This window comes from Streptomyces sp. NPDC002309, assembly GCF_053593375.1.
Genome location: NZ_JBSFCI010000001.1, coordinates 228,855 through 341,296, shown reverse-complemented (window position 1 = coordinate 341,296; position 112,442 = coordinate 228,855). Strand labels below are relative to the sequence as shown.

Sequence of the window (112,442 nt, the reverse complement as noted above, 5' to 3'; positions counted from 1 at the left end):
GCGGCAACGTCCTCGGCAAGGCCGACGACGGCCCCGGCGACATCGTCGACCAGCCCGGCCTCCCCCACGACGGAGCCGACGTCCCCCGCGTCGAGGCCCCGGTCCGCGAACCCGCCATGGCCGGCGCCGTCCACGCCGGCGACAACACACCCCAGCACCTCCACCTCGGCAGCGACCCCACCGACCTCGGCGACCTCACCCGCCCCGGAGACAACGCCACCCCGAACAACCGCCCCGCCGACAACCTCCCCGGAGGCACCGCAGACAACCTCCCGACCAACAGCCTCGACACCCGTGTCCCGGTCCGCGACCCCGGCGACGACCTCCCCGGCCGCACCGACCCGGTCTCCGGCACGGCGCCGGTTCGCGAAGGAGCCCCAGGCCCGGGAGCACACGGCGCGGGACGGAACGGCGACGGGCTGCCGGGCGGACGGGGCGAAAGCACGGGCCACCCGAGCGGCGCCGGACTGCCGGACGGCCCCGCACACACCGGGGACGGCCCCGGTCCGCATCCCGTGGACGAACTGGCGGACGACGTCGCCGACGACACCCTCGACAACGGGCAGGGGCAGGGAGGGGACGACACCCTCGACAACGGGCAGGGAGGGGACGACAACCCCTACGCCGGGCACGAACCCGACTACTCACGGCCCGCCCTGCTGCCGGCGGAGGGACCGCTGACACTGCGGGACGTACGCAACACCCGTGACGTCAGGACGCGCTGGGAGCGCGGCGAGGAATTCCACCGCCAGATGTGGGGTGGCGGGCCTGAACGTCATTATCCGGTGCCCACCAACAGCGACCCCCGCTATCCGGTGACCGCGAGCGGCGGGCGCAAGGTCGACGTTCCCGTCGACCTCCCGGACGGTCGCACGGTCGCCGTCGAGGTGAAGACGTACGGGCCGTACCGGACCATCACGTTGAAGGACGGGACCAGCGAGCTGGTCCGGAATGAAGTACCGCTGAACAAACACATAAAGGAGCAGATCCACAAGGACATCGCGCTGCGGCGCATGAATCCCGGATATGACCCTCGATGGTCTTTCACGCATGCCGGCCCGTCCGCCGAACTGCGCGCCTACCTCAAGGAAGCAAAGATCATATTCCTCGAATACGGCCCTGCGCCGAAGAAGGACCAGTGGGACCTGCCGACAAAGAAGAAGTAGAATCCTTCTCGGTCAACTGGAGGGTTGAGAACCATGCAGAACCGGACGCCGGACGAGGCGGCTGCCCAGGAGTGGACCGAAGGCGCCCACCACAACGCCGCCGGACTCGCGGCCTCACTCGGGCTGGCACCGGAGCGGTACGCCGAGGATCCCCTGCTGCTGCTGCCCGGCCTGCAGAGCTACGTCGACCGGCTTCCGCTGGCCGAGTTCGAGCAGACGGACTGGATCGGTCTGCACACGGACCTGACGTCATTCCTCGGGGACCTGCTCGTGCGTCGGCACGGGGCCAGGTGGGTGCGGGCCGCCGATCCCTCCTCGCCGGCCGGCCACCGCTACTACGTGGAGGCAAAGGGCCTGGACGGCAAGGTCTGGCGCGTCGAGCCCTATGACGTGGTGATGGAGGAATTCGAGAATCTTCCGATCGAGATCGGCCGGATGGCCGCAAATGCGGAGTCCGTGCTGCGGTTGATTCCGGAGGTGGACGAAGAATCCCTCGGCGACATCCCGCCGGAGGACCTGAGGGGCGAATCCGGCGATTTCCGCTGAGAATCCCGATTGCCGCTCAGGATTCCAGAAGGAATCGGCACGGCATTTTCACCGGCCTGGCAGCCAGGCCTCCGGTCACGGTCACACGGACGGGCCGGAGGCCTGCAGAGGAACTCTGACCAACGCACCCGCTCGGTTGACCAGGAGTTCAGGAACGTCGTCCTCGTAGAACCTCACCTGGCCGATGGCGCCCTCGTTCCTCGCGTGGAAGGCGAGCATCTCCACCAAGGCGTCCAACTCGGGGAGGAACTCGGCGTGGACCTCCTGGCGTGCCGTCAGGGACCAGCGCCCGTCGCCCTGGAGGAGTTCCGCCGTCAGGACTCCCCCGATGCGGACCGCCGGGCCCCGACCCGCCAGAAGGGGCACGAAGTCCGGCGCGTCCCCGACCGCTTCACCGCCGTCGTCGGCATCGTCGAGCCCGAGATGCCGGCGCAGGTGGTCGAGCACGGCGGGCGGTGCGGTGGGCGTCAGGTCGAGGGCCAGGTCCACGGCGAACACGTCACTCATGTGCAGTGAGTCTAGGACCCGCTCCCGGACCACGGGTGCCGGCCTCACATCGGCACATCCCGCGGACGGGGCCGCTTCGGCGCCTTCGTGACCGCGGGTCTAGAACAGGCTCAGCAGCGCCTCCGCCGGGTCCGGCACACCGTTCTCGCCGTCCGGCAGCGGCAGTTCGAACCAGACCGTCTTGCCGCGGTGGGTCCGGCGCGAGCCCCAGGCCGCCGACAGGAGACCGACGAGTTGCAGGCCCCGGCCGCCCTACGACCGGCTGCGCCGACTGGCCGAAGTGCCCGTCTCCCTGCTGCGGGACTCGAACGCGGTCTTCGACGAGTACATCTACTCCTGGGTGGAGACACTGCAGAGCTTCTGGCTCGGGCGCCAGGACGTGGGTGAAAAGCTCGTGGCGGCGGTCGACGGCACCGGTCCGGAAGCACGGCGGTACGTGGACGCGGATCTGATGGCGCAGATTCTCTACCCGCCGCTGATCCTGCTCTACCGGGTCATCCGCCGCGATTCCGCGGAGTTCAACAAGGCGCTGACCGACGCGCTGCGTTGGCACAAGGAGTACTGGACCGCGACCGAGGACAGAGCCCTGAGCAGCAAGGGGCTCGTCGCCGTCGGTCCGTTGGCGATGGCTTGCCTCGCGCGTGACCAGGGCCTCACGGTCGAGGTCGAGTCCGAGTACCTGCCCCACGCGCTCCTGGAGTACAGCTGGATCGGCGAGATCGAGTACTGACCCCGCCGGTCCGTCGCCGGGGAGCGCCGGTGCCGCGTCGGACGGTGCCTCCAAGTCGCCGTCCGTGAAACGCGCGTGGATCGTCCGCCGCGGTGGGACGGGTCCGGGAAGACCCCTTCTCCGTGGACGCCGCTCTCCCGTCGACAGGGGGGACGAGGAAGTCCGCCGTCCGCCCCGGGCCCGGCAGGACGTCTCCGCGGAGGTGAGGCATGCCTGCCCCGCGTCCGGGCACGGGTCCGCACTGTCACACCCCACCGGTACCGTCGGATCATGTCCAACCAGGCGGCACCGGCACCCGCACCCGGTGAGCGGCGGCTCGCCGTTCTCGAAGGCGTCCTCGAACGGATCACGTACGCCAACGAGGAGAACGGCTACACGGTCGCCCGTGTCGACACCGGAAGAGGCGGTGGCGACCTGCTCACGGTCGTCGGCGCGCTGCTCGGCGCGCAGGTGGGCGAGTCGCTGCGGATGGAGGGGAGATGGGGCTCCCACCCGCAGTACGGCAAGCAGTTCACCGTGGAGAACTACACGACCGTCCTCCCGGCCACCGTCCAGGGCATCCGCCGCTACCTCGGCTCCGGGCTGGTCAAGGGGATCGGCCCGGTCTTCGCCGACCGCATCACCCAGCACTTCGGCCTGGACACCCTGAAGATCATCGAGGAGGAGCCGAAGCGGCTGGTCGAGGTCCCCGGCCTCGGCCCCAAGCGGACGAAGAGGATCGCCGACGCCTGGGAGGAGCAGAAGGCGATCAAGGAGGTCATGCTCTTCCTCCAGACCGTCGAGGTGTCCACCTCCATCGCCGTGCGCATCTACAAGAAGTACGGCGACGCCTCCATCTCCGTCGTGAAGAACCAGCCGTACCGCCTCGCCGCCGACGTCTGGGGCATCGGCTTCCTGACCGCCGACAAGATCGCCCAGTCCGTCGGCATCCCGCACGACAGCCCGGAGCGCGTCAAGGCCGGCCTGCAGTACGCCCTCTCCCAGTCCACCGACCAGGGCCACTGCTACCTCCCCGAGGAACGCCTGATCGCCGACGCCGTCAAGCTCCTCCAGGTCGACACCGGGCTCGTCATCGACTGCCTCGCCGAGCTGGCGGCGCCCCCCGAGGACGGCGAGGACCCCGGAGTCGTACGGGAGACGGTTCCCGGCCCCGACGGCGGCGAGCCCGTCACCGCCGTCTACCTCGTCCCCTTCCACCGCGCCGAAGTCGCCCTGTCCGCCCAGCTCCTGCGCCTCCTGCGCACCGACCAGGACCGCATGCCCGGCTTCCACGACGTCGCCTGGGACAAGGCGCTGGCATGGCTGAAGGACCTCACCGGCGCCGATCTCGCCCCCGAGCAGGAGGCCGCCGTCAAACTGGCGCTGACGAAGCGGGTCGCCGTCCTCACCGGAGGTCCCGGCTGCGGCAAGTCCTTCACGGTGCGGTCGATCGTGGAGCTGGCGCGCGCCAAGAAGGCCAAGGTCGTCCTCGCGGCCCCGACCGGCCGGGCCGCCAAGCGACTCGCCGAGCTCACGGGCGCCGAGGCGTCCACCGTCCACCGCCTCCTCGAACTCAAGCCCGGCGGGGACGCCGCGTACGACAAGGACCGGCCGCTGGACGCGGACCTCGTGGTCGTCGACGAGGCGTCCATGCTGGACCTGCTCCTCGCCAACAAGCTCGTCAAGGCCGTACCGCCGGGCGCGCACCTCCTCTTCGTCGGTGACGTCGACCAGCTCCCCAGCGTCGGTGCGGGCGAGGTGCTGCGGGACCTCCTCGCCGACGGCAGCCCGATCCCCGCCGTGCGGCTCACCCGTGTCTTCCGGCAGGCCCAGCAGTCCGGCGTGGTCACCAACGCGCACCGGATCAACGCCGGGCAGCACCCCGTCACGGACGGCATGAAGGACTTCTTCCTCTTCGTCGAGGACGACACGGAGGCCGCCGGACGGCTCACCGTGGAGGTCGCGGCACGTCGTATTCCAGCCAGATTCGGGCTCGACCCGCGCCGTGACGTCCAGGTGCTCGCGCCCATGCACCGGGGTCCGGCCGGCGCCGGCACCCTCAACGGGCTCCTCCAGCAGGCCGTCACTCCGGGCCGCCCCGACGTGCCGGAGAAGCGGATCGGCGGGCGGGTCTTCCGCGTCGGGGACAAAGTCACCCAGATCAGGAACAATTATGAAAAGGGCGAGAACGGCGTCTTCAACGGCACCGTGGGCGTGGTCACCTCGCTCGACCTGGTCGACCAGCGCCTGACGGTGCTGACGGACGAGGACGAGGAGGTGCCGTACGAGTTCGACGAGCTGGACGAGCTGGCGCACGCCTACGCGGTGACGATCCACCGCTCGCAGGGCAGCGAGTACCCGGCGGTGGTCATCCCGGTGACCACGGGCGCCTGGATGATGCTTCAGCGGAACCTGCTCTACACCGCGGTCACCCGGGCGAAGCGGCTGGTCGTCCTCGTCGGCTCCCGCAAGGCCATCGGCCAGGCGGTGCGCACGGTGTCGGCGGGACGGCGCTGCACGGCCCTCGATTTCAGGCTCGCGCCCCGCGTACGGGAAGCCTGACGCGGGCGCGTCCGGTGTCCTGCCGGGCGCGCGTCGAAAAATGATCGATCAAATGAGTCGCAAAGGTCACAGAGCACTTCCGGAACCGGAATCGACCCGGCAGGATGGCAGGTTGGCGGCACTGAGTGCCGTTGATAAGCCCAATGGTCGACCCCGAGTGCACTCTCCTGAGCCAAATGGGGGATGGTAGAGACAGTCAGGGCACCTCGAAGATGAGGCACTACGTCGGTGAGGGATGACGTGAGCGACAACTCTGTAGTACTGCGGTACGACGGCAGCGAGTACACCTACCCGGTGATCGACAGCACCGTCGGGGACAAGGGTTTCGACATCGGGAAGCTGCGGGCCCAGACCGGTCTCGTGACCCTGGACAGCGGATACGGGAACACCGCCGCCTATAAATCCGCCGTCACCTATCTGGACGGTGAGGCCGGCATCCTCCGGTACCGCGGTTACCCGATCGAGCAGCTGGCCGAGCGCTCCACGTTCGTGGAGGTGGCCTACCTGCTGATCAACGGCGAGCTGCCGACCGTCGACCAGCTCACCGGTTTCAAGGACGAGATCACGCGGCACACCCTGCTGCACGAGGACGTCAAGAACTTCTACAAGGGCTTCCCCCGTGACGCCCACCCGATGGCCATGCTGTCGTCGGTCGTCTCGGCGCTGTCCACCTTCTACCAGGACAGCCACAACCCGTTCGACGAGCGGCAGCGCAACCTCTCCACCATTCGTCTGCTCGCCAAGCTTCCGACGATCGCGGCCTACGCGTACAAGAAGTCGATCGGACACCCGTTCGTCTACCCGCGCAACGACCTCGGTTACGTCGAGAACTTCCTGCGCATGACCTTCTCGGTGCCGGCCCAGGAGTACGAGCTCGACCCGATCGTGGTCGCGGCGCTGGACAAGCTGCTGATCCTGCACGCGGACCACGAGCAGAACTGCTCCACCTCGACGGTCCGCCTGGTCGGCTCGTCGCAGGCGAACATGTTCGCCTCGATCTCCGCCGGCATCAACGCGCTGTGGGGCCCCCTGCACGGTGGCGCCAACCAGTCGGTGCTCGAGATGCTGGAGGGCATCCGCGACTCCGGCGGCGACGTCGACACCTTCATCCGCAAGGTGAAGAACAAGGAGGACGGCGTCCGCCTGATGGGCTTCGGCCACCGGGTCTACAAGAACTTCGACCCGCGCGCCCAGATCATCAAGGCCGCCGCGCACGATGTGCTCTCCGCGCTCGGCAAGTCCGACGAGCTGCTGGACATCGCGCTGAAGCTGGAGGAGCACGCGCTCTCCGACGACTACTTCACCGAGCGCAAGCTCTACCCGAACGTCGACTTCTACACCGGTCTGATCTACCGGGCCATGGGCTTCCCGACCGAGATGTTCACGGTCCTGTTCGCCCTCGGCCGGCTTCCGGGCTGGATCGCCCAGTGGCACGAGATGATCAAGGAGCCGGGTTCCCGTATCGGCCGCCCGCGCCAGATCTACACGGGCGTCGTCGAGCGCGACTTCGTCCCGGTCGAGGCGCGCTGATCTTTTGCAGCCGCCCGGCGCACAGCGGGCGGCCGCGTCCAGCGGCGGTACGGAGCCGGCGAGGCCCGTACCGCGGCAGGGTGTGACGGGAGACAGCGGGAAAAGGCAGCAGGACACAGGGCAAAACAGAAGGCGCCCTGGTACGTCAGTCCCCCCACGGGCCGACGACCAGGGCGCCTTCCCATGTCCCGGTGCGGATTCCCCCCACGGGATCCGGCCGGGCGTCTGTGAGAGACCAGCGCCTGAATCGCTGTTACTGCGTTGTGCGGTACTGCTTCATGCGTACCGCGGTGGTGCGCCCTGCCGTTGTTGCGGTCTGCCGGGACAACGCACGCTGGGAGGGCCGCTCAAAGCTCCCCGGTGTACGTGTCCCGGCAACGCATCTCTGAGGAAGTCCCCCAAGACATCCCCAGAAGCCGGGTGACGCCCCCCAAGACGCCCACCGACATCGCCAACTTAGACCTTCGAACCCCTTCGATGGTTACGTTCACACCACTGTGATCTGCGTCTCTTGCATATGTCCCGTTAGATACGCAAGAGGCCCGATACGAAGAACCGGGTCCAAGCGTAAGGAAGATGCGCGAGCCTTGTGAAGAGCTTATGTGAGGCTCGCGCCTGACTGAAGAGGGATCCTGCCTTTTCGGCGGAACTCCCGGCCCGGGTGAACTCGCGGCTCAGCGGAACGCCCGCAGTCGCAAACTGTTCGTCACCACGAAGACGGACGACAGGGCCATCGCCGCCCCCGCGATCATCGGGTTCAGCAGACCCGCGGCGGCCAGCGGCAGCGCGGCCACGTTGTAGCCGAACGCCCACACGAGGTTGCCCTTGATCGTGGCGAGGGTCCGGCGGGACAGCCGGATCGCGTCCGCCGCGGCCCGGAGGTCCCCGCGCACGAGGGTCAGGTCGCCCGCCTCGATCGCCGCGTCGGTGCCGGTGCCCATCGCGAGTCCCAGGTCGGCGGTGGCGAGCGCCGCCGCGTCGTTGACACCGTCGCCGACCATGGCGACCGTCCGCCCCTCGGCCTGCAGCCGCCGTACGACCTTGACCTTGTCCTCGGGCAGCACCTCGGCGATCACCTGGTCGATGCCGACGCTCTCGGCCACCGTCTCGGCGACCCGCCGGTTGTCCCCGGTCAGGAGCACCGGCGTCAGCCCCAGCTCGCGCAACTCGCGCACGGCCTGCGCGCTGGTCTCCTTCACGGTGTCCGCGACCGCGAGCACCCCGCGCGCGACCCCGTCCCAGCCGACCACCACGGCCGTACGGCCGCTGCTCTCGGCTTCGTCGCGGGCGCGCGCCAGCTCGGGCGGCAGCTCCTCGAAGAGGCGCCCCACGGCCACCTCGAAGCCCTCCACGTGACCGCGGACGCCCCGCCCGGGCACGTTCTCGAACCGCTCGGCCGGCGGCAGCTCCCCGACCCGCTCGACGGCGCCGGCGGCCACGGCCCGGGCGACCGGGTGCTCGGAAGCGTGTTCGAGGGAGCCCGCGAGGCGCAGCACCTCCCGCTCGTCGGCGCCCTCGGCGACGTACACCTCCTGGAGCGTCATCCGGCCCGTCGTCACCGTGCCCGTCTTGTCCAGGAGCACCGTGTCGACCCGGCGCGTGGACTCCAGGACCTCGGGACCCTTGATCAGGATGCCCATCTGGGCGCCGCGGCCCGTGCCGACCATCAGGGCGGTCGGGGTGGCGAGGCCCAGGGCGCACGGGCAGGCGATGATCAGGACGGCGACGGCGGCGGTGAAGGCGCCGACGCTGTCGCCGGTCGCGCCGAGCCAGATGCCGAAGGTCGCGGTCGCCAGCAGCAGCACGACGGGGACGAAGAACCCGGCGACCTGGTCCGCGAGCCGCTGCACCTCCGCCTTGCCGTTCTGGGCCTCCTCGACCAGCCGGGCCATGCGGGCGAGCTGGGTCTCGGATCCGACCCGGGTGGCCTCGACGACCAGCCGGCCCCCGGCGTTCACGGTCGCGCCGGCGACCGCGTCCCCGGCCATGACGTCCACCGGCACCGACTCGCCGGTCAACATGGACACGTTGACCGCGGAGGCGCCCTCCACGACCGTGCCGTCGGTGGCGATCTTCTCGCCGGGGCGCACGACGAACCGGTCGCCGACGACCAGTTCCGTGACCGGCACCCGCAGCTCGCGCCCGTCGCGCAGCACCGCCACGTCCTTGGCGCCGAGCTCCATCAGGGCCCGTAGCGCGGCGCCCGCGCGGCGCTTGGAGCGGGCCTCCAGATAGCGCCCGAGCAGGAGGAAAGCGGTGACTCCGGCGGCCACTTCGAGGTAGATCGCCGAGGCGCCGTCCGTGCGCGAGACGGTGAGCTCGAAGGGGTGCCGCATACCGGGCATGCCCGCGTGCCCGAAGAAGAGCGCCCACAGGGACCAGCCGAACGCGGCCAGCGTGCCCACCGAGACGAGGGTGTCCATGGTGGCCGCGGCGTGCCGTGCGTTGGTCCAGGCGGCCTTGTGGAAGGGCAGGGCGCCCCAGACCACGACGGGTGCGGCGAGGGTGAGGGACAGCCACTGCCAGTAGTCGAACTGGAGGGCCGGGACCATCGCGAGGAGGACGACGGGGGTGGCGAGAAGGACGGAGACGATCAGGCGCTGCCGCAGGGGCGCCAGCTCGGGATCCCGGGGCGTCGCATCCGGTTCCGGTTGCGGCGGTGAGGGCTCCGCGGCCGTGTAGCCGGTCTTCACGACGGTGGCGATCAGGTCGGCGACCTCGGTTCCGGCCGGGAAGCTGATCCGGGCCTTCTCCGTGGCGTAGTTCACCGTGGCGCTGACGCCGTCCATCCGGTTGAGCTTCTTCTCGACGCGAGCCGCGCAGGAGGCGCAGGTCATGCCGCCGATCAGCAGTTCGACCTCGGAGACCGGCGTGGCTATGGAGGTCCCGGGGGCGGTTTCTGTCGCGGTCTGCGTGGTGGTGCTGGTCATGTCCGACTCCGACTCCAGACGACGGACCGGACCGTACGGAACCGGCCCACGGGGCACGGCTCGCCGGTACGGCCCGGTACGGCAAGCGTGCTCAGGCGCGGCCGACCAGCTCGAAGCCGGCCTCGTCGACGGCCGCGCGGACGGCCTCCTCGTCCAGCGCGGCCGTGGAGACGACCGTGACCTCGCCGCTGGTCGCGACGGCCTTCACCGAGCTGACGCCGGGCAGCTGGGAGATCTCGCCGGAGACGGCGCCCTCGCAGTGCCCGCAGCTCATTCCGCTCACCTTGTAGACGGCCGTGACGGAACCGGTGGTGTCGGTCTGCGCGGTCATGTCGTGCTCCTCGTCGAGGCAGATGGGGCGGACGGGGCCTGGAAGGGTCCCCGATACACTCAAGACTATACCCCTAGGGGGTACTTCTCCAGGAGGGGGCGCGGCGCGTCAGTGAGTGCGCCCAGGCGAGGCCGAGCAGCGCCACGACGACCAGTCCGCCGAGCGAGAGCAGCGTGAAGAGATGCTGCTGCTCCTCGGTGGGGTGGGCGATGTAGCCCTCCGTGAACAGGTGCCGGACGGGATCGCCGCCGGTCAGCCGCACGACCAGCCAGACGGCCATGCCGTGGGTGGACTCGCCCAGGGCGTGCAGCAGCGACACGCCCAGACAGGTCGCGACGACCGCGCCGGTGGGGCGGAAGCGCCCGTCCGGGTGACGGCAGGCGAGCAGGACGCCGCCGGCGACCGCCGTCCACAGTCCCTGGTTGAGGGGTGCCAACAGGCCGCGGAGGATCTCGGTCTCCAGCAGTGCCCTCAGGTCCAGCCCCGGGGTCGACACGGCCGCGTGGAACGCGTACCCGGCGCCTTCCACGGCGCCGAAGGCGAGGCCGACGGTCGCGCCCAGCACGAGCCCGGCCCGCAGGCCGCGGACACGGGGCTGCCGGCGCAGGACGAACACCAGCGCGCCCAGCTTCATCGCCTCCTCCGCGAGGCCCAGCCCGGCGAACATCCGCGGGGACGGGTACAGGAGCAGGCCCTTCGTCAGGGAGGCGCCCAGCACGCCGAGCGTCCCACCGGTCAGGAAGCAGCCGAGGATCACGCTGACGCCCAGGTCACGAGCGTGCCGCTGGTAGGCCCACAGCACGAAGGCGACGGGCACCAGGAAGCTGCCGAGCAGGATCAGGGTGGGCAGCGGGGCGGCGTTCCCGGTCGCGTGGACGGCGGTCGCGGTCAGTGTCCAGAGCGCCAGCCCGCTCCACAGGCAGCGCCGCCACAGTCCCGCACGGATCCGGGGGTACGACGGCGGAGGCTGCTGCGGACTCGGAATCCGGGCGCGGGGCGCGCCGGGCGGCGGGAACTGGGTCACGTCGGTCCCTCGTGCTCCTGTGCTGCTGCTCCCGATGGAGCGATGTGTCCGCACCGTATGCGTGTACGGAGGACGGCGCATTCCGGCCGGGAGGAGGGAGGGCTGGTCCGCCGGAGGCGGCCGGCGCCGACCGGAGCGCCGCGGCGCTCAGGGCGCCGGGGTGGCGGCCAGGGGCTCCAGGTAGCGGGTCGGCACCTTCTTCAGCTCCTGGACGTATGCCTCCCGTCCGGCACCCTGGTGGGCCAGGACCAGCTCCAGGCCGGCCTTGCAGACGCTCAGGCAGACGTGCGCGGTGCGGGTGACGTCGGCCGCGGAGGTGCCGTGCGGCAGCGAGGTGAGTGACGTCCCGACGCGCCGCCGGGCCGGCTGCGGGGCGCCGTCCTCCTCGCCGATCGGGCCCCGGGCGTCGGGGCCGTGCATCAGGGTGACGAAGACGGGGCCGGCGGTCGGGGGTGACGAGCCGGTCCGCCGCGGAGTCGCCGGCTTCCGCGAGCGGCGTCGCGGGTCCGACGGGTGCGAGCGCCTCGCCGCACGCCTCAGGCATCTCCTGAACCAGCCGACCGCCCTCGGCGCTCCAGCCCCTCGGCTCCCGACTCCCTGGCCCCCTGGTGCCTCGGCTCCCAGGTCTCCCAGGTCTCCCGGCTCAAGCCCCCTCGCCGTACCCCCGGTGGACGGCCCACTCCCGGTCGAGGATCGCCATCTGCACCTCGTCCACCCACTTCCCGTGCCGCAGCGCCGACTCCCTCCGCACGCCCTCGACCACGAAACCCACCTTCCGGTAGACGCGCAGGGCGCGGTCGTTGTCGCCGTACGCCTCCAGGTGGACGCGGTGCAGTCCGAGTTGCTCGAAGCCGTGCCCGACGATGAGCCGGGTGGCCTCCGTGCCGAGGCCCCGGCCGCGACCGCGCGGGCCGATCAGGGTGCGGAAGTTGCAGCTGCGAGTGAGGGGATCCCACTCGTTGAGGACCACCTCGCCCACGACCTCGCCGGTGTCACGGTCGGTGACGGCGAGATCGAGCCGGTCGGGCTGCGCGGACCGGGAGCCGTACCAGGACCGCAGGCCCTCGCGGGTGATCTCGGTGGTCGGCTCGAAGGTGAAGCGGATGACCTCGGGATCGCTCAGGATCTCCCGGATCGCGTCCGCGTCGGCCTCCGAGAACGGCCGCAGCACGGTCCTCTCGCCGGTGAGCACGGGCTTGTCGGAGAAACTCATGCGCATGACTGTGCCCCACGCGAACGTGAGGCACCACGGATATCTCGTCGGGCGGGCAGTTCACCGTCGGCCGGTCAGTCCGCCCGCCGGCCGCGATTGCCTGGCCGGGAGGCGACCCAGGCTCGGACGGTGTCGGCGTACCAGTAGGGCTTGCCGCCCTCCACATGGTCGGGCGGGGGCAGCAGCCCGTGCTTGCGGTAGGACCGCACGGTGTCCGGCTGCACCTTGATGTGGGCCGCGATCTCCTTGTACGACCAGAGCCTTCGGTCGGTCATGAGTGCACCTCCCTGCGCGTGCCGCGGCGGCGGCCGTGGACCGGCCGTCCGGGGGAGCCGAGGCGCTGCGCTGATGATCAATCACCAAGCCTGTGCCCGCCCAACGACGGAGAGTGACCACTGGTCTGCGGCTGTGGGGCGGGTGTGACACGCAGCCCGCGTACACCGGACATGTGTGACAAGGGAGTGGTGTTTGTGACAGAGGTGAAGCAGAAGAGCATGCCGGGGTGCCGGGCGGGGCGCGTTGACAGGGCCGCGGCCGGGTTGTCGTCGCCGGAGGGGGTGAGCGCTGGTCCGAATGTCTGGACAAACTATTGACAGGCCTCCCTCGCGGAGACTAGAAACCGGAGAGAGCCGCCGACGCAGGCGCGACGGGAACGCGAAGGGATCTCGATGGCGTACGACCTGATCACCATGGGGCGGATCGGCGTGGACCTCTACCCGCTGCAGACCGGCGTGCCGCTCCCGCAGGTCACGTCCTTCGGGAAGTTCCTCGGCGGTTCCGCGACCAACGTGGCCGTGGCCGCCGCCCGTCTGGGCCGGCGTACCGCGGTGATCACCCGGACCGGCGACGACCCGTTCGGCACCTATCTGCACGAGGCACTGCGCGACTTCGGGGTCGACGACCGCTGGGTCACCGCGGTCCCCGGGCTGCCGACCCCGGTCACCTTCTGCGAGGTCTTCCCGCCGGACGACTTCCCGCTGTACTTCTACCGGCAGCCCAAGGCCCCCGACCTGGAGATCGGCGCCCACGAGCTCGACCTCGACGCCATCCGCGCGGCGCACGTCTTCTGGGTGACCGGCACCGGACTGAGCGAGGAGCCCAGCCGTGCGGCGACGCTCGCGGCCCTCGCCCATCGCGACAGGTCCGGCACCACGGTCTTCGACCTCGACTGGCGCCCGATGTTCTGGCGCGACCCGGACGCGGCCCGCCCCTTCTACGCCGAGGCCCTGAAACACACCACCGTCGCCGTCGGCAATCTCGACGAGGTGGAGGTCGCCACCGGCGTCCGCGAACCGCACGCGGCGGCCGCCGCGCTCCTCGACGCCGGGGTCTCCGTGGCCGTCGTCAAGCAGGGCCCCAAGGGCGTCCTCGCCGTCAGCAGCGCGGGCGAGTCGGTCGAGGTGCCGCCGCTGCCGGTCGACGTCCTCAACGGCCTCGGCGCCGGCGACGCCTTCGGCGGTTCCCTCTGCCACGGGCTGCTGGCCGGCTGGGACCTGGAGAAGACCATGCGGCACGCCAACGCCGCGGGCGCCATCGTCGCCTCCCGCCTGGAGTGCTCCTCCGCCATGCCGACGCAGGCCGAGGTGGCGGCGGCCCTCAGCGCGGGCGCCGTACGCGCCGGTACCCCGGCCGCCGCCGAGTCCACGGGAGCCCCCCAGTGACCGTCGACATCGCCGACCTCGTCCGCACCCGAACCCACCACCCCGAGGCGATCGCCGAGGCCGCCGCCCGCCGCGTCCGCCGGCAGCTGATCGACGCCGACGGCCGCCTGATGATCGTCGCCGCCGACCACCCGGCCCGTGGCGCGCTCGGTGTCGGTGACCGCAAGATGGCCATGGCCAACCGCGGTGATCTGCTCGAACGCCTCTGTCTCGCGCTCGGCCGCCCCGGCGTCGACGGTGTCCTCGCCACCGCCGACATCCTCGACGACCTGCTGCTGCTCGGCGCCCTCGACGGCAAGGTCGTCATGGGCTCCATGAACCGCGGCGGCCTCCAGGGCGCCCGCTTCGAGCTGGACGACCGCTTCACCGGCCACCGTCCCGAGGACATCCAGCGCCTCGGCTTCGACGCCGGAAAGCTGCTGCTGCGCATCGACTACGACGACCCGGGCTCGCTCACCACTCTGGAGTCCACCGCCCGCGCGATCGACGAGATGGCGGCACGCCGGCTGCCGGTCTTCGTCGAGCCGTTCATCAGCCGCCGGGACCCCGGCGGACGGCTGCGCAACGACCTGTCCGCCGACGCCGTGACCCGGTCCATCGCCATCGCCTCGGGGCTGGGCGGCAGTTCGGCGTACACCTGGCTGAAGGTCCCGGTCACCGAGAACCCCGACGACATGGCCCGGGTCATGGCGACCTCGACCCTGCCCGCCGTGCTGCTCGGCGGCGACGTCGGCGACGACCAGGACGGCACGTACGAGAAGTGGCGTGGAGCCCTCCGACTGCCCACCGTGCGGGGGCTGGTGGTCGGACGGTCGCTGCTGTACCCGGCGGACGGCGATGTGGCCGCCGCCGTGGACACCGCCGTAGGACTGCTGTGAGGGCCGCATGAGCAACGAGTCGCACCTCCCGAGGGGCACCACCGCCGACGCGCACCACGCGCTCGCCATCGACCCGGAGCTGGCCGGCTGGACCCACAGCAGCCTGCGGATCGTCGAGCTGGAGCCGGGCGCCACGCACACCTTCACCACCGGGGACAGCGAGTGGATCGTGCTGCCCCTCCAAGGCGGTTGCTCGGTGCGAGTGGCCGACGCGGTGTTCGAGTTGCTGGGCCGGGAGAGCGTCTTCGCCGGAGTCTCCGACTTCGCGTACGTCCCCCGTGACGCCCAGGCACAGATCACCTCCGGCGCGGGAGGCCGCTTCGCCCTGGCAGGAGCGAAGTGCGAGCGACGACTCCCCGCTCGCTACGGCCCCGCGCCGGAGGTCCCCGTCGAGGAACGCGGCAGCGGCAACTGCGCCCGCCGGGTGCGCAACTTCGCCTCCGCGGACGCCTTCACCTGCGACAAGCTCATCGCCGTCGAGGTGATCACACCCGGCGGCAACTGGTCCTCGTACCCGCCGCACAAGCACGACGAGCACCGGCCGGGCGAGGAGTCCGAGCTGGAGGAGATCTACTACTTCGAGATCGACGGGCCGAACGGCTTCGGCTACCAGCGGGTGTCCCCCTCCCGCGAGGGCGGCGCCGACGTGCTCGCCGAGGTCCGCACCGGCGACGCCGTCCTCGTCCCCGACGGCTGGCACGGGCCGTCCATCGCCCAGCCCGGCCACGACATGTACTACCTGAACGTCATGGCGGGACCCGGGCCGACCCGGGAGTGGCGGATCTGCTTCCACCCGGACCACGTAGACAGCACAGGGGGTTACCGATGACCACCAGGCTCACGGTCGCGCAGGCGCTCGTACGCTTCCTCTCCGTCCAGTACACCGAGCGGGACGGCGTACGGCGGCGGCTCATCGGCGCCACCTGGGGCATCTTCGGCCACGGCAACGTCGCCGGACTCGGCCAGGCGCTGGTCGAGTACGCGGACGACATGCCCTACCTCCAGGGCCGCAACGAACAGGCCATGGTGCACGCGGCCGTCGGCTACGCCCGCCAGTCCCATCGTCTGTCCACCCAGGCGGTGACGACCTCCATCGGCCCGGGCGCGACGAACCTGGTCACGGGCGCCGCCCTCGCGACCGTCAACCACCTCCCGGTGCTGCTGCTGCCGGGCGACGTCTTCGCCACCCGCCCCGCCGACCCGGTCCTGCAGCAGCTCGAAGTGCCCTACGCGGGCGACGTGTCGGTCAACGACGCACTGCGCCCGGTCTCCCGCTACTTCGACCGCGTCACCCGCCCCGAGGCGCTGATCCCGGCGGCCCTCCAGGCCGTGCGCGTGCTCACCGACCCGGTGGAGACGGGCGCGGTCACCCTCGCGCTCCCGCAGGACGTGCAGGCCGAGGCGTACGACTGGCCGGAGGAGTTCTTCGCCGAGCGCACCTGGGCGGTACGCCGGCCGGGCGCGGATCCGACCGAGCTCGCCGAGGCCGTGACCACGATCAGGGCCGCCCGACGTCCGCTGCTGATCGCCGGCGGCGGCGTCCACCACAGCCGCGCCGAGAGCGCGCTGGCCGAGTTCGCCGAGGCCACCGGCATCCCCGTCGCCTCCACCCAGGCCGGCAAGGGCTCCCTGCCGTACGACCATCCCCAGGACGTCGGCGGCATCGGCCACACCGGCACCGCCACCGCCGACGAACTGGCCCGCACGGCCGACCTGGTGATCGGCGTGGGCACCCGCTACACCGACTTCACCACCGCTTCCGGCACGCTCTTCGCCGACCCGGACGTCCGTTTCCTCAACCTCAACATCGCCGCCTACGACGGCCACAAGCTCGCCGGCGCGCCCCTGATCGCGGACGCGTGCAGCGGCCTGGCGCAGCTGACCGAGGCGCTCGCGCTGCACGGCCACCGGGTCGCGGAGTCCCACGTCACGAAGTACACCGAGGACAAGGCGGGCTGGGAGCGGCGCGTGGACGCCGCCTACGCGGCCCCCGAGCCCACCGCCCGGCCGACCCAGACGCAGGTGCTGGGCGCGCTGGACGCCCTGGTGGACGAGTCGGACGTGATCATCAACGCGGCCGGATCGATGCCCGGCGACCTGCACAAACTGTGGCGGGCCCGGTCCGCCGACCAGTACCACCTGGAGTACGGCTACTCCTGCATGGGCTACGAGATCCCGGCCGCGATCGGCGTGAAGCTGGCCGCGCCGGACCGGCCGGTGTGGGCCCTGGTCGGCGACGGCACCTACCTGATGATGCCGACGGAGATCGTGACCGCCGTGCAGGAGGGCATCGCGATCAAGGTCCTGCTGGTGCAGAACCACGGGTACGCGTCCATCGGCGGCCTCTCCGAGGCGACCGGCGGGGAGGGCTTCGGAACCGCCTACCGCTACCGCGCGGGTGACGGCACCTACTCCGGAGCCCCGCTCCCCGTCGACCTGGCCGCCAACGCCGAGAGCCTCGGCATGCGGGTGCTGCGCGCCCGGACCGTGGACGACCTGCGCGCGGCGCTCGCCGAGGCGCGGTCCGCGGACACTCCCACATGTGTCTACGTCGAGACCGAAACGGCAGACACAGTGTCGGGCGCGCCCGAGGCGCAGGCCTGGTGGGATGTACCTGTGGCCGAGACCGCCACCCGATCGTCCGCGGTCAAGGCACGTGAGCTGTACGAACGGCACGTCTCGACCCGACGCCGCCATCTGTGAAGGAGTAACCGGTCATGACGAAGATCGTCAACCACTGGATCGGCGGCAGGTCCGCCGAAGGCGCGTCGGGCACGTTCGGTCCGGTCACGGACCCGGCGACCGGCGCGGTCACCACGAAGGTCGCCTTCGCCTCGGTCGACGAGGTGGACGCGGCGGTCGCGACCGCGAAGGAGGCGTTCCTGACCTGGGGCCGGTCCTCGCTGGCCCAGCGCACCACGATCCTGTTCCGCTTCCGCGCCCTGCTGGACGAGCACCGCGACGAGATCGCCGAGCTGATCACCGCCGAGCACGGCAAGGTCCACTCCGACGCCCTCGGTGAGGTGGCGCGCGGACTGGAGATCGTCGACCTGGCCTGTGGCATCAATGTGCAGCTGAAGGGCGAGCTGTCGACGCAGGTCGCGAACAGCGTCGACGTCGCCTCGCTGCGCCAGCCGCTCGGTGTCGTCGCGGGCATCACGCCGTTCAACTTCCCGGCGATGGTGCCGATGTGGATGTTCCCCCTCGCCATCGCCTGCGGCAACACCTTCGTGCTGAAGCCCTCCGAGAAGGACCCGTCGGCCTCGGTGCGGCTGGCCGAGCTGATGACCGAGGCGGGTCTGCCGGACGGCGTCCTCAACGTCGTCCACGGCGACAAGGTCGCCGTCGACCGTCTCCTGGAGCACCCCGACGTCAAGGCGGTGTCCTTCGTCGGCTCCACCCCGATCGCCCGCCACATCCACACCACGGCGTCCGCGAACGGCAAGCGCGTCCAGGCCCTCGGCGGCGCCAAGAACCACATGCTGGTCCTGCCCGACGCCGACCTCGACGCGGCGGCCGACGCGGCGGTCTCGGCGGCGTACGGCTCGGCGGGCGAGCGCTGCATGGCCATCTCGGCCGTGGTGGCGGTCGGCGCCATCGGCGACGAGCTGGTGGACAAGATCCGCGAGCGTGCCGAGAAGATCAAGATCGGCCCGGGCGACGACCCGACCTCCGAGATGGGCCCGCTGATCACCAAGGTCCACCGCGACAAGGTGGCCTCCTATGTGGAGGGCGCCGCCGCCGAGGGCTGCGAGGTGGTGCTCGACGGCAGCGGCTACACCGTCGACGGCTTCGAGGACGGCCACTGGATCGGCATCTCCCTGCTCGACAGGGTGCCGACCTCGGCGAAGGCCTACCAGGACGAGATCTTCGGCCCGGTGCTGTGCGTGCTGCGCGCCGAGACGTACGAGGAGGGCATCGCCCTCATCAACGCCTCCCCGTTCGGCAACGGCACCGCGATCTTCACCCGGGACGGCGGCGCCGCCCGCCGCTTCCAGCTGGAGGTCGAGGCCGGCATGGTCGGCGTGAACGTCCCGATCCCGGTCCCCGTCGGCTACCACTCCTTCGGCGGCTGGAAGGACTCCCTCTTCGGCGACCACCACATCTACGGCAACGACGGCACGCACTTCTACACCCGGGGCAAGGTCGTCACCACCCGCTGGCCCGACCCGGCGGACGGCCCCGCGGGCGTGGACCTGGGCTTCCCGCGCAACCACTGACGCGCGCCGCCGTGTACCGCGAGCGCGGTACGCGGCACGGGCCCCGTACTCCCCTGGGAGGGCACCGGGTTCAGCCCGTGAGCTGTCAGTGGGCGACGGGTTCCCCGCGTACCGTTGACGCATGGATCTTCGCTCGCCCGGACCGCGCGGGCTGCTGCGGCGGCCACGACGGCTGATGGCCGCCGCGGCCGCCGTCGTCGTGCTCGCCGGTGCCGGTACGTGGACGGCCGTCGCCGACGACGAGGCGCCCCCGGTACGCCGCGCCGACCGGGTGCTGTCCGGGGCCGGCGGGGTGCGCGTCGACACGTCGTACTTCACCACCGCGTCCGCCGGCCGCCGCCCCGCCGTGCTGCTGGGCCATGGCTTCGGCGGCAGCAAGGACGACGTACGGCAGCAGGCGGAGCAACTGGCTCGCGACGGCTACGCGGTGCTGACCTGGTCGGCACGCGGATTCGGCGGGACGACGGGCAGGATCGGTCTGAACGACCCCGCGGGCGAGGTCGCCGACGTCTCGAAGCTGCTCGACTGGCTGGCGAGGCAGCCGCAGGTCGCGCTCGACAAGTCCGGCGACCCCCGCGTCGGCATGGCGGGCGGCTCCTACGGCGGCGCGATCGCGCTGCTGACCGCGGGCCACGACGACCGCGTGGACGCCATCGCCCCGGCGATCACCTACTGGAACCTCGCCGACGCCCTCTTCCCGAACGACGTCTTCAAGAAGCTGTGGGCCGGTGTCTTCGTCAACTCCGGCGGCGGCTGCGCCGAGTTCGAGCCCCGGCTGTGCGAGATGTACGAGCGGGTCGCCGAGTCCGGCACCCCCGACGCCGCGGCACGCGAACTGCTCGAGGAACGCTCGCCGTCGGCCGTCGCCGACCGCATCGACGTACCGACCCTGCTGATCCAGGGCCAGTCGGACTCCCTGTTCCCGCTCGACCAGGCCGACGCCGCCGCGCGCGCCGTCCGCGCGAACGGCGCCCCCGTGGACGTCGACTGGATCGCCGGCGGCCATGACGGCGGCGACCTGGAGACGAGCCGGGTCCAGCAGCGCGTCACACGGTGGTTCGACCGCCACCTCAAGGACGACGAGGGCGCCGCCACCGGCCCCGCCTTCCGTGTCACCCGCACCGGCGGCGTCGACTCCACCGACGGCGAGGCCGTGCTGCGGGGCGCGAGCGCGCACAGCTACCCCGGCCTGGAGAGCGGACGGCGCGCGGTCGCCCTCACCGGACGCGAGCAGACCTTCGCCAACCCGCCCGGCGCCGGCCCGCCCGCCGTCTCCGCCCTGCCCGGCCTCGGAGCCGGCGGCGGCCTCTCCCAGCTCTCCGCGCTCGGCGTCGGCGTCTCGCTCGACTTCCCCGGCCAGCACGCCCGGTTCGAGTCGGCGCCGCTGACCGAGGACCTGCACGTCACCGGCACTCCGACGGCCACCGTCCACGTGAAGTCGAGCGGCGCGGACGCCGTCCTGTTCGCCAAGGTCTACGACGTCGGCCCCGACGGCCGTCAGCAGGTGCTGCCCTCCCAGCTGGTCACGCCCGTCCGCGTCACGGGCGCCGAGGCCGGCAAGGACGTACGGCTCACCCTCCCCGCCATCGACCACGAGGTGGGCAAGGGCCACCGGCTGCGTCTGGTCCTCGCCTCCACCGACCTGGCGTACGCCTCCCCGGCGGCCCCGGCGACGTACACCGTCTCCCTCAAGGGCGACCTGTCGGTGCCGACGGCCCCCGAGGTGACCGCGGCGGCCACACCGCTGCCCGCCTGGGTGTGGTGGCTGCCGCTGACCGGCGCCGCTCTCGCCCTGGCGCTGCTGCTCTCCGCCCGCCGCCGCACCGCGACGCCCGCACCGGACCCCGCGCTGTCCGACGTGCCGCTCCTGATCACCGACCTGGGCAAGCGCTACGCGAGGTCGGCCGAGCGGTACGCGGTCAAGGACCTCTCCTTCCGTGTGGAGAAGGGCCAGGTGCTCGGCCTGCTCGGCCCCAACGGCGCGGGCAAGACCACGACCCTGCGCATGCTGATGGGCCTGATCAGGCCGGACGGCGGCGAGATCCGCGTCTTCGGTCACGCCGTCCGCCCCGGCGCACCCGTGCTGTCACGGGTCGGCGCCTTCGTGGAGGGCGCGGGCTTCCTGCCGCATCTGTCCGGCCGGGAGAACCTGGAGCTGTACTGGCGGGCGACCGGCCGCCCCGCCGAGGACGCCCACCTCGACGAGGCGCTGGAGATCGCCGGTCTCGGCGACGCGCTGGCCCGCGCGGTGCGCACGTACTCGCAGGGCATGCGCCAGCGCCTCGCCATCGCGCAGGCCATGCTCGGCCTTCCGGACCTGCTCATCCTCGACGAACCGACCAACGGCCTCGACCCGCCACAGATCCGCGAGATGCGCGAGGTGATGATCCGGTACGCGGCCGCCGGCCGCACGGTGATCGTCTCCAGCCACCTCCTGTCGGAGGTCGAGCAGTCCTGCACGCATCTCGTGGTGATGGACCGCGGCCGGCTCGTGCAGGCGGGCCCGGTCGGCGAGATCGTCGGCTCCGGCGACACCCTCCTCGTCGGCACGGGCACGCCCGTGGAGGAACCGGTCGCGGAGAAGATCGCCGCCCTGCCGGGCGTGGCCTCGGCCGTCGTCACCGGCGACGGACTGCTGGTCCGCCTGGACGCCGGCGGCAGCGCCCCGCGCCTGGTCGCCGAACTGGTCCGGCTGGAGGTGCCGGTCGCCTCCGTCGGCCCCCACCGCCGCCTGGAGGACGCGTTCCTCACCCTGATCGGAGGTTCCGCATGAGCGCCCCCGCTCTCACCGACGTCGCGTCCGGCTACCGGGCGGGCCGCACCCTGCCCCTGCGGGTGGAGCTGGTCCGCCAGCTCAAGCGGCGCCGCACGCTGGTCATGTTCGGCATCCTCGCCGTCCTGCCCTTCGTCCTCGTCGTCGCCTTCGCGATCGGCGGCGAGCCGGACGGTCGCGGAGACCGGATCACCCTGATGGACACGGCCACCGCGTCGGCGGCCAACTTCGCCGCGGTGAACCTGTTCGTGTCCGCGGGCTTCCTGCTGGTCATCCCCGTCGCCCTGTTCTGCGGCGACACCGTGGCCTCGGAGGCCGGCTGGTCCTCGCTGCGCTATCTGCTCGCCGCTCCCGTGCCCCGCGCCCGGCTGCTGTGGTCCAAGCTCGTCGTCGGGCTCGGCCTGAGCCTGGCCGCCATGGTGCTGCTGCCGGTCGTCGCGCTGGCCGTCGGTGTCGCCGCCTACGGCTGGGGTCCGCTGCACATACCGACCGGCGGCGCGCTGGACGCGGGCACGGCGGCGCAGCGGCTGGTCGTGGTCGTGGCGTACATCTTCGTGTCCCAACTGGTCACCGCTGGACTGGCGTTCTGGCTGTCCACCCGCACGGACGCGCCGCTCGGCGCGGTCGGCGGCGCGGTCGGACTGACCATCGTCGGCAACGTCCTCGACGCGGTCACCGCCCTCGGCGACTGGCGCCACTACCTGCCCGCGCACTGGCAGTTCGCCTGGGCGGACGCCGTTCAGCCCGAACCGCAGTGGTCCGGCATGATCCAGGGCACCGCGATCTCCGTGACCTACGCGCTCGTGCTGTTCGCCCTGGCCTTCAGAGGTTTCGCCCGCAAGGACATCGTCTCCTAGGTCTCCGGAAGATCACCCACCGGTCTCGGCGGGCCCGCTCCGTAGCCCCTTCGAGACGCAAGCGCAACGCTCCGTCGCGCACGATCCGGCCCCCTGTGCCGTCACAGTCACTGACGTCGAGGTTCGACGGGCGGTCAACGGACACAGGGGGTAAGCGAGATGAAGCGCTATCGGATACGGCGGCTCGGCGGGGCGCTGCTCGCGCTCACCACGGCGGGCGGTCTGCTCCTCACCGGATGCGGCGCGGGGGACGCCGGCGACCGCAGCCGGGCCGACCACGCGCAGGAGGCCGACGGCTTCCCGGCCCCGCCCCCGCCCGCCCCGGACTCGGGCGAGGTGAGCGGGGAGCGGCGGGAGAACGGCTCGGACGCGGACCGCGAGTTCGCCCCGGAGCCGGACTACCTGTCCACCTTCGCCCTCGACGTCGACACGGCCTCGTACGGCTACGCCCGCCGCACCCTCGCCGAGGGCCGCCGGCCGCACCCGTCGACGATCCGCCCGGAGGAGTTCGTCAACAGCTTCCGCCAGGACTACGAGCGGCCCGACGGCAACGGCTTCTCCGTGACGGTCGACGGCGCCCGCACCACCACCGAGGACTGGTCCCTGGTCCGTGTCGGCCTCGCCACCAGGCCGGCCGAGGACGAGGAGGAACGCCCGCCCGCCGCCCTCACCTTCGTCATCGACGTCTCCGGCTCGATGGCCGAGCCCGGCCGGCTGGACCTCGCCAAGGACTCCCTCGCCGTGATGACCGGCAGACTGCGCGACGACGACTCGGTCGCGCTGGTCACCTTCAGCGACCGGGCCGAGACGGTGCTGCCGATGACCCGCCTCGGCACCGACCGCGACGGGGTCCTCGGCGTCATCGACAGCCTCCAGGTCCAGCAGTCCACCAACCTCGGCGCCGGCGTCGAGGCCGGGTACGAGACGGCCGTCGAGGGCCGGCGCGAGGGCGCCACCAACAGGGTCGTCCTCGTCTCCGACGCCCTCGCCAACACCGGCGACACGGACGCCGACACGATCCTGGAGCGGATCGACGGCGCCCGTCGCGAGCACGGCATCACCCTCTTCGGCGTGGGCGTCGGCAGCGACTACGGGGACGAGCTGATGGAGCGCCTCGCCGACCGCGGCGACGGCCACACGACATACGTCTCGACCGCCGAGGAGGCCCGCGAGGTGTTCTGCGAGGAACTCCCGCAGCACGTCGACCTCACGGCCCGCGACGCCAAGGCGCAGGTGGCCTTCGACCCGGAGACGGTGTCCCAGTTCCGTCTGATCGGCTACGAGAACCGCGAGGTCGCCGACGAGGACTTCCGCGACAACCGGGTGGACGGCGGCGAGATCGGACCCGGCCACACGGTCACCGCCCTGTACGCGGTCCGCACCAGGCCCGGCGCCGAGGGCCACCTCGCCACGGCCACCGTCCGCTGGCTCGACCCGGCCACCCGCGCCGCGCACGAGGAGTCGGGCCAGGTGGAGACCGCGACCCTCGACGCCTCGGTGCGCGGCGCGTCCGACCGCTTCCAGGTCACGACGGTGGCGGCCTACTTCGCCGACGCTTTGCGCCGCGAGGACTCCCGCCACAGCCCGCTGCCCGGTGCGCCGGACCTGCGCGCACTCGCCGACCACGCCGACGTTCTGGCACGGCGGACAGAGGACGAGGAGGTACGGCAGCTGGCGGCCGCCATCGACCAGGCCCAGGGCATCACGTACTGACGCCCGGCGTCCGGCGGGGTTCGCGCGCGACCCGTCGACGACGGCGTACGCCAAGGGGATCGAGGAGCCGTACGCGTCCGGCGGCCGACCGCCGCGGGTCGACCGCCACCGAGGATGGCGACACACAGAAGGGCGGGCCGCCGAGACACTCGGCGGCCCGCCCCGGTGACTACGTCAGTCGCTGTTGGACGACAGGACGGAGACGTCCTCCAGCAGGTGCGCCAGCGCGCCGTCACGCTTGGCGTTGGTGGAGTTCTCGGCGCACTGCTGCTGCGTGTGGTCCGACAGGATCGGGATGTCCTTGATCGGGATACCGACGAGGGCGCCGGCACCGACCGGCAGGTCGTTCACGGCGAGGCAGGGCTTGTTGAAGGAGCCCTGGATCAGCGCCATCTGCGGGCTCATGCTCCCGTACGTGGACGAGTTGCCGAAGCTCTGCAGTGCGCCGTTGCCGTTCACGGCGGTCGGGCCGCTGTCGTCGCCGACCGCCATGGCGCCCGGGGCCGCGGCGGCCGAGGCGCCCATGACGGAAGCGGCGATCGCGGCGGTGGCGACAACCTTCTTGATCACTGGCCAGTCCTTTCCTAGGAAACCCCGTCCACCGGAGCGTTCTGGTCAACTGCACGGGTCCGTCGCGGTTTCTCCCGATCACTCTGTCGGCCGATATCTCAGGGCTTTGTGTGTTCGTCGTCACCCGTGATTATCAGGCGTGCGGACGGGAGGCCGGGCCAACCGGGTGAACATCCGCAACCAATCATCCGAGCCCGGGTTGATGACCCCGTAGGACATGCGTCGCTACGAGGAAAGGAACGCGAAGTGCTCAAGAAGGCAATGGTCGCCGCGGCGGCTGCCGCTTCCGTCATCGGTATGTCGGTGGCGGCTGCTCCCCACGCGCTTGCCGTCGGGGACGACTCCGGGCCGTCCGTGGCCAACGGCAACGGTGCGTCGTCGTCGTTCGGCAACTCGGCGACCAAGGGCGACATGAGCCCCCAGCTGTCGCTGGTCGACGGGTCGCTCAACAAGCCGTGCCTGGCCGTGCAGGACGTCCCCGTCGGCATCGCCGCCGCCATCGGTGTCGTCGCCCAGGACATCCCGGTCCTGTCCGACCACACGCAGCAGCAGTGCGCGGACAACTCCACGAACACGAAGCGTGACGCCGCTCTCAGCCACATCCTGGAGGACCTGTCGGTCCTTTCCGCGAACGGCGACTGAGTCCCCACTCGCGCAGCCCGGGCGGTCCGCTGAGTCCCTGCGGGCCGCCCGGCGGCGCGTGTGGAAGAAGTTATTTACCGAGCAATCGAGTGAATTCCCCGGTGTTGTACGTTCCACGGTTTCTCCTGCTGTCAATTTCTCGTTTGCAGGCTGCAGGTCATGGTGCGAGCCCTACAGCTGTGCTCGCTCGGTCTCGACCGTCCAAAAGGCATGACCGCAGAGAAGGGAAAGTTCATGAAGAAGAGCGCTGCTGTCGTCGCGGGCGCGATCATGGCTCTCGGAATGGCCACGCCGGCCATTGCCGACACGGGCGCCGGTGCTGCCGCGGTCGGTTCGCCGGGTGTCCTGTCCGGCAACGTGATCCAGGTCCCCGTGCACATCCCGGTCAACGTGTGCGGCAACACCATCAACGTGATCGGGCTGCTGAACCCGGCGTTCGCCAACCAGTGCACCAACGACTGACGCGGTAACGCACCAGCCGCTCGGCTGCGCCACGGCCGGCCTTGGTCGACTTCATCCTTCGCCAAGGCCGGCCTTTTCCATCCCACTTCTGCGAGCAGGAAGACAACGAGATTGCGACAGACCCTGAGCAAGGGAATGGTCGCGGCGGCAGCCGCGACGAGCATGCTGTCCCTGTGCGGCGGTGCCGCCCTCGCCGACACGACGGCGGGCGGGGCGGCAGGGGGCGCGCCCGGCGCGGCCTCCGGCAGCAGCGTCGCGGCTCCCGCCGAGGTACCGGCGGCAGCCCCGTCCCCGAGCGTCGAAGAATTCGATCACGAAGCGTTCTACGAGGACGTCCGTGACGAGGTCTACGCGGACATGGCCCTGGCCGAGGAAGCCCCGGCGGCAGCGGGTGCCGCGGCGGACAGCGCCGCGATGGACACGACGACCACGGACACCACGACCACGGACGTTTCCGCCACGGACACTACGGCTGCGGAGAGCACCGTCGCGGACAACACTCCCGTGGACAGCACGACCACCGACAGCACGACCACGGACAGCGTTGCCGCGGAGAGCACGACCGCGGACGACACCGCCGCGGACGGCACGACCGCGGACAGCACTGTCGTGGGCGGCACGACCGCCGACAGCACCGCCGTGGACGAGGAGGTCGTCGTCGGACAGGGCGCCGGCACGATCTCCGGCAGCGTCCCGGAGTCGCCCGCGGAGACGCCCGCCGCGACGCCCGCGGAGACCCCCGCCGGAACGTCCGAGGACACGTCCGAGGACACGTCCGCGACGCTCGTCGAGGACATGCTGTCCGGCGGCTACGGCGACGACCCGCTCGGCGCGTACGGTGCCGAGTCCGAGAGCGGCTACGGGGACGACACCGGCTACGGCGAAGCGACCGGCTACGGCGACGACGCCGGGTACGGGAGCGGCTACGGCGACGAGGGCGGTTACGGCGACACGCCCACGACCCCGCCTCCGACCAAGACCCCGCCCCCCACCAGCCCGCCCCCCACCAAGACTCCGCCTCCCACCAAGACTCCGCCCCCTACGAAGACTCCGCCTCCCACGAAGACTCCGCCTCCCACGAAGACTCCGCCTCCCACCTGGACCCCGCCTCCGACCAAGACTCCGCCGCCCGACCACGAGAACCCGGAGCACCCGCCGTCCCTGCCCGAGACGGGCTCCGAGGCCGTGCTCGCCGCCTCGGGCGCCGGCGCCGCGATGATCCTGGGCGGTGTGCTGCTCTATCGCCGAGGGCGGGCCGGTCTGCACAGGTGACACACCGACCCCGGTGCCGGAGACCCCGCGCACCAGGTTCCTGACGTTGCGGGCGCCCCGGGCGACGAACCACCGTCGACCGGGGCGCCCGCATGAGCGGGGCCGTCAGCGGCCGGCGGCCGGCTCGCCCCTCTCGTCGCCGGGGTGACCCGAAGCCGCGCAGGGACCGGGAACCGCGCAGGGACCGGGGGCCGGGGACGGACCGGGAACGCCGTTCACGCCGCTCGGGTGGGGGTCCGTGGGCGATGCCTGCCGGACCAGTGAGATCCGTGGCCAGACCCCCGCCGTCGCCTTGGGCCGCAGCCGCCCCCGCAGCCGGCGCAGTACGTGCCGGGTCCACAGGGCGCCGAGGGCGAAGCCGGGGCCCAGGTCGTCGCGGGCGCACCAGGCCAGCTCGCGCCCGCCCCGCGCGGGGCGGAGCGCGACCAGCGGGGCGTAGTTCTCCACCACGAACGCCCTGCCGGGCCGTGCCGCGCCGTCCGGCAGCGGGCGGTGGGTCAGATCCAGGTGCAGGGCCCGTACGACGTCCAGGCCGGCGGTGTCGGTGAAGAGCCGGAACTGGGCTCCCGGACGAGGGTTGAAGTCGAGCAGGTGGTAGCGCCCGGTCGTGCCGCAGCGGCGGAAGTCGAGGTCCAGGATGCCGCGGTAGCCGAGCTCGCCGACGAGCCGCTCGGCCAGTGTCCGCACCTCGGGGTTGTCGGTCCACTCGCCGACCGCCGTGAGGCCCGCAGCGCGTGGCCAGGAGTGCCGTTTGCGGCCGGTTCCCCCCGCGTGGACCGCACCGGAACGGCCGGCGTACCCGTGGAAGAACCAGTCACGGTCCGGGCCCGGTGGCAGGAACTCCTGCAGCAGCAGCCGGCTGCCCGCCTCCCCGGAGCGCTCGTACAGCTCCCGCGCCTCCTGAGTGGAGCGCACCAGCGTCGTGCTGCGCAGTCCGGTGCCGGTGGGCAGCAGCCAGGGGCGGCTCCACTTCGCCACCACCGGCAGCCCGAGCCGCCAGGCGTCCTTGGCGGCCTGCTCGGCGCTGCCGGGTACCCGTGTGCGTGGGTGCGGCAGGCCCAAGGACGAGCAGATACCTGCCAGTTCAGCCTTGTCGGCGACGTGTTCGGGCAGTCCGGCGGGCGGCGCGGGGAGCAGGTAGCCGGGTGCGAGGACGTCGCGCAGCCGGCCCACCGCGATGGCCCCGGCGTCGTCCATCGGGATCAGCACGGCGGGACGCGCGATCCCGGCGGCCACCCGGAGCAGCACCCCGGCGACGTCCTCGGGGGACGCGTGCGGTCCCGGCGGCGCGTGCAGTTGCCGTACGAAGCGGGACGCGCGGACCGGACTCCCGGCGCAGTCGGCCACCACGTGCACGTCCACCCCCGCCCGGCCGAGCGAGCGTACGGCGCCCAGGGTTCCGTGGTGGAAGGGGTTCCGGTCGATCCGCAGCAGGACCACGGGGACACGGGTGTCGAACAGCGACACGGTGCATTTCCTTCGGTTGTTTCACCCGTGCGGGCGAGCGGGGCACTCGTACGCCGCATGCGCACTGGCGGAATTCATACTGATGTGACTGAGTGTCAGTAAGGGCGAGTGGAACGAGGCAGGAAGTCCGTCACCGTCACCGTCCACCCAAAAGGGCGTCAGCCGTGGGAGAACGCACGGGAGTGGAGCGAGGAGCAGGCATGGACGCACAGCATCGCCGAACCCGGCCCCGGCGGCTGGCGTGCCTCGCGGCGACGGTCGTCGTGTCCGCCGCCCTGGCCACCGGCCCCGGCTTCGCCCTGGGCCTGGGGGTGAGCGTGACCGGCGACCCGCCGACTCCCGCGCCCACGGCCTCGGCGGCACCCACGGCACCCACGGCATCCGCGGCGCCCTCCGCGCCCACCGCGCCGGCAGCGGCCACGGCATCCGCTCCGGCCGGGCCGTCCGTGAAGCAGTTCCCGGCCTTCGGGGCCTATCTCCACTACGCGGAGCGCGGTGTGGCGCGGATCTCCGAGCTGAGCCGCTGGCTGGGCGGTTCCGAGCTGCGCGTCGGCCACACCTATCTGCCGGGCGACCGGTGGAGCAACATCGAAGGGGCGCCGAGCTTCCTGGAGTCGTGGGCGGACTGGCGCAACGCCAAGGCCGACCGGATGTTCGTCCTCAACGTCCCCATGCTGGAGCGCAACGAGGAGGGCGTCCGCGACGCCGAGGTGCGCCGACTGCTGCGGCAAGGTGCCGCCGGGCAGTTCGACCGGCACTTCCGCAGGCTCGCCGAACGGCTGGTCGAGCTGAAGGCGCCGGACACGGTGATCGTGCTCGGCTGGGAGATGAACGGCATCACGTACACCCACCGCTGCGGGCCCGACCCGAAGGCGTGGAAGCAGTACTGGAACAGGATCGTCACCACCATGCGCGCGGTGCCGGGCCAGAAGTTCCGGTTCGACTTCACCCCGTCGCGCGGTCGCGACGCCGTTCCCTGGACGCAGTGCTATCCGGGGGACGCGACGGTCGACATCATCGGGATGGACGCGTACGACCAGCCGGCCGGGCTGTCCTTCGACGAACAGGTGAAGGAGCGCTACGGGCTCCAGGACCACGTGGACTTCGCCAAGGCGCACCGCAAGGAGATCTCGTACCCGGAGTGGGGCCTGTTCCGCAACGGCGACAACCCGGAGTACATGCGCCGCATGCTCGCCTGGATGGACGAGCACAAGCCGCTCTACAACACCCTGACCGACTACTGTCCGCACGGCGTCTGGCAGTGCGACGCCAACCCGCGGTCCGCCGCCGTGTACCGGGCGCTTCTCACCGGCCGCACCGACGCCACGGCCCCGAAGCCGACGCAGTCCCCGACCGCGCAGTCCCCTTCCGCGCAGCCCGCCCCGGCCACACCGTCGGTCACACCCCCTGCCACGCCGCCCGTCACGGCTCCCGCCGACTGTGCGCCGATGGATCTGGGGGACTGGGTGGAGCACTGGCTCGGCGGCAGGCTGTGCATGCGGTTCGACTGGTGGTCGCGAGGACGGTGACACGGCGCGCCGCCACCGGCGGCAGGCCCCCTCAGGACCTGCCGCCACCGTCACGCTCCTTCCACCGGCGCACCAGTTCCTTGCCCCGGCCGCGCGCCACGGCACCGCACACCGCCGCCGCCAGCAGCGGGGCGGTGCGCCGCCGGGCGAGCAGCAGCCGCCGGTTCACGACGGTCTCGGGACGCCAGTGGTGCTTGTACGGCTCGTCGCCGCGCAGCAGGCTCAGCGTGCCGAGCCCCGCGAGGTGGGCCTGCTCGGCGCCGGCCTCCAGCAGCATCGCCGCCACATCCGCCTTGTGCTCCCGCAGCATCGGGTGGGCGCCGTAGAGGTAACCGCCGCTCAGCCACCGCGACATCAGCATCAGATCGACGGCCACCACGTCGCCGTCCAGCCGGAACTCGGTGACCACCGCGTCCCCGGTGCGCACCATCTCCGTGACCGACCGCACCAGGTGGTCGTGGAACCTCGGCCGCAGATGCTCCGACGTCACCTTGCGCCCCTGCCACTGCAACCGGTGCAGCTCCAGAAGCCGCCGCAGCGCCCGCTCCACCTCGTCGGGCTTGACCGCGCCGCGCTCCACGCCCAGCGCCTGCACCTTGCGGAGTTTGGCGCGCACCCGCTGCTGGGACTTGGCGGGCAGCCGGGTGATCAGGTCCCCGATCGCCACGGCGGGCAGCTCCAGGCACAGCGAGTCGTCCAGCCGGCGCCGGGGCCCGCCCCACCGCTCGTACACCAGCTCGGCCGCGGCACCGGGCCGGACCTCCCGGAGGTCGATCAGCGCGGTGCCCGCGGCCGCCGTGAGGCCCTCGGTGAGTGCGGCCAGCGCCGCCTCCCCGTGCCCGTCGTCCAGCAGGACGTCCCCGTAGTCGGAGATCGCCCCGCCCAGCGGCACCAGTGAAGGGACCGGACGGGTCACCCGCATCAGCGGGGCCGCGGCGACGAGTTCGCCGTCCGCGCGCACCAGCACCAGCCGCAGCCGCCCCGGACTGCCGTACGACAGCCACCACGAGTGCAGCCAGGCGTGGCTCTGGAACGGTGTCGCACGGGGGGAGCGCCCGTACAGACGGCCCCAGACGGGGGCGAGTTCGGCGAAGGCCGGCTCGTCCGTGACGACTTCCGTGCGGTACGACGGCATCACGGCGCCCGGTGCGCGTCGACGGCGACGGCCGGGCCCGGCACGGAGGCGGCCCGCCCGGTGTCCGCCGGGGCACGGCGGGGCCGGACCAGCAGGGCCAGCCCCCCGAGCAGTCCGCCGGCACTCGCGCCGACCAGGCCGGTCACCGGGGTGGAGGCGGAGGACGGCTCGGCCGGCTTGCTCGCGCGGGCGAACTGCCGGAGCTCCACCTTGGTGGCGCCCGCGGTGTCGTCCGCGTGTCCGGTCAGCGCGCGGGCCACGGCGTTGGCCATGTCGGCGGCGACGTCCCGCCGGGACGAGGTGGCGCTGATCGCCACCATCGGCGCGTCCGGCGAGGTCGCCGTGCGCACGCTGTCCTGGAGGGTCCGCACCGGCACGCCCGCCCACACCTGGGCGTCCCCGAGCACCGCGACCTGCGTGGCGACCCGGCCGTAGGCCTGCGCGAAGCCCAGCGCGGAGGCCGGGTCGGAGTTCTCGGCGGGGACGGCGACGACGTAGCTGGTGGCGGTGTACTCCGGCGCCCTCAGCTCGCCGTACGCGCCGCCGAGCAGCCCCCCGGCGACCACCCCTGCCGCGAGCAGGCTCCAGGGCGGGAGCTTCATGGCACGGGCCGGCCTGCCGCCATGGCGGTGCTGTCCGGTGGGGTTCTCGGTCATCACGAACTGGCTCCCTGGGGTGACGGTGACGAGGGTGCCGCCGCGCGCGGGGCGGCGGACGCGGTCGCGTAGACCGCCATGAGCTGGGCGGCACTGCGGGTGACGCAGTAGTGCCGGGCGGCCTCGGCGGGTGTGCGGGGGCGCGGTCCGGCCGCCCGGGCCTCGGCGACGGCGCGGGCGAACTCCCCGGCGCCGCCGGTCACCCGGCGGGCGTGCGGCGCGGCGTGCGCGGGCAGGTCCTCGACCGCCGGGCAGGAGGAGTGGACGACGGGCAGGCCCGCCGCCAGCGCCTCGACCACCGCGAGCCCGAACGCCTCCTCGGCGGAGGGTGAGAGCAGCAGGTCCATCGCCGCGGTCAGGGACGGCAGGTCGGGGCCTGGGGAGCCGTCCGCGAGGTAGGGGCGTTCGCCGGTGAACAGGACGCGGTCGGCGACACCGGACTCGTGCGCGGTCCGGCGCAGCATGTGCTCCTCGGGTCCGCCGCCGACCAGCAGCAGCCAGTGGTCCTCGGGGAGCCGGGCCAGGGCCCGGACGGCGAGGTCGAAGCGCTTGCCGGGGGACAGGCGCCCGACGGCACCGATCACGAACGCGGTGTCCGGCAGTCCGAAGCGCCTGCGCACGCGCAGGCGCTGCTCAGGGTCGAAGCGGAACCGGGCGAGGTCGATGCCGTTCGGGACGACCGCGATACGGGCGGCCGGGACGCCCCAGCGTTCCAGCCGGGCGGCGACGGTGGCGGACACGGCGACCGTGGTGCGGCCGAGGCGCTCACTGGCGAGGTAGAGCCCGCGGACGCCGGCGCTCAGGGGGCGGCCCTCCATCTGGGAGTCGCCCAGGGAGTGCTCGGTCGCGACGATCGCCCTGACGCCGGCGAGGCGGGCGGCGAGCCGGCCGTAGACGCAGGCGCGGTAGAGGTGGGTGTGCACCAGGTCGTAGCCGCCGGAGCGGATGAGGCGGGCGAGGCGGGGCAGGGCGCCGAGGTCACGGTTGCCGGACATGCCGAGGTGGGTCACGGTGACGCCGTCGGCCGTCAGACCGTCGGCGACCGGGCCCGGGTCGGTGAGCGTCACGACGTCGCAGTCGACGGGCAGATGGCGCAGCAGCAGCCGCAGTTGCTGCTCGGCGCCGCCGACGCCGAGGCCGGTGATGATGTGCAGGGCCTTCATCACACGCCCTCCACCGCGCGCCGGCGCAGTCCGTGCAGCCGGTACTTCAGCAGCAGGCGTACGGAGGTGTCGTTCTGCCCGATGTGCAGGCGCGGCAGGGCGTACGGGCCGGAGAGCCGACCGGGGTCGATCGCGCAGGCGTACGTGTACCCGGCGTCCCGCACGGCGTCGGCCGCGCGGCGGTCGATCGCGCCGTACGGGTAGCAGAAGCCGGCCACCGGAGCACCGGTCAACTCCGTGAGCGCCGCTCTGCTCTCGACGGTCTCCACCGTCAGTGTGACGTCGTCGGCCTTGGTCAGATCGACGTGCGTCAGTCCGTGCGAGCCGATCTCGACGCCCTGCCCGGCCGCGGCCCGGATGCCGTCCGCGGTGAGCAGCGGCTTGCGCGGGCCCAGTGGATCCCAGGAGTTGTGGCCGCCGAGCCGGCCCGGCAGGACGAACAGGGTCGCGCCGCAGCCGTGGCGGCGCAGCACAGGAAGGGCGGCCTCGACGAAGTCCGCGTATCCGTCGTCGAAGGTCAGCCCGACCAGGCCCCGGTCCTCGCCCCGGGCGCGGGCGGCGAGCAGCTCGGCCACGGACACGCCCCGCAGTTCCCGCCGGCGCAGCCAGCCGAGCTGGAGGTCCAGTCGGTCGGGGGTGACGGTGACGCGGTAGGGGTCGTCCGAGCAGTCCCCCACGGAGTGGTACATCGCCACCCACGGGACGGGGGCCGGGGCGCGTACGGCACGCCTGCCGGTGTCAACGGGAACGGACATACGGAAGCCTCCGGGTCACGGAACGTACGGAACGGAGTGCCGCCACGACTCCCTGCTCGCCCAGCGCCCGGCCGAGCAGCACGAAGACGACGGCGACGGTGGAACAGCCGAGGAGCAGCCCGGGCAGCGGCGCCTCGAACCGGCTCGCGGCGAGGGCACCGGCGACCGTCGCGCCGGCGGCGGCGGCGACCGGCCGGCCGAGGTCCGCGAGGACACGACGGAGGCGGAGGGGGACGACGTTGCGCCCGCGCCCCGCCCGCGCGCCTTCGGTGCGCCCGCGCCCTGTCGGTCCCCCCTCGGTGCGTCCGCGTCCCGCCCGCGCGCCGCCGAGCAGCATCCCCGCGGTCAGCGTGATCCCGGCCGCGTTCGCCGCGGCGATGCCGCTCACGCCCCAGGGCCCCACCGCGCAGGCCCCGATACCGGCCGTCGCGGCGACGCCCGCCGTCATCGCGGCCAGCGGGTACCAGCTCGGGCGGCCGTCGCAGAAGTACGTGCGGACCAGGGCGCCGACCAGCGTCTGGCCGAGCAGACCGAGGGCGTACACGCGCATCACGTCCGCCGTGGCCGCCGTGTCCCGCGCCGTGAACGCGCCGCGCTGGAAGAGGAGTTCGATCATCTGCGGGGCGCACGCGACGACCGTCGCGGCACCGATCAGCACGATGCACGCGGCGAGCGCCAGATCGCGCTCGACCCGCTCGCGGGCCCGCTCGGCGTCGCCGTCGGCCAAGGCCCGCGCGACCACCGGGAAGGTGACCGTGCACAGCATCAGCGACAGCGTCATCGGGATCTGCGCCACCTTCTGGGCGTAGTTCAGGTGCGAGATGGCCCCGGGGTCCAGGTGCGAGGCGATGAACCGCTCGATGAGCACCTGGGACTGACGGCACAGCGAGAACAGCAGCACCGCGCAGACCAGCGCGAGCCCCATCCGGCGCTGCGTCTCACCGTCCTGCTCCCGTTCCGGCTCCGGGCCGCCGCCGTCCTTGCGGCGCAACTGCCGCCACAGCGCCGGGAACTGGACCGCCACCATCAGGCAGCCGCCCACCGCGACCCCGAGCGCCGCCGAGCGCACCCCCCACCGCCCGCTGAGTACGAGCATCGTCGTGATGATGCCGGTGTTGTAGGCGACGTAGATCGCCGCGGGCGCCAGGAAGCGACGGTGCGCCCGCAGCGCGGCGCTGCAGTACCCGGCGAGCCCGAACGTCACGACACAGGTAGCGGTGAGCCGGGTGCAGCCGACGGCGAGATCGGGGTCGGTGAGGCCGGGCGCGAGGGCGCCGACGAGGAAGGGGGCGCCGACGACGACCAGGCCCCCGGCGGTGATCAGCGCGAGCGACAGCCGGGGCAGGGTGGCGCCGACCAGGGCCCGCACCGGATCGCCCGGCACGCCCTGCGCCCGCCGGGACAACGCCAGACTGAACGCCGGGATCAGGACGAGGGCCAGCCCGTCCTCGATCAGCAGGGTGGCCGCGAACTCCGGCACCGTCCAGGCGACCAGGAAGGCGTCCGTCTCGCTGCCGGCCCCGAAGAGCCGGGCCAGTGCCTGGTCCCGGGCGAGCCCGAGCAGCGCTCCCGCGACGGAGAGCGCCGCGGTGATCAGGGCCGCCCTGGCGAGGAAGCCGCGGGACGACGGGGCCGGTTCGGTACCCCCCTCGGCGTGCGGCGCGGTCCGTGCGGAGGGCACGGTGGGCTGTGCGGCCCCCGGGGTCCGGGGAGGTGTCACGTTCACCGCGCCGGCGCCCCCTCCGGGCGCACGCCGGCCGGCGCACCCGCCGGCTCCTGCGCGGGCACCTCCTCGGCGCGCCCGCCGACCAGCGCCCACCAGGCCGTGAGGCCCAGACAGAGGGCGGTCAGCACGGTCGAGGGGCCGCCGATGTCGGCGTACGCGAAGTCGGTCAGCTGCCAGACCAGCAGCCCGCAGGCCACCAGCGCGCAGTCGAGCCCCCTGCCGTCCCTCCCGCGTCGCGCCCCGGCGAGTCCCCACAGCGCGCACACCAGCAGCGCCAGCCAGCTTCCGGCGAGGGCCAGCAGCCCGATCAGCCCCTGCTCGCCGAGGATCAGCAGGTACATGTTGTGCGGGGACAGCAGCGGCTGCCTCCGGAAGGCCGAGCCCGCTCCCTCCGTGTCGCTGGCCGCCGACAGCGCCAGCGAGGCGTGGGCGTCCCGGTGCTCGGGGAAGCCCTTCAACCCCACGCCGGTCAGCGGCTGCTCGCGCCACATGGCGGTCGCCGCCGCCCACAGGGCGTACCGGTCGGTGACCGACTGGTCGGGCGCGTCGGTGACCCGCGTGATGCTCGTGATCCGCTCCTGGAGCAGCGCCGTGCCGACCCCGAAGCCGCCGACCAGGACCACGCCGGCCGCGGCGATCACCGCGCCCGCCCGCAACGCCCGCCGCATCCCGGCGAGCCCCAGCTGCACCGCGCAGGTGACGGCGGTCGCGATCCACGCGCCCCGGCTGAACGACAGCGCGAGCGGCACCAGCAGCGCCAGCGCGCAGCCGACCGCGATCAACCGCTGCCGCACCGGCGCGTGGCCGAGGGCCAGTCCGACCGCGCACACCACTCCGAACGACACCACGCTCGCCATGCCCATGATGTCCTGCGGCCCGAAGGTGCCCACGGCCCGGATCGGCTGCCCCTGGTACGAGGCGCCGGTCCCGGTCACGTACTGGTGCACGCCGACCGCCCCCTGCCAGCCGGCGAGCGCCACCAGCGACCAGGTCAGCAGCCGGAAGTCCGACCGGTCGCGGATCAGCAGCAGGACCGCGGCCGGCACCAGCACGAACACCTGCAGATAGCGGCCCAGCCCGGCGAGCCCGGCCCCCGGAGAGGCCGCCCCCACCGCCGCCACAGCGAGGCCCACGACGGGCAGCCCGAGGACCACGGCGGCGGTGGGCGACAGGGGCCGCCGTCGCTCCCGCAGCAGCCGCAGGGCACAGAAGCCGACGACCAGCGCGGAGACCGCGTCGGCCGGGGTGGCGCCCCCGTCGCCGCCGGGCGCGAGGGGCAGCCCGACCAGGGCGACCACGGCCACGACGGGCAGCACCGGGGAGAGCGCCCGGGTCCGCACGGCGGACGGAGCGAGGCTCATCGGCGCTCAGCTCCCCGTCACTCGGACGAGCGCGGCCGCCGTGCGCAGCAGGATGCAGATGTCCTGCCACAGCGACCAGTTGTCGATGTACGCGTTGTCGAACCGGGCCCGGTCCTCGATCGAGGTGTCGCCACGCAACCCGTTGACCTGCGCGAGCCCGGTGATACCGGCCGGCATGCGGTGGCGGTCCGCGTAGCCGGGGTAGGTCTGGCTGAACTGGGTGACGAAGAAGGGCCGCTCGGGCCGGGGTCCGACCAGGCTCATGTCGCCGCGGAAGACGTTCCACAACTGGAGCAGCTCGTCCAGCGAGGTGCGGCGCAGGAACCGGCAGAACCACGGCATGTCGTGCTCGTTGGCCACGCTCCAGCGGGTCGCCGACTCATGCGCGTCGGCGGGGCGGTGGGTGCGCAGCTTCAGCAGCGTGAAGGTCCGGCCGTTCTTGCCGATCCGCTCCTGCCGGAACACCACACCAGGCCCTTCGCCGATCCGCAGCGCCAGCGCGCAGGCCAGCAGCAGCGGGCCGGCCGCCAGCAGCAGCGACCCGGACACCACCACGTCCAGCGCCCGCTTGCCGATGCCGGTGCGCCGCCCGGACCCCAGCTCCAGGCGCCGGCAGGCGTACCCGGCGAGCTGTTCGCGGGCCTCGTACGACGGCGAGTCCGCGTCGAGCTCCCACACCGCGCACCCGGACCCGGCGAGCCCGCGCAGCAGCGGCCCGTGCTCGCTGCGCACGGTGGGATGGACGGCCAGCACGTCCCGGACGCCGTTCTGGATGAGCGCCCGCTGGACCTCCTCGGCGGTCGTCAGCACCGGCAGCCCCTCGGTGCCGTCCGCGTGGTCGGCGACGATCCCCACCGGCCGTACCCCGCAACGGGGGTGACGCAGCACGGCGGCGGCCACCCGCTGCGCGGTGTCGACGGGCCCGACGACCAGCGCGGCGCGCGGCTGCCGCAGCAGCGCGACCCGCCGCCGCCAGTGCACCAGCGCCCGCCCCGCACAGCCCGCGATGGCGTGCGTCGCGAAGCCGAGGGCCAGCGTGCCGGCCGGGAACGCGTACTGCGGGGCGTGGGCGGCGACCAGCGCGGCGAGCGCCAGCCAGGCCACCGCGATCCGGCCGCAGACGGTGGGCAGTTCGTCCAGCACGCCCTGCCCGCGCCGGGGCGGCCCGTGCGGACGCACCAGCATCGCCCCGGCGACCAGCAGACCCATCAGGAGGGGCCGGCTCAGCGTCAGCGCCCCCAGCAGGGCCGCGCCGAGATCGGCGGCCGCCAGCGCGGGCGGTGAGGCGCGCCGGGCCGCGTGCCGCCGGACCGGGAAGGGCAACCCGGCACCGCCGACCCGGCCGGGCGTCGGCACGACCGGGACGGTCGGGAATCCGTGGTCCCGCGGCTGGGCGCCGGGGGAGGGGACCGTGCTTTCCGCAGTGCTTTCCGCAGTCACGAGTGGATGGACTCCCTGTACTCGGTGGGCGCGGCGGGGGCCGGCGTCCCGGTGCCGAGGAGCGCGCGGTACACGTCCCCCATCGCCCGGGCCGCGTGCCGGACATCGTGTGCGGCACGCACATGCCGTCGGCCCTCGTGTCCGAGCGCCTCCCGCAACGGCGGATCCAGCAGCAGCGCGGTGAGCGCGTCGGCCAGCGCGGGGGGATCCTCCGGCGGCACCAGGCAGCGCGGCAGATACCCGGGCGGCAGACTCTCCCGGGCGCCGTCCACGTCCGTGGCCACCACGGGCCGGCCGCACGCCATCGCCTCCAGCGGGGCCAGCGCCATGCCTTCCCAGCGCGACGGCAGCACGACCACGTCGGCCGCCTGGTACCAGGGCAGGGGATCGGCGACCGCCCCGGTGAACAGCACCGGCTCCGGCCCGTGAAGCAGTTCCCGGTCGGGCCCGTCGCCGACCAGCGCCAGCCGCGCTCCCGGCACCCGCCGGACCACCGAGGGCCACGCGGCGAGCAGGACGTCCTGTCCCTTCTGCCGGCACAGCCGCCCCACGCAGACCACCAGGGGTGCCCCCGGGGCGAGGTCCGCACCGAGCGCGGCCCGTACGGTGCCGGTGGCGGCGGCCGGACGGAAGCGGTCGGTGTCGATCCCGTTCGGCACGACCGTCCACCGCGCCTCGATCCCGGCCCGCAGCCCGGTCCGGCACTCCGCCTCGCTCACGCAGACCGTCCGGTGCGCCCAGCGCGCCCCGAACCGCTCCCACCTCAGCGCCAGCGCGGCCGTCGCCCCGCCGACCGCCTCGAACGACCAGGCGTGCGGCTGGAACACCGTCGGAATCCGTCCCCGTACGGCGATCCGCGCGGCCAGCCCGGCCTTGGCGCTGTGCGCGTGCACCAGATCGGGCCGCACGTCGTCGACCAGCCGTGCCAGCCGCCGTACCTCACCGGTGAGGGACGGACCCGGAGCGCGGGTCGCCCGCCAGGGCCTCACGTCGGCCCCCAGCCGCCGGAGTATGTCGCTCAGCCCGCTGTCCGGGCAGGCGACGGTGACCCCGAGGCCGGCCGCGAGCTGGGCCCGTGTCAGATCCTCGACCACACGGGCGACCCCGCCGTCGACCGGCTGCGTGAGGTGGAGGACCCGTGGTCGGGGGGCGGTGGCTGACTGGTGCATTGCGCGGATTCCTCGCTCACGGATGACGCCGGACGGCGGGCACGCGCCTCACGGCCGGATGTCGGCGGCGACGAAGAGCCCACCGGCCCAGGCCGCGTCCCGGTGGGAAACGAGGCGGACGGCCGAGTGGTTATCGTTTGATCGGAAGCCCACGGGGGGACCGGACCCGTCCGAGTCGTAGCCGAGCGTGTTCACGGACGACGGAAGTCGTGTGCCCGCCCCTCCGCTGATCGCTGAATTCCCCACGTCACCGTCGAGCCCGGTGGAACAGGCGCACGCGACACCGCGCACGGTGCGTGACGACCGGGCGCGATCGAGGTCACCGTTGCAGGTGAACGGTCCGACACCTGAGCGGTCGGGAGGCTCGTGGACGGCGGGGTGGCGCAGACCCGGCCGCTTCCCCTTCGCGGTCGGCGGCGTCGCGTGGCGCAGCGGCGAACCCGGGGAATTGCGCATGGCCGCGATGCCCTTTCGAAAGGCGGGCTACAAGGGTGCGTCGGACGGTCCGCAACTCTAGTCGCTACCCCTACAAAGCATCTAAAACCGGGCAAGTGTGTCGGAAACGTGAACGTCACTTCGAGAAGAGATCACCCCATTGGTGGCACAACCCCGGTGCGTGCCGCGCGTTGACACAGCGCCGGGTATCCGCCCGGATGTTTGTGTCAACTCCAAGGAGCACCTCTCCATGTCGCGTATCGCGAAGGGCCTGGTCCTGACCTCCGTCGCCGCCGCCACGGCGGCCGGCGCCGCCGGCGTGGCCGCCGCCGACAGCGGCGCCCAGGCCGCCGCCGCCCACTCCCCGGGCGTGCTGTCGGGCAACGTCCTTCAGGTTCCCGTGCACGTCCCCGTCAACGTCTGCGGCAACACGGTCGACATCATCGGCCTGCTGAACCCGGCGTTCGGCAACGAGTGCAAGAACGACTGACGTCGCAGCAACTCCCCGGCCGGCCGCTCTCCCTGACGGGAGGGCGGCCGTTCGTCATGTGGTGCCACGAATGGGGCACCGGCGCGGCGGATCGGTGCGCGGTGCTCGACAGGCCGTCCCACCAGCGGCGATGAACGGCGGCGGATGGTCACTCGAGGTCGTCGAACGGTTGCGAGGTGTGACGGTCACTCGCACGGTGGACACAGATCCCGACGCACCATCGAAAGGAACGCTCATGCGTGGTCTGCCCGCACGGCGTATCGCGTCCTCCGCGCTCAGCGCGGCCCTCGTCCTCGGCATCGCCGCCCCCGTCGCCCTCGCGGCGGACCACGACTCGGCCCGGTCGCGCACCTCCACGCCCGTCCCCGGCGCGGAGGAACTGCTCCCCGAAATCGAGTACCTGGCCGGTCTCGACACCGCCTTCACCCCGGTCGCCGACCTGCTCGACTCCGTCCTGACGGCCGAGGGCGGTCAGCTGACGGACGCCCAGGCCACCGCGCTGGACGACTCGGTGCAGGAGGCGATCGAGGAGATCATGGCGGAGATGCCGGTGATGACGCCGTCGGCGGCGACCCCGGCACCGTCGGCCGCGCTTCCCTCCGCCCCCGCCACGCCCGGCGCGCAGGCGACGCCCGCCGCTCCACCGCAGCCGGCGGTCCCGCCGGCTCCGGCCACCCCGACACCCGCGACCGACCTGCCGGCCACGAGCGTTCCCGCGACGACCCTGCCGGCGCCCGTCGACGCCCTCGACGACGTCGACATGCCGTCCGCCGACGTGACGGGGGACGCGATCAGCGATCTGGAGGCGCTGATCGACGCGCTGATCGAGGCGGCCACCTCAGGCGTGGTGGACGAGGTGGTGCCGGCGGCCACGGACCTGATCACCTCCCTGCTCGACCTCCTGGCCGATCTGCTGGCCGCCGCCGGGCTGCCCGTGCCGAGCCTCCCCGTGGAATCCGCCTCCTGAAAGCCGGGTCCCGAGCAGTTATATGAGGAAGCGGAACGCCGTTTCCGCGTGTTGCGGGACTCGTTGGGCACGTCGTCAGAATTCCCTGCGGCGACACCGGTCGCCGACGAAAGGAACACGATGAAGTCCCTGAAGGCTGCCGCTGTCGTTGCCGGGTCCCTGGTCGCCGCGGGTGCCGCCGCACCCGCGTTCGCCGCTCACGACCCCGCCGACGTCACGCCCACCAGCCTCAACGGCGCCGTGAACAAGCTCACCGCGGAACCCATCGACGTCATGCCGCTGAAGCACCAGTCGCGGGCGCTCGACACCGAGAACAAGGATTCGGCGCTCAGCAGCGTGAAGGACGCCACCACCACCCTGAACAAGGGCGGACTCCTCGGTGGTCTTCCGGTCAAGCGCTGACGTCCGCCGGGAGTCCGGGAGTCCGGAACACCGGGGCGCCGGGAGTCCGGAACACCGGGACTCCAGGACTCCGGGGCGCCGGGACTTCGGGTGCGCCGAAGGGCCGATTCCGATCCCCGCGGAATCGGCCCTTCGCGCTGTCCCGGGGCACATCCCTCGTTCGGGTGGACACCGCTCGGGGCTTGGGCCGCCCGGGTGACGGCGCCGCGGGCACGGACTGGGCCGTGGATATGGTCGCGCGGTGACCGCAACCCCCAGTGAAGCCCGCCCGTTCCACACCGCCGACCTGGGCACCCTCGTCATCATGCCGTGGACCGGAAAGGTCGAGGACGGCAACGACATGCCCTACCTCCTCGCCTGCTCCCGGGGAGACGGCCCCGACGGTCCCGAGGCGTCGCGCGCCGCCGTCGAGAGCCTGCTGGGCGACGCCGGACTGCCCCTCGGCGACGACGTGATCGACGGAGGCGCCCGGCCGAGCCTCCCCGTCAGCCTGCTCGTCGTGGCCGGCCAGGCCGTCGTCACCATGCCGCGCCTCAACACCCAGTGCCCGGTCCAGCCGGCATGGCTGGCGGCCGTCGCCAAACGCGGGTACGCCTACCTGCTGTTCACCGCCCGCCCCTGGCCCGAGGCCCAGGTCGGCAAGGCCGTCACCCCCGACGCGCTGCGCGAGTTCGTCACCGCAGAGGAGACCGTGCACGCATCCGTGCACCTGCTTCTTCCCGCGCGCAGCCTGCGTCAGTGATGGCGCGCGTCGGGCAGCACGCGCGCCGGACCGGGACCGCCGGTGCGAGTCCGGCGTTCGCGCTGCTGCTGGTGATCACGGGAGCGGCGGGGCTCCTGGCCTCGTGGGTCATCACCCTGGACAAGTTCAAGCTCCTGGAGGACCCCGACTTCACCCCGGGATGCAGCCTCAACCCGGTGGTGTCCTGCGGCAGCGTCATGGAGAGCGACCAGGCCGCGGCCTTCGGTTTCCCCAACCCGATGCTGGGGCTGGTCGCCTACGGCGTCGTGATCTGCGTCGGCGTGAGCCTGCTGGCCGGCGCGGTCCTCCCTCGCTGGTACTGGTTGACCTTCGACGCCGGGTGCCTGTTCGGGGTGGGGTTCGTGTCCTGGCTCCAGTTCGAGTCCCTGTACCGGATCAACGCGCTGTGCCTGTGGTGCGCGCTGGCCTGGGCGGCGACCATTCCGCTGTTCTGGTACGTGACGTCGTACTGCGTGCGGCGGGAATTCCTGCGCGCCCCGAGCTGGCTGCGGGCCTTCTTCGACGAGTTCACCTGGCTGCCTGTGGTGCTGCACCTGGGAGTCGTCGGGATGCTCGTACTGACGCGATGGTGGGACTTCTGGACGAGCTGACCCTCGTACTACTGGGGCAGTCGGGCGAATTGTGCGCTGGTGCGGTTTCCCGGCTCGTTACTCGCTACGCACGCACAACTCGCCGAATTTCCGAAAGGGACCGCACCCGAGATGAAGTCGACCACCCGAGGAACCCTCGCCGCAGTGCTCACGTGTGTGGCGGCCGCCGCGACCGGTGCCGCCGCAGCGTCACCCGCCGCCGCTGTCCCCATCCCCGTGCCGCTGGAGGGAGCTGAGACCGCCCTCGGTATGGAACTGCCGCAGATCGCCGCCGACATTCCGGCGCCGAAGCCGGGTGTCCCCCAGGGGCCGCGGTACGTCGAGGGCCGCTTCCTCCCCGAGCGGGTGGTGCCGCAGGTGCCGGTCCGGGGCGGACTGCCGGGGGCCGACGTGCGCGCGCCCGTGCCGCGCGCCCTCGGCGACGACTTCGACCACCTGGGCGTCTCCGCCCCCGCCTCCGACCTGCGCACGCTGGGACCGGGCCTCGAGGTGGACGCGCCGCTCACCGCGCCCGATGGCGAGAACTTCGGTCTGCCCGCGACGAAGCTGCCGCAGGTGGGCGTCCTCGCACCGGCGTTGCAGACGGTCCCGGGCGTGAACCTGGTGATGGGCCCCGGGCTGTAGTGGCGAACAGGCCCGGGCGGCGACGTCCGGGCCCTGCCCTGCTCCGTCCGGGCACTGACGGTGACCGCCGGGGGTGCCGCGCGGTTACTCCGGTACGACAACCGAACCGGAGGAGGAGCACACGATGGTCGTCGGCGGCGGAGTGGCGGAGGGTGCGGAGGGCGGCGGGGCAGTGAGACCGGGGGCGGCGGGGCGCGGATCGGGCGGTGCGGGCGGTGTGAGTGGTGCGGGCGGTGCGGGCGGCGCGGGGCGGGATCTCGGATGGGGAACGCGACGTGACGTCGTACGGGGACTCGTCGCCTCGGCCGCCGTGCTGGCGGTGCCGGCCTGCGACCCCGGCGCGCTCCTGGTCGCGGACTTCGACGAGACGTACCGCGGCCGGCGGATCCGGGGCAGCGGGGACCAGGTCACCGTGGACGGCAGGCCGCTGCATCTGATGCGCCGCGCCGACGGCACCTGGCTGAGCGTGATCGACCACTACTGCTCGTACCCCACCCCCCGCGAGGCGGCCCGCGCGGCCGTCGACGAGCTCGGTGTCACGGGGCGGCTGCCGTTGACGGAGGGGGCGCGCCATGGTGTACACGCGTAGGGACGTCAGCACGCTGACCGCCGGTGAGAAGCGGCGGTTCGTCGACGCGTTGCTGGCGCTGAAACGGCGGGGCGAGTACGACGAGTTCGTGCGGATGCACATCGAGTACTACGTCGCCGACGGCGAGCGAGGTCTGCGCACCGCCCACATGGCGCCGTCCTTCCTTCCCTGGCACCGCCAGTTCCTGCTGGAGCTGGAGCGGGCGCTGCAGCGGCTGGATCCGTCGGTGTCGGTGCCGTACTGGGACTGGACCCGTGACCGTGGTACCACCTCGACACCCTGGACGCCCGACCTGCTGGGCGGCGACGGGCGGCGCTCGGACCGGCAGGTGACCACCGGACCCTTCGCGTACGCCTCGGGCAACTGGAGGATCAACGAGAACGTCTCGGACGTCAGGTACCTGACCCGGGACCTGGGCCGCTCCCGCGATCCGATCCAGTTGCCGACGAAGAGCGACGTGGAGTCGGCGCTGAAGGACGCGGTCTACGACGTCCCGCCCTGGGACTCCACGGTCCAAAAGGGCTTCCGCAACAAGCTGGAGGGGTGGGGCGCCGGACGGGGCAGCGTCTCCTGGAAGAACCACAACCGGGTGCACCGCTGGGTCGGCGGGGTCATGGTCGGCGGCGCCTCCGTCAACGACCCGGTCTTCTGGCTGCACCACGCCTACATCGACCTGTTGTGGTCACGCTGGCAGGGGCGCCACCGCGACCACCGCTACCTGCCGGCCGCTCCCCCTGGGCAGGGCGATGCCCAGCGCGGCCGGGTGGTGGCACGTCACCAGACGCTGCCGCCATGGCGTGTGACACCGGATCAGCTGGAGGACCACGGGCGGATCTACCGGTACGGGTGAACCGGTCCCGGGTGAGCCGGTCCGGACAGGCGAGAGCCCCGGCGCTCGGGGGTGCCGGGGCTCATGAGGTACGGGAGGCACCTCGGGTGAGGCGCGGGGAGGTACCTCGGGGGGCACTGACCGGTACCTGATGAGGTGCCCTCGCCAGTGCCCCGGGGTGTACGGCGTCTCAGCTGCCGTAGGCGTCGAGGGCCTTGTCCTTGGTGCTGCTGTCGCCGTTGTTCTCGCAGATGTTGCCGAAGGCCGGGTTCAGCACACCGATCACGTCGATCGTGTTGCCGCACAGGTTGACCGGCACGTTGACCGGAACCTGGATGACGTTGCCCGACAGCACGCCCGGCGAGTCGGCGGCCGCTCCCAGGGCGTCCGCGTCCGCCATGGCCAGGCCGGCTCCGCTGAGGACCATGGCACCCGTGCCGAGAGCGACACCGGCCGCCTTCGCGATGCGTGACATCACGTTCTCCTTAGTTGCTCGGTAAGCGCGGCAGCAGACGTGCCGCCGACTCCCCGTTCAACGCGGGCGGCCAGGCGGGGTAACGGTGATCATCTGCGGATCACCCTTTTTGAACAGGCACTTCGCGGTCGAACGTTCGACAGGCCGACCACTGTCCCGCGCCTCTCCGTTCACTGACCGCTCCCGAGGGTTGCGCCCGTCCTCGCGCATACCATCGGCGGGCGCCTGAGTGCGCTGGTGTGCGTTCTCGTTGATGTCGGGCGTGGATGTCTGCCGCAGCGTGCTCAGTCTGCGGTTCAGTCGCCTGAGTGGCCCCAGAAATGGATCTCTTGGGGGTTGCCCTCGTCGTCGTGCAGCACTGCGCATCGTCCGATCCATCGTGACCGGGGGAAGACGTCGAAGTCCTTGACGTGCGCACGCGTCAGCTTCTCAGTGCCCAGCAGCTCGCGTGCTTCCTCGGCGGTCACGGGTTCCACCGTGTTGTAGTCCGGGGTGTCGTCGGGCCCCACAACACGGAAGATGTCCAGGATCGAGTGCGTGCCGGTCTCCTGGACCAACTCGTCCTCCCACAGCTCCTCCAGCGAGTGCGGCCGCGGTTCTCGCTCCGCCTCCGGTCGCCAGTCATCGCCGTTCACCCAGTAGTAGTCGCCGGCCTTGAACACCTCACGTCGCAGCTGCTGAAGCGCCGCGTTCAGGTCTTCCTGGTACGGCACGTAGTAGTCCCACCCCGAAGCCCCCACCAGCCCTCACCGCCTTCCGATCTCCTGGACAGCGGAAGCTAGCACCCGGCTCTGACATCGGGGCCCTCAGCCGCCGGCCGCCGCTCCGGTGCTTCCGGCTGCCCGCGCTCGGTGCGTCGAGGGGCCGCTGTCTGATTTCGAGCGGCGGCTCGAAGCGGCGGGGGATCCTCGCTGGGCTGCCGGACGCCCACTGACTCCCAGCTGAGAACTTCGACGCGCATCCGATACGGCCACCCGCGAAAACCCGCTGGCAGCCGGACGGCCCCGGAGCCTGCCCTTGATCGTCGAGGGAGCGCCCGGGGCTTTGTCGTGTCGAGTGAAACGGGCCCTGAGCAGCAAAAAAGCCCTCCCGGGAGGAGGGCGGAGACTGGCGCCCCCGGCAGGACTCGAACCTGCGGCCAAGCGCTTAGAAGGCGCCTGCTCTATCCACTGAGCTACGGGGGCCGGGTGTGTGGCCTCTGTCGTGGGTGCCCGGGTGTGGGCCGGTCCGTGACGTCGCCGGGGACAAGGATAGAGCTCTCAGATCCTTGACCCTGTTCCTTCGCCTCCGTGGCTCGATGTGGAGGTTCGGTGAAGCGGTCCTGATAATCGCAGGCAGGTACGAATCGTGCATCGCTTTTGACGTCTCGCGCGTCGGGTGTTGTGCACTCGTTATGCCTGGACTGTGTCCATGTCCCAGTCGCACCTTCTGTCCGCTGCGTTCCGTCGGCACGCAGACATGCGCATATGCTTCAGATATCACGTAAAATTGGGCATTCTTCGCATGTGGTGACATTGGACGTACGGCCTCAGCTGCTCGACGCACTTTCCGCGCTGCGCGACCGCGTCGCCGCCGCACGCTTTCCGCTTCCCCTGGCGGGTGCCCCGCGCGCGCGTGCCAATCGCGACGAACTGCTCGCCCAGCTCGACGACTATCTGGTGCCCCGCCTCAGAGCGCCCGAGGCGCCTCTGCTGGCCGTTGTCGGGGGCTCCACCGGCGCGGGAAAGTCGACCCTCGTCAACTCGCTCGTCGGCCGCAGGGTGAGCGAGGCCGGCGTCCTGCGGCCGACCACGCGGACGCCCGTGCTGGTCTGCCATCCGGAGGACCATCACTGGTTCAGCGGCATGCGCGTCCTGCCGGACCTCGCGCGCGAGTGGGCGCCTCGCCGCGAGGCCGACGACGGTCCCATGGTCCCGGGGGACACCTCCGCGCGTGTGCTGAGTATCGAGACGGCGGACACCCTGCCCCGCGGCATCGCCCTCCTCGACGCGCCCGACATCGACTCCCTCGTCGCCGACAACCGCACCCTGGCCGCCGAACTCATCTGCGCCGCCGACATCTGGGTCATGGTCACCACGGCGGCCCGTTACGCCGACGCGATCCCGTGGCACCTGCTGCGCACCGCCAAGGAGTACGACGCCACACTGGTCACCGTCCTGGACCGGGTACCCCACCAGGTGGTCGGCGAGGTCTCCCGGCAGTACGCCGCCCTGCTCACCAAGGCCGGCCTCGGCGACGTACCGCGTTTCACCGTGCCCGAGCTGCCCGAGTCCGCCTGGGGCGGCGGCCTCCTGCCGGCCACCGCCGTGGCGGCGCTGCGCACGTGGCTCGTCCAGCAGGCCCAGGACCCGGGGAGCCGCCACCAGGTCATGGCCCGTACGGCGTACGGCGTCCTCGACTCCCTCAAGTCGCGGTTGCCCGAGCTGGCCGGTGCGGCAGCCGCCCAGTACGCCGCCGCCCTCCGTCTCACCTCCGCCGTCGAACTCGCCTATGACAGCGAACTCACGCGCGTGAGAGGGCGGCTGCAGTCGGGCGCCGTGCTGTCCGGCGACGCCCTGAAGCGCTGGCGGGCCTTTCCGCTCGACTGCAAGGCAGGCGAGCTCCTCGACGCCCTCGTGGAAAGTCTGAGCGCCCTCCTGCTGTGCGCCGTCACGGCCGCCGACGAGCGCGTCGACGAGGCATGGCGACGCGAGCCCGCGGCGCGCGCGCCGGAGCTCTCGGAACGGGACGTGTCGACGGAGAACGCCGAGCACCGCATGGGAATGGCGGTACGGCGGTGGCGGCGCGAGCTGGAGGAGTACGCGGAGGACGAGGTCCGCAAGCTCGACCGCAGCATCGCGCCGGATCCCGAGGTGATCGCCGTCCTCGTCGTCACGGCGCTGCTGGGCGGCCGACGGACCCGTTCCGCGGGCGAGGGGCTCGCCGAGCGGCTCGGGGCGAACGGGGCGCTGCGGCTGCGTGACCGGGGCGGACGGCTGCTCAACGACTGTGTGGACCGGGTCGTGCGGAACGAACGTGAGCGCCGTCTCGCGCCCCTGGAGGCCCTCGACGTCCATCCCGAACCGCAGGCGGAACTCATTGCCGCGCTGTCCGTACTGCAGAAGGAGAGGTGACCGGTGACCGCAGTCACTGACCAGGACCGCACGGAACACGCCGATCCCGAGCAACCGGAGAGGCACAGGCACCAGGGCGAGGCGGAAGCGCGGGAGGGAGCGGGCGGGGTGTCGGGGTCGGAGAGGTCTAAGAGGTCGGAGAGGCCTTACGGGTCGGAGATGCCGGAAGCGTTGATGAGGCCGGACGGGTCGGAGAAGCGGGAGGGGGCGGAGGGTGCGGAGCAGGTGAAAGGGCCAGAGGAGCCACAGGGACTCCACGAGCTGCACGAGCTCCACGAGCCGCAGGGGCTGCAGGACATGGAGCAGGGGGCAGAGGGATCGAAGGGGTCGGAGTCGGAGGGATCGCGGGGGGCAGAGGGGTTGAACGGGATTGAGGGGCCTGCTGGAGCAGAAGGGGCTGAGTGCTCGGGAGAGCCGCAGGCGCCGGAGGGGGCGGGCGCCGCTGAGTCGTTCGTCGGGGGGCGCATGGCGGGTTGGCCGGAGGGGTGGTCGGTGACGCGCGCCGTGGGTGGTGATTCCGAAGGCACCGGCACCGGCACCGGCACGAGCTCGGGCGCAGTCACCGGTTCCGGCGCAGTCACCGGTTCTGGCTGGGGCACGGGCATCGGCCCTGGCAGAGGCAGGGGCATGGGCATGGGTATGGGCACCGGTTCTGGTTGGGGCTCGGGCTCCGGTCCTGAGTCGGGCTCCGAGGGCCGTACCCCTGGGACCGGTGACGCTGCGGGGCGTGACTCCGAGAACCCTGGTTCTGAGAGCGCTGAGCTTCAGGGGCGTGCCTCTCGGAGCCTTGCTCCCGCGGACTCGCTCCCTCGGGGCGCCGCCCGTCGGGGCTCCCGTCCTGAGGAGTCTGACACCACCGACAGTGAGCCCGGGGAGAGGGATTCCGGAAAACTGTCCATTGCCGAGGATTCCGGAATGGAGTCGCCCAGAGGGGATGATTCCGAAAAGGGCCCCTCTGGCGAGAGCGTCGATTCCGGAAACGGTTCAAAGGGATCCTCGGAGGGCGGTGACTCGGGAAAGGACACCCCCGCCGCCAGAAAAGACTCGTCTTGGAGGACGGATTGGGCCAGCGGCGCCTTCAGGCGGCCCTGGAAGGTGCTGCGCAAGGCCGGGGACTCCGGGACGGGGGAGGAGAGGAATGCCGCGTCGGAGGCGAGCGAGGGGCACGCGCGCGTGAAGGACCGCTCCCCGCGCGAGGGCGACTCGCACCAGGAGGGCCGCGCGGGTCGCGAGGAGGGCGTTCGCCGTGACCGCGGCACGAAGGGACGCACGGACGCCTCCCGCCGTGACGACGGCACCAAGGGCCGCGGCGAGGCTTCCCGCCGTGACGACGGCACCAAGGGTCGCGGCGAGGCTTCGCGCCGTGACGACGGCACCAAGGGCCGTACCGGCACCCTCGGTCGAGGCGACACCAAGGGGCGTGGCGGCATTCTTCGGCGCGACGACACGAAGGGCCGTTCCGGCATGCTGCGTCGCGACGACACCGCCGGTCGGGCCGGCGCCCGCCGCGACAGCGCCACCGGCCGCTCCGACCCTCCCCTCCACGTCGGCATCCCCAGCCGCAGTGACACCCCCCGGCGCGAGGTCCCCTCCCGTCGCAAGGAGTCCGAAGGCGCCTGGGACGACGGACTGATCGCGCGACGGGTGACCGAGGGCTCCGGCGGCGAGCAGGCCGCCGTGGCGCAGACCCGCCCGAGCGGATCGCAGAGCGTCGCTCCTCTCGCGTACGACGGTCCGTTGCGGTCCCGGCTGGACGCGATGCGTGAACTGGTGGGGCTGTCGCGCACGCGGCTCGACAGCACGACGCTCGCCGAGGCGGGCCGGGTGCTGGACGAGGCGTCCGCGCGGCGCAAGCTCTCCGGGCAGCACACCGTCGTCGCCATCGCGGGCGCGAGCGGCAGCGGCAAGTCGCAGTTGTTCAACGCCCTCGCCGGGGTGACCATTTCGGAGACGGGCGTACGGCGGCCCACCACGGCGTCCCCCATCGCGTGCAGTTGGAGCGACGGCGCGGCCACGCTCATCGACCGGCTCGGCATCCCGGGGCGGCTGCGCCGGCGGCCCTTGCAGAGCCCGGAGGCGGAGGAACAGTTGCGCGGGCTGGTCCTGGTGGACCTGCCCGACCTCGACTCCGCGGCCGTACAGCACCGCGAACAGGCCGAGCGGCTGCTGGACCTTGTGGACGCGGTCATCTGGGTGGTGGATCCGGAGAAGTACGCCGACGCCGTTCTCCACGAGCGCTATCTGCGGCCCATGGCCGGGCACGCGGAGGTCATGTTCGTGGTCCTCAACCAGGTGGACCGGCTTCCCGGGGAGGCGGCCGACCAGGTGCTCGACGATCTGCGGCGGCTGCTGGACGAGGACGGGATCGCCCTGGGGGAGTTCGGCGAACCGGGCGCGGCCGTACTCGCCCTGTCGGCGCTGACGGGGGACGGCATCGGGGAACTCCGGGAGGTGCTCGGGCAGTTCGTGACGGAGAGGGGCGCCGCGGCACGGCGTATCTCCGCCGATCTCGACGCCGCCGCGGCGCGGCTCCGGCCCGTCTACGCGACCCGCCGGCGCACGGGGCTCAGTGAGCAGGCGCGCGACGAGTTCTCGGCGCGGCTGGCGGACGCCGTGGGCGCGACCGCCGCCGGTGAGGCGGCCGAGCGGGCCTGGCTGCGCAACGCCAACCGCGCGTGCGGGACGCCCTGGCTGAGGCTGTGGCGGTGGTTCCAGGACCGCGGTGAACTCCCGACAGGACGGCTGCCGCTGCGCTCGCAGGCCGAGGAGCAGGCCACCGCACGGCAACGGGTCGAGCACGCGGTGCGCACGGTGGCCGACCGGGCCTCGGCCGGGCTGCCAGCGCCGTGGGCGCAGGCCGTGCGGGAGGCCGCCGCGCGAGGGTCCCAGGGGCTGCCCGAGGCGCTGGACGACCTGGCGGCGCGGGCCGGGATGCCGCCGGGGCGGCCGCCCCGGCCGGGCTGGTGGCCGGCGGCCGTGCTGGTGCAGGCTGCCATGACGATCCTTCAGATCGTCGGCGGTCTGTGGCTGGTGGGCCAGATCGTCGGGGTCATGTCGCCGAATCTCGGCGTGCCGGTGCTGCTGATGCTGGCCGGGATCATCGGCGGCCCGCTGGTGGAGTGGAGCTGCAAACTGGCCGCGCGAGGCCCGGCCCGGCGGTACGGGCAGGAGGCGGAGCGGCGTCTGAGGGAGGCGGCCGCCGGCTGCGGACGGGCACGGGTGCTGGATCCGGTCGCGGCCGAGTTGCTGCGGTACCGGGAGGTGCGCGAGCAGTACGCCCGGGTGATGGGGACGGGTGCGGGGACGGGGGCGGCGGTGAGGTAGGCGCCGCGCCTCGCAGGTCGGTCGCCGCTTGGGGCCCCGTCCGCCAAGGAGTCCGTCGTGCTTCGATGGGCCCGCGTCGTTCCTCGGTGGGTCTGCCGTCTCTCGGCGGGCCCGCCGTGCCTTGTTCAGCCCACTGTCTCTCGATGGGCGCCCGCTGTCTCTCGACGGGCCGCCGTCTCTCCGTGGGCCCGTCGTCTCTCGATGGGCGCCCGCCGTATCTCGACGGGCCCACCGTCTCTCGAAGTGGTCGTTGTCCCTCGAAGGGGTTGCGGAGTTTTCCACAGGCTCAAGAGCTGTCCACAGCTCTCAGCGGGCTCGGCTCGACAGAGGCAGTCTGGCTTCGCGGCGGTCGTGACGGACGCGGTCGTCGCGATGGCGGCGGCGGTGCGCGGACGAGCGCAGCCGCGGCCGGCAGACGCAGCCGTACGGGACGGGCCCGTACGCGTGTCCGTCCGGAGCGAGCGGCCGGACGGGGGAGGGATACGACGAGGATGAACGAGACGATGGTGTGTGCGGTCGGGAATGTGGCGACGCAGCCGGTCTACCGGGAGTTGGCCGCGGGTCCGTCGGCACGGTTCCGGCTGGCCGTGACGGCCCGCTACTGGGACCGGGAGAAGAACACCTGGACGGACGGCCACACCAACTTCTTCACGGTGTGGGCCAACCGCCAGCTCGCCACCAACGCGGCGGCGTCGCTGGGCGTGGGCGATCCGGTCGTGGTGCAAGGCCGGTTGAAGGTGCGGACGGATGTGCGCGAGGGGCAGAGCTGGACGTCCGCCGACATCGACGCCGTGGCGATCGGTCACGATCTGGCGAGGGGGACATCGGCGTTCCGGAGGGGAAGCGTGGGCGTCAAGGGTGAGACGGTGGTGGCCGGTTCGCCGCAGCCGCCGGAGCCGGTGTGGGAGACGTCTCCTGGCGGGGAACCCGAGGACGGCACCGGGGATACGGAGTCCCCAAGGCAGCCGGAGGTCGCGGGGGTGACGTGACGGGCCCGGAGGGTGCCCGAACTACGGCTTATCGGTGAGTCCACGCGGGACGACCTCCGTGGATTTGTCGATAAGCCCTGTTCGCGAAGAGGCTGGGCGATAACGATTGCGATTCGGATCCTCGGTCCGACGCGATCGCCGGGAAGCCTGGTGTGCCCGCATCCCTAGGATGCCGGACATAGCTCTTGTGGCTTGAGATTCTGCTGGTGGGACCTACCCCCCATGTCAACGGGTCCTGCTCGAAGGGGAATTCAGTGCTTTCTTCGTTCTCCGCACTCTCCGTGTGCGGGCGAGGCGCGGTCCGCCTCGCCGCTGTGACGCTGGCGTCCGCACTCGCCGTCGGCGGTGCCCTGATGACGGCCGCCCCCGCCGCCGCCGACACCGCGCCCGCCCAGCCGCAGGGTGGCGCGACGGCGACCATCGGCGGCCTGAAGACCTACGGCGCGGCGAGAGTCCACTCCGACGAGGGCGAACTGGAGATCTCGGCGGGCCTGTTCGAGATGTCCGTCGAGGGCGGGGGCATGCTGCAGACGTACTGCGTGGACATCCACAACCCCACGCAGAAGGACGCCGAGTACCACGAGACGCCCTGGAGCGGCACCTCCCTGGGCGGCAACGACGACGCCGGCCGCATCCGCTGGATCCTGCAGAACTCCTACCCGCAGGTGAACGACCTCGCCTCGCTGGCACAGAAGGCGGGCGTACGGGGCGCTCTCAGCGAGCAGGACGCGGCGGCCGGCACGCAGGTGGCCATTTGGCGGTACTCGGACGGGGTGGACGTCGAGGCCCTGGACCCGGAGGCCGAGCAGCTCGCGGACTTCCTGGAGAAGAGAGCCCGTGACGTGGTGGAACCGCCGGCGTCGCTGACACTCGACCCGCCCGCCCTCTCCGGCCATCCCGGTGGACTGCTCGGCCCGGTGACCGTGCACACCAACGCGGAGAGCGTGACGGTGACCCCGCCGGCCGACGCCGCGGAGCGGGGCGTGCGGATCGTCGGCAAGGACGGCAAGGACGCCACGACCGCGAAGGACGGCAGCGAGCTGTTCTTCCTGGTGCCGGAGGACGCCGCGGACGGCTCGGCCGAGCTCACCGTGCAGGCGTCGACCACCGTGCCGGTCGGCCGGGCCTTCGCCTCCGAGACCAGGAGTCAGACCCAGATCCTGGCCGGTTCCAGCGAGTCGACGGTCACGGCGACGGCGGGTGCGAACTGGGCGGAGCAGGGGGCGGTACCGGCGTTGTCCGCGGCGGAGAACTGCGCCAAGAGCGGCGTGGACATCACCGCGATCAACGAGGGGGACGAGGCGTTCACCTTCGAGCTGTTGGGCGCCGAGTACGCCATCGCGGCCGGTGAGACCCGTACGGTGACGGTCCCCCTCCAGGAGGACCAGGCGTACGACTTCACGATCAGCGGGCCCGGCGGCTATGAGAAGCGCTTCACCGGAGTCCTCGACTGCCGCACGCAGGCCGATGAGGTCTCCGACGCGGGCGAGTCGACCCAGATCCTCACCCAGCCGAGCCCGGCGACGATCGGCAGCACCTCCGCCGATGTCAACCTCGCCGCCACCGGCAGCACCGACGCGACACCGGTGATCGCGGGCGTGGCCATCGGCCTCGTGGTGATCGGAGGGGCGGCACTGGTCCTGGTCCGGAAGAAGAGGCAGCCCTGACCCGAGGGGCCGGGTCCACTCCTGTCCTGCCGCCGGGCATCCAGCAGCACGGCGACACGGCGGTCCGACAAGGCGATCCGATACGGGCTAGAGGGCCAGGCGGGCCAGGCGGGCCAGGGTGCCAGGCGGGCCACGGGCCCGGTACCGCTGCTCACCGGGACGGCTGCTCAGTCGGATCGCCGGTCGGCGCGGTTCCCGGCGGCCGTGCCTGCCCCTCCAGGTCCGCGGAAGCGGCCACTTGCCGGGGGTGAGGCGAGCCCCGTCGTCCGTCGTCATGAGCGTCGGATGACCAGCACGGCCACGTCGTCGAGGTGATCGACGGCGATCGCGGCGTCGAGGATGCGGTCGGCGGTCTGCTCGGCGTTCAGTCCGTCGTGGACGGCTCGGGCCGCCACGGTTCCGGCTCGTTCCAGTCCGGCGTCCAGCGTCAGACCGGGTGCTTCGACCACGCCGTCGGTCACCATGACCAGCACGCTGTCCTCGTCCAGGACGAAGGGCTCCTCGGAGTAGGTGATGCCGGGCACGACGCCCAGGACCGGCCCGCCCGGCAGCTCACAGACCTCATGGCTGCCGTCCCCGTGTGCGCACAGCAGCGGCACATGGCCGGCGCTGGTACCGATGACCTGTCCGTCACGCGCGTCGAGGCGCAACATGGTGCAGCTGGCGAATCGTGCGGGGGCCATGCTGGTCAGCAGCTCGTTGGTGCGGGTCAGCACCGTTCCGGGGTCCCGTTCCTGGGCGGCGATCGCGCGCATGGACAGGCGGACCTGTCCCATGAAGACGGCGGCGTCCACGTCGTGACCCTGTACGTCGCCGATCTCCAGCGCGATCGTTCCGTCGGACATCAGGAAGGCGTCGTACCAGTCGCCACCGACGTCCAGCCCGTCCTGGCTGGGCAGGTAGCGGGCGGCGATGTCCAGACCCGGGAGGTGCCGCGGCAGTGTGGGGAGCATGGTCTGCTGCAGCGCCGTGGCCAGCTCGACCCGCGCCTGCTGCAGTGTGATGCGCCGCAGCGCCTGGCCGGCGAGGTCGGCCAGCGTCCCCATGAGGGTCCGCTCGTCCAGGGACGGCTGATATCCGCGCTCGTAGGTCATCACCCACGCCCCGAGAGGCTGGTCGCCGCACTCGCTGAGGGGGGTGATCGAGTAGGCGTAGTCGGAGCCGAGCCGGTCGAGCTGCGGGAACGGGCCGTGCGGCCAGCGCCTGATGTGGTGCTCGCGGTCGGGGATGAACTGCGGCGAGCCGGTGCGGATCGCCTCGGGCAGAGGACTCGGGTCGCCCAGCCGCAGGCTGTGCAGCGCCTCGACCTCGTGCATGGCTATGCCGGTATCGGTGGCACAGCGCAGCCGGCTGCCGTCGACGAGCGCGAGCATGGCGCCGCTGGCACCGAAGGTCGCGGCGAGCCGGGTCAGGACGACCTGCTGCAACTCCTGCTCCGAGGCCGCGGTGATCAAGGCCGCGGAGAAATCGGCGATGTCCCTGGCGCGCTGCCGCTCGGCGGCCAGCGCGGCCCGCGCCTTCCGCTCGCGCTTCTCCTGCTTGGTGTCGTCGCGGACGACCCCGAAGATACGTTCGGGCCCGTCGAACCCCAGTTGGAGCCGACGCGTCTGTACGGCCAGTCGGTGCCAGCCGTGGTGCCGGGTGCGGTACCGCAAGGTCACCCAGGGGGACTGCTGGGCGGAGGACGTCGACAGGAGCAGCAGGAAGGCACCCTGGTCGTCCGGGTGCACTGCCGCGATCACCCGGGAGAGCGGCGCGATGGAATCCCCGAAGAGTGCCGACACGGCGGGTGCGCCACCGAGCCACTCCACCTGGTCCTCTTGGGGTGCGTACATCCACAGGCCGAGGTCGGCGGCCTCGGTGGCCACGCGGAGCGGGATCAGCAGGCTGGGGAGGTCGTTTCGCGCGTCCAGCGCGTGCACCCAGACCAGCTCCCCGCCGTCGACGGGGTCCTTCACCTGCCGAGCCTCGATCAAGCAGGAGACGGGTACCCCGTTGCGCCCGGGGAGCTCCATGACCCGCATCGCGGCCGTGTTCGCCCTGGCGGCGTGGATCAGACCGTCGGCGCACAGCTTTCGGTTCATCGGCCACAGCTCACAGAAGCCTCGGCCCAGGCACTGCTCCGCCGGCCTGCCGAGGGCCGTGGCCATCGCGGCGTTGAGGCCGCGCACGGCGCCGTCCGGCGTCAGGAGGGCTGACGGGTCGGCCCTTTGCAGAAGTTCGTCCAAGGCGTCCATCTGTGGCTCCCTGGCAAATACCAAAACAGCCTTTCCAGTCATCATCGCGCATTCCGCCCCGATGTTTCCGTGGGGGAACGGCGAGGGGCGGAGCACGGGCGGCACGGAGGCAGATTCACGGCCGGAACTGGGCCGCGGGGGCTTCGGTCCAGGCGCGAGACGGCCACCGTCGCAGACAGCCAGCGGCTGCTCGTTCGCAGGTCGGCGTGTTCAGATCGCCGCGGTACCGAGTCGATCCGGACACGCTGATCGTCAGACCCTGATCAGTTCTGGACCACCGGTGCGTGCCCGGCGACGGTGGGTGGGGGCGACGACTCCTGGTCACACCCCCCGCACCGTACGTGTTCCTCTCGGGGCGGTTCCCGAGGCATGGCGCGGAATCGGGTCCCGTCATGCGCTCGTCCTCGTAGCCCCGGGGCGGCGGTCCGGGCTTTGTCGCGGCCCTACGGAAAATCGCGTGCCGGCGCGGTGCGTGGGTCACTAGCGTGGGCCCGTGAGTGAGGACACCTGGGCGGGAGTGCGGGAGCGGGTGCTTCGGCTTGCCGAACGCCCCGGGGCGGACGCGATTTTCGGGGCACGGGGGCATGGCTTTCGCCTCGGCCCGGTCATGAGCGAAGAGCAGGTCCGAGCGCTGGAAGCGGACCTGGGCGCCGGTCTGCCGGCGCAGTATCGGAGTTTCCTGCTCCGCGTCGGAGGAGGGGGCGCGGGCCCCGACTACGGCCTGATGACACCGACTGTCGGCAACGGCAGGTGGCAGTGGCTCGGCATCGGGCTCGCCTCCCCCGCACAGCCGACCACCGCCGAGTTCGCAGGACGCCCCTTCGTGGCCGAGGCGTTGCGAAGCGAGCTCACCGCGCTCGAGGCGCAGGTGCCCACGCCGGATGCCTTCGCGACCGACGAGGAGTTCGATCGCGCGTACGATGCCTGGAGCGCCCGCTGCGAGGAGCTGTACGACGCGCAGGAGGCGGGGGCGGTGTTCCTCAGCGAGCAGGGATGCGGCTACGCGTCGCTCTTGGTGATGACGGGCCCGCAGCGAGGTGCCATCTGGTGGGATCTGAGGCCGATGGACCGAGGAATCGAGCCGACCGGGCACGACTTCGGGCACTGGTACCGGAGTTGGCTCGAGCGCACCGAGCAACGGCTCGAGACCTGACACTCGCGGCGAGGTGTCACACCGCGCCTACGCGTCGGGCGGTGTCGGCGGTCGCACGCGAGTTGTAGCACTCCGCCAACTGTTCGAATTCTGGATGCCGCCAGGTGTTCGCCTCCTGTTCAGCGAATGTCCCTAGCGTCGCCGCATGTCAGACATATCCGAGCCGGCGGCGCTCATCAGTTACGTGCTGCCGGTGTTCAACGAGCAGGACGGGATACGGCGGTTCCACGAGGAGTTGGTGGCCGCGGTCCAAACCCGTCCCGAACTGTCGTTCGAGTTCGTGTACGTCAACGACGGTTCTTCCGATGCCTCGTTGGAGATTCTGCGGGACCTGGCCAAGAACGACCGGCGTGTGCGTGTGGTCGACTTCGCGCGGAACTTCGGGCACCAGATAGCCATCACCGCCGGTCTCGACGAGGCGGGCGGTGACGCGGTGATCGTGATGGACACCGACCTGCAGGACCCGCCGCGGGTGAGCCTCGAACTCATCGACGCCTGGCGGGACGGGGCCGAGATCGTGCACGCCCGGCGACGGTCCCGGCAGGACACGCTGTTCAAGCGGGTGACCGCCGCCGCCTACTACCGGGTGCTGCGGGCCTGCACGGAGGTGGACATCCCGCTGGACACGGGAGACTTCCGCCTGCTGGACCGGCGTGCCGCCGACGAGCTGCGGCGCTTCAGGGAGCGCAGCCGGTTCGTGCGGGGCATCGTGGCCTCGATGGGGTTCGTGCAGACCGTCGTGGAGTTCGACCGCGACGAGCGGTTCGCCGGCGAGACGAAGTACCCGCTGCGGAAGATGGCGCGGCTCGCCATCGACGGGGTCACCGGCTTCTCCACCGTGCCACTGAAGCTGATCACCCGGCTGGGCTTCGTGGTGCTGACGATGTCCCTCGTGGGCATCGTGTACGCGCTGGCGATGAAGGTCTTCCGTCCGGACATCACGGTCTCCGGCTGGACCATGCTGATGGTCGTCGTCCTGTTCATGGGCGGCGTGCAGATGCTGTCCCTGGGCGTGCTCGGCTCCTACATCGGGCGCACCTACAACGAGGCGCAGGGGCGGCCGCTGTACATCGTCCGGCAAGTGGTCGGCCGTGACGGCGACTGAGGCCCCGGCTCGCGGCGATCAGGGCGAGCGGCGCTCGCGGGACCTGCGGCAGCTGGTCACGTACACGCTTGTCGGCGGCAGCGGCGTCCTGCTGGACCTGGCCGTCTTCGCGGTGCTCTACAACGTGCTGGGCTGGCACGAGCAGTTCGCCAACGGCCTCAGCACCACCTTGGCCATCACCAACAACTTCGTCCTCAACGCGGTGTTCACCTTCGGTAAACGCGACCGGCTGCTGCTGCGCTTCGTGCGCTTCTACGCCGTCGGTCTGGTCGGCATCGCGCTCACCATGGGGCTGCTGTGGCTGTTCGCCGGCCGGCTCGGGGCCGACCCGAACCTGGTCAAGGCCGCCTCGCTGCCGCTGGTCCTGGCGGTGCAATTCGTGCTCAACCGGAAGTGGAGTTTCGCGTGAACCTGGGGATCATCGGTGCCGGAGCCACCGGGCTGACCGCCGCCTACGACGCGGTGAAGGCCGGGCACGCGGTCACGGTGCTGGAGGCGGCCGACGAACTGGGCGGTCTGGCCGCGTCGCTGACCGTGCAGGGCACACCGCTGGAGCGCTACTACCACCACATCTTCCGCTCCGACCGCGCCATGATCGAGCTGATCGAGGAGCTGGGCCTCGGAGGTTCGCTGCGTTTCCACAAGCCCACCACCGGCATCTTCCGCGGCGGGCGGCTGCGCCCGTTCAGCACCCCGCTGGAGATGCTGCGCTTCCTGCCCCCGCTGCCCGCGCTGCGCTTCGCGGTCTCCTCCGCCGCGCTGAAGGCCGTCCGCGACGGTGAACGCTTCAACGACCGTACCGCCCTTCAGTGGCTGCGCCGCTGGGCCGGGCGCCGGGCCACCGAGGAGATATGGGAGCCGCTGCTGCGCGGCAAGTTCGGGGAGCGCGCCGAGGAGGTGTCCATGGCCTGGCTGTGGGCCCGGGTGCACTGCCGGACCTTCGAACTGGGCTATGTGCACGGCGGGTTCGAGATGGTGTACGCGGCGCTGGCGGACGCCGTCGCGGACCGCGGCGGGAAGATCGAGTTCGGCAAGCGGCTGACGGGCATCCGGCAGGGGGGCGACACGGTCACGGTCGACACCGAGGACGGGTCCTCGTACGACTTCGACCATCTGGTCGTCACCACGCCGCAGCCCGTCTTCGCCAGGGCCGCCGGGTTGCCCGCCGACGACATGGTATGGCGCAACCAGTACCTCGGCGCCACCTGCTTCGTGCTGGAGCTGGACCGCAGCCTCATCCCGTACTACTGGCTCAACGTCAACGACACCGACTTCCCGTTCCTCGCCGTCGTCGAGCACACGCGGATGGTCGACCGGGCCGAGTACGGCGGCAAGCACATCGTGTACGTCGGCAACTACGTACGCCGCGACGACCGGCGCTTCACCTCCGACCCGGAGGACCTGCTGGAGTCCTACGTGCCGTGGCTCCAGCGGCTGAACCCCGACTTCGACCGCTCCTGGGTCACCGGTACGCACTTCTCCCGCGCGCCCTTCGCGCAGCCCGTCGTCACCCCGGAGTATCGGGCCCTGATCCCGCCGCACGAGACGGCGATGAGCCGGGTCACGCTGGCCACGATGGCGCAGGTCTACCCGCACGACCGGGGCCAGAACTACGCGGTGGAGATGGCGCACCGGGTGACGGAGGTGATCGGGGCCCGGTAGTCCCGGCGCGGCGGGTCGGCCGGCGCTGCGGGGTCTGTCCCGGGGGTCTGGTGTGCCGGCCCGCGCTGTGGGGTCTTCCGGGGTCTGGTGTATCGGCCCGCGCTGTGGGGTCGTGTCCGGGGCGTCGGAGGGTCGGCCCGCGCCACGAGGGCCTGGTGAGCCGGCGCGGGCCCGGGTGCACGTCCACGGGCGCCGACTGCGCCCCGCCGCCCCGGCTCACCGCAACCGGCACACCACCGTCCGCTTCACGGGTGCCGGCGGGCAGTCGTAGCGTGCCTCGATCCGCCGGACCAGCTCCTGGTCGATCCTCGCCGGCCGGAACCAGCCGCGGTTCAGCACCGCGTACCGCGGCGGGTCCTCGTCCAGGCAGCGGGCGTTCTCCCGGTACGAGTCGAGGCCGGCCACGTCGGGCAGATAGCGGGTGCGCTGGAGGAACGTCGGGATGGGGTAGCGGCAGGGCGAGGCGTGCCCGATGAAGTACGCCTCGTCGCCGAAAGCCAGGTACTGCACGAGAGCCCCGTCCGGCAGCTGCCGCCGTACCTCCGCCGCCGTGTCCGCCGTCGCACGTGACTCCCGCAGGTACGCCGCGTTGGTGTCGCGCACCTTGCCGTGGTTCATGAGGTGCGGGGAGGCCGGCCAGAGCGTCACTGCGGCGAGGGCGATGCCGGCCAGCCCCGCCGCGGCGGGCGGCAGCCGGAAACCTGAGTCGGCGCCACGGGCCGCGCGCAGGTCGGCCAGCGCGGCGCCCAGCGCGACGAGCCCCGCCGACCACACGACCGCCGGGCGCTGCAGGGCACCGGGCGCGGTCGAGTACAGCGGCGTGAGGACGGCGGCGGTAGCGCCGGCCGTCAGGAACCACACCGGCACCCGCCCCCGCACGCCGTACCACCGGGCCACCGCCAGTCCCCAGACCGCGGCGGCGCCCGCGGGCAGCGCGGCGGCGTGGTAGGCGAACCAGTTGCCCTGTACCACGACAGCGCTCAAGCCGACGGCGGCCGTCGCCGCGACGACCAGCGCCCACCGGGTGCGCAGGCGCCGGTCGTCCTGGCAGGCCAGCAGCAGGAGCAGCGCGGCGGGCAGCAGGAGCAGCACGGGGCTCAGCACGGCCCGGTCGGCGATGAAGTCGACGGATTTCGTGAAGAGTTCGCCCGGCCGCAGGCCCTGGCGGGACAGCGAGCCCTGGTTGATCTGCGGCATGTCCCTGAACCACTGCCACTCGCGCGAGCCCGACCAGAGGCTGAAGCCGAACAGCGCCAGGCCCGAGCCGGCCGTGGTGGCGGCCAGGAGCAGCGCGCGCGTCCGGTCGACGGCGAGGACGACCAGCAGGGCGATGAGCGCGGTGGCGGCGGTGGAGTACTTCATCATCACCGTGAGCCCGAGCGGGACGGCCGCGAACACGGCGGCGGGCAGAGGCCGTTCGACGGCGAGTACGGCGGCCACCGCGAGCACGGACAGCAGCGCGGCCGTCCACTCGGGCTGGAGGAAGTCCGCGCGCGGCGCCAGCGCGAGGACCAAGGCGACCGCGGCGGCGGTCAGGTCGGCTTCCCGGCGCGCCAGCCGTCGGCGCAGCGCCGCGCGCAGGGCGAGCCCGACGGCGAGACACAGCAGAACGCCGAGGGCGCGCATGACCGCCTCACGGACGGCTGTCGGGCCGAAGGTCAGCTGATCGAGGCCGTAGATGAACCACCGGTAGAAATAGGGCCGGTGGGTGAACGTCTCCGACGGTGAGATGCCGACCGCGTCGCTGCTCCGCAGGCAGGCCAGCACGTAGCGGATGTCCCCGTGCAGGCGTGCGGTCACCACGGAGTGCACCAGCATTGCCCCGGCGGCGAGTCCGGCGGCCGCACGCGCGAGGCGCGCACGTCGCCCGGCCTGCGGATGCCTTCGGGGCTGCGGTATCAGCAAGTCGTTCACGAGGCCGGACATTAACAGCATTTCCGAAAACGCTTGCGAGCGAAGATGAAGCAGCCGGGCGTTCACTTTCAAGACGCCTTTGGTTCGAAGCGAGGCACGAAGCTTCGGTTGGTCCTTCGAGACGGACGACGGTCCGGGCGAGGCATACCTGCACGAGGACGGCACCTGCCTGTACCTGGACCTCCGGTACGAGGATGCTGCGTGGCTGGCGGTCGTGTTCCGCAGACTCGCTCCGGCACACCTTGACGTGGTCTTCTGCGACGAGGGCTACACCTTCGACCTTCGCCTGCTGACGGAGGCCACCGACGCCGAGCTGACTCCCTGATGACGCAGACTGATCAAGCGGCGGAGTCCACGCGCACCACAAGCGCACCAGACCGATCGAGGGCCAGCGAGGGAACACGGTGAAAGACGACCACCAGGCGCACGGGCCCGCTGCCCCTGACGAGCTAAAACCCAGCCCACCAAGATTCCCGACAAGACCCAGGGCAAGAAGAAGCAGTGCACCGAGTGGCGAGAGCCTGTCGTTTGGATCAGGTCGTGGGACGGCGGCGCGCGCGGAGCCAGTGGACACCCTGCACGGCGTAGATGGCGGTCATGAGCGCGAAGCCGGCGAAGGCGAGCCAGAACCAGGATTCCGCCACTGTGAGACTCAGCAGCACGCCGCCGAAGAGCAGCAGGGAGGCGACGATGTCCAGCAGGTCAAGGCGCGCCTTGAAACGCACCGATGAGTCGGAACCTCGCAGGCGGCGAATGACAGGAACGAGGCCGAGGGCCTGCAAGCCGGCCAGCCCGATAGCGATCCAGAGGAACCAGCCGGGTATGTCCACGCCGCGCACTGTATCGCGCCCCGAGACCCACCCCCGAGTGTCCACTGCAACTGCGTGACAACGCAGACGAACAACGGCGGGCAAGCGCGGACGTCTGCGGACCATCAGAGCAGGTAGGAACCACTACGGCCCAAGGCTGCGGGCCCATCCGAGTTGCTTCGGGAAGAAGGGGGCGCGAGCCATAGCCGTGTCGTCGGGGCGGTCAACCGCGGTTCGCCGAAGTGGAGATGCGCCGGTGACCTGCGCACCATGGCCACCCCACACTGCCGGGCGTCCCGGCCTGCCCCCTAGACTCCCTGCCGTGGCATATGAGCTGAACTTCCTACTTGGCCGCCTCGTCGGCTTCCGCCTGTACTCGGTGCAATTCGTTTTGGACTATGTACAACTGCGGTTCGACGGCCCGACCGACGACATGCCCGTGCTCTCATGCGACGTACTCCCCACCGTCAAACTGTCCGGACAACGGTTCTCACCGACGGAGACCGGCTGGACCGACGCGCTACGAGGGCTCATCTCTCAGAGCGTGACCGCCACCCACGAGGAGACCGGCACCGGGGTCAAGGTCGACTTCGTGACCGGCTCCATTGAGCTGCACCCCGCCGAGAGCGAACTTATCGGTCCAGAGATCGCGACGCTCAGCGGTTTCGTTGATCACTCCTGGATGACCTGGCGACCCGGCGAAGACGCCTTCGAAGATCTGTAGCCGCACGCCCCGCAGCCACAGTGTCGAATGCGTGTCGAAGTCGGCAGGCGAGGTACGGCCAGGCCGCAACGTAGGCCCAGGCCAGCGGCAGCCATGCGAGTCACTGGCAGCGCGCCTTCCAAACGCCCGGCCTCGCTGCAACACGTCAGGCAGGAATCCAGTCAGGCCACCATGGTGGGATGTTGCTTGCGGGGCAGAGGCCGGAATCGCCGGGATAGCCGTCCAGCGTCCCCTTGGTCGCGAAGAACCACCACGCCCACAACACCGGCGTGACGAGCACCAGCAGAGTCGGCACACCGATGCGCACAGCCACCGGAGCACGCAGGGTCAGAAGCCGACCGACGGCGTAGGCGGCGAGACCGATAAGGGCACCGCCCACCATGGTCACAGGGAGCAAAAAGTTGAGTTCGAGGCGCCCGCCGGCCTCGTACCCTGCATCGCAGTACGCACGCGCCTCCGCTGTCAGGGTCCATGTGGTGGCCCCTAGCGTGGCGCTGAAGAACGATGAACTCACCCAGGGGATCCAGGAGTAGCGTCCTGGCGTGCCAGTGTTCATGACAGGACATGACACCTGGGGCACCCGGAGCGGTTCCAGCACCACCGTGTGAAGGTGGGACTGCGCCATCTTGCCGCGACACCAACTGATGGCAGCAGTACAGCAACCACAGCAACCGTTCCAGCACGACAGAGGTCGCCATGGGCTCCACTGCGGCCGGTATGACTGTGATCGATCGTTCTCTCCAGAGCTACGGACCAGAAGGCGCCCATGCCCCGTCCGTGCCCGATCGGGCGGGGAACCACAGGGAATCCCGGTTCCGAGCGGGCACCTCGCAGCACGACGGCCCCTGACCATTACGCCTGGTCAGGGCGATCCGCACAGTCCGTGGCAGCGAGGCACGAACGAGAACACCAATGGACTCCTGCGCCAGTACTTCCCGAAGGGCACCGACCTCTCGCGCTGGTCCGCCGAAGAGATCGAAGCCGTCGCTCACACACTCAACACCAGGCCCCGCAAGACACTCGGTTGGAGAACCCCGGCCGAGGCATTCAACGAGCAGCAACTCTTGCTCCAACAAACCGGTGTTGCAACGACCGGTTGAATCCGAGCAATACACGTCGTTCGCCCTCGCCGAGCACCTCGACCAGGCAGGAATCGCCGCGTCCATCGGATCGGTCGGCGACGCATACGACAATGCCCTGATGGAGTCCACGATCGGCCTGTTCAAGACCGAGCTGATCAAACCCCGCAGGCCCTGGAAGACACTCTCCGACGTCGAGCTGGCCACCGCCGAGTGGATCGACTGGTACTGCCACCGACGACTCCACGGCGAGATCGGGCACATCCCACCCGCCGAATACGAGACCAACTACTACCGCGAAACCGTAAAACCCAAGCTCACAGCCACAACATAGAGTCTCGACCAAACCCGGGGCGGTTCAAAAGCTCAGAGCTTCAGTGAGATACATGGTGCGATTGTCGCTCTTCGCAATTCAAAGCGTTGCTGATCTCCCGCAGGCGCCCCTCCGGCAGAGCGAAGGCGTTCCAGGGGTTTCGATAGGAGTGGCCGCCGTCGTTGATCCAGACGGCGTTCGCCAGCCTCCAGTGGGCAGGCTCCCACTGGCCCTGGTTTTCCAGCAGCATCTCCGCGACTTCGGCGGGCTCTTCGATCAAGGTGAGAGCGGCAAGCGCGGCGGTGAGGGGAACAGCCGCGTCGTCGGGGAGTTGCGCGTCACCGAGGGTCGGGAAGAGCAGCAAGAGTCGAGCGTCGGTATCGCCAACCCCTCTTTGCGCCGGCTGTCGAGCAGCGGACAGCAGTTCCAGCCAGGCTGTTCCGGGCCCCATGAAGTGGCCGTCGTCCACTGCGAGGGTTTCCACCGCGGGCCAAGCCGGGTGATGTATCAGGTAGTCCACCCCTCGATCTCCGTCGAGGTTGCGGTAGACGACGTAGATGGTGTGTCCCGAACGCAGGGGCACTATGAACACCGGCCACTCGTGGTCGGCGGACAGTGCACGGTACAGCTCCATGGCCGCGTCCCAGTCCGCACCGAACGCGGCCCGTTGTGCGTCCTCGTCACGCAAGCAGGTACCGAGGTGCACCGGCCAGAACAAGGGGTTGTCCAGGTAGGCGCTCCCCTCGGTCAAAGGGCCTTCGTATCCCGGGATCTGCAGCACCCGAGGATCATGACAGGAGGCACGGACACTCCCGCCCCCGCGCTTTCGAGAGTGCGCACCACAAGCGCGCCAGAGCGAGCGGGAACAGCGGGGAAGCACGGTGAAAGCCAGCGGACGCGGAGAGGGCTCAGGTCTCCCATCAACGCAGCTCAGCGCCCTATTCGCCCGCTGCTTTCCAAGCTGAGGTCCCAGCAGGGAATCGAAGTTGACCGTCCCACGGAGAGGCCAACCGCCGCCATGGACTATGACCACGTGCACTACTTCAACAGGACAGGTTGGCTCGCCATCTTCAGTGGCACGGAGACTTTGATCGGTCGGACCGTGGACGTCGACGCCTGGGACGAGGCAACGGGCGTGGCCCTCGTGGTCGATCCCAAACGCGGCACCCGCCTTCCGGTAGCGGACTACCCGGACTTCTCCCACTTGGAGCGAGCCGATCAGGTGGTAGCCGCCGTCCCCGGCGGTGGCTGGCGCGCCTTCTGGGCGGACGAGGGCCCCGACAACGGGCCGTTGACCGAGCAGGTTCTTGCCTGGCTGATTACCTCCAAGGGACGAGCCACCCCGATCACAGTCGACGCCCACGGTGACGTGGACGACGCCGAGGGTGCCGATCGCCTCATCCCACCTGGGGAGGACTGAAGCAACGTCCCCCTGCCTCACCGTCTCAGTTTCCGTCTCATCAGCTCCGGTCACAGCCGTTAGACGAGGCCAAGCACCCGGCCCGCATTACGGGCCGACCGCCCATGAACGCAGGTGAAGGCCCCCGCACACGATCCATCGCCCCACCGACACAGTTGGCACGCGTGTCGGCGATGCAGGGCTTCAGTCGGTGTCTGGTCGTCGTAGGTCTGATCGGGTCCGCCGAACGCCCGTGCACGCCACCAGCGTGCTGCCGTCCTCGTCGAGAAACAGCATGAAGATCCACGATCCGTCGGCACTCCTGATCTGGCCCAGTCGAATCGGTCGGGCGTAGAGGTCGAGGCGTTGCACGGCCCGTACCAGGCCGGACGTCTCGATGCCCCTTCGAAGGGTGTGACGGAGTCGGCGCCCGTAGATCATCGCGAGTGACTCGGCTGACGTCGTTCCGTCCCAGACGACGTGAGATGCGCCGGCGCGGAGAGCGGACAGGGCGGCTGACGACGTGTCGTCGCCACCGCTCAGCAACCGTTCAAGCTGTTCCCGCTCCATGGCCTCACCCCCGGTCGGGATCCTGCTGTACCACAACGAAGTACAGCAACCGCCAGCATCCATCACCGGCCCTCAAAGCCCTCCCTGCAGCCTGTATGACCTCGAATGACCGATCTCTACAGAGCTAGCCCCTAGGGTGCGGCGGTGTCGTGGGGGCCGCTTTGTGTACGACCGCCCAGAGGGTTCGGTCGTTCAGGCTTGTGGCGAGGAGCTCGAATCGATCGGCCCGGCCACCACTTCCAGGACCTTCCAGGGGACCGGCTGGGCCGTCTCCGGGCCGTGCGAGGGTGCCCGAGGCCGACCGACAGGGACCGGCGGTGACAGGTGGGCCCAAGTTGTTCATCGTGAACCCCCAGGTCAGGGCTCCTCCGGTAGACGCGTTTCCTCCTAGGGGTGGCGGTACGGCAAGATGGGGTGTATCTGCCCACTGCCAGATTCAAGTTGCCGGACGGTTTCTCTTGGCTGAGTTCATTTACACCATGCGCAAGGCGCGCAAAGCGCACGGCGACAAGGTGATCCTCGACGACGTCACCCTGAACTTCCTGCCGGGGGCGAAGATCGGCGTCGTCGGTCCGAACGGTGCCGGTAAGTCGACCGTGCTGAAGATCATGGCCGGGCTGGAGCAGCCGTCCAACGGTGACGCCTTCATCTCCCCCGGCTACAGCGTCGGCATCCTGATGCAGGAGCCCACGCTCACCGAGGACAAGACGGTCCTGGAGAACGTCCAGGAGGGCGTCGCCGAGATCAAGGGCAAGCTCGACCGGTTCAACGAGATCGCCGAGCAGATGGCGACCGACTACTCGGACGCGCTGCTCGACGAGATGGGCAAGCTCCAGGAGAAGCTCGACCACGCGAACGCCTGGGACCTCGACGCCCAGCTGGAGCAGGCCATGGACGCCCTGGGCTGCCCGCCCGGCGACTGGCCCGTGAGCAACCTCTCCGGTGGTGAGAAGCGCCGTGTCGCGCTCTGCAAGCTGCTGCTGGAGGCCCCCGACCTGCTGCTTCTCGACGAGCCCACCAACCACCTCGACGCCGAGTCGGTGAACTGGCTGGAGCAGCACCTCGCCAAGTACGCGGGCACCGTCGTGGCCATCACCCACGACCGGTACTTCCTGGACAACGTGGCCGAGTGGATCCTCGAGCTCGACCGCGGCCGTGCCTACCCCTACGAGGGCAACTACTCCACGTACCTGGAGACCAAGCAGACCCGTCTCAAGGTCGAGGGGCAGAAGGACGCCAAGCGCGCCAAGCGCCTCAAGGAGGAGCTGGAGTGGGTCCGCTCCAACGCCAAGGGGCGGCAGGCCAAGTCCAAGGCGCGTCTGGCTCGCTACGAGGAGATGGCCGCCGAGGCCGAGAAGATGCGGAAGCTGGACTTCGAGGAGATCCAGATCCCGCCGGGCCCGCGGCTCGGCAGCATCGTCGTCGAGGTCAACAACCTCAACAAGGCCTTCGGTGAGAAGGTCCTCATCGACGACCTCAGCTTCACGCTGCCGCGCAACGGCATCGTGGGCGTCATCGGCCCGAACGGCGCCGGCAAGACCACGCTCTTCAAGATGATCCAGGGCCTGGAGGAGCCGGACTCCGGTTCCATCAAGGTCGGCGAGACCGTCAAGATCTCCTACGTCGACCAGAGCCGCGAGAACATCGACCCCAAGAAGACGCTGTGGGCCGTCGTCTCCGACGAGCTGGACTACATCAACGTCGGCCAGGTCGAGATGCCGTCGCGGGCGTATGTCTCCGCCTTCGGCTTCAAGGGGCCGGACCAGCAGAAGCCGGCCGGTGTGCTCTCCGGCGGTGAGCGCAACCGCCTCAACCTCGCGCTCACCCTGAAGCAGGGCGGCAACCTGCTGCTCCTCGACGAGCCGACCAACGACCTCGACGTCGAGACCCTCTCCAGCCTGGAGAACGCGCTGCTGGAGTTCCCGGGCTGCGCCGTGGTCGTCTCCCACGACCGGTGGTTCCTGGACCGGGTCGCCACGCACATCCTCGCCTACGAGGGCGAGTCCAAGTGGTTCTGGTTCGAGGGCAACTTCGAGTCGTACGAGAAGAACAAGATCGAGCGGCTGGGTGCGGACGCCGCGCGTCCGCACCGCGCCACCTACAAGAAGCTGACCCGGGGCTGATCTCTTGCGGCACATCTACCGCTGCCCTCTGCGCTGGGCGGACATGGACGCGTACGGCCACGTCAACAACGTGGTGTTCCTCCGGTACCTGGAGGAAGCCCGTATCGACTTCCTGTTCCGCCCGGACAAGGAGTTCCAGCAGGGGTCCGTGGTGGCGCGCCATGAGATCGACTACAAGCGCCAGCTCGTCCACCGGCACGCGCCGGTGGACATCGAGCTGTGGGTCACGGAGATCAGGGCCGCCTCCTTCACCCTCACCTACGAGGTGAAGGACGGCGACCAGCTCTACGTCAGGGCCTCGACGGTGATCGTGCCGTTCGACTTCGAGGCGCAGCGGCCGCGCCGGATCACCGCGGAGGAACGCGAGTTCCTCGAGGGCTACACGGACGCCGCGGAGGAGGCCGTCGCCGCATGACGGTGCTGCACCTCGCCGACGAGGGGGAGGCGGCGGACCTCGCTGCCTTCCTCTCCCGGCTGCTCCACTACGACCGTGGAGCGGCGGTGCGCCTGCAGGCCGCGGACACCGCGCTCGCCGTCTTCGGCCGGCCGCCGTCCTTCGAGGTGCTGGCGATCCGGGCGGTGCGGCTGGCCAAGCCGTACGAGCACGGTCTGGACGTCACCCTCGACGTGACCGTGTCCGCCGGTGAGCTGCTGGAGTCCGTGGACGGGACGGCGGCCACGGCGGCCGTTCCGCGCGCGGTCACCGGGCCCCCGTGGGCCGGGGTGCTGCCGCCGCGTGGCGGCTGGCGGGCGGAGCGGGGACTGCCGACGGCGAAGAGCCTGCGGGCGACGGTCGCCGCAGTGGTGAGCGAGTTCCGGGTCCGGACGGAGGAACTGCCGCCGGAGGGCCGTACCCGGGGCGAGCTCGACCGGATAGGGCGCGAGATCTGGTCGAGGACCGTCGGCGACACACCCCTGCCCGTGCGGGCCGTGCACGCCGCCCAGTCCCTGGGATTCCTGCGCCCGGCCACCGGGACGGAGGAGATGGCGCTCGTCTCGTCGGGTCCCTGGCTGCGGCTGCGCACACCGTACGGCTCGATCGCGGTACGCCGGGCCGGACTCGGGGTGCCGGGCCTCAGCGTGCGCTGACACCCGCCGGCGCGGGGACGGAGCGTCTCAGCCCGCCGTGTTGATCATCGAGGCCGCCGCGTACGTCAGGTACTTCCACAGCGTGTGCTCGTGTTCCTCGGACAGGCCGAGCTCGTCGACGGCGACCCGCATGTGCTTCAGCCAGGCGTCGTGCGCGGCCTGGTCCACGGCGAAGGGGGCGTGCCGCATGCGCAGACGGGGATGGCCCCGGTTCTCGCTGTACGTCGTCGGGCCGCCCCAGTACTGGATCAGGAACAGCCTGAAGCGCTCCTCGGCGGGTCCCAGGTCCTCCTCGGGGTACATCTCCCGGAGGATCGGGTCCTCGGCGACTCCCTGGTAGAAACGGTGGACCAGGCGGCGGAAGGTCTCCTCCCCGCCGACCTGCTCGTAGAAGGTCTGCTCCTGCAGCGTGCCGCGCCGAATCTCATTCACCCGTCCATGGTCTCAGACGCGAAGGACGAGGACTTGAGGCCTAGGACCGGCCGACCGCCGGGCCCGGGTGTCGCCTCCCGGTGTGATGCGCAGCACAGTGGACCTATGGGCGCGCACGCACTCGACAAGGACCTGGAGGCCGTCGCCGCCGCGGCGCGGGCCGCACTGGTACGGGAGATCGACGCGAGCGGGGCGTGGGCCGCGGACCCGGTGTGGCGGGACGCCTTCGCGACGGTCCCCCGGCACCTCTTCGTGCCGTACTACTACAGGAGCGTCCGGGGCGGGCAGGAGCGGTGCTGGGGCGAGAGTCCCGAGCCTGAGGCCCGGGAACGCTGGGTGCGCGGCGCCTACGAGGACACCCCGCTGGCGACCCGGATGCGGGACGGTGAGCTGCTCTCGTCCAGCAGCCAGCCCTCGCTGATGGCCCTGATGCTGACCGAGCTGCGGGTGGCGGACGGGGACCGCGTGCTGGAGATCGGCGCGGGCACCGGCTACAACGCGGCCCTGCTCGCGCACCGGCTCGGCGACGGGGACCTCGTCACCAGCGTGGATCTGGAGCCGGAGATCACCGAGTCGGCCCGCCGGCATCTGGAAGCCGCCGGGTACCGTCCGGTGCTCGTCACCGGGGACGGAGCGCGCGGGGTGCCCGAACGTGCCCCCTTCGACCGGATCATCGCGACCTGCACCCTGGGGGCGGTACCGCCCGCCTGGCTCGCCCAGTGCCGTCCCGGCGGGCTCATCCTGGCGCCGTTCGCCACCGGGCTGATCGTGCTGACCGTGGAGGACGCCGGGTGTGCCGAGGGTCACTTCCTGCGGACGCCCGCGTACTTCGTCCCGCTGCGTGGCACCGGACGGCCCGCCCAGGAGTCGGCGCCGCCGGGAGCGGTGCCGCGCCGGGGCCGGGAGCACGAGCTGTTCCGGTTCCTGCTCGCCCTCACCAGGGGCGGCCTCGATCCGCGGGAGGCGTACGCGTTGTGGGAGCGCGAGGGACGACCCGGCCGGGAGCGGTACGGGATCACCGTCGGCGGCGGACGCGCGTGGGCGTGGCTGGACGAGCCGGAGGGGCCTTACGCCTGGCCCCTTCCGGCCTGAACCGCGGTGCGGGTTGAGCCGCGGTGCGGGTTGAGCCGCGGTGCGGTGTGAACCGCGGGCGGGGTGAGCCGCGGGTGCGGCCTGAACCGCGGTCAGTGCTGCGTCGCGGTCCCGGTCGAGCCGTGGTCAGTGCTGCGTCGCGGTCCCGGTCGAGCCGTGGTCCGGGCTGAGTCGCTGTTCCCGCGGAACGCTTGTTCCGGCGGAATCGGCGCCTCGCCCGGCCCCCTCAGCCGCGGCGGATCGTGATCGTCGTCCAGGCGCCCACGTGCACGCGGTCGCCGTCCCGGAGCTGTACCGGCACGAAGGGCTGGATCGGGTCCTCCGCGCCGTTCACCGTGGTGCCGTTCGTCGAGTTCTGGTCGACGACCGCCCAGCTGCCGTCCGGCTGCTGCACCAGCACCGCGTGCTGGTGCGAGACGCCCGGGTCCTCCGGCGGCACCGCCAGATCGATGTCGGGGGTGTCGCCGGTGGAGTGCCGGCGGCGGCCGATGGTGACCTGGTTGCCGGTGAGCGTGCGCTGCTGCTCCGGGGAGTACGCGGGCAGGTTCAGGCCCGCCGCCTCGGGGCCGGAGCGGTGCATCATCGCCATGAAGTACTCACGGTCCGGACCGATGGTCGCCGTCCACGTCGCGGGCCGCTGCGGGGGGCCGGGCGGGGGTGCGGACTGCGCTCCGGGGCGCGGGTAACCGTAGTCGCCCTGCTGTCCGGGGCCACCGGGCTGACCCGGACCGCCGGGGCCGGTGGACGGCGGGGAGAGCACCCAGTCGTCACCGCCGAAGGACGGGCCGCCCTGCTGCGGCCGTCCCGTCTCCTGCGGGAACGCGGGTGGGGCGGGTGGGCCGGACGGGCCCGGCTGGTGGAAGGCCTGCGGGGCGCCCGGGTGCGAACCGGGGCCGCCGGGACCGGCCTGGGTCGGACCGGGTGGCGGGGGAACCGGCCGTGACGGGTCGCCACCGAAGCCGGGGCCGCCGGGTCGCTCGCCGAAGGCGGACGGGCCGGACGGGCCGGGGCCGCCAGGGTTGCCAGGGCGTTCGCCGAAGGCGGAGGGTCCGGGGCCGCTGGGACGCTCGCCGAATGCCGAGGGGCCGGAGGGGCCGGGGCCCCCGGGCCGCTCGCCGAATGCCGAGGGTCCCGGACCGCCGGGTGCCTCGCCGAAGGCAGACGGGCTGGAGGGACCGGAGCCCCCGGGCCGCTCGCCGAATGCCGAGGGTCCCGGACCGCCGGGTGCCTCGCCGAAGGCAGACGGGCCGGAGGGACCGGAGCCGCCGGGCCGCTCACCGAACGCGGAAGGGCCGGGGCCCCCGGGACGCTCGCCGAAGGCCGGGGGACCGGAGGGAGCCGGACCCCCGGGGCGCTCGCCGGTGTATCCGGGCGGGCCGGAAGGGCCAGGGCGCTCGCCGGTGTATCCGGGCGGGCCGGAAGGACCGGGGCGCTCGCCGGTGTATCCGGGCGGGCCCGAAGGACCGGGCCGCTCCCCGCCGAACCCACCGGGGCCGGAGGGCCCCGTCGGACCGGGTTCCGCGCCGAACGGCGGGATCGGCTCGGCCGGGCGGTTCATCTGCGACGGACGCGAGCTCTGGTACTCGTACGAGTCACCGCCCCCGAACGACGGCGGCGGACCGGACGGCCGCTGGAACTGCGGGGCCGACGGGCGCGGCGCCGCCGGGGTGTACGAGGTCGCGGTGTTGGTCAGGAAGTTCCACCGGCACTCCTCGCAGAACGGCGCTCCGCCCTCGCGGGGCGTGCGGCACTGCGGGCACAGCTCGGACGGCGCGCCGGGTCGGCCGGCGTCGGGACCGCCGGGTGGCGGAGGGAAGCCGTAGCCGCCGCCCGGGGGCGGCGGAGGGGGCGGGGGCACGGCACCCGCCATGCGGTGACCGCAGACCTCGCACCAGTCGTCGGAACCCGACTGGTGTCCGTTCGGGCAGGTCGGCATGTCGGCGCTTCCCCCTCTCCCTTTCCGGCCGTTTCGACCGGATTTCTCCAACCCCAGGGGGTCGGGCTCGCTTTGATTCAGGTCACTTCTTTACACGAACGGTCTTGGTCGACCGAGTTTCGAGCGTCATCTCGTCGGCCTCCGCCACCTTTGCCTTCAGTCGCACAGTACCTGTCGCCGCGTCGACCACGTCCACCACCTTCGCAAGGAGTTTCGCCGTATCGGCGTTCCCGGAGGCTCCGGCGAGCTGAACCGCGCGGCCCAGTTTGGCCGTTGCCCCGTCGATGTCTCCCGATTTGCGCAGATCCAGGCCCTGTTGGATGACCTGTGCCAGTTCGGCCTGGCCGGTGTAGTGGGCGACCTGCGGGTTGATCGACGTCGAGGCGGCCATGTCGTCGGTCCACACGGCCCGTACGAGGCCCTGGGTGCCGAGGTTGTGGGCGGTGCCGTCGGGGTGCGGGACCACCAGCGAGAGACGGGCGGCGAGCATCTCCTGGCCCAGGTGCGCGGCGGGGACCTCGACGCAGACGTGGTAGTCGCGGGACTCGTCTCCCCAGGAGCCGGTGGGGTAGTCGCCGGCACGCGGGCCCGCCTCGGTGCGGCGGCCGGTCAAGTCCTCGACGGTGGGGGCGACTTGCTTGACGAACTTGATCGTCGTGCCGACCGGGGTCCACAGCCGCAGGGCGACGTCGCCGACCTCCTTGCCCATCGCCGTCTCCATCATCCGCGTGAAGTCGGCGGCGAGTCCGGCCGGATCGGCGACGATGTCGGCGGTGCCGAGCAGGGCGGAGGCGATGCCTGTGACTTCTTTCACTTCCCAGTCGGTGCCCACGCCTCGCGCGTCGCAGGTGAAACGTCCGGCGCAGGCGTCGAGCGCGGCACGGAGGTCCTGCGGCGACTCGTGTTCGTTGCGGCCGTCGGTGAGCACGACGCCGTGCCGGATCGCGACGTCCGCCGAGTGCAGCAGGCGGTCCGCGAGCCACAGCCAGGTCCCGATCGCCGTACCCCCGCCGGCGGAGAGCTTGCGCAGGGCCTGCCTGGCCTGTTCGCGGGTGCGGGCGTCGGCGACGGCGAGCCGCCCGCCGCCCGGATAGACCTCCTTGGCGACATGCGTGCCGCCGATCACCGCGAAGTGGACGCCGTCGCGCAGGGTGTCGATCGCGGCGGCCGTGGCGTCGCGCGCGTTGCGCATCTTGGTCGGCGGGTAGTCCATCGAGCCCGAGCAGTCGACCATGATCGCCACCGCCGCGGACGGGCCCTGGCCCGGCGAGTAGAGGTGCGGCGCCGCGACGGCGCTTCCGACCGTGCCGCCGCCGGTCGCGGTCACCGTGACGATCGCGTTGACCTCCCGGCCGCCCTCCGGGAGGTACTCGTTCTGGTACACGTCGACCGAGAACTGCGGCACGTTCGACTTCGAGAAATTGGCCATACGTTCTCAAATCCCCCTTGCACGCCCCACGGGAGGTGGGGCGACGACGGAATCGCGGACCGGTCCCCTCCGGTCCGCGCAGCCTTTCCAGGCCTCCGCGCGCGGCCTCAGGCCGATCCTGCCCCCTGCGACGGCACCGGGAACGGCACGACGGCCACTGTTACGTTGTCGTGGCCACCGCCGTCCAGGGCGTGACCGACGAGGACCCGCGCCCCGTGCAGGGGGCGTACGGCGGCGTCGGCCGGCAGGACGCGCGCCATCTCCTCGGCCGCCTCCGCGTAGTTCCACAGGCCGTCCGTGCACACGACCACCACACCGGGGCGGTCCGGCTTGAAGGAAGCCGTGTGCGGCTCCAGTTCGTAGGCGTCCGCGCCGAGCCAGCCGGTGATGGCGTGGGCACGCTCGTCGGCGTAGGCCTCGGCCTCGTTCATCAGGCCCGCGGCGACCATCTGGGCGGCCCAGGAGTCGTCCTCGGTGAGGCGGGCGGCCGGGGCGCCGCGGTCCACCGGCACCCAGTAGACACGGCTGTCCCCGACCCAGCCGACGACGAGCAGCCCGGCGGTGACCACGGCGCCCACGAGGGTGCAGGCGGGGGCGTTCTGGTGCGGCTGGTGCTCGCGGGCCGTGGCCGGTTCCCGGGCCAGCGCGTCGACCGCGTGCGAGGCGGCGACGATCGCGTCGTGCATGGCCTGCTGCGGGTGTGTGCCGAGCGGCAGGGCGGCCAGCAGCGAGGCGCCGGCCGCGCGGGAGGCGGCCAGGGAGGCGTCGTCCGGGCGGGTCGCCGAGGACACGCCGTCGCACACGATGGCGACCAGCGCCTCGGAGCCGTCGGGCAGCGCGGTGCGGCCGATGCCGAAGGCGTCCTCGTTGCGGTGGTGGCGCAGGCCGCGGTCGCTGACCGCGGCCATCGGCCCGGACTCCTGCTCCATGTGGTCGCGTTCGCGCGGCTGGGCGTGCCCGCAGTTCTCGCAGTAGCCGTCGTGGTCGACGCGGCCCGCGCGGCAGGCCACGCACACCGCCGAGGGCTCGGCGGGCGCTGCGACGTCGGCGGTGATGCGCGGGTCCGGGGCCTGGAGGGGGTACTCCTCCGGCTCCGGGCGCCGGTCGAAGCGCACGCCCGTCGAGGAGTGCTCCGGTCCGGCCGGGGGCCGGGGGGAGCCGCCCGGGTCAGCGCCCGCCGGATCCGCCGGCGCGTGCGCGGCGGGGGGCGGGCCGGAACCGCCCGGGTCGGCCGGTGCGGCCCCCGAGCCGTTCAAGGTGAGGGTCGGGTTGTCGTCCGGCCGTGACGGCACGGCGGACAGGTCGTATCCGCACGCACCGCAGAAACGGTCACCCGACTCGAGGGGTTCCTCGCAGCTCGGGCAGGCGGACAGCTGGGGCATCTGCGACATCAACTACACCCATGTCCGGGGGCGGTAACGGTTGGCACGTTCCACCAGGTCGATCCTCTCCTCGCCGCCCCGCGCCAGACGGGCCAGCGTGCGGTACGAACGCTCCAGTCCGAAGCGCAGCCCGCGTTCGTCCAGGCCGCTGCCGAACAGCGTCCGTCCCTCGGCGGTGGGAGGTACGGAACCCCGGCCCCCGGAGAGTATCCAGTCCAGGGCACTGCCGAGCACCTCCGTGGCCAACTGCTCCCGCCGGGTCGGGTCCAGACCGTACGCGTCCAGCGCCTCGACCTGCCCGGCGGCGGCGGTCAGATCCTCCAGGAAGGGCATGTCGCCGACGGCGGCCGTCCGCTGCCGGAGCCGGGCCCGCACGGCGGCCACCCGGGCCGCCGTGTAGTGGATGGACGACTCCGGCACCGACTCCAGAGTACGCACGGCGCCGCTCCGGTCGCCGGTGGCGAGCTGCACGCGGGCCAGGCCGAACGCGGCGCTCACGAAGCTCGGGTCGGTCGTCCACACCAGGCGGTAGTACTCGGCGGCGTTGTCCAGCTGCCCGAGCACCTCCGCGCACAGCCCCAGGGCCAGCTTGGGCGCCGTCTCGCCGGGGAAGGCGTCGTAGAGCGCGTCGAAGGCCAGGGCGGCGCCCTCGTGGTCGCCGGTGGCCAGCGCGGCCACCCCGCGGTACCAGACGACGCGCCAGTCCTCGGGGCGCTCCTCCTCCAGTGCGCGCAGGGCGTCCAGCGCGGCCGCGGACTCGTCGTTCTCCAGCCGTGCCCGGATCTGCCGCAGCCGGGTCTCCACGGAGGGCGCGGGCGCCGCGGCGAGGGCGCTGAGCAGTTCGGCCGGCGCGGTGGCCATCAGTCCGGCCAGGAAGCCGGCGTCGGGGTCGGCGGGATCGACGCGGGGGACCGCCAGGGCGAGGGCGGCGGCACCCGTCCCGACGGGCTTCACGAGCCCGGTCCCGCCGGTCAGGGCGCGCAGGGCGTCACCGGACGCCGGGGTGGCGTCGGCGCCGGTCCCGGCCCGGCGCGCGGGCGTCACGCGTGCCCCCAGCCGTGACACCTCGCCTGTCAGCCGGGGGAACAACTCCGCGTCCGTCACGCGCAGTTCCGGCCCGAACAGGGTCGACAGGGCGGGCCGCGCCCGGCCCGTCTGCAGGGACACGACCTCCCGCAGCACGCCGGTCAGCTGCTCCGACATCTCCTGCGCGGAGGCGAACCGCCTGCCCGGGTCGGGGTCGGTGGCGCGGACCAGGAGCCGGTAGAAGGACTCGTACTGCCGGAAGACGTCGATGTTGTCGGGGTCGGGCAGGGAGTCGGCGAAGACGTTCGTGTAGCCCTGGAAGTCGAAGGCCAGGACGGCGAGTGTGCGGCCCACCGTGTACAGGTCGGACGCCACCGACGGTCCGGCCTCCGCGACCTCGGGCGCCTGGTAGCCCACAGTGCCGTAGATCGCCGACTCGTCGTCGTCCATGCGGCGCACCGCGCCCATGTCGATCAGCTTGAGCTGGTCCTCGGTCTGGATGGCGTTGTCGACCTTGAAGTCGCAGTAGAGCAGGTTGCGGCTGTGCAGGTGGGCGAGGGCCTCCAGCGCCTCGATGCCGTACGCGCACGCCTGCTCCACCGGCAGCGGGTCGCGCCGCCCCCCTGGCGTGCGGCGGGCGTTGGCGATCTCCTTGAGGGACTTGCCGCCGACGTACTCCATGACGATGTACCCGTCGAGGGAGCCCGTGCGCTGGTCGAGGTGCTCGACGAAGTTGTAGATCCGCACGATGTTGGCGTGCTCGATCTCCGCGAGGAACCGCCGCTCCGAGATCGCGGCGGCCATCGCGTCCTGGTCGCCGGTGTCCAGCAGGCCCTTGAGCACCACCCAGCGGTCCGAGACGGCCCGGTCGACGGCGAGGTAGACCCAGCCCAGCCCGCCGTGCGCGAGGCAGCCCGCCACCTCGTACTGGCCGTGCACGATGTCGCCGGACCTCAGCTTCGGCACGAACGAGTACGGGTGGCCGCACTTGGTGCAGAAGCCCTCGGTGCGTCCGGAGCGGTCGCCGCGGGCGCGGCCCACCGGGGCCCCGCAGTCCGACCGCGAGCAGAACCGCTTGCGCTCCGGCACCTCCGGGTTCGCCAGGACCATCGCGCGCGGGTCGGGCCGCGGCACCTGCGGCACCTGCACCAGACCCGCGCCCAGCCGGCCCCGGGTCGGGGAACCGGACGTGGAGCCGGAGCTGCGCACCGACACCGAGCGGTCGGAGGAACGGCTCGACAGCGAGCGGGAGAGCCGTCCCGACACCGAGCGGCGTGACTTCGAGGACTGCGACGACGTACGGGAGCTGCCGCGCGAGGCCGAGCGGGAACCGCGGCCGGCCGCCGAACCGCTGCCGCCGGTGACACCGGTCGGCGGGGAGCCGACCATGCCGTCGGAGGACACCACCGGCGCCAGACCGCAGGTGTCGCAGTAGAGCTCGCCGCCGCCGACGTCGTCGTAGGCGCCCTCGCAGTCCGGACGCTGGCAGCTGTGCTGTGCCTGGCTCATGACGACGGCTCCCTCCCGCGGTCCTGGAACTCCGGCGGACCGCCCTGCTGCGGCACCCGCGGCGCGGTGCCGAGCATCTCGGCCGCCGCGTGCTGGAACCGCAGCACGGCCTGCTCGGCGACCCGCAGGTCGCAGGGCGCGCTCCACAGCATGCGGCGGGCCGCGTCGTACCGCTCCATCAGCAGCGGGTCCTCCGCCAGGCCGTGCCGGGCGATCTTCGCCTTGTACGCGTCGAGCCGGCCGCGCAGTTCGGCGCGGACCGCGAGCGGCGCGGTGACGGCCGTGAGCGACTCGCGGGCCCGCAGCAGTTCGTCCTCCGCCTTCTGCTCCAGGGACTCCAGGAGCGGGGACAGCCGGTGCCACTGCGCGTGCCTGCGGTACTCGGCGGCCGTCGTCAACTGCTCCTGCAGCGCGATCGGCGGACCGCTGACCACCGGCACCTCCGTGGCGGCGATCTTCGCGAGCACCTCCCCGCGCGCGGTGCGCGCCTCGGCGAGGGTGCGGTCCGCGCGGGAGAGCACGTCCCGCAACGCCACCAGGCGCTGCTCGGCGTCCTTGCGGACGGCGAGCACGGCGTCGATCTCCCGGCGCACCTCCTCCAGGGCGCGCGCCTCCCGGTCGTACACCGTGGTGTCCGGCCTGCCGCCGCCGGGTGCCGAACTGCCCTCGGCGCGCCGCCAGTACGCCAGCGGGTCGGACACCACCCGCTCGCGCAGCCGGGTCAGGGTGCGGGTGATGCGCTCCAGGTCGTCACCGGCCGGGTGCTCGCCGGGGCGTACGCCCACGGAGTGCGCCAGCTTGCGGGTCCGCTGGAGCTCGGCGGCGAGCAGATCGATCCGGGCGGGCAGCGCCGACCAGACGGCGTCGCAGGCCACCACCATGTCCAGCGATCCGGCGTACAGGTCGTTCATCCGGTCGACGAGCGTGACCAGGGTGAAACTCTCGCTGAGCCTGCCCGTGCCGGGCAGCGTCGGCGCGTTCGCCGTCGCGGCGCCGCCGGCGACCGTCACGGACTCGCCACGCAGCAGGTCGGTCAGGTCCACCAGATCCTCGCGGCTGGACCAGCGGCGCCGGGCGCGGATGCCGCGGGCGGAGCGCAGCGCGTCGCTGTACGCGTCGAAATACGCCCACAGCAGGGAGACCGACGCCTCCGTGGCCGCCCAGCGCTCCTTGGTCGTGCCGGTGAGCTCGGCGCCTTCGAGGAGCCGGCGGCCCGCGTGGTCCTGGAGGGCGAGCAGCGAGGTCTCGATCGCCTCGTGCTCCGCGCCGAGCCGCGCCAGCGCACGGTCCACCTGGTCCCGGTCCATCACCGGACCGGAGGCACCCGTGACGCCCATCGATCACCTCTCGTCGTCTGCTGGTCTGTGCTGTCGCTTCACTGCCGGCCGGTCATCTGTAGCGCGGCGTCGGCGGGGTCGCCGACTCCGAGTCCCTACCCAGCGTCGGGGAGAGCCACTTGTCGTACGAGGCGTTCCAGCCGCCGTCCGTGCGGTAGTCGGCCAGTATGCGGTTGACCCGGCGTACCAGATCGTCGGCGTCCTTCTTCATCGCCACGCCGTAGTACTCCGTGGTGAACCGGTCGCCCTTCAGCTCCACGGTGGGGTCCTGCGCGGCCTGGCTGGCGGCGAGCGCGCCGTCCGTCACCACCGCGTCCACCTCGCCGAGTTGGAGCCGGACCAGGCAGTCGAGCTGGTTGGGCACGGTGGTGGAGATGTCGGCGGAGGCGGGCAGCCGGCCGGACTTCCGGTCCGCCGCCAGGTTGTCGTACGCCGTCGAACCCGCCGCCGAGCAGATCCGCTTGCCGGCGAGGCTGTCGTCGTAGCCCTTGACCGTCGAGGAGTTGGGGGCGAGGACCTGCTGGCCGGTGAGGAAGTACGGGGCGGAGAAGGCGACGTCCTCCAGCCGGGAGCAGGTGATGGTCATGGTGCGCACCACCATGTCCACCTGCCCGCTCTGGATCGCGGGGATGCGCTGGTTGGTGGGGATGGCCTTGAACCGGATGCGGTCGGGGTCGCCGAGCAGCTCCTGGGCTATCCGGCGGGCCAGGTCGATGTCGAAGCCCTCCAACTCGACAGCGCCCTCGCTCGAGTTGGGGTCGCGGTAGCCCCAGCGGTAGCTGTTCTGGTCGACGCCCACCGCTAGGTGGCCGCGCCGCTTGACGGCCGCGATCGTGTCGCCCTCGACGCTCGACGGGGGCAGGCTGCGGTCCTGGGGGTTCTCGCAGGTCTCGGCCTTGGCCTGGCGGCCGTCGGCCACGCGGGAGCCGCCGACGCCGGTGCTGCCGTCCCCGACCGGCCGCGTGTGGGGCAGCAGCAGCGCGAAGGCCACCGCGAGGGCGCAGACGACCGCCATGGCGCCCACGCCGCCCCAGCCCTTCAGGCTGGCCCGCAGACGTCGTGCTTGCATCGTCACGCCCCCTTTCACCGGTACTCCGAAAGCCTGCGGCCGATGCCCAGCAACGCGCCCGCCGCGCCCAGGGCGGCGAGCACGGCCGCGCCGGCCGGCAGCCCGGTCATCGCGTTCCGGCCGCCGCCCGCCGCCCGCTCGAACTCCCGCTCCTCGTGTTCGAGGGCTGTCTCCAGGCTGCGGTCGACGCTGTCGAAGCACTCGCCGGTGGGTTCGTCGCCGGGCGCGCCGATGATCTTGCTGAGCGCCGCCTGGTAGTCGCCCGCGTCGTCGGCGTCGCGGGCCTGCCGGTGCCGCTCCTGCCACACCTCCATGCTGCTCGCGGCGGTCGCCACGGGCTGCTCGCCCGCCTGGTCGTCGGCGAGGTTCCCGGCGGCGGTGAGACCGGCGGCGAGGTCCTTCATCGACGCCTGGAAGGCCACATCGAACTTGTCCTTGAACCCGCCGCCCACCTCGACCGTCTCGGCGCCCCGGCTGACCAGTGTGAGGTTCTCGTTGCCGCGGGCCTTCAGGGAGGCGATCCGGGCGTCGTGCAGGACGTTCAGGGAGCGGACGCCGTGGTCGTAGGAGTCGTTCAGGCCGGCGCGGGCCAGGCTGTGGCCGACGACCAGCCAGAGCAGCACGACCGTCGTGGTGGCCGTGGCGGCGACCAGGCCGTGGTTGAGCACCCGGTTCGTCCGCGCGTACGCGCGGTGCTGGGCCCACGCGAGGGCGCCCAGGGCGAGCACGCCGAGGGCGATCGCCGCCCAGGGGTACGGCGTCGCGTGCGCGTAGTCGCCGCGCAGCCGCTCGTTCTCCGACGTGTAGAGGTCCTCGGCCGCGGGGAGCATCTCGGTCTGCATCGTGTCGTTGGCGTACCGCAGGTAGGCGCCGCCGAGCGGATACCCCTGGCGATTGTTGGCCCGGGCGCGCTCGACGAGGCCCTTGTACTCCGGCAGGAGCCGGTTGAGCTTCGCGATCGTCTCCGCCGAACGGGAGTTCGGCTCGGAGCTGTTGGCGGCCAGGACGAGCTTCTCCGCCGCCGTGCGGATGTCGTTCTCGTAGCGGTCGCGGGACGCCTGCGTCTCCTGGCCGCCGGCCAGGAAGCCGCTGGACGCGGCCGTGTTGGCGTCGGCCAGGGAGCGGTAGATGTCGGCCGCGGCGGAGCTGAGGGGCTGGCTCTTGTTCAGCACGTCGTCGGCGGCGGCCGCACGGGCGGTGGCCTGCCAGGCCGAGACGGCGCCGAAGGCGACGACCAGCAGGGCGAGAAGCGCGCCGATGATGCGCAGCCGGCCCGGCTCGGTGGTCGCGGCGGCGCGCAGCCGGTCCACGCCCTCCGCGAAGGCCGTACGGCGGGGCGGGGCGACGGCGGGTGCGGGGCGTGCGGGGGAGGACTGCCGCGGCACCGCGGGCGGCGGTGAGGGCGCGCCCGACGCCGGTGGCGCCGCGCTGCTCCTGGGCGGTTGTGTCACTGCTGACCTCCCCCGTGGTCATCCGTCGCCGCAAGTATCGCTGCCGGGACCGACAATCCGCACCGGCCTTGCGTGGATCTTGGACGATCGCGCTTCCCGCAGCACCCCCTGCCCATGAATACGCGGGTGGAATCGGTTCGGTTCCCGTGGATTCGGTTGACACCGCGCCCCCCGCGCGCCTCAGTCGTCGAAGTGGGCCCGCACCCGCTCCCGCGCCCCGTCCGCCACCACCCCCAGCCGGTCCAGGCCCAGCAGCGCCGCGCCCAGGACCGGACTCGCGGTCACCACCCGGGGCACCGCCTTCGGAGCCCGCGCCGCCAGCAGTTCGCGGATCCCGTCGACGAGTCGGGGGTGCCGGGCCGCCAGCACACTGCCCCCCAGCAGGACCGGCGTCTCCTCGTCCAGCAGGTCCAGCCGGGTCAGGGCGACCGTCGCCATGCTCACGACCTCCTCGGCCAGCCGGTCGACGAGGGCGCCGGCGGCCGCGTCGCCCTCGGCGGCCGTGGCGAACACGACCGGCGCCAGCTCGTGCCGCCGGCCGGGCGGCACCCGCTCCAGGTGCAGTGCCTCGATCAGCGCGTACATGGAGTCGAGCCCGAAGTGGGCGGGCAGGGTCCGCGCCAGCTCCGTCGGCCTACCGCGCCCGTCCTCCGCGCGAGCCGCGAGGAACAGCGCCTCCTCCGCCAGCCCCCAACCCCCGCCCCAGTCCCCGGAGACCCGTCCGATCGCCGGGAACCGCGCGGTGCGCCCGTCGGGCCGCATGCCGACGCAGTTGATGCCCGCCCCGCAGACCACGGCGACGCCCCGCGGCTCGGTCACCCCCGCCCGCAGGATCGCGAAAGTGTCGTTGCGGACGTCGACGGTGGCCCCCCACGCGCGCGCGTGCAGGGCCTCGGTCAACTGCTCCTCCTCCACGGGGAAGTCGGCGTTGGCGAGACAGGCGGAGACATGCGTGACGGAGGTGACGCCGGCCGCGGCGAAGACCCGCTCCACGGCCTCGGCGAGGACGTCCGTCGCCGCCTCGACCCCCACCGTCGGCGGCCGGAAGCCGCCGCCCCGCGCGGTGGCGAGCACGCTCCCGTCGGCCGCCACCACCGCGACGTCCGTCTTGCTGTTGCCCGCGTCGACGGCGAGGACAGGTGCGGTCAGGCCCACGCGAGATGCTCCCGGTTGTGTGCGATCAGCTGGTCGGTGAGGGTGTCGGCGTAGGCGTACTGGCCGACGAGGGGGTGGGCGAGGAGCGTCCTGAAGACCCGCTCCCGGCCGCCGCGCAGCGCCGCGTCCAGGGCCAGGTCCTCGTACGCCGTCACGCTCGCCATCAGGCCCGCGTACAGCGGGTCCACCGTGGGGACGGGCAGCGGCCGCGGACCGCCGTGCGCGCCGACCGACGCCTGCACCTCGATCACCGCGTCGTCCGGCAGGAAGGGCAGCGTGCCCCGGTTGTAGGTGTTCACCACCTGGTGCGGGCTCCCGGCGCCGCTCAGCAGCGCCGCCGCCAGGTCCACGGCCGCCTCCGAGTAGAAGGCGCCGCCCCGCTTCGCCAGCAGCTCCGGCTTCTCGTCCAGTGCCGGATCGGCGTACATCCGCAGCAACTCCCCTTCCATGGCCGCCACTTCCTCGGCCCGGGACGGTTTGGTGCGCAGCTCTCGGACGACCTCGTCGTGCGCGTAGTAGTAGCGCAGGTAGTAGGACGGGACCACGCCCAGGCGGTCCAGCAGCTCGCGGGGCAGCCGCAGGTCGGCGGCGACCGCGTCGCCGTGCTCCGAGAGCAGCTTGGGCAGGACGTCCTCGCCTCGGGGGCCGCCCACACGGACGCCGGTCTCCCAGGTGAGGTGGTTCAGGCCCACGTGGTCGAGGTGGACGTCGGAGGCCGCGAGTCCGAGCAGTGCCGCGAACTTGCGCTGCAGCCCGATCGCGACGTTGCACAGCCCGACGGCCTTGTGCCCGGCCTGGAGCAGGGCGCGGGTCACGATGCCGACCGGGTTGGTGAAGTCGATGATCCAGGCGTCGGGGTTGGTCCGCCGTACCCGCTCGGCGATGTCGAGCACCACCGGCACCGTGCGCAGCGCCTTCGCCAGGCCGCCCGCGCCGGTCGTCTCCTGGCCGATGCAGCCGCACTCCAGCGGCCAGGTCTCGTCCTGCCGGCGGGCCGCCTGCCCGCCGACGCGCAGTTGGAGCAGCACCGCGTCGGCGCCCTCGACCCCGGCGTCCAGGTCCGAGGTCGTCACCACCCGGCCGCCGTGCCCCTGCCGGGCGAAGATCCGCCGGGCCAGGCCGCCCACCAGCTCCAGCCGGTCGGCGGCCGGGTCGACGAGCACCAGTTCCTCGAGGGGCAGGGTGTCCCTCAGACGGGCGAAACCGTCCACGAGTTCGGGGGTGTAGGTCGAACCGCCGCCGACCACGGTGAGTTTCATTCGTACAGTCAACCCTTCACTCCGGTGAGCGTGACGCCCTCGACGAACGCCTTCTGGGCGAAGAAGAACACGAGGATCACAGGGGCCATGACCAGCACGGTGGCCGCCATGGTGAGGTTCCAGTCGGTGTGGTGCGCGCCCTTGAACGACTCCAGCCCGTAGGACAGCGTCCAGGCGCCGGGGTTCTCCGAGGCGTAGATCTGGGGGCCGAAGTAGTCGTTCCACGCGTAGAAGAACTGGAAAAGGGCCACGGCGGCCACGCCCGGCTTCGCCATCGGCAGGACGACCCTCAGCAGTGTCCTCAGCTCCCCGCAGCCGTCGACGCGGGCCGCGTCCAGGTACTCGTCCGGGATCGTCGTGAGGAACTGGCGCAGCAGGAAGACGGAGAACGCGTCCCCGAACGCCATCGGGATCAGCAGCGGCCACAGCGTGCCGGAGAGATCCAGCTGCTTCGCCCAGAAGAGGTACATGGGGATGACGACGACCTGGGGCGGCAGCATCATCATCGAGATGACCAGCATCAGCGACAGGTTGCGGCCCCGGAAGCGGAACTTGGCCAGGGCGTACGCCACCGGGATCGACGACACCACGGTCAGGACCGTGCCCAGACCGGCGTAGAGGAGGGTGTTGCGCCACCAGGTCAGGAAGCCCGGCGTGTCGAACACCCGCTGGTAGTTGCCCCATTCCCAGGTGTCCGGGATCAGATCGCGGCTCAGCGCCTGGCTGTCGCTCATCAGCGAGGTCAGCAGGACGAACACGAAGGGGAGCGTGAAGAACAGGGCGGCGGCGACGCCGAGGGCGTGGACGGCGATCCATTCGAGCAGGGCCCGCCGCCGGGCCACGGGCGCGCTCGCCGGCACCGGCTTGTCGAGTACGTGGGTCATCGGTCACCTGCCTGGATGAGGCCGCCCCGGCGCCGCATCAGCAGTGCGGTGAACGCCATCGACAGGGCGAACAGGACCAAGGCCACCACGCACGCCGCTCCGTAGTCGAAGCGCTGGAAGCCGAGGTTGTAGACGAGCTGGGGGAGGGTGAGCGTCGACTTGTCCGGATAGCCGGGCTCGAACTGGGTGCCGGCGCCCTGGATGACGCCCGACGCGACCTTTCCGGCGATCAGCGGCTGCGTGTAGTACTGCATGGTCTGGATCACGCCCGTGACCACCGCGAACATCACGATGGGTGAGATGTTCGGCAGCGTCACGAACCGGAACCGCTGCCATGCCGACGCCCCGTCCAGTTCCGCCGCCTCGTACTGCTCCTTGGGCACGTCGAGCAGGGCGGCCATGAAGATGACCATCAGGTCGCCGATGCCCCACAGGGCGAGCAGGGTGAGCGCGGGCTTGGACCAGGCGGGGTCGGCGAACCAGGCGGGGGCCGGGATGCCGGCCCCCTCCAGGATCGAGTTGACCGGCCCGGTACCGGGGTTGAGCAGGAACGCGAAGGCCATGGTGGCGGCGACGGGCGGGGCGAGGTAGGGAAGGTAGAAGAGGGTGCGGAAGACGCTTGTGCCGGTCCTGATCTTCGTGATGAGCAGGCCGACGCCGAGTCCGAAGGCCACCCGGAGGGTGACCATGACCAGCACCAGCCACAGGGTGTTGCGCAGTGCCGGCCAGAACAGCGGGTAGTGCTCGAAGACGTAGGTCCAGTTCCGCGTTCCGCTCCAGGTCGGCGGCTGGAAGCCGTCGTAGCGCATGAACGAGAAGTAGAGCGTCGAGAGCAGCGGATAGGCGAAGAAGACCGAGAAGCCGATCAGCCAGGGGGACAGGAAGGCCAGCGTGCGCAGTGCTGATCTGCGGTGCTTGGCCGCCAGGGTGCTCATGGGCGCGCCGCTACTCGGCCTGGGCGATGTCCGTGTCGATCTGCTGGGCGGTCTTCGCGAGTCCCGCCTTCAGATCGGTCGCCTTGCCGCTCTCGTAGTCGTAGCCGAACTCCTGGATCGTCGTCAGGTACACACCGCCGTTGACGGAGGCCGGGGTGGTCGAGGAGGCCGGGTTCGCGGCGATGTCGAGGAAGGTCTTGAAGCGCGGGTCGTACTTCAGCTTCGGCGACTTCAGGGCGTCGAGGGTGGAGGGGACGTTGTGGATGTCGTTGGAGAAGTTCACGACCGCGTCCGTGTCGGTGGTCATGTGACGCACCAGTTCCCAGGCCGCGTTCTGCTTCTTGCTGGTGGCGGCGATGCCGGCGATGGTGCCGCTCAGGTAGCCCTTGCCGTACTCGTCGGCCTGGTCGTCGGGCACGGGCAGCGGGGCGACGCCGATCTCGAAACCGGGCTTCGCGTCCAGGGCCATGCCCAGGCGCCACTCGCCGTCGAGCTGCATGGCGACCTGGCCGGTGTGGAAGGGGTGCTTGGGGCCCCACTCGTCGCCGAGTCCGGCGCGGTACTTCTCCAGCTTGCGGTAGCCGCCGAGGGCGTCCACGAGTCGCTTCTGGAGGGTGAACGCGGCCGTGAACGCCGGGTCCTCGGCGACGTTGGACTTGCCGTCGCTGTCGAAGTACGTCGGCGAGAACTGGCCGAGGTAGTGCTCGGTGGTGGTCTCCCAGCCGTGGTAGTTCGGCATGAAGCCGAGCTGCTCGAAGGAGTCGCCCTGAGGGACGGTGAGCTTCTTCGCCACGGACTCGAACTCCGACCAGGTCTTCGGCGGGGCCTCGATGCCGGCCTTCTCGAAGGCGGTCTTGTTGTAGTAGAGCCCGTAGGCGTCACCGAGCAGCGGGACCGCGCAGCGGACGCCCTCGAACTGGGTGTACTCGTTCATCGCCTTCGGGAAGGTGGTGTCCGGGTCGATGCCCGACTTCTCGAAGAACGGGTTGAGGTCGACCAGCGCCCGCGACGCGCAGAACCTGCCGACGTTGTTGGTGGTGAAGGACGAAATCACGTCCGGGGCGTTGTCGCCGCCCGCGCGCAGGGCCTGGTTGATCTTGTCGTCGGTCATGTTGCCGACGACCTTCACGTCGATCCGGGGGTGCGCCTTCTCGAAGCCGGCGATCATCGCCTTCACCGCCGCGACCTCGGAGGGGGCGCTCCAGGCGTGCCAGAAGGTGAGGGTCGTGGCTTCGGAGGGGTCGTCGTCCGCGCCGGTGGAGGACTGGCCGGTACACGCGGTCGCGAGGAGGGCGGTGGCGGCGGTGAGGGCTATGGAGACGGTGACGCGCGTGGCTGCTTTTCGTGACTTTCCGGACATGGCGAAGCCTCCCAGGGCGGGGGACGGGAACGGGCCGGGTCGGGGGTGCTGCTCAGCGCGAGGTGTCGAAGACCTCGTCGCGGGTGGTGGCGAGGGCGCTCTCCAGGGCGCCGCGCAGGACGGGATGGTCGCGTACGTCCCCGAGCACGAGCCGGGGCCGGGCCGCGGCCAGCTCCGCCAGCTCGGCCTGCACCAGGGCGCGCAGGGTCTCGCCGCCGCAGGTGAGGGAGGTGCCGCTGAGGACGACGAGTTCGGGGTCGAGGACGGAGACGAGCGAGGCGAGACCGGTGGCGAGGCGGGTGGCGTAGGTGTGCAGGAGGCGGCGGTGGGGGTCGTCGTCGGGCCGGGGTCCGGTGTCGTGGCGGGCGGGGGCGTCGCCGCCCTCGTCCGCGGGGGCGGTGCGGCGGCCGGGCCCGGTCTCGGCCCGCCGGGTGCGGCGCCCCGCGTCGGCGTCGCCCCGGTCCGTGCCGTGCCCCGGGGCGTCGTACTCCTCGGCCGCGCGGGCCAGGAGCGCGGCGGCGGCCTCGATGTAGGGGCCGGAGGGGATGTCCGGGACACCCAGTTCGCGGGCCAGCACGGGGAGGGCCTGGGAGCCGGCCAGCTCCTGGTAGCCGCCGCTGTTGGCCTTGGTGACCTGGCGGACCAGGGGCGCGCCCGGCACGGGCAGGAAGCCGACCTCGCCGGCGCCGCCCGTCCAGCCGCGGTGCAGCCGGCCGCCGAGGACCAGGGCGGCGCCGAGGCCCCCCTCGTTCCACAGCAGCACGAAGTCGGCGTGCCCGTGGGCGGCGCCCAGGCGCTGCTCGGCGACGGCGACGAGGTTCACGTCGTTCTCGTACTCCACCGGCATCGGCAGCGCGGCGGCGAGCTCGTCCAGGAGGGTGGGGGAGTGCCAGCCCGGCAGATGCGAGGCGTAGCGCAGCCGGCCGGTGTTCGGGTCGAAGGCGCCGGGCGTGCCGATCACGAGCCGGTGGATGTCGGCCGTGCCCAGCCCCGCGGCCTTCACGGCGCCGTCGAGGGCGTCGGTGACCTGCTGGACGACGGGCCGGTCCGGCCGTCTGCCGGGGGTGGGGACCTCGTACGTGCCCACCGTGCGGCCGGTGATGTCGGCGACGGCGGCGAGGACGCGCTCCGGGGTGACGTCGAGGCCGGCGGCGTGGGCGGCGGCCGGGTTGACGGCGTAGAGCTGGGCGTTCGGCCCGGGGCGGCCCTCGCTGGTGCCGGTCACCAGCACCAGGCCGGCGGCCTCCAGCCGGGCCAGGAGCTGTGAGGCGGTGGGCTTGGACAGGCCGGTGAGCTTGCCGATCCGGGTGCGGGAGAGGGGGCCGTGCTCCAGGAGCAGGTCCAGCGCGGCACGGTCGTTCATGGCCCGCAGCACGCGGGGGGTGCCCGGGGTGCCCGCGGTTCCCGCCATGGCTTCGGCACCTGCCTTTCGACCGCTCGGCTCGGCAGCGGCCGGGACTCGCACCCGGCGCCACTGTTAGGAAGGTTTCCTGTTCGCTGGGAGGGAAACGTAGGCCGCCGTAAACCGGGCGTCAAGAGCGAACGCCCCCGGGCGACGGAGTCGTTACCTGGGGGCGTCGGGTGAACGGCGGCCGGTGCCGCCGGGCGCGAGGCGCGCGGGCCTACTTCGTCGTGCTCGTCGGCGGCGCTATCGGGGACGCGGCGGCCGCCTGCGGGGAGGCGGTGTTGGCGTACACCGACGGGGCCGCCATGCCCGCCGTCGGGTCGACCGCGCCCCCCTCCTCCTGCTGGAGGGGCAGGCCCCCGACGATGCGGATGCCCTCCTGGTCGAAACGGCGCTTGATCCGCCAGCGGAGTTCGCGCTCGATCGTCAGGGACTTGCCGGGCATGGTCTTGGCGGAGACGCGCACCACCATCGAGTCGAGCAGGACGCTGTCCAGACCGAGGATCTCGATCGGGCCCCAGAGCATCTCGTTCCAGGGGTCCTCCTTGCTCATCGCCTCCCCGACCTCGCCGAGCACGGCCTTGACGCGGTCGACGTCCTCGGAGGGACGCACGGTGACGTCCACGCCGGCCGTGGCCCAGCCCTGGGAGAGGTTGCCGACCCGCTTGACCTCACCGTTGCGGACGTACCAGATCTCGCCGTTGTCGCCGCGCAGCTTCGTCACGCGCAGGCCCACCTCGATGACCTCACCGGACGCCACGCCCGCGTCGATCGAGTCGCCGACGCCGTACTGGTCCTCCAGGATCATGAACACGCCGGAGAGGAAGTCGGTGACCAGGTTGCGCGCGCCGAAGCCGATCGCGACGCCCGCCACGCCCGCGGAGGCCAGCAGCGGCGCCAGATTGATCTGGAACGTCGACAGGATCATCAGGGCGGCCGTGCCGAGGATGAGGAAGCTCGCCACCGAGCGCAGCACCGAGCCGATGGCCTGGGAGCGCTGACGGCGGCGCTCCACGTTCACCAGCAGGCCGCCGATCGCGGTGCCGTCCACCGACTGGGCGCCGCGGTTCATGCGGTCTATCAGCTTGGTGATCGCCCGCCGCACCGCCACCCGCAGCACGGCCGCGATCACCACGATCAGCAGCACCCGCAGGCCGATCGCGAGCCAGGTCGACCAGTTCTCCTCCACCCAGCCGGCGGCGTTCGTCGCGCGCTGCTGGGCGTCCTGCACGGTGGGCAGGGAAGGCGCGGTCTCCGACGGTGACGGTGTCGGTGACGGTCCGGCGGCCAGTAGGACGGGCAAGGACGACACGGCGGGTACCTCCAGGTGCAACAACGGCCCGCCCGCCGGTACGGCGGTCAGGTCCAAGGTCACGAACAGGTCACCGGACGGGCGGAACAACCACACTATCGGGGCATCGTGCGGGGATCGTTGCGTTGTCCGGGGGAGAGACGGTGTCACCCGGGGGATGTACAGAGCAGACGAACAGCAGGTGAGGCGAACAGTTCGGCGAGGAGGGGGGAGGAGATGGTCGGGAGCCTGGGGAGGAAGCCGATGTGGTCGAAAACACTCCCAGCCCGTTACCGGGACATGGTGGCGCATCCACCAGGCATGAGGGGAGACTGACTGCAGATCGTCCCGGCGCGAGCCACGCGCCGCCGGCGTACAAGGAGGCATCCGTGCCGCACGTCCTGGTCCTCAACGCGTCGTACGAGCCACTCGGCGTCGTACCGCTCCGCCGCGCGCTCATCCTCGTCCTCGAGAACAAGGCCGTATCTCTCGAGGAGTCCGGCGCCTTTATGCACAGCGCGACCGTCACAGTCGCCGCACCCAGCGTGGTCCGGCTCAAGCGATTCGTGCGGGTTCCCTATCGGGGGCCCGTTCCTCTCACCCGCCGGGCGCTCTTCGCGCGCGACGGGGGCCGGTGCATGTACTGCGGTGGCGTCGCAACCAGCGTCGACCACGTCATCCCGCGCAGCCGCGGGGGCAAGCACGTCTGGGACAACGTGGTGGCGTCCTGCAGACGCTGCAACCACGTGAAGGCCGACCGCCATCTCGGCGAGATCGGCTGGCGGCTGCGCCACAAACCCGCCCCGCCCACCGGCCTGGCCTGGCGCATCATCGGGACCGGCCATAGGGACCCGCGCTGGTTGCCGTACTTGCAGCCGTACGGCGCGGACGACGCCTTGGCCCGGATCGACGGCATTTCCGCCTGACGATCCGGGCTTTTGCGTGTCCTGGGGCAAGGTGCCCGTACGGGACCGGGAGGACCGGGGAGACCCCGTCCCCCCGGTCCCACGGGCGGACCCGACGTCACAGGTATCGCAGCTCGCCCGGCCGTACGGACCGGCGCAGCAGCGGCAGCGAGGTGGCCGCCGCCAGCAGGCACGCGCCGTACACCCCCGCCGGGACCAGCAGCCCCGCCCACGGCAGGGACCCGGCGCCGGCGAGCGAGGCGTACCCGCCGCCCAGGACCATGCCGCCGACCCCCGCCAGCAGCGTCGCCGGCGCGAGCGGCAGCGCCGTCTCCAGCAGCAGTGCCCGGCCCAGCACCGCCCGCGGCACCCCGGCGGCGGCCTGGGCGGCGAGTCCCCGGCGCCCGGTGGCCAGCGACTCGGCGGTGCCGACGGCGAGCGCCGCCAGCGTGATCAGCAGGCCGAGCGCGAGCGCGGCGGCGGTCAGGTCGAGGCCGGTCGTGTAGAAGGCGCGGGGCGTGGCCCCGGGCTTCCCGGTGTCCAGCACGGCCAGCAGCGCCTGCCGGACGCCGACGAACAGACCCCCGACGAGCGTCACCAGCACTACCGCGGCATGGGTGCGGGCCGCCGACCAGGGGTCGTCGCGCAGGCGCTCCGCGGCGATCAGCACCGCCGGCCGGCCGGTCCGGGCGGCGAGGAAGGCGCCCATGAGCCGGGCCGAGGCGCCGGACAGCCCGATCGCGCCCGCTCCGACGAGCAGCACGGCGAAGAGCATCGTCAGCGGCGCGTGCGCCGGCCCGAGCGGGCCGCTCCGCTCCGCGTTCAGCGCGGTGACCAGGAGTACGGCGAGTGCTCCGGCCGCGCCCAGGAACATCCGACCGGGCCGCGGAGTGGCCCGCACCCTGCGCACCCTGCCGAGCGGCGAGGCGATCACCCGGCGCAACGCCAGGGCCGCCACCAGTGCCCCCAGCGCGGGCACGGCCAGCGCGGCGAGCGCGAACCCGGCCCACACCGTCGCCGGCGGCCGGTGCCACACGCCGAGCACCACCGGGACGGAGACCACCGTCGCCGCGACCGCCGCGGCCAGGCAGGCGAGCCCCGTCTCCAGCGCCGCGATCCGCCGCACCTGCCCGGGCGCGGCCCCCGCGAGCCGCAGGGCGGCGAGCCTGCGGTCGCGCTGCACGGCACCGACCCGCGCGCACTGGCCGAGGAAGCCGAGCACCGGGATCAGCAGCAGCACCAGCGCCACGACGACTCCCGCCCGCTCGCCGGGGTGGTTCAGCAGGCCGTTGCCGACACCGACGGAGTACTGCCCCTCCAGTGCCGCGATCGTGACGGCGGCCAGCGCGAACCCGGTGGCCAGCCCCGCACCGGACGCGGTGAGCCCGATCCGCCACCACTCGCGCCGGCCGGCACCACGGGTGAGCAGCCAGGCCAGCCGCAGATCGGACCGCAGGCCGCCGACGCCTGTGGGCTTCATGCCGTTGCCTCCGGTGGTGGGCTTCCTGTCGTCGCGTTCGCCGCTGTGCCTCGTGCCGTCGCCACCGCCGGTGTGCCTCATGCCGTCACCTCCGCCGCCACGACGGTCCCGTCGCTCAGCCGGACCTCGCGATCCGCGTAGGCCGCGACCTGGGCGTCGTGCGTGATCAGGAGCACGGACGTGCCGTTCTCCCGGGCCGTGTGCGCCAGCGCCGTCATCACCTGCTCGCCGGCCAGCGAGTCCAGCGCGCCCGTGGGCTCGTCCGCGAACACCACCTTCGGTCCGGTGACCAGAGCCCGCGCCAGCGCGGCCCGCTGGGCCTGCCCGCCGCTCAGCTCGCCGGGCCGCAGCTCGCCCTGCCCGCGCGCCCCGAAGCGCTCCAGCCACTGCCTGGCCCGCTCACGGGCCTCGGCACGCCCGGTCCCGCCCAGCATCAGCGGCAGGGCCACGTTGTCGAGGACGGTCAGCTCGGGGATCAGCTGCCCGAACTGGAAGACGACCCCGAACTCCGTCCGGCGCAGCTCGCTGAGCCGCCGCTCCGGCAGCCGGTCGACGCGTTCACCGGCGTAGGACACCTCACCCCCGTCGGGCCGGACGATCCCCGCGAGGCAGTGCAGCAGCGTCGACTTCCCGCTCCCGCTGGCGCCGGTCACCGCGAGGATCTCGCCGGCGCGCAGCTCGACCGTGGCGCCTCGCAGGGCCTCGGTCCTGCCGTGCGCCTTGATCAGGTCACGTGCCGCGAGCAGCGGCTGCTGGTTGCTCATCCCGGGTCTACCTCCGCGATCAGGGTGACGAGCCGGGCCGCCGTGGTGGTCATCCAGCGGAGGTCGGCGTCGAGGTGGTTGAGGGCGTAGTCCGCGGACAGCACGGTCGAGAGGCCGGCGCCCGATCCGGTCTTGACCGCCGTGAGCTCGCGCATGCGTGCCATGTGGGCGGCTCGCTGGGCGCGCAGGTACACCGCGGGATCGCCGCCGGACAGGATCGCGACGACGACCTTGGCGAAGATCTCGTTGGTCACGAAAGGCGCGGGTGGTGTGATCTCCTCCGCCCAGCGCGTCAGTTCACCCGTCCCGTCCGCCGTGCGGCGGTAGAGCGTGCGCTCCGGGCCGCCGTCGGCGTCGGTGCCCTCGACCTCGGCCAGTCCGTCGCGGACCAGTCGCTGCAGGGTCGTGTACACCTGCCCGTATGCCAGGGGGCGGGCCTGCGGAAAGCGTTCGTCGTGCCGTCGCTTGAGGTCGTAGCCATGGCTGGGACCGGAAGCGAGCAGCCCGAGCAGGATATGGCGGGTGCTCATGGACGCCCATTATGCACTGCCTACATGTACTGAGTGAATAGTGCGGCGTGGGGCGGGCGTGGGCCGGGTGGTGCGGGGGCGGGCCGGCGGGCCGGCAGGGTGGGCGGAGGAGGACCTTCTTCGCTGTCGGGGCGTCTGGTCTCGCGCTCACTGGGTAGGGCTGCGATGACCCACTCGAACCGACGAGGAGGATCCCGTGGCCGCATCGGCACACCTTCTGCTGTCCGCCCTCTCCGACGACAGGCCCCGCCACGACGACGGGCCCCGCCACGACGACCGGACCCGCGCCGAAACGGGTGCCCGCTCCAAACGCACCCCTGCGCCCCGGGTCACGCACCGCTCCAAACGCACGCCGTTCCCGAGGCAGGCGGTGCGGCTCGCCGGCCAGGACCCGGCGAAGGACGCTCCCGCCGACCCGGACCTCGCACAGGTGTGCGCCTTCAGTGCGGAGGGTGCCTGCGCGGAGGCGCCGCTGACCAGCGAGCCGCCGCTGCCCGACGCCGAGCCCCTCACCAGCGAGCCGCCGCTGGCCGCCCCCGACGCCGACTTCACCAGGCCGTAGCCGCCGTGGCCCGGACACCCATCCCGCGAGGTTGTGAATGACCGCATCCCGGACCCCGATCCCGCGAGGCCGCAGATGACCTCCACCCGGACCCCGATCCCGCGAGGCCGCAGATGACCTCCACCCGGACCCCGATCCCGCGAGGCCGCAGATGACCTCCACCCGGACGTCGGCCCCGCGAGGCCGCAGATGAGCGCGCCCCGGCCGGCCGAGGTCCCCGGGGAGGACCTGTGCCGGCTCGCGGAGTCCTACGGCGTCGCCCCCTCCTACAGCCCCGCCCCGGACCGCACGGTCGCCGCCTCGGCCGCCGCGCTCACCCGGACCCTGGCCGCGCTCGGAGTCGACGCGAGCACGCCCGAGGCCGTTCGCGGCGCGCTCGCCGTCCGCCGCGCGGAACTGCGGGACCGGCTGCTCCCGCCGACCGTCGTGGGCTGGGGCGGCGCCGCGCCGGAGGCCCTCGCGGGCCTGCCCGAGGGCACCCGGCTGCGGATCGAGACCGAGCAGGGCGAGACCCGCGACCGTGCCGAGGGTCTTCCGCCCGGCGTCCACCGGCTCACCGTCACCGCGCCCGACGGCCGGACCGCCGCCGCCCATCTGATCGCCGCCCCGTCCCGGCTGCCCACCTCGGCGGCCCGCTCCTACGGCCTGCTGGTCCAGCTCTACTCCCTGCTCTCGCGGCGCTCCTGGGGTATGGGCGACCTCGGTGACCTGGACGAACTCGCCGCCTGGGCCGGCCGTTCGCTCGGCGCCGGATTCATCCAGGTCAACCCGCTGCACGCGGGCGTGCCCGGCGCCCCCACCGACCCCTCCCCCTACCGCCCCTCCTCCCGCCGCTTCCCCGACCCGGTGCACCTGCGCGTCGAGGCCGTCCCCGAGTACGCCTACGCCGACGACCGCGAGCGGGTGCGCGCGCTCGCCGAACGGGCCGGCCGGCTGCGGAGGGCGGTGCTGGAGAAGGACGCGCTGATCGACCGGGACGCGGTGTGGGAGCTGAAGCGGGAAGCCCTGGAGCTGGCGGGCGAGGTCCCCCTCGGCCCCGGCAGGCGCGCCGCCTACTGCGACTATCTCGCCGAGGAGGGCGAGGCCCTGGAGGACCACGCCACCTGGTGCGCCCTGGCCGAGGTGCACGGATCCGAGTGGCACACCTGGCCGGAGGGTCTGCGGGACCCCCGGTCACCGGAAACGGCCCGGGCGAGACGGGAGTTGATGCACCGCGTCGACTTCCACTCCCGGCTCGCCTGGCTCACCGACGCCCAGCTCGCCGCCGCGCAGCGCACCGCGCGGGAGGCGGGGATGCGGGTCGGGATCGTGCACGACCTCGCGGTCGGCGTGCACCCCGGGGGCGCCGACGCCTGGGCGCAGCAGCGGTACTTCGCCACCGGGATGTCCGTGGGCGCCCCGCCGGACGCGTTCAACTCCCGCGGCCAGGACTGGGGCCTGCCGCCCTGGCGCCCCGACCGGCTGGCCGAGTCCGGGTACGCGCCGTTCCGGGGGCTGCTGCGCGGCCTGTTCCGCCACGCGGGCGCGCTCCGCATCGACCATGTGATGGGTCTGTTCCGGCTGTGGTGGGTGCCGGTGGGCCTGCCGCCGACGGAGGGGGCCTACGTCCGCTACGACGCCGAGGCGATGCTCGCCGTACTGGTGCTGGAGGCCTCGCGCACCGGGGCGACGGTGATCGGCGAGGATCTCGGGACGGTGGAGGAAGGCGTCCGCGAAGCGCTGCGCGAGCGAGGAGTGTTCGGTACGTCGGTGCTGTGGTTCGAGCGCGACTGGGAGGGCGACGGCCGCCCGCTGCCGCCGGACAGTTGGCGCGCCGACTGCCTGGCCACCGCGACCACCCACGACCTGCCGCCCACCGCGGCCCGGCTCACCGGCGAACACGTGGAACTCCGTGACCGGCTCGGCCTCCTCGGCGGCACCCTCGACGTGGAACGCGCGACCGCCGCCGCCGACACGGGGGAGTGGCTCGCCCTCCTCACCCGGCTCGGTCTGCTGCGGGGCACCGGCGGCGGTCGCGGCACCGGCGCGGAGGAGGCCGAGGTCCGGGCCGTCCACCGCTACCTGCTGCGCACGCCCGCCCGGATGATCGGCGTGTGGCTGCCCGACGGGGTCGGTGACCGGCGGCCCCAGAACCTGCCGGGGACGTGGGACGAATACCCCAACTGGCGGCTGCCGATCGCCGACGCGGAGGGGCGGGCGGTGACCTTGGAAGGGCTGGCGTCCTCGACGCGGCTGCGGTCGCTGATGGACGTCTTGAGGAGGGAGGCGAACGGCGCCTGGCGGGGGGACGAGGGGAGTTCTTGAGGCGGTGGGCGGGCGGATGCCGGACGGGGCGCGGCGGGGCGGCGGGCGGCGAACCACGCGCCTTCGCCGCGGGCCGCGGGCTTCTCGCGGAACCTCGGATCGGCTCCTCGGCGGCGGACCCTCGGCCACTTACGGCACCCCGGACGAGCGGCCCTCCCCGGGGTTCGATACTTTGGGCACCGTGGACAAGAAGAACACCCTGCGCGCCGGCGCCCTGGCCGCCGGTACGACGCTGATGATGCTGCTCATGTCGTCCCCCGCGCTCGCGCTGACGCGTGACGACGGTGACGACCCCGGCACGGGCCTGAGCGTCATCGAGACGCTGGGTTGGTTCGTGTTCGCCCCGCTCGCCATCTTCGGAGTGATCGCGGGCCTGGTCATGGTCCTGGACAAGTCCGACAGGCGGGTCACCCGCCCCGACGTCTCGACCCGGGCCGACGCGAAGGCCTGACCGCTGGGCTCCACCGGAGCCCCCGCGCTTTTCCGGAAGGCGCGGTCCTCGTCGTCGTACGTCCCGTACGCCGATGCGGACCGCGCCTTTGGCATGTCTGCACGGCGCTGTGCCGGTGTCGGCGGGAACCGTGTGAGCAGCCCTCCGCCCTCGCCGACCGTGTGACGGTGGCTCACTGGAAGGACTCCGCCGTCCGGGCCGCGCTCCTGGTCCGCCCCGACGCCCAGGTCACCCGGGCGGCCGAATCCGCGGCCCCGGTCGCTGTCGAGGCGTCCCTCGCGGCCCGTCCGGGCTCGCACCAGGGCCGCCCGGCGGTCCGCGCCGGACTCGGCCCGCGGACCATGGTGGCCACGCTGCCCCGCCGCGCGCCGAGGGGCGCCCCACGAGCCGGACTCGTGGAGCGCCCCTCGGCGTGAGAACGGCGGACAGCCCTGGCCCCGGGCCGAGTTCCGGTCCCCCGGTCCCAGCCCGGGGGCCGGGACCGGTTCCGGAGCCGGGCCCGGCTCCGGCCCTGGGCCTAGCTCTGGCCCTGGGCCGCCGCGTCCGCCGACTGGGCCCGCAGGGCCCGTTCGATGCCCGCGCGGGACTCCGACACCAGGCGTCGCAGCGCGGCGTTCGGCTCCGCCGCCGACAGCCACGCGTCGGTCTTCGCCAGGGTCTCCTCGGAGACCTGCACCGCCGGGTACAGCCCGACCGCGATCTGCTGGGCCATCTCGTGGGAGCGCGAGTCCCAGACGGTCTTCAGCGACTCGAAGTACTTGTCGGTGAAGGGCGCGAGCAGCTCTCGCTGGTCGGTCTGGACGAAGCCGCCGATGACCGCCTCCTGCACGGCGTTCGGCAGCTTGTCGGACTCGACGACCGACGCCCAGGCCTCCGCCTTGGCCTCCGCTGTCGGACGGGCGGCACGGGCCGTGCCGGCGTGCCGCTCACCGGCCGCCGTCCTGTCGCGCTCGTGCTCGCCCGCGATCTCCGCCTCGTCGAAGCGGCCCACGGCCGCGAGCCGCTGGACGAAGGCCCAGCGCAGCTCCGTGTCGACGACCAGCCCCTCCACCGTCTGGGAGCCGTCGAGCAGCGCCTCCAGCAGATCCAGCTGCTCCGGTGTGCGCGCGGTCGCCGCGAAGGCGCGCGCCCAGGCCAGCTGGTGGTCGCTGCCGGCCGCGGCGGCGCGCAGGTGCGCCAGCGTGGCGTCCGTCCAGCGGGTCAGCAGCGCCTCGCGAGCGGCCGGGGCGGCGTACAGGTCGATCGCCAGCTTCACCTGCCGCTGGAGCGACTGCACCAGGCCGATGTCCGACTCCTTGCCGATGCCGGACAGGACGAGGGAGAGGTAGTCGCGGGTGGCGAGCTCCGCGTCGCGCGTCATGTCCCAGGCCGACGCCCAGCACAGCGCCCGCGGCAGCGACGACTCGAAGTCGCCCAGGTGGTCGGTGACGAAGGCCAGCGACCGCTCGTCGAGGCGGACCTTGGCGTAGGACAGGTCGTCGTCGTTCAGCAGCACGACGTCCGGCCGCGGACGCCCCACCAGCTGCGGTACGGCCGTCAGGTCGCCGTCGATGTCCAGCTCGACGCGCTCCTCGCGGACCAGCTTCCCGGCGTCGTGGTCCATCGAGTAGAGGCCGACCGCGATCCGGTGCGGGCGCAGCGTCGGCTCGCCCTTCGCGCCGGCGGGCAGCGCGGGCGCCTCCTGGCGGATGGCGAAGGACGTGACGACGCCGTCCGCGTCCGTCTCGATCTCGGGGCGCAGGATGTTGATCCCGGCCGTCTCCAGCCACTTGCGCGACCAGGTCTTCAGGTCACGTCCGGAGGTCTCCTCCAGGGCGGTCAGCAGGTCGCTCAGACGGGTGTTGCCGTACGCGTGCCGCTTGAAGTAGGCCTGCACGCCGCGGAAGAACTCGTCCTCACCGACGTACGCGACGAGCTGCTTCAGCACGGACGCGCCCTTGGCGTACGTGATGCCGTCGAAGTTGACCAGCACGTCGTCGAGGTCGTTGATCTCGGCCATGATCGGGTGCGTGGACGGCAGCTGGTCCTGGCGGTACGCCCATGTCTTCATGGAGTTGGCGAACGTCGTCCAGGAGTGCGGCCAGCGCGAGCCGGGCGCGGCGGCCTGGCAGGCGATGGACGTGTACGTGGCGAACGACTCGTTCAGCCACAGGTCGTTCCACCACTCCATGGTGACCAGGTCGCCGAACCACATGTGGGCCAGCTCGTGCAGGATGGTCTCGGCACGCGTCTCGTACGCCGCGTCCGTCACCTTCGAGCGGAAGACGTACTGGTCGCGGATGGTCACCGCGCCCGCGTTCTCCATCGCCCCCGCGTTGAACTCCGGCACGAACAGCTGGTCGTACTTCTCGAACGGGTACGCGTAGTCGAACTTCTCCTGGAACCAGTCGAAGCCCTGCCGCGTCACCTCGAAGATCGCGTCCGAGTCGAGGTACTCCGCGAGCGACGGCCGGCAGTAGATGCCGAGCGGCACGGACTGGCCGTCCTTCTCGTAGACGCTGTGCACGCTGTGGTATGGGCCGGCGATCAGAGCCGTGATGTACGTCGAGATCCGCGGCGTCGGCGCGAACACCCAGACGCTGTCCTGGGGCTCGGGCGTGGGCGAGTTGGAGATGACGGTCCAGCCCTCGGGCGCCCGCACGGTGAACTGGAAGGTCGCCTTCAGGTCCGGCTGCTCGAAGGACGCGAAGACGCGGCGGGCGTCCGGCACCTCGAACTGGGTGTAGAGGTACGCCTGGTCGTCGACCGGGTCGACGAACCTGTGCAGGCCCTCGCCGGTGTTGGTGTACGCGCAGTCGGCGACGACGCGCAGCACGTTCCGGCCCGCCGGCAGGCCGGTCAGGGCGATCCGTGAGTCCTTGAAGGCGGCCTCGGGGTCGACCGGGTCGCCGTTGAGAGTGATCTCGTGGACCGTCGGCGCCACCAGGTCGATGAAGGACTCGCCACCGGTCTCGGCGACGTCGAAGCGCACCGTGGTCACGGACCGGTAGGTGCCGCCCTCCTGCGCCCCGGACAGGTCGAGATCGATCTCGTACGAGTCAACGGTCAGCAGCTTCGCCCGCTGCTGCGCCTCTTCGCGAGTCAGGTTTGTGCCAGGCACGCGGTCATCTCCTCGTTATGTGTCGGTTGCGCCATCCTTCCACGCGACCTGCGCCGATGGCGATGTCCGTTTCCCGCCGGTGGACGGGGCGGCGACGCGCGAACCTGGCTCCATGACGACCTACTTCGCACATGCCATCGAAGAGCCGGTCCTCGAGGAGCTGCGCGTCGCCGACGACGCGGGACGCCCGGCGATCGCCGTGCCGGACGAGGAGGGCGGCGCGCCGCTGCGCTGCTGCCTGCGCCGCAGCGGGCTCGGGGAGCGGATCGCCCTGGTCTCGTACGCGCCGCTGCGCCGCTGGGCGGCGGCGACGGGCGCCGATCCTGGTGCCTATGACGAACAGGGCCCCGTCTTCATCCATGCGGAGGAATGCGGGGGGCCACGGGGCGGGGGGCCACAGGGCGAGGGCCTCCCCTTCACGAACGCGCACCGCACGCTGCGCCGCTACTCCGCCGAGGGGCACATCCGGGGCGGCGACCTGGTCGAGGACGACTTCGCGACCGCGCTCACGCACGCGTTCGACGACCCGGAGGTGGCACTCGTCCACGTCCGGGCCGTCGAGTACGGCTGCTTCCTCTACGAGGTGCGCAGGCCCTGACGGGCGAGCGGCACCGCGCGGGCCGGGAGGGTCAGCCGGCCGCCTTGGCGGACAGCTCCGCCGCCACCAGCTCCGCGATCTGCACCGCGTTCAGTGCCGCGCCCTTGCGCAGGTTGTCGTTGGAGACGAACAGCGCGAGACCGTGGTCCACCGTCTCGTCCTGGCGGATGCGGCCCACGTACGACGGGTCCTGGCCGGCGGCCTGGAGCGGGGTCGGGACCTCGGACAGGGCCACGCCGGGGGCGCCGGCGAGCAGCTCCTTGGCGCGCTCCGCGCTGATCGGGCGGGCGAAACGGGCGTTGATCTGGAGCGAGTGGCCGGTGAACACCGGGACGCGGACACAGGTGCCGGACACCTTCAGTCCGGGGATCTCCAGGATCTTGCGGGACTCGTTGCGGAGCTTCTGCTCCTCGTCGGTCTCGTTCAGGCCGTCGTCCACGACCGAACCGGCCATCGGCAGCACGTTGTACGCGATCGGCGCGACGTAGTTGTGCGGCGCCGGGAACTCGGCGGCGGAGCCGTCGTGCGTCAGCTTCGGCGCGTCCTCACCGACCTTCTTGACCTGCTCGAACAGCTCGTCCACACCGGCGAGACCGGAGCCGGACACCGCCTGGTAGGTGGCGACGACCAGGGCCTCCAGGCCGGCCTCCTCGTGCAGCGGCCCCAGCACGGGCATCGCGGCCATCGTCGTGCAGTTCGGGTTGGCGATGATGCCCTTGGGGCGGCTCGCGATCGCGTGCGGGTTCACCTCGGACACCACCAGCGGCACCTCGGGGTCCCGGCGCCAGGCGGAGGAGTTGTCGATCACTACCGCGCCCTGCCCGGCGACCTTCTCCGCCAGCGCCTTGGAGGTCGAGCCGCCCGCGGAGAACAGGACGATGTCCAGGCCGGTGTAGTCGGCCGTGGCCGCGTCCTCGACCGTCACGCCGTCCAGGACCGTGCCCGCCGAGCGCGCCGAGGCGAACAGCCGCAGCTCCGTCACCGGGAAGTCGCGCTCCGTCAGGATCCTGCGCATGACCGTGCCGACCTGACCGGTGGCTCCGACGATTCCGACCCTCACGGCGACTCCTCTGCGTGGTTTGCGGGCGCCCCTGCCCTGACAGGGGCCTTTCCATCATGCGGGGCACCTGGGCCCCTGTGTCCAATTCTTTGGGCTTGTGCCCGTCTGGTGGGACGGGGCCTCTATGACGTACGCCACTGATGTCTGCCCCGAAACCGGATCGAACGTTTCGGCCGGTCCGGGCGTCCTAGGGGAAAGCGGCGAGGAGAGGGGTGGCTGTGCTGCGCAGAAAGGCGCGCCGCGGCCAGGGGGGCGACGAGCACGGTGATGTCGGCGACCCCTTGGACGCGGCCCAGGAGCGCCGGGTGCGGGCGGTGCTCGCGCTCGGCGGAGTGCCGCAGGCGGACCTGCCGGACGGGGTGCAGCAGGTCCGCCTGCGGCTGCTGGAGCGCGCCGCGAGCGGCCGCGAGGCACCGCGGGACGTCTCGGCGTGGGCTGCGGTGGTCGCCTCCAACCTCGCCATGGACTGGCACCGCGCCAAGCGCCGGCAGGAGCGCATAGGGGAGCGCCTGGCCTCGCTGCGCCAGCCGGCACACCCCTCCGGCGAGGACACCAGCCTGCTGTCCCTCGCCGTCGCCCAGGGCCTGGACGAGCTGCCGGACCCCCAGCGTCAGGTCCTCGTCCTGAGGTTCTACGCCGACCTGCCGGTGCGTTCCATCGCCGAGGAGCTCGGCGTCCCGGAGGGGACCGTCAAGAGCAGGCTGCACACGGCGGTCCGGGCCCTGCGCGCCCGCCTGCACGAGGACGAGGTGGTGTGACGTGAGCGTCGACCGTGACGGCCTGGGCGGCTTCGAGCACGACCCGCTGATGGCCGTCATCACCGACGAGCCGCTGACCGACGCGGCCCGCGCCGACGCCGTGTTCCTGGCCGAGCACCGCTCGGCGACGGCGGACGTGGCGCTGCTGCGGGAACAGCTCGGAGTCCTCGGCGCGGCACTGGCCCAGGAGCCGGACCGGCCCGCGGAGGTCGTGGTGCCCGTCCCGGTACGGCCGCGCCGCCGCTTCTCCGCATTCGCCCTCGGCGCGGCCGGGATCGCGGCCGCCGGAGCGATGGTGGCCGGACTGGGCTGGCTGTTCGTCCAGGCGGACGGTGGGGCGGCCCGGAACGTCGAGTCGAGCGCCGACGAAGCCCAGTCCGACTCCAAGGCCGACCCCGGCCCGCTCGGCTCCCCCGAGTACCTCGCCTGCGCCCGCCTGATCGCCGAGGGCGAGGTGACGAAAGCCCGGCCCGTCCCCGGCACCGGAGAGGAACGCGTCACCCTCGACGTCACCCGCTCCTACAAGCCGGCGAAGGGCGCGGCCGAGGTCACGTTCACGATCCCCACCGCCGCCGGCCTCGACGAGGGGTCGCAGGTCCTCGTCGCCATCCGCCACGGCCGGACGACCCCCGACTTCTGGCTGGTCGGCGAAGAGGCGATCGCCGACCAACGGCCCTTGCTCACCGAGACGCTGACGCGGGCCGACGCCACACCCTGTGAGCAGGGGGAATGACGGAAAGGGGCGGGCGCCCTCCCGGACGCCCGCCCCCGCTGCCGTACGGACGAGCTACGGCGTGACCTTCTCGATCTTCACGTTGCCGATGCCCGCGGCGGTACCGCGCGCGTTGACCAGCTGCACCTGACCGAAGAACTCACGTCCCTCGGGTGCGGCCGCGGCGGCGGTGACGCTGCCGGTGACCGTCGCCGACGCGCCCGTGGCGAGCTTCACCGGCGCCGAGCCGTCGACGCTCACGCTGCCGAGGGCGGCGGAGAAGAAGACGTCCCGGTAGTCGTAGGCGGTGGAACCGGCCGGCACGGCGTAGCCGATGACCACGATGGAGTAGGTGCCGGCCTTCGGGGAGGCGATGGAGACCGCTTCCTCGGAGTCACCGTCGGCGGACACCCCTACCAGCGTGCCGCTCGCGTCGTACAGCTCCAGGTCCAGGTCGGCCGCGTTGTCCGAGACGCCGCCGATGGCCACGTCGAGGGAGTCGGAGCCCGCCGGGACCTCGACCGTGCTGGTCTGGGTCTCGCCCTCCGCGATCGTCGGTCGAGTGGTCTTGGACGAGCCGAGCAGCCCGCCGACCAGCTTGCCGTCGATCGCCGCGTAACCGTTGGTCACCTTCCAGGAGGCGGCGGCCGGCACACCGACCTTGGCTTCCGGCACGGTCACGGTCTCCGGGTCGAAGGCCGCGCCGAGCACGGTGACGTCCAGCTTGTACGGGTTGTCGAGTAGCGGCGACGTACGGCGCGACTCGACCTCGATCTCCCAGACGCCAGGCTGCGGGTCGGCGTACGACCGCACGTCCGGACGGCAGGTGTTGGCCGGGTTCGTGTAGTTCGGGTAGCAGTTGATCGTCGACGTCGGGTCGGACGGGACGCCGTACGGGTGGATGGCGATGAACCGGGTCTGGCTCTTGTCCTTCAGCCCGCCGATCGCGACCTCCAGGGACTTGGCGCCCTCGGGCACGGTCACGAAGTACGACGTGGTGCTGTTGCGCTGCACCGAACCGGACGCGGAGTAGGCGTACTTCAGCGGCTGCGCGACGACGACCGTGTTGAGGACCAGCTTGTCGATGCCCTCGGTACGCGGGTCGTCGAGCTCCAGGATCGCGCTCTTGAGCCCGGCGGACTTCGGCGCGGCCTGCACCTTGACGGTGACCGGCTGGTTCAGCGGGAGCCTCACCACGTCGTCGCCGACGATGCGGAAGGTGCCGCCCGTGTCGTTCTCGAAGTGCAGCTCGTGCCGGACCGCCGTGGCGGGACCGGACGTACGGGTGATGGTGACGTCGTACGTCTTCTTCTGGCCGGCCTTCAGGCCGCCCTCGCGGTCGTAGAGGCCGGTGCCGAAGCCCGGGGTCTTGAGGAACTGGTCGATCGCGGTGTCGACCGGCGCCTTGACCGTGTAGGTGTGCGCGGTGGCGTCGTCCCGGATCGAGTCCCAGGCGTCCGGGATGTTGATCAGGCCCGCGCCCTCCTCGTACGCCTGCACCCCCTTGATGTGGTCGGCGGTCGAGGTCAGGGCCGTGCGCAGGGTCGCCGGGGTGAGGTCGATGCCCTTCTGCTTCGCGGCGGACAGCAGCAGCGCGGCGGCGCCGGTCGCCTGCGGGGAGGCCATCGAGGTGCCCTGGAGCATGGAGTAGCCGGGCGGCAGGCTGTAGCCGGCCTCGGCGACCGGGCCGCCGGGCGACCAGGTCTGCGTGGTGTTGATCGCGGCGCCGGGCGCGGAGAGGGTCGGCGTGAAGCCGCCGTCCTCACGCGGGCCGCGCGAGGAGAACGGCATCATGGCGTACCGCTTCTCCACCGCCGCGCCGTAGTCGGCGGCCCAGGTCTCCTTGGAGACGGTCGCGCCGACCGAGATCACCTTGTCGGCCAGCGCCGGGTCGCCGATGGTGTTCGCGCCGGGGCCGGAGTTGCCCGCGGAGATCACCAGCTGGACGCCGTACTCGTCGATCAGGCGCGTGTACAGCTCGGCGCGCGCGTTGTTGCCGTCGTTCAGCGCCGGGAGACCGCCGATCGACATGTTGACGATGTCGACGCCCCGGTTGACGACCAGGTCGATCATGCCCTCGGTGAGGGCCACGTTGGTGCAGCCGCCGGACCAGGTGCACGCCCGGGAGGAGACCAGCTTGGCGCCGGGGGCGGCGCCGTTCATCCGGCCGCCGAACAGGCTGTTGGCGGCGGTGATGCCGGCCACGTGCGAGCCGTGCGAGCCCTCGATGACGCCGATGCTGACGTAGTCGGCCTTGGCGCCGGCCGCGTTGTAGACGACGTCCTTGCGGATCTCGACGACGAACGGGATCCGCTCGGCGATCGCGGTCGCCGGGTCGTCCGTGCCGAAGTACCCGATCTGGAAGCCGTCCTTGTACGGCTTCATCGCGGCCTCGTCGGTGAAGTCGAGGTCGTCGTCCAGGTCGACGCGCGCGGTGCCCGAGGCGGCGTCGTACAGCACGCCCCAGACGTCCGTGGTGTCGCCGTCGCGGTTCAGGTCACCGGCCATGTCGCCACCGGTGGTGGCGGCCTCGGAGAAGTAGTTGAACCTGTACGAGCCCTCGGGAGCCTTGAACGTCTCCGTGCCGAGCGCGGACGTCGTGATGGCGAACGTCGGGCCGCTGACCGCCGTGGTCATCCGGCGCCAGGTGCCGTCGCCGTCGACGACCGGGTCCGTGGCGGTCACCCAGTCGACGATCTTCCGCTCACCGGTCGTGGTCTTCTGCAGCGCCGGGTGGCCGAGGTCCACACCCGAGTCGAGGATGCCGATGGTGACGCCGCGGCCGTCCGCCTTCGGGTGGTCCTCGACGAAGTCGACGGCACCGGTCTCGAAGGAGGGGTTGTACGGGTTCTCGGCCGGGGTGTTCTTCCCCGGCGCGGGGTAGCTCCCGGGGGTGGGCTTGCCGCCCTGCGCGCCGCCCGCGTTCGGCCGCGGGTCGTCCAGCGGTATCTCCTCGCGCAGGTCGATGCCGTGCACGGAGGACAGCTCGGTGGCGGCGGCGATGGCCGCGTCCGCCTTGCCGGTCGGCACGGTGGCCCGGACGTAGCCCAGCTTGTCGTACGTACGGCCCACGAGGCCGCCGTCGACCGAGTCGAGCTGCTCGGCGACCTGCTCGGTGCGGCCGGGCGCGGTGGCGACCATCATGGTGACGCTCTTGGCGCCTTCCGCCTTGGCCTCGGCGAGCAGTTCCGCGTCGTCGGAACCGAGCTTGTCGTGGGCGGACTTCATACCGGGGTCGGCGGCCGCGGGCGCCTGGGCCGCGGCGAGTGCCACGGGTATCGGCCCGACCGCGGCCAGCGCGGCGACCAGGCCGGCGGCCAGGGCGATCCGGGCCACGCGTCTCGCGCCCGGTATCGCTTCGCTCTGGGGGTGTGTCATGGCATCCCTTGCTGATTAAGGACGAGACAGTCCGGAATGCGGTCCCGGACGACCGCTCAGCCTTACGCAACAGCGGAGGGTTTGGCGAGGGTTGACCGAGTCGCAATGGATGAATGGGGAAAACCCGCGATGCGCATCGAGGGGCGCAGGGGGCGAACGGAACATTCAGGGCGGTGGGTGGCATTCCTGGTGCGACGGGATAGCGTCCCCTCGTGCGCAAGAAGTTGAGGGTGGCGGCCTACGCCCTGTGCGTCCGTGACGGCCAGGTGCTGCTCGCCCGCTCCCCGGCGCCCGACGGAACCCCGGAGTGGGTGCTGCCCGGCGGCGGTATGGAGCACGGCGAGGATCCCTACGACACCGTCCGCCGGGAGGTGCGCGAGGAGACCGGCTACCGCATCGAGGTCACCGGCATACTCGGCGTCCACTCCCTCCACCGCGCCTTCCCGGGCCCCCGCTTCCGGCGGGAGACCGACCATCACGCCGTACGCCTGGTGTACGAGGGCAGCGTGATCGGCGGCGAACTGCGGCACGAGCTCGGCGGTTCCACCGACATGGCCGCCTGGCACGACCTCGACGCCGTGGCCGCCCTGCGGCGGATCGGCCTGGTCGACCTGGGCCTGCGGCTGTGGCGGGAACGCCCGGCCACGGGGCGCGTCGACCGGGCTTAGCGCCGCGGCCTGAGGCGCCGCCTCGCCGGCAGGGGGTTCCTCGCCGGACGAACTCCGGGTGGCGGTCCCTGGGCCGCGAAGTCGGCGGCCCCGCACCGCGCGGATTTCGCCGATCCCTCCCGGGCCGGTCCGGCCTCCCTCTGCCGCGAGCTGTCCTGCGACGCCCCGGGAGCCCGCACGGACCTGGCGCACCGGGCGGGCGACCGCACCCCGAACTACTCCTGAAAAAGGGCTGAAACCCATCCAACCGGGACGCCCGTCAGCAACCTTCACGCGGTGCTCATGGTTTCTTCCTCCGACTGTGCTGTGATCCGAAAAGGATCCGAGGGGATCAGATGGGGGAAGTCATGAGAGTACGAGTGACCCTGGTGGCGGCCACGGCCGTGGCACTGTCGGCCGCCCTGGTCGGCCCGGCCCTCGCCTCGCACACCGGCGGCCACGAGGCGACCCGCGAGGCGCTGCGGGCCGCCGTGCGGGACGGGGTGCCCGGTGCGACGGCGACGGCGAGGGACGCCCGCGGCACCTGGCGGGCGACCGAGGGCGTGGGCGACCTCCGCACCGGCGCCCCGCGTTCGGTGGCCGACCGCTACCGGGTGGGCAGCATCACCAAGACGTTCGTGGCGACCGTGCTGCTCCAGCTGGAGGCGGTCCTCCGCGATCGCCCGCCCCTCCGCGAGCAGTGAGTCCACCGCGTCCACGACGTGCGGGCGGCTCAGCAGCCTGGCCTGATTCAACTCCCGCACGATCGCGGCAGGTTCGCAGTGGCCGCCGCGCACGGCCTCGGTCAGCAGCCGCCGGACCGCCCCCGCGTCCGTGAGGTCGGCCACCGCGTCGGCCAGGGCCCGCGGCACCGGCGCGACCGGCAGGCCCGTGCGGTACTGAGGCGTGGGCAGCGTGGAGGTGCGCAGCAGACGGGCGCAGCCGGTCGAGCGCAGCCGGCGCAACCGGGGGACCAGTACGTCGATGCGGTCCAGGGAGGGCAGCGGGGGGACCGCGGCGAAGCCGTGCAGGTTCAGCGCGGCGAGGCCGGTGATCACCGCCTCGGGGTACGGCGGGCGTTGCTCTTTGTCGGGGCCGGGCTGGGCCGGGACACCGGGGGAGGGCTCCCGGGCCGTGTACATCAGCACCGCGTGCAGCCGCTCCTCGCTGGTCGGCGGGCCGGGGTGGAGCAGGTAGACGCCGGGGAGGAGTTCCTGCCAGGGGCCGCCGGACCTGCACTGCCCTTCGGTCTCGGCGGTGGAGACGCCGTGCGCCCGCAGCTGAGCGGCCGTCATGACGCGGCGCCGGCCTTCGGACAGGTGGTGCAGGGGGCGGGGGGAGAGCGGGGTGTTGTGGTTCATGACCCGGAGATTCCCGCGCCCGATCGGCCCCTTAACCGCTGTTACACGCCCGTCGACAAACCCGGACAAGCTCGCACTAAAGGACGCATGTTCGGATGCCGAGAGAGCGGCGAAAACCCCTGGTCCGTTCGGGTGCGGACCAGGGGTTACGGTTGTTGTTGCCTGAATTTCGTAACGGTGACCAACGGCCCAAGCTCAGGCCAAAGCTATGGGTCAGCCCGCCGACGCGTCGCACGCCTGTGCGCGCAGGGCCCGGGCCAGGTCGTCGCGGGACTCCAGGACCAGGCGGCGCAGGGCCGGGGCGGCGTCCTCGTGCGCGGTCAGCCACGCGTCCGTCGCCGTCAGCGTGTCCTCGCTCGCGCGCAGCCCGGGGAACATGCCCCGCACCACGTGCATGGCGATCTGGATCGACCGCTCCCGCCAGACCCGCTCGATCACCTCGAAGTACTTCTCGGCGTACGGCTCCAGCAGGTCGCGCTGGGACGGCCGGCCGAAGCCCCCGATCGTCGCCTCGACGAGCGCGTTGGACAGCGCGTCGGACTCGACGACCTGCGCCCACGCCTGCGCCTTCACCGCCGCCGAGGGGCGGGCGGCGAGGCAGCGGGCCTGGCGGCGCCTGCCGGACGCGGTGTCGTCCCGGGTCAGCTCCGCGGCCAGCGTCTTCTCGTCGGCGGCCCCGTGCGCGGCGAGCGGCTCCAGGAACATCCAGCGCAACTCCTGGTCCATCACGAGCCCGTCGATGCCCTCCGTGCCGTCCAGCAGCCCCTGGAGCAGCCGGAGGTGCTCCGCGCCGGAGGCCACCGACGCGAAGAAGCGTGCCCAGGCCAGCTGCTGTTCGCTGCCGGGTCCGGCCGCCCGCAGTTCCCGCAGCGCGCCCTCCGCGAGCAACTCCTCACCGACGGGACGCCACTTCGGCGCCGCGTAGTGGACGAGCGCCGACTCCGCCCAGGCGTGCAGCATCTGCAGCACGCCGATGTCCGACTCGCGTCCCGCGAACCGCAGCACCAGGTCGGCGAAGTCCCGCGTGGGCAGGAGCGCGTCCCGGGTCATGTTCCACAGCGCCGACCAGCACAGGGCCCGGGCCAGCGGGTCGGTCAGCTCGCCCAGCGCCTCCTTGAGGGTGGCGAGCGAGGTCTCGTCGAAGCGGATCTTGCAGTAGGTGAGGTCGTCGTCGTTGACCAGGACCAGCTCCGGTGCCTCGGCGCCGGCCAGCCCCGTCACGACCGTGCGCGGCCCGTCGACGTCCGTCTCCTGGGCGGCGTAGCGCTCCAGCGCCCCGCCCGCGCCGCGCCGGTACAGCCCGATCCGCACCCGGTGCGGGCGCAGCTCGGGGTGCGACTCGGGCGCCTCCTGCAGCACCGCCAGCTCCTCGACGCGGCCCTGTGCGTCCAGCAGGACCTGCGGGGTGAGCGAGTTGACGCCGGCGGTCTGGAGCCAGGACCGCGACCAGGCGCCCATGTCCCGCCCGCTGGTCTCCTC

Annotated in this window: 97 protein-coding genes, 1 tRNA gene and 3 pseudogenes (1 of these 101 only partly in view); 52 read left to right on the top strand and 49 right to left on the bottom strand. The window is 72.1% G+C overall.

Annotated elements, in window-relative coordinates:
• Window positions 1–1,166, top strand: a pseudogene (locus ACWCPM_RS01505) (hypothetical protein); the annotation flags it as partial.
• Window positions 1,167–1,199: 33 nt separating this feature from the next.
• On the top strand, window positions 1,200–1,712 hold the full coding sequence (locus ACWCPM_RS01500) for a hypothetical protein (RefSeq protein WP_450974078.1): 513 nt from the start codon (window positions 1,200–1,202) through the stop codon (window positions 1,710–1,712).
• An 81-nt stretch (window positions 1,713–1,793) separates the two neighbouring features.
• On the opposite strand, the gene ACWCPM_RS01495 is transcribed toward ACWCPM_RS01500, so the two are convergent.
• Entirely contained in the window at window positions 1,794–2,219 is a 426-nt protein-coding gene (locus ACWCPM_RS01495; protein WP_450974077.1) for a hypothetical protein, read from the bottom strand.
• 181 nt (window positions 2,220–2,400) lie between these two features.
• Here ACWCPM_RS01495 and ACWCPM_RS01490 point away from each other — a divergent pair, with 181 nt between their 5' ends.
• From ACWCPM_RS01490 to ACWCPM_RS01480, 3 genes are all read left to right on the top strand, one after another.
• Window positions 2,401–2,949, top strand: coding sequence for an immunity 49 family protein (locus ACWCPM_RS01490; RefSeq protein ID WP_450974076.1), 549 nt, complete (start codon window positions 2,401–2,403; stop codon window positions 2,947–2,949).
• 270 nt (window positions 2,950–3,219) lie between these two features.
• A complete protein-coding gene (gene recD2, locus ACWCPM_RS01485) occupies window positions 3,220–5,490 on the top strand; it encodes an SF1B family DNA helicase RecD2 (protein WP_450974075.1) in 2,271 nt (756 codons plus the stop codon).
• A 240-nt stretch (window positions 5,491–5,730) separates the two neighbouring features.
• Window positions 5,731–7,020, top strand: a complete 1,290-nt coding sequence (locus ACWCPM_RS01480) for a citrate synthase (protein WP_450974074.1) — start codon at window positions 5,731–5,733, stop codon at window positions 7,018–7,020.
• 674 nt (window positions 7,021–7,694) lie between these two features.
• Here ACWCPM_RS01480 and ACWCPM_RS01475 read toward each other — a convergent pair.
• From ACWCPM_RS01475 to ACWCPM_RS01450, 6 genes are all read right to left on the bottom strand, one after another.
• Complete coding sequence (locus ACWCPM_RS01475; RefSeq protein ID WP_450974073.1) at window positions 7,695–9,950, bottom strand: heavy metal translocating P-type ATPase; 2,256 nt, start codon at window positions 9,948–9,950, stop codon at window positions 7,695–7,697.
• Between the two features lie 91 nt (window positions 9,951–10,041).
• Complete coding sequence (locus ACWCPM_RS01470; protein ID WP_450974072.1) at window positions 10,042–10,281, bottom strand: heavy-metal-associated domain-containing protein; 240 nt, start codon at window positions 10,279–10,281, stop codon at window positions 10,042–10,044.
• Between the two features lie 73 nt (window positions 10,282–10,354).
• A complete protein-coding gene (locus tag ACWCPM_RS01465; RefSeq protein ID WP_450974071.1) occupies window positions 10,355–11,305 on the bottom strand; it encodes a PrsW family glutamic-type intramembrane protease in 951 nt (316 codons plus the stop codon).
• Between the two features lie 147 nt (window positions 11,306–11,452).
• Complete coding sequence (locus ACWCPM_RS01460) at window positions 11,453–11,725, bottom strand: hypothetical protein (RefSeq protein ID WP_450974070.1); 273 nt, start codon at window positions 11,723–11,725, stop codon at window positions 11,453–11,455.
• A gap of 223 nt (window positions 11,726–11,948) precedes the next feature.
• Window positions 11,949–12,518 carry a GNAT family N-acetyltransferase gene (locus tag ACWCPM_RS01455; protein WP_450974069.1) on the bottom strand — a complete coding sequence of 190 codons (570 nt, stop codon included), beginning with the start codon at window positions 12,516–12,518 and terminating at the stop codon, window positions 11,949–11,951.
• A gap of 74 nt (window positions 12,519–12,592) precedes the next feature.
• Window positions 12,593–12,793, bottom strand: coding sequence for a helix-turn-helix transcriptional regulator (locus tag ACWCPM_RS01450; RefSeq protein ID WP_221752785.1), 201 nt, complete (start codon window positions 12,791–12,793; stop codon window positions 12,593–12,595).
• A gap of 393 nt (window positions 12,794–13,186) precedes the next feature.
• On the opposite strand from ACWCPM_RS01450, the gene iolC reads away from it, so the two are divergent.
• The 8 genes from iolC (at window position 13,187) to ACWCPM_RS01410 (ending at window position 24,620) form a co-directional block, all read left to right on the top strand.
• Entirely contained in the window at window positions 13,187–14,179 is a 993-nt protein-coding gene (gene iolC, locus ACWCPM_RS01445) for a 5-dehydro-2-deoxygluconokinase (RefSeq protein WP_450974068.1), read from the top strand.
• Entirely contained in the window at window positions 14,176–15,057 is an 882-nt protein-coding gene (locus ACWCPM_RS01440) for a Cgl0159 family (beta/alpha)8-fold protein (RefSeq protein ID WP_450974067.1), read from the top strand. The genes iolC and ACWCPM_RS01440 overlap by 4 nt, the downstream gene beginning before the upstream one ends.
• A 7-nt stretch (window positions 15,058–15,064) precedes the next feature.
• Complete coding sequence (gene iolB / locus ACWCPM_RS01435; RefSeq protein ID WP_450974066.1) at window positions 15,065–15,886, top strand: 5-deoxy-glucuronate isomerase; 822 nt, start codon at window positions 15,065–15,067, stop codon at window positions 15,884–15,886.
• Window positions 15,883–17,760, top strand: coding sequence for a 3D-(3,5/4)-trihydroxycyclohexane-1,2-dione acylhydrolase (decyclizing) (gene iolD / locus ACWCPM_RS01430; RefSeq protein ID WP_450974065.1), 1,878 nt, complete (start codon window positions 15,883–15,885; stop codon window positions 17,758–17,760). Before iolB ends, iolD begins: the two co-directional genes overlap by 4 nt.
• A gap of 14 nt (window positions 17,761–17,774) precedes the next feature.
• Complete coding sequence (gene mmsA / locus ACWCPM_RS01425; RefSeq protein WP_450974064.1) at window positions 17,775–19,277, top strand: CoA-acylating methylmalonate-semialdehyde dehydrogenase; 1,503 nt, start codon at window positions 17,775–17,777, stop codon at window positions 19,275–19,277.
• 121 nt (window positions 19,278–19,398) lie between these two features.
• The gene (locus ACWCPM_RS01420) at window positions 19,399–22,050 is read left to right on the top strand and encodes an alpha/beta fold hydrolase (protein WP_450974063.1); all 2,652 of its coding nucleotides are present in this window, start codon (window positions 19,399–19,401) and stop codon (window positions 22,048–22,050) included.
• A complete protein-coding gene (locus tag ACWCPM_RS01415; protein ID WP_450974062.1) occupies window positions 22,047–22,907 on the top strand; it encodes an ABC transporter permease in 861 nt (286 codons plus the stop codon). Before ACWCPM_RS01420 ends, ACWCPM_RS01415 begins: the two co-directional genes overlap by 4 nt.
• 159 nt (window positions 22,908–23,066) lie before the next feature.
• Window positions 23,067–24,620, top strand: a complete 1,554-nt coding sequence (locus ACWCPM_RS01410; protein WP_450974061.1) for a YfbK domain-containing protein — start codon at window positions 23,067–23,069, stop codon at window positions 24,618–24,620.
• Window positions 24,621–24,794: 174 nt separating this feature from the next.
• Here the strand turns inward: ACWCPM_RS01410 and ACWCPM_RS01405 are convergent, their stop codons facing one another.
• A complete protein-coding gene (locus ACWCPM_RS01405) occupies window positions 24,795–25,190 on the bottom strand; it encodes a rodlin (RefSeq protein WP_450974060.1) in 396 nt (131 codons plus the stop codon).
• 246 nt (window positions 25,191–25,436) lie between these two features.
• On the opposite strand from ACWCPM_RS01405, the gene ACWCPM_RS01400 reads away from it, so the two are divergent.
• The 3 genes from ACWCPM_RS01400 (at window position 25,437) to ACWCPM_RS01390 (ending at window position 27,566) form a co-directional block, all read left to right on the top strand.
• Entirely contained in the window at window positions 25,437–25,832 is a 396-nt protein-coding gene (locus ACWCPM_RS01400) for a rodlin (protein ID WP_450974059.1), read from the top strand.
• Window positions 25,833–26,066: 234 nt separating this feature from the next.
• Window positions 26,067–26,294, top strand: coding sequence for a chaplin ChpD (gene chpD / locus ACWCPM_RS01395; RefSeq protein WP_450974096.1), 228 nt, complete (start codon window positions 26,067–26,069; stop codon window positions 26,292–26,294).
• A gap of 111 nt (window positions 26,295–26,405) precedes the next feature.
• On the top strand, window positions 26,406–27,566 hold the full coding sequence (locus ACWCPM_RS01390) for an LPXTG cell wall anchor domain-containing protein (RefSeq protein ID WP_450974058.1): 1,161 nt from the start codon (window positions 26,406–26,408) through the stop codon (window positions 27,564–27,566).
• A 105-nt stretch (window positions 27,567–27,671) separates the two neighbouring features.
• Here ACWCPM_RS01390 and ACWCPM_RS01385 read toward each other — a convergent pair whose 3' ends face one another.
• Window positions 27,672–29,033 (bottom strand): carboxylate--amine ligase, encoded by a 1,362-nt coding sequence (locus tag ACWCPM_RS01385; protein WP_450974057.1) that lies wholly within the window; start codon window positions 29,031–29,033, stop codon window positions 27,672–27,674.
• Window positions 29,034–29,233: 200 nt separating this feature from the next.
• Between ACWCPM_RS01385 and ACWCPM_RS01380 the strand changes: the two genes are divergently transcribed.
• On the top strand, window positions 29,234–30,562 hold the full coding sequence (locus ACWCPM_RS01380; RefSeq protein ID WP_450974056.1) for a glycoside hydrolase family 26 protein: 1,329 nt from the start codon (window positions 29,234–29,236) through the stop codon (window positions 30,560–30,562).
• A gap of 31 nt (window positions 30,563–30,593) precedes the next feature.
• Here ACWCPM_RS01380 and ACWCPM_RS01375 read toward each other — a convergent pair whose 3' ends face one another.
• From ACWCPM_RS01375 to ACWCPM_RS01340, 8 genes are read right to left on the bottom strand one after another with little or no spacing between them, the layout of a single operon-like run.
• Window positions 30,594–31,697, bottom strand: coding sequence for a GNAT family N-acetyltransferase (locus ACWCPM_RS01375; protein WP_450974055.1), 1,104 nt, complete (start codon window positions 31,695–31,697; stop codon window positions 30,594–30,596).
• Complete coding sequence (locus ACWCPM_RS01370; protein WP_450974054.1) at window positions 31,697–32,353, bottom strand: lipopolysaccharide biosynthesis protein; 657 nt, start codon at window positions 32,351–32,353, stop codon at window positions 31,697–31,699. The genes ACWCPM_RS01375 and ACWCPM_RS01370 overlap by 1 nt, the downstream gene beginning before the upstream one ends.
• Entirely contained in the window at window positions 32,353–33,516 is a 1,164-nt protein-coding gene (locus ACWCPM_RS01365) for a glycosyltransferase (RefSeq protein ID WP_450974053.1), read from the bottom strand. The genes ACWCPM_RS01370 and ACWCPM_RS01365 overlap by 1 nt, the downstream gene beginning before the upstream one ends.
• Window positions 33,516–34,271 (bottom strand): polysaccharide deacetylase family protein, encoded by a 756-nt coding sequence (locus ACWCPM_RS01360; RefSeq protein WP_450974052.1) that lies wholly within the window; start codon window positions 34,269–34,271, stop codon window positions 33,516–33,518. The genes ACWCPM_RS01365 and ACWCPM_RS01360 overlap by 1 nt, the downstream gene beginning before the upstream one ends.
• The gene (gene murJ / locus ACWCPM_RS01355) at window positions 34,255–35,997 is read right to left on the bottom strand and encodes a murein biosynthesis integral membrane protein MurJ (RefSeq protein ID WP_450974051.1); all 1,743 of its coding nucleotides are present in this window, start codon (window positions 35,995–35,997) and stop codon (window positions 34,255–34,257) included. Before murJ ends, ACWCPM_RS01360 begins: the two co-directional genes overlap by 17 nt.
• Window positions 35,994–37,358, bottom strand: coding sequence for an O-antigen ligase family protein (locus tag ACWCPM_RS01350; protein WP_450974050.1), 1,365 nt, complete (start codon window positions 37,356–37,358; stop codon window positions 35,994–35,996). The genes murJ and ACWCPM_RS01350 overlap by 4 nt, the downstream gene beginning before the upstream one ends.
• Before the next feature lie 6 nt (window positions 37,359–37,364).
• On the bottom strand, window positions 37,365–38,798 hold the full coding sequence (locus ACWCPM_RS01345; protein ID WP_450974049.1) for an exopolysaccharide biosynthesis polyprenyl glycosylphosphotransferase: 1,434 nt from the start codon (window positions 38,796–38,798) through the stop codon (window positions 37,365–37,367).
• On the bottom strand, window positions 38,795–39,967 hold the full coding sequence (locus ACWCPM_RS01340; RefSeq protein ID WP_450974048.1) for a glycosyltransferase: 1,173 nt from the start codon (window positions 39,965–39,967) through the stop codon (window positions 38,795–38,797). The genes ACWCPM_RS01345 and ACWCPM_RS01340 overlap by 4 nt, the downstream gene beginning before the upstream one ends.
• A gap of 685 nt (window positions 39,968–40,652) precedes the next feature.
• On the opposite strand from ACWCPM_RS01340, the gene chpG reads away from it, so the two are divergent.
• The 8 genes from chpG (at window position 40,653) to ACWCPM_RS01300 (ending at window position 45,677) form a co-directional block, all read left to right on the top strand.
• A complete protein-coding gene (gene chpG / locus ACWCPM_RS01335; protein WP_450974047.1) occupies window positions 40,653–40,892 on the top strand; it encodes a chaplin ChpG in 240 nt (79 codons plus the stop codon).
• A 235-nt stretch (window positions 40,893–41,127) separates the two neighbouring features.
• On the top strand, window positions 41,128–41,859 hold the full coding sequence (locus tag ACWCPM_RS01330) for a hypothetical protein (RefSeq protein WP_450974046.1): 732 nt from the start codon (window positions 41,128–41,130) through the stop codon (window positions 41,857–41,859).
• A gap of 120 nt (window positions 41,860–41,979) precedes the next feature.
• The gene (locus ACWCPM_RS01325; RefSeq protein ID WP_450974045.1) at window positions 41,980–42,261 is read left to right on the top strand and encodes a hypothetical protein; all 282 of its coding nucleotides are present in this window, start codon (window positions 41,980–41,982) and stop codon (window positions 42,259–42,261) included.
• 241 nt (window positions 42,262–42,502) lie between these two features.
• Window positions 42,503–43,003: a DUF5949 family protein gene (locus ACWCPM_RS01320; RefSeq protein ID WP_450974044.1), complete on the top strand. Its 501-nt coding sequence runs from the start codon at window positions 42,503–42,505 to the stop codon at window positions 43,001–43,003.
• On the top strand, window positions 43,003–43,614 hold the full coding sequence (locus tag ACWCPM_RS01315) for a vitamin K epoxide reductase family protein (protein WP_450974095.1): 612 nt from the start codon (window positions 43,003–43,005) through the stop codon (window positions 43,612–43,614). Before ACWCPM_RS01320 ends, ACWCPM_RS01315 begins: the two co-directional genes overlap by 1 nt.
• A 111-nt stretch (window positions 43,615–43,725) precedes the next feature.
• Window positions 43,726–44,238: a hypothetical protein gene (locus ACWCPM_RS01310; RefSeq protein WP_450974043.1), complete on the top strand. Its 513-nt coding sequence runs from the start codon at window positions 43,726–43,728 to the stop codon at window positions 44,236–44,238.
• A 124-nt stretch (window positions 44,239–44,362) separates the two neighbouring features.
• Complete coding sequence (locus ACWCPM_RS01305; RefSeq protein ID WP_450974042.1) at window positions 44,363–44,827, top strand: tyrosinase family oxidase copper chaperone; 465 nt, start codon at window positions 44,363–44,365, stop codon at window positions 44,825–44,827.
• On the top strand, window positions 44,811–45,677 hold the full coding sequence (locus tag ACWCPM_RS01300) for a tyrosinase family protein (protein WP_450974041.1): 867 nt from the start codon (window positions 44,811–44,813) through the stop codon (window positions 45,675–45,677). The genes ACWCPM_RS01305 and ACWCPM_RS01300 overlap by 17 nt, the downstream gene beginning before the upstream one ends.
• A gap of 169 nt (window positions 45,678–45,846) precedes the next feature.
• On the opposite strand, the gene ACWCPM_RS01295 is transcribed toward ACWCPM_RS01300, so the two are convergent.
• From ACWCPM_RS01295 to ACWCPM_RS01285, 3 genes are all read right to left on the bottom strand, one after another.
• On the bottom strand, window positions 45,847–46,131 hold the full coding sequence (locus tag ACWCPM_RS01295; RefSeq protein ID WP_450974040.1) for a chaplin: 285 nt from the start codon (window positions 46,129–46,131) through the stop codon (window positions 45,847–45,849).
• 296 nt (window positions 46,132–46,427) lie between these two features.
• On the bottom strand, window positions 46,428–46,871 hold the full coding sequence (locus tag ACWCPM_RS01290) for a hypothetical protein (protein ID WP_450974039.1): 444 nt from the start codon (window positions 46,869–46,871) through the stop codon (window positions 46,428–46,430).
• Window positions 46,872–47,239: 368 nt separating this feature from the next.
• Window positions 47,240–47,315: transfer RNA gene (locus ACWCPM_RS01285), tRNA-Arg, on the bottom strand.
• Between the two features lie 321 nt (window positions 47,316–47,636).
• Between ACWCPM_RS01285 and ACWCPM_RS01280 the strand changes: the two genes are divergently transcribed.
• From ACWCPM_RS01280 to ACWCPM_RS01265, 4 genes are all read left to right on the top strand, one after another.
• The gene (locus ACWCPM_RS01280; protein WP_450974038.1) at window positions 47,637–49,244 is read left to right on the top strand and encodes a dynamin family protein; all 1,608 of its coding nucleotides are present in this window, start codon (window positions 47,637–47,639) and stop codon (window positions 49,242–49,244) included.
• 1,173 nt (window positions 49,245–50,417) lie between these two features.
• A complete protein-coding gene (locus ACWCPM_RS01275) occupies window positions 50,418–52,568 on the top strand; it encodes a GTPase (protein ID WP_450974037.1) in 2,151 nt (716 codons plus the stop codon).
• Window positions 52,569–53,059: 491 nt separating this feature from the next.
• Window positions 53,060–53,557, top strand: a complete 498-nt coding sequence (locus ACWCPM_RS01270; protein WP_450974036.1) for a single-stranded DNA-binding protein — start codon at window positions 53,060–53,062, stop codon at window positions 53,555–53,557.
• Window positions 53,558–53,811: 254 nt separating this feature from the next.
• Window positions 53,812–55,224 carry a Cys-Gln thioester bond-forming surface protein gene (locus tag ACWCPM_RS01265; protein WP_450974035.1) on the top strand — a complete coding sequence of 471 codons (1,413 nt, stop codon included), beginning with the start codon at window positions 53,812–53,814 and terminating at the stop codon, window positions 55,222–55,224.
• Between the two features lie 272 nt (window positions 55,225–55,496).
• Here ACWCPM_RS01265 and ACWCPM_RS01260 read toward each other — a convergent pair whose 3' ends face one another.
• Complete coding sequence (locus tag ACWCPM_RS01260) at window positions 55,497–57,461, bottom strand: SpoIIE family protein phosphatase (protein WP_450974034.1); 1,965 nt, start codon at window positions 57,459–57,461, stop codon at window positions 55,497–55,499.
• 493 nt (window positions 57,462–57,954) lie between these two features.
• Here ACWCPM_RS01260 and ACWCPM_RS01255 point away from each other — a divergent pair, with 493 nt between their 5' ends.
• The 4 genes from ACWCPM_RS01255 (at window position 57,955) to ACWCPM_RS01240 (ending at window position 61,381) form a co-directional block, all read left to right on the top strand.
• Window positions 57,955–58,614, top strand: a complete 660-nt coding sequence (locus ACWCPM_RS01255; RefSeq protein WP_450974033.1) for an SMI1/KNR4 family protein — start codon at window positions 57,955–57,957, stop codon at window positions 58,612–58,614.
• 145 nt (window positions 58,615–58,759) lie between these two features.
• Window positions 58,760–59,719 carry a glycosyltransferase family 2 protein gene (locus ACWCPM_RS01250; RefSeq protein WP_450974032.1) on the top strand — a complete coding sequence of 320 codons (960 nt, stop codon included), beginning with the start codon at window positions 58,760–58,762 and terminating at the stop codon, window positions 59,717–59,719.
• Window positions 59,706–60,128 (top strand): GtrA family protein, encoded by a 423-nt coding sequence (locus ACWCPM_RS01245; RefSeq protein WP_450974031.1) that lies wholly within the window; start codon window positions 59,706–59,708, stop codon window positions 60,126–60,128. The genes ACWCPM_RS01250 and ACWCPM_RS01245 overlap by 14 nt, the downstream gene beginning before the upstream one ends.
• Window positions 60,125–61,381 (top strand): NAD(P)/FAD-dependent oxidoreductase, encoded by a 1,257-nt coding sequence (locus ACWCPM_RS01240; protein ID WP_450974030.1) that lies wholly within the window; start codon window positions 60,125–60,127, stop codon window positions 61,379–61,381. Before ACWCPM_RS01245 ends, ACWCPM_RS01240 begins: the two co-directional genes overlap by 4 nt.
• A gap of 216 nt (window positions 61,382–61,597) precedes the next feature.
• On the opposite strand, the gene ACWCPM_RS01235 is transcribed toward ACWCPM_RS01240, so the two are convergent.
• A complete protein-coding gene (locus ACWCPM_RS01235) occupies window positions 61,598–63,295 on the bottom strand; it encodes a hypothetical protein (protein ID WP_450974029.1) in 1,698 nt (565 codons plus the stop codon).
• 79 nt (window positions 63,296–63,374) lie between these two features.
• Here ACWCPM_RS01235 and ACWCPM_RS01230 point away from each other — a divergent pair, with 79 nt between their 5' ends.
• A complete protein-coding gene (locus ACWCPM_RS01230) occupies window positions 63,375–63,620 on the top strand; it encodes a hypothetical protein (RefSeq protein WP_450974028.1) in 246 nt (81 codons plus the stop codon).
• Window positions 63,621–63,828: 208 nt separating this feature from the next.
• Here the strand turns inward: ACWCPM_RS01230 and ACWCPM_RS01225 are convergent, their stop codons facing one another.
• Complete coding sequence (locus ACWCPM_RS01225) at window positions 63,829–64,125, bottom strand: hypothetical protein (protein WP_450974027.1); 297 nt, start codon at window positions 64,123–64,125, stop codon at window positions 63,829–63,831.
• Between the two features lie 301 nt (window positions 64,126–64,426).
• On the opposite strand from ACWCPM_RS01225, the gene ACWCPM_RS01220 reads away from it, so the two are divergent.
• Window positions 64,427–64,828 carry a hypothetical protein gene (locus ACWCPM_RS01220; protein WP_450974026.1) on the top strand — a complete coding sequence of 134 codons (402 nt, stop codon included), beginning with the start codon at window positions 64,427–64,429 and terminating at the stop codon, window positions 64,826–64,828.
• Between the two features lie 145 nt (window positions 64,829–64,973).
• Here ACWCPM_RS01220 and ACWCPM_RS01215 read toward each other — a convergent pair whose 3' ends face one another.
• A complete protein-coding gene (locus tag ACWCPM_RS01215) occupies window positions 64,974–65,384 on the bottom strand; it encodes a hypothetical protein (RefSeq protein WP_450974025.1) in 411 nt (136 codons plus the stop codon).
• A 313-nt stretch (window positions 65,385–65,697) separates the two neighbouring features.
• Here ACWCPM_RS01215 and ACWCPM_RS01210 point away from each other — a divergent pair.
• Both ACWCPM_RS01210 and ACWCPM_RS01205 read left to right on the top strand, forming a co-directional pair.
• A pseudogene (locus tag ACWCPM_RS01210) lies at window positions 65,698–65,928 on the top strand (IS30 family transposase); the annotation flags it as partial.
• Window positions 65,912–66,241 carry an integrase core domain-containing protein gene (locus ACWCPM_RS01205; protein WP_450974024.1) on the top strand — a complete coding sequence of 110 codons (330 nt, stop codon included), beginning with the start codon at window positions 65,912–65,914 and terminating at the stop codon, window positions 66,239–66,241. The pseudogene ACWCPM_RS01210 and the gene ACWCPM_RS01205, both read left to right, overlap by 17 nt.
• 40 nt (window positions 66,242–66,281) lie before the next feature.
• On the opposite strand, the gene ACWCPM_RS01200 is transcribed toward ACWCPM_RS01205, so the two are convergent.
• Window positions 66,282–67,001 carry a hypothetical protein gene (locus tag ACWCPM_RS01200; RefSeq protein ID WP_450974023.1) on the bottom strand — a complete coding sequence of 240 codons (720 nt, stop codon included), beginning with the start codon at window positions 66,999–67,001 and terminating at the stop codon, window positions 66,282–66,284.
• A gap of 252 nt (window positions 67,002–67,253) precedes the next feature.
• Between ACWCPM_RS01200 and ACWCPM_RS01195 the strand changes: the two genes are divergently transcribed.
• Complete coding sequence (locus ACWCPM_RS01195) at window positions 67,254–67,640, top strand: hypothetical protein (RefSeq protein WP_450974022.1); 387 nt, start codon at window positions 67,254–67,256, stop codon at window positions 67,638–67,640.
• A 183-nt stretch (window positions 67,641–67,823) separates the two neighbouring features.
• Here the strand turns inward: ACWCPM_RS01195 and ACWCPM_RS01190 are convergent, their stop codons facing one another.
• Window positions 67,824–68,189: a hypothetical protein gene (locus ACWCPM_RS01190; protein ID WP_450974021.1), complete on the bottom strand. Its 366-nt coding sequence runs from the start codon at window positions 68,187–68,189 to the stop codon at window positions 67,824–67,826.
• 458 nt (window positions 68,190–68,647) lie between these two features.
• Here ACWCPM_RS01190 and ettA point away from each other — a divergent pair, with 458 nt between their 5' ends.
• Genes ettA through ACWCPM_RS01175 form a run of 3 tightly spaced genes read left to right on the top strand, consistent with a single transcriptional unit; the run spans window position 68,648 to window position 71,401 of the window.
• A complete protein-coding gene (gene ettA / locus ACWCPM_RS01185) occupies window positions 68,648–70,312 on the top strand; it encodes an energy-dependent translational throttle protein EttA (RefSeq protein ID WP_450974020.1) in 1,665 nt (554 codons plus the stop codon).
• Window positions 70,313–70,316: 4 nt separating this feature from the next.
• The gene (locus ACWCPM_RS01180) at window positions 70,317–70,727 is read left to right on the top strand and encodes an acyl-CoA thioesterase (protein ID WP_450974019.1); all 411 of its coding nucleotides are present in this window, start codon (window positions 70,317–70,319) and stop codon (window positions 70,725–70,727) included.
• Complete coding sequence (locus ACWCPM_RS01175; protein WP_450974018.1) at window positions 70,724–71,401, top strand: hypothetical protein; 678 nt, start codon at window positions 70,724–70,726, stop codon at window positions 71,399–71,401. The genes ACWCPM_RS01180 and ACWCPM_RS01175 overlap by 4 nt, the downstream gene beginning before the upstream one ends.
• A gap of 27 nt (window positions 71,402–71,428) precedes the next feature.
• Here the strand turns inward: ACWCPM_RS01175 and ACWCPM_RS01170 are convergent, their stop codons facing one another.
• Complete coding sequence (locus ACWCPM_RS01170; RefSeq protein WP_450974017.1) at window positions 71,429–71,833, bottom strand: globin; 405 nt, start codon at window positions 71,831–71,833, stop codon at window positions 71,429–71,431.
• 105 nt (window positions 71,834–71,938) lie between these two features.
• Here ACWCPM_RS01170 and ACWCPM_RS01165 point away from each other — a divergent pair, with 105 nt between their 5' ends.
• Window positions 71,939–72,925: a methyltransferase domain-containing protein gene (locus ACWCPM_RS01165; protein WP_450974016.1), complete on the top strand. Its 987-nt coding sequence runs from the start codon at window positions 71,939–71,941 to the stop codon at window positions 72,923–72,925.
• Between the two features lie 226 nt (window positions 72,926–73,151).
• Here ACWCPM_RS01165 and ACWCPM_RS01160 read toward each other — a convergent pair whose 3' ends face one another.
• The 14 genes from ACWCPM_RS01160 to ACWCPM_RS01095 form a co-directional block, all read right to left on the bottom strand.
• Window positions 73,152–74,861: an FHA domain-containing protein gene (locus ACWCPM_RS01160; RefSeq protein ID WP_450974015.1), complete on the bottom strand. Its 1,710-nt coding sequence runs from the start codon at window positions 74,859–74,861 to the stop codon at window positions 73,152–73,154.
• Between the two features lie 82 nt (window positions 74,862–74,943).
• Entirely contained in the window at window positions 74,944–76,290 is a 1,347-nt protein-coding gene (locus ACWCPM_RS01155) for a vWA domain-containing protein (RefSeq protein ID WP_450974014.1), read from the bottom strand.
• Between the two features lie 107 nt (window positions 76,291–76,397).
• Window positions 76,398–77,684, bottom strand: coding sequence for a PP2C family serine/threonine-protein phosphatase (locus ACWCPM_RS01150; RefSeq protein WP_450974013.1), 1,287 nt, complete (start codon window positions 77,682–77,684; stop codon window positions 76,398–76,400).
• On the bottom strand, window positions 77,685–80,207 hold the full coding sequence (locus ACWCPM_RS01145) for a tetratricopeptide repeat protein (RefSeq protein WP_450974012.1): 2,523 nt from the start codon (window positions 80,205–80,207) through the stop codon (window positions 77,685–77,687).
• Window positions 80,204–81,544: a hypothetical protein gene (locus ACWCPM_RS01140; protein WP_450974011.1), complete on the bottom strand. Its 1,341-nt coding sequence runs from the start codon at window positions 81,542–81,544 to the stop codon at window positions 80,204–80,206. The genes ACWCPM_RS01145 and ACWCPM_RS01140 overlap by 4 nt, the downstream gene beginning before the upstream one ends.
• 52 nt (window positions 81,545–81,596) lie before the next feature.
• On the bottom strand, window positions 81,597–82,613 hold the full coding sequence (locus ACWCPM_RS01135) for a glutamate ABC transporter substrate-binding protein (protein ID WP_450974010.1): 1,017 nt from the start codon (window positions 82,611–82,613) through the stop codon (window positions 81,597–81,599).
• Between the two features lie 14 nt (window positions 82,614–82,627).
• Entirely contained in the window at window positions 82,628–84,064 is a 1,437-nt protein-coding gene (locus ACWCPM_RS01130) for a hypothetical protein (RefSeq protein ID WP_450974009.1), read from the bottom strand.
• 180 nt (window positions 84,065–84,244) lie between these two features.
• The gene (locus ACWCPM_RS01125) at window positions 84,245–85,219 is read right to left on the bottom strand and encodes an N-acetylglucosamine kinase (protein ID WP_450974008.1); all 975 of its coding nucleotides are present in this window, start codon (window positions 85,217–85,219) and stop codon (window positions 84,245–84,247) included.
• Window positions 85,210–86,478 carry a 6-phospho-beta-glucosidase gene (locus ACWCPM_RS01120; RefSeq protein ID WP_450974007.1) on the bottom strand — a complete coding sequence of 423 codons (1,269 nt, stop codon included), beginning with the start codon at window positions 86,476–86,478 and terminating at the stop codon, window positions 85,210–85,212. Before ACWCPM_RS01120 ends, ACWCPM_RS01125 begins: the two co-directional genes overlap by 10 nt.
• Window positions 86,479–86,486: 8 nt before the next feature.
• A complete protein-coding gene (locus ACWCPM_RS01115) occupies window positions 86,487–87,362 on the bottom strand; it encodes a carbohydrate ABC transporter permease (protein WP_450974006.1) in 876 nt (291 codons plus the stop codon).
• Window positions 87,359–88,297: a carbohydrate ABC transporter permease gene (locus ACWCPM_RS01110; protein ID WP_450974005.1), complete on the bottom strand. Its 939-nt coding sequence runs from the start codon at window positions 88,295–88,297 to the stop codon at window positions 87,359–87,361. Before ACWCPM_RS01110 ends, ACWCPM_RS01115 begins: the two co-directional genes overlap by 4 nt.
• Before the next feature lie 10 nt (window positions 88,298–88,307).
• Window positions 88,308–89,657, bottom strand: coding sequence for an ABC transporter substrate-binding protein (locus tag ACWCPM_RS01105; protein ID WP_450974004.1), 1,350 nt, complete (start codon window positions 89,655–89,657; stop codon window positions 88,308–88,310).
• Window positions 89,658–89,709: 52 nt separating this feature from the next.
• A complete protein-coding gene (locus ACWCPM_RS01100; RefSeq protein ID WP_450974003.1) occupies window positions 89,710–91,068 on the bottom strand; it encodes an ROK family transcriptional regulator in 1,359 nt (452 codons plus the stop codon).
• Window positions 91,069–91,279: 211 nt separating this feature from the next.
• Entirely contained in the window at window positions 91,280–92,395 is a 1,116-nt protein-coding gene (locus ACWCPM_RS01095) for a mechanosensitive ion channel family protein (RefSeq protein WP_450974094.1), read from the bottom strand.
• 347 nt (window positions 92,396–92,742) lie between these two features.
• Here ACWCPM_RS01095 and ACWCPM_RS01090 point away from each other — a divergent pair, with 347 nt between their 5' ends.
• Entirely contained in the window at window positions 92,743–93,279 is a 537-nt protein-coding gene (locus ACWCPM_RS01090) for an HNH endonuclease (RefSeq protein WP_450974002.1), read from the top strand.
• 97 nt (window positions 93,280–93,376) lie between these two features.
• Here the strand turns inward: ACWCPM_RS01090 and ACWCPM_RS01085 are convergent, their stop codons facing one another.
• From ACWCPM_RS01085 to ACWCPM_RS01075, 3 genes are all read right to left on the bottom strand, one after another.
• Entirely contained in the window at window positions 93,377–94,738 is a 1,362-nt protein-coding gene (locus ACWCPM_RS01085; RefSeq protein WP_450974093.1) for an ABC transporter permease, read from the bottom strand.
• A gap of 77 nt (window positions 94,739–94,815) precedes the next feature.
• Complete coding sequence (locus ACWCPM_RS01080; protein WP_450974001.1) at window positions 94,816–95,502, bottom strand: ABC transporter ATP-binding protein; 687 nt, start codon at window positions 95,500–95,502, stop codon at window positions 94,816–94,818.
• Window positions 95,499–96,032: a PadR family transcriptional regulator gene (locus tag ACWCPM_RS01075; RefSeq protein ID WP_450974000.1), complete on the bottom strand. Its 534-nt coding sequence runs from the start codon at window positions 96,030–96,032 to the stop codon at window positions 95,499–95,501. Before ACWCPM_RS01075 ends, ACWCPM_RS01080 begins: the two co-directional genes overlap by 4 nt.
• A 370-nt stretch (window positions 96,033–96,402) precedes the next feature.
• Here ACWCPM_RS01075 and ACWCPM_RS01070 point away from each other — a divergent pair, with 370 nt between their 5' ends.
• The 4 genes from ACWCPM_RS01070 to ACWCPM_RS01055 all read left to right on the top strand — a co-directional run bounded on the left by ACWCPM_RS01070 (window position 96,403) and on the right by ACWCPM_RS01055 (window position 99,765).
• Window positions 96,403–96,594 (top strand): hypothetical protein, encoded by a 192-nt coding sequence (locus ACWCPM_RS01070; RefSeq protein WP_450974092.1) that lies wholly within the window; start codon window positions 96,403–96,405, stop codon window positions 96,592–96,594.
• A gap of 189 nt (window positions 96,595–96,783) precedes the next feature.
• Window positions 96,784–98,898, top strand: coding sequence for a 4-alpha-glucanotransferase (gene malQ, locus ACWCPM_RS01065; RefSeq protein ID WP_450973999.1), 2,115 nt, complete (start codon window positions 96,784–96,786; stop codon window positions 98,896–98,898).
• Window positions 98,899–99,079: 181 nt separating this feature from the next.
• Window positions 99,080–99,349 carry a hypothetical protein gene (locus ACWCPM_RS01060; RefSeq protein WP_450973998.1) on the top strand — a complete coding sequence of 90 codons (270 nt, stop codon included), beginning with the start codon at window positions 99,080–99,082 and terminating at the stop codon, window positions 99,347–99,349.
• A 167-nt stretch (window positions 99,350–99,516) separates the two neighbouring features.
• Window positions 99,517–99,765, top strand: coding sequence for a hypothetical protein (locus tag ACWCPM_RS01055; RefSeq protein ID WP_450973997.1), 249 nt, complete (start codon window positions 99,517–99,519; stop codon window positions 99,763–99,765).
• Window positions 99,766–99,866: 101 nt separating this feature from the next.
• On the opposite strand, the gene pepN (ACWCPM_RS01050) is transcribed toward ACWCPM_RS01055, so the two are convergent.
• Complete coding sequence (pepN, locus tag ACWCPM_RS01050; protein WP_450973996.1) at window positions 99,867–102,449, bottom strand: aminopeptidase N; 2,583 nt, start codon at window positions 102,447–102,449, stop codon at window positions 99,867–99,869.
• Between the two features lie 112 nt (window positions 102,450–102,561).
• On the opposite strand from pepN (ACWCPM_RS01050), the gene ACWCPM_RS01045 reads away from it, so the two are divergent.
• Window positions 102,562–103,047 (top strand): DUF1203 domain-containing protein, encoded by a 486-nt coding sequence (locus ACWCPM_RS01045; protein ID WP_450973995.1) that lies wholly within the window; start codon window positions 102,562–102,564, stop codon window positions 103,045–103,047.
• Between the two features lie 31 nt (window positions 103,048–103,078).
• Here the strand turns inward: ACWCPM_RS01045 and ACWCPM_RS01040 are convergent, their stop codons facing one another.
• Entirely contained in the window at window positions 103,079–104,107 is a 1,029-nt protein-coding gene (locus ACWCPM_RS01040) for an aspartate-semialdehyde dehydrogenase (protein WP_450973994.1), read from the bottom strand.
• A gap of 212 nt (window positions 104,108–104,319) precedes the next feature.
• Here ACWCPM_RS01040 and ACWCPM_RS01035 point away from each other — a divergent pair, with 212 nt between their 5' ends.
• Window positions 104,320–104,865 (top strand): sigma-70 family RNA polymerase sigma factor, encoded by a 546-nt coding sequence (locus tag ACWCPM_RS01035; protein WP_450973993.1) that lies wholly within the window; start codon window positions 104,320–104,322, stop codon window positions 104,863–104,865.
• A 1-nt stretch (window position 104,866) separates the two neighbouring features.
• A complete protein-coding gene (locus tag ACWCPM_RS01030; protein ID WP_450973992.1) occupies window positions 104,867–105,598 on the top strand; it encodes a hypothetical protein in 732 nt (243 codons plus the stop codon).
• Window positions 105,599–105,652: 54 nt separating this feature from the next.
• Here ACWCPM_RS01030 and ACWCPM_RS01025 read toward each other — a convergent pair whose 3' ends face one another.
• On the bottom strand, window positions 105,653–108,955 hold the full coding sequence (locus ACWCPM_RS01025; RefSeq protein ID WP_450973991.1) for a S8 family serine peptidase: 3,303 nt from the start codon (window positions 108,953–108,955) through the stop codon (window positions 105,653–105,655).
• Window positions 108,956–109,167: 212 nt separating this feature from the next.
• On the opposite strand from ACWCPM_RS01025, the gene ACWCPM_RS01020 reads away from it, so the two are divergent.
• Together ACWCPM_RS01020 and ACWCPM_RS01015 are read left to right on the top strand one after the other, a co-directional pair.
• Complete coding sequence (locus ACWCPM_RS01020; protein WP_450973990.1) at window positions 109,168–109,623, top strand: NUDIX hydrolase; 456 nt, start codon at window positions 109,168–109,170, stop codon at window positions 109,621–109,623.
• Window positions 109,624–109,958: 335 nt separating this feature from the next.
• A complete protein-coding gene (locus tag ACWCPM_RS01015) occupies window positions 109,959–110,306 on the top strand; it encodes a serine hydrolase (RefSeq protein ID WP_450974091.1) in 348 nt (115 codons plus the stop codon).
• Here the strand turns inward: ACWCPM_RS01015 and ACWCPM_RS01010 are convergent.
• Window positions 110,247–110,963 (bottom strand): annotated as a pseudogene (locus ACWCPM_RS01010) (hypothetical protein); the annotation flags it as partial. The gene ACWCPM_RS01015 and the pseudogene ACWCPM_RS01010 overlap by 60 nt on opposite strands.
• A gap of 213 nt (window positions 110,964–111,176) precedes the next feature.
• A protein-coding gene (gene pepN / locus ACWCPM_RS01005) for an aminopeptidase N (RefSeq protein ID WP_450974090.1) crosses the window boundary here: on the bottom strand, window positions 111,177–112,442 show its 3' portion. It continues 1,311 nt past the right edge of the window; only the last 1,266 of its 2,577 coding nucleotides appear in the window; its start codon lies beyond the right edge, outside the window; its stop codon occupies window positions 111,177–111,179.

What these genes read in the sequence shown, in the direction of transcription:
- ACWCPM_RS01135 (WP_450974010.1), bottom strand. Translation starts at nt 82,613, where the DNA reads ATGCAAGCACGACGTCTGCGGGCCAGCCTGAAGGGCTGGGGCGGCGTG.
- ACWCPM_RS01370 (WP_450974054.1), bottom strand. Translation starts at nt 32,353, where the DNA reads ATGACCGAGAACCCCACCGGACAGCACCGCCATGGCGGCAGGCCGGCC.
- recD2 (WP_450974075.1), top strand. Translation starts at nt 3,220, where the DNA reads ATGTCCAACCAGGCGGCACCGGCACCCGCACCCGGTGAGCGGCGGCTC.
- ACWCPM_RS01315 (WP_450974095.1), top strand. Translation starts at nt 43,003, where the DNA reads ATGGCGCGCGTCGGGCAGCACGCGCGCCGGACCGGGACCGCCGGTGCG.
- ACWCPM_RS01140 (WP_450974011.1), bottom strand. Translation starts at nt 81,544, where the DNA reads ATGGGCGTCACGGGTGCCTCCGGTCCGGTGATGGACCGGGACCAGGTG.
- ACWCPM_RS01295 (WP_450974040.1), bottom strand. Translation starts at nt 46,131, where the DNA reads ATGTCACGCATCGCGAAGGCGGCCGGTGTCGCTCTCGGCACGGGTGCC.
- ACWCPM_RS01115 (WP_450974006.1), bottom strand. Translation starts at nt 87,362, where the DNA reads ATGACCCACGTACTCGACAAGCCGGTGCCGGCGAGCGCGCCCGTGGCC.
- ACWCPM_RS01175 (WP_450974018.1), top strand. Translation starts at nt 70,724, where the DNA reads ATGACGGTGCTGCACCTCGCCGACGAGGGGGAGGCGGCGGACCTCGCT.
- iolD (WP_450974065.1), top strand. Translation starts at nt 15,883, where the DNA reads ATGACCACCAGGCTCACGGTCGCGCAGGCGCTCGTACGCTTCCTCTCC.
- ACWCPM_RS01120 (WP_450974007.1), bottom strand. Translation starts at nt 86,478, where the DNA reads ATGAAACTCACCGTGGTCGGCGGCGGTTCGACCTACACCCCCGAACTC.
- ACWCPM_RS01350 (WP_450974050.1), bottom strand. Translation starts at nt 37,358, where the DNA reads ATGAGCCTCGCTCCGTCCGCCGTGCGGACCCGGGCGCTCTCCCCGGTG.
- ACWCPM_RS01080 (WP_450974001.1), bottom strand. Translation starts at nt 95,502, where the DNA reads ATGAGCAACCAGCAGCCGCTGCTCGCGGCACGTGACCTGATCAAGGCG.
- ACWCPM_RS01145 (WP_450974012.1), bottom strand. Translation starts at nt 80,207, where the DNA reads ATGAGCCAGGCACAGCACAGCTGCCAGCGTCCGGACTGCGAGGGCGCC.
- chpG (WP_450974047.1), top strand. Translation starts at nt 40,653, where the DNA reads ATGTCGCGTATCGCGAAGGGCCTGGTCCTGACCTCCGTCGCCGCCGCC.
- ACWCPM_RS01460 (WP_450974070.1), bottom strand. Translation starts at nt 11,725, where the DNA reads ATGCACGGCCCCGACGCCCGGGGCCCGATCGGCGAGGAGGACGGCGCC.
- ACWCPM_RS01360 (WP_450974052.1), bottom strand. Translation starts at nt 34,271, where the DNA reads ATGTCCGTTCCCGTTGACACCGGCAGGCGTGCCGTACGCGCCCCGGCC.
- ACWCPM_RS01250 (WP_450974032.1), top strand. Translation starts at nt 58,760, where the DNA reads ATGTCAGACATATCCGAGCCGGCGGCGCTCATCAGTTACGTGCTGCCG.
- ACWCPM_RS01375 (WP_450974055.1), bottom strand. Translation starts at nt 31,697, where the DNA reads ATGCCGTCGTACCGCACGGAAGTCGTCACGGACGAGCCGGCCTTCGCC.
- ACWCPM_RS01100 (WP_450974003.1), bottom strand. Translation starts at nt 91,068, where the DNA reads ATGGCGGGAACCGCGGGCACCCCGGGCACCCCCCGCGTGCTGCGGGCC.
- ACWCPM_RS01500 (WP_450974078.1), top strand. Translation starts at nt 1,200, where the DNA reads ATGCAGAACCGGACGCCGGACGAGGCGGCTGCCCAGGAGTGGACCGAA.
- ACWCPM_RS01025 (WP_450973991.1), bottom strand. Translation starts at nt 108,955, where the DNA reads ATGACACACCCCCAGAGCGAAGCGATACCGGGCGCGAGACGCGTGGCC.
- ACWCPM_RS01415 (WP_450974062.1), top strand. Translation starts at nt 22,047, where the DNA reads ATGAGCGCCCCCGCTCTCACCGACGTCGCGTCCGGCTACCGGGCGGGC.
- ACWCPM_RS01475 (WP_450974073.1), bottom strand. Translation starts at nt 9,950, where the DNA reads ATGACCAGCACCACCACGCAGACCGCGACAGAAACCGCCCCCGGGACC.
- ACWCPM_RS01450 (WP_221752785.1), bottom strand. Translation starts at nt 12,793, where the DNA reads ATGACCGACCGAAGGCTCTGGTCGTACAAGGAGATCGCGGCCCACATC.
- ACWCPM_RS01365 (WP_450974053.1), bottom strand. Translation starts at nt 33,516, where the DNA reads ATGAAGGCCCTGCACATCATCACCGGCCTCGGCGTCGGCGGCGCCGAG.
- ACWCPM_RS01160 (WP_450974015.1), bottom strand. Translation starts at nt 74,861, where the DNA reads ATGCCGACCTGCCCGAACGGACACCAGTCGGGTTCCGACGACTGGTGC.
- iolB (WP_450974066.1), top strand. Translation starts at nt 15,065, where the DNA reads ATGAGCAACGAGTCGCACCTCCCGAGGGGCACCACCGCCGACGCGCAC.
- ACWCPM_RS01420 (WP_450974063.1), top strand. Translation starts at nt 19,399, where the DNA reads ATGGATCTTCGCTCGCCCGGACCGCGCGGGCTGCTGCGGCGGCCACGA.
- ACWCPM_RS01105 (WP_450974004.1), bottom strand. Translation starts at nt 89,657, where the DNA reads ATGTCCGGAAAGTCACGAAAAGCAGCCACGCGCGTCACCGTCTCCATA.
- ACWCPM_RS01470 (WP_450974072.1), bottom strand. Translation starts at nt 10,281, where the DNA reads ATGACCGCGCAGACCGACACCACCGGTTCCGTCACGGCCGTCTACAAG.
- iolC (WP_450974068.1), top strand. Translation starts at nt 13,187, where the DNA reads ATGGCGTACGACCTGATCACCATGGGGCGGATCGGCGTGGACCTCTAC.
- malQ (WP_450973999.1), top strand. Translation starts at nt 96,784, where the DNA reads ATGAGCGCGCCCCGGCCGGCCGAGGTCCCCGGGGAGGACCTGTGCCGG.
- ACWCPM_RS01085 (WP_450974093.1), bottom strand. Translation starts at nt 94,738, where the DNA reads ATGAAGCCCACAGGCGTCGGCGGCCTGCGGTCCGATCTGCGGCTGGCC.
- mmsA (WP_450974064.1), top strand. Translation starts at nt 17,775, where the DNA reads ATGACGAAGATCGTCAACCACTGGATCGGCGGCAGGTCCGCCGAAGGC.
- ACWCPM_RS01260 (WP_450974034.1), bottom strand. Translation starts at nt 57,461, where the DNA reads ATGGACGCCTTGGACGAACTTCTGCAAAGGGCCGACCCGTCAGCCCTC.
- ACWCPM_RS01330 (WP_450974046.1), top strand. Translation starts at nt 41,128, where the DNA reads ATGCGTGGTCTGCCCGCACGGCGTATCGCGTCCTCCGCGCTCAGCGCG.
- ACWCPM_RS01270 (WP_450974036.1), top strand. Translation starts at nt 53,060, where the DNA reads ATGAACGAGACGATGGTGTGTGCGGTCGGGAATGTGGCGACGCAGCCG.
- ACWCPM_RS01300 (WP_450974041.1), top strand. Translation starts at nt 44,811, where the DNA reads ATGGTGTACACGCGTAGGGACGTCAGCACGCTGACCGCCGGTGAGAAG.
- ACWCPM_RS01155 (WP_450974014.1), bottom strand. Translation starts at nt 76,290, where the DNA reads ATGGCCAATTTCTCGAAGTCGAACGTGCCGCAGTTCTCGGTCGACGTG.
- chpD (WP_450974096.1), top strand. Translation starts at nt 26,067, where the DNA reads ATGAAGAAGAGCGCTGCTGTCGTCGCGGGCGCGATCATGGCTCTCGGA.
- ACWCPM_RS01455 (WP_450974069.1), bottom strand. Translation starts at nt 12,518, where the DNA reads ATGAGTTTCTCCGACAAGCCCGTGCTCACCGGCGAGAGGACCGTGCTG.
- ACWCPM_RS01325 (WP_450974045.1), top strand. Translation starts at nt 41,980, where the DNA reads ATGAAGTCCCTGAAGGCTGCCGCTGTCGTTGCCGGGTCCCTGGTCGCC.
- ACWCPM_RS01380 (WP_450974056.1), top strand. Translation starts at nt 29,234, where the DNA reads ATGGACGCACAGCATCGCCGAACCCGGCCCCGGCGGCTGGCGTGCCTC.
- ACWCPM_RS01215 (WP_450974025.1), bottom strand. Translation starts at nt 65,384, where the DNA reads ATGAACACTGGCACGCCAGGACGCTACTCCTGGATCCCCTGGGTGAGT.
- ACWCPM_RS01110 (WP_450974005.1), bottom strand. Translation starts at nt 88,297, where the DNA reads ATGAGCACCCTGGCGGCCAAGCACCGCAGATCAGCACTGCGCACGCTG.
- ACWCPM_RS01305 (WP_450974042.1), top strand. Translation starts at nt 44,363, where the DNA reads ATGGTCGTCGGCGGCGGAGTGGCGGAGGGTGCGGAGGGCGGCGGGGCA.
- ACWCPM_RS01410 (WP_450974061.1), top strand. Translation starts at nt 23,067, where the DNA reads ATGAAGCGCTATCGGATACGGCGGCTCGGCGGGGCGCTGCTCGCGCTC.
- ACWCPM_RS01045 (WP_450973995.1), top strand. Translation starts at nt 102,562, where the DNA reads ATGACGACCTACTTCGCACATGCCATCGAAGAGCCGGTCCTCGAGGAG.
- ACWCPM_RS01165 (WP_450974016.1), top strand. Translation starts at nt 71,939, where the DNA reads ATGGGCGCGCACGCACTCGACAAGGACCTGGAGGCCGTCGCCGCCGCG.
- ACWCPM_RS01015 (WP_450974091.1), top strand. Translation starts at nt 109,959, where the DNA reads ATGGGGGAAGTCATGAGAGTACGAGTGACCCTGGTGGCGGCCACGGCC.
- ACWCPM_RS01190 (WP_450974021.1), bottom strand. Translation starts at nt 68,189, where the DNA reads ATGGAGCGGGAACAGCTTGAACGGTTGCTGAGCGGTGGCGACGACACG.
- ACWCPM_RS01495 (WP_450974077.1), bottom strand. Translation starts at nt 2,219, where the DNA reads ATGAGTGACGTGTTCGCCGTGGACCTGGCCCTCGACCTGACGCCCACC.
- ACWCPM_RS01075 (WP_450974000.1), bottom strand. Translation starts at nt 96,032, where the DNA reads ATGAGCACCCGCCATATCCTGCTCGGGCTGCTCGCTTCCGGTCCCAGC.
- ACWCPM_RS01340 (WP_450974048.1), bottom strand. Translation starts at nt 39,967, where the DNA reads ATGCACCAGTCAGCCACCGCCCCCCGACCACGGGTCCTCCACCTCACG.
- ACWCPM_RS01310 (WP_450974043.1), top strand. Translation starts at nt 43,726, where the DNA reads ATGAAGTCGACCACCCGAGGAACCCTCGCCGCAGTGCTCACGTGTGTG.